General features: G+C 51.7%; 97 protein-coding genes and 11 pseudogenes (1 of these 108 running past the window's edge). 91 read left to right on the plus strand and 17 right to left on the minus strand.

Translation table 11 applies throughout. The annotated features are described in order from the left end of the window. Positions 1–491 precede the first annotated feature (491 nt). From G614_RS0102110 to G614_RS26610, 6 genes and pseudogenes are all read left to right on the plus strand, one after another. The gene (locus tag G614_RS0102110; protein ID WP_027640594.1) at positions 492–1,727 is read left to right on the plus strand and encodes a site-specific integrase; all 1,236 of its coding nucleotides are present in this window, start codon (positions 492–494) and stop codon (positions 1,725–1,727) included. Then, positions 1,720–2,700 (plus strand): tyrosine-type recombinase/integrase, encoded by a 981-nt coding sequence (locus G614_RS0102115; protein ID WP_027640595.1) that lies wholly within the window; start codon positions 1,720–1,722, stop codon positions 2,698–2,700. Before G614_RS0102110 ends, G614_RS0102115 begins: the two co-directional genes overlap by 8 nt. Then, entirely contained in the window at positions 2,687–3,697 is a 1,011-nt protein-coding gene (locus G614_RS0102120) for a site-specific integrase (RefSeq protein WP_027640596.1), read from the plus strand. Before G614_RS0102115 ends, G614_RS0102120 begins: the two co-directional genes overlap by 14 nt. Before the next feature lie 105 nt (positions 3,698–3,802). Beyond that, entirely contained in the window at positions 3,803–4,972 is a 1,170-nt protein-coding gene (locus G614_RS26600; protein WP_080664460.1) for a reverse transcriptase domain-containing protein, read from the plus strand. 152 nt (positions 4,973–5,124) lie between these two features. After that, positions 5,125–5,363, plus strand: a pseudogene (locus tag G614_RS26605) (type IV secretory system conjugative DNA transfer family protein); the annotation flags it as partial. Between the two features lie 544 nt (positions 5,364–5,907). Then, positions 5,908–6,645, plus strand: a pseudogene (locus tag G614_RS26610) (hypothetical protein); the annotation flags it as partial. A gap of 205 nt (positions 6,646–6,850) precedes the next feature. Here G614_RS26610 and G614_RS26615 read toward each other — a convergent pair. Further along, positions 6,851–7,213 (minus strand): annotated as a pseudogene (locus tag G614_RS26615) (helix-turn-helix domain-containing protein). Between the two features lie 262 nt (positions 7,214–7,475). Between G614_RS26615 and G614_RS0102145 the strand changes: the two are divergent. The 8 genes and pseudogenes from G614_RS0102145 to G614_RS26620 all read left to right on the plus strand — a co-directional run. Continuing rightward, positions 7,476–8,057: a TetR/AcrR family transcriptional regulator gene (locus G614_RS0102145; RefSeq protein ID WP_027640597.1), complete on the plus strand. Its 582-nt coding sequence runs from the start codon at positions 7,476–7,478 to the stop codon at positions 8,055–8,057. A gap of 103 nt (positions 8,058–8,160) precedes the next feature. Then, a complete protein-coding gene (locus tag G614_RS0102150) occupies positions 8,161–9,006 on the plus strand; it encodes an ABC transporter ATP-binding protein (RefSeq protein WP_027640598.1) in 846 nt (281 codons plus the stop codon). After that, positions 9,003–9,686, plus strand: coding sequence for an ABC transporter permease (locus G614_RS0102155; protein ID WP_027640599.1), 684 nt, complete (start codon positions 9,003–9,005; stop codon positions 9,684–9,686). The genes G614_RS0102150 and G614_RS0102155 overlap by 4 nt, the downstream gene beginning before the upstream one ends. Next, positions 9,683–10,381 carry a hypothetical protein gene (locus G614_RS0102160; protein ID WP_027640600.1) on the plus strand — a complete coding sequence of 233 codons (699 nt, stop codon included), beginning with the start codon at positions 9,683–9,685 and terminating at the stop codon, positions 10,379–10,381. The genes G614_RS0102155 and G614_RS0102160 overlap by 4 nt, the downstream gene beginning before the upstream one ends. A 10-nt stretch (positions 10,382–10,391) precedes the next feature. Next, positions 10,392–11,105 carry a cation diffusion facilitator family transporter gene (locus G614_RS0102165; RefSeq protein ID WP_027640601.1) on the plus strand — a complete coding sequence of 238 codons (714 nt, stop codon included), beginning with the start codon at positions 10,392–10,394 and terminating at the stop codon, positions 11,103–11,105. 46 nt (positions 11,106–11,151) lie between these two features. Next, complete coding sequence (locus G614_RS33315; RefSeq protein WP_002591420.1) at positions 11,152–11,280, plus strand: hypothetical protein; 129 nt, start codon at positions 11,152–11,154, stop codon at positions 11,278–11,280. Positions 11,281–11,458: 178 nt separating this feature from the next. Continuing rightward, a pseudogene (locus G614_RS34180) lies at positions 11,459–11,740 on the plus strand (DUF4368 domain-containing protein); the annotation flags it as partial. Between the two features lie 70 nt (positions 11,741–11,810). Further along, positions 11,811–12,128 (plus strand): annotated as a pseudogene (locus G614_RS26620) (transaldolase family protein); the annotation flags it as partial. A gap of 101 nt (positions 12,129–12,229) precedes the next feature. Here the strand turns inward: G614_RS26620 and ychF are convergent. Next, on the minus strand, positions 12,230–13,327 hold the full coding sequence (gene ychF / locus G614_RS0102185) for a redox-regulated ATPase YchF (protein ID WP_027640603.1): 1,098 nt from the start codon (positions 13,325–13,327) through the stop codon (positions 12,230–12,232). A gap of 1,194 nt (positions 13,328–14,521) precedes the next feature. Between ychF and nox the strand changes: the two genes are divergently transcribed. From nox to ftsZ, 14 genes are all read left to right on the plus strand, one after another. After that, on the plus strand, positions 14,522–15,859 hold the full coding sequence (gene nox, locus G614_RS0102195) for a H2O-forming NADH oxidase (RefSeq protein ID WP_027640605.1): 1,338 nt from the start codon (positions 14,522–14,524) through the stop codon (positions 15,857–15,859). A gap of 90 nt (positions 15,860–15,949) precedes the next feature. Then, complete coding sequence (gene lgt, locus G614_RS0102200; protein WP_027640606.1) at positions 15,950–16,840, plus strand: prolipoprotein diacylglyceryl transferase; 891 nt, start codon at positions 15,950–15,952, stop codon at positions 16,838–16,840. A 47-nt stretch (positions 16,841–16,887) separates the two neighbouring features. After that, positions 16,888–17,115, plus strand: a complete 228-nt coding sequence (locus G614_RS0102205; protein ID WP_027640607.1) for a hypothetical protein — start codon at positions 16,888–16,890, stop codon at positions 17,113–17,115. Positions 17,116–17,204: 89 nt separating this feature from the next. Then, positions 17,205–17,630 carry a division/cell wall cluster transcriptional repressor MraZ gene (gene mraZ / locus G614_RS0102210; RefSeq protein WP_002567056.1) on the plus strand — a complete coding sequence of 142 codons (426 nt, stop codon included), beginning with the start codon at positions 17,205–17,207 and terminating at the stop codon, positions 17,628–17,630. Beyond that, on the plus strand, positions 17,630–18,577 hold the full coding sequence (gene rsmH, locus G614_RS0102215) for a 16S rRNA (cytosine(1402)-N(4))-methyltransferase RsmH (RefSeq protein WP_027640608.1): 948 nt from the start codon (positions 17,630–17,632) through the stop codon (positions 18,575–18,577). Before mraZ ends, rsmH begins: the two co-directional genes overlap by 1 nt. 138 nt (positions 18,578–18,715) lie before the next feature. Continuing rightward, positions 18,716–19,246 (plus strand): septum formation initiator family protein, encoded by a 531-nt coding sequence (locus tag G614_RS0102225; protein ID WP_027640609.1) that lies wholly within the window; start codon positions 18,716–18,718, stop codon positions 19,244–19,246. A 13-nt stretch (positions 19,247–19,259) separates the two neighbouring features. Next, on the plus strand, positions 19,260–21,659 hold the full coding sequence (locus G614_RS0102230) for a penicillin-binding transpeptidase domain-containing protein (RefSeq protein WP_027640610.1): 2,400 nt from the start codon (positions 19,260–19,262) through the stop codon (positions 21,657–21,659). A 71-nt stretch (positions 21,660–21,730) separates the two neighbouring features. Continuing rightward, positions 21,731–23,521 (plus strand): peptidoglycan D,D-transpeptidase FtsI family protein, encoded by a 1,791-nt coding sequence (locus G614_RS0102235; RefSeq protein WP_027640611.1) that lies wholly within the window; start codon positions 21,731–21,733, stop codon positions 23,519–23,521. A gap of 70 nt (positions 23,522–23,591) precedes the next feature. Continuing rightward, the gene (gene mraY, locus G614_RS0102240; protein WP_027640612.1) at positions 23,592–24,560 is read left to right on the plus strand and encodes a phospho-N-acetylmuramoyl-pentapeptide-transferase; all 969 of its coding nucleotides are present in this window, start codon (positions 23,592–23,594) and stop codon (positions 24,558–24,560) included. 57 nt (positions 24,561–24,617) lie between these two features. Continuing rightward, on the plus strand, positions 24,618–25,976 hold the full coding sequence (murD, locus tag G614_RS0102245) for a UDP-N-acetylmuramoyl-L-alanine--D-glutamate ligase (RefSeq protein WP_027640613.1): 1,359 nt from the start codon (positions 24,618–24,620) through the stop codon (positions 25,974–25,976). 13 nt (positions 25,977–25,989) lie between these two features. Beyond that, positions 25,990–27,219, plus strand: coding sequence for an FtsW/RodA/SpoVE family cell cycle protein (locus G614_RS0102250; protein WP_027640614.1), 1,230 nt, complete (start codon positions 25,990–25,992; stop codon positions 27,217–27,219). Between the two features lie 93 nt (positions 27,220–27,312). Then, positions 27,313–28,593, plus strand: a complete 1,281-nt coding sequence (gene murA / locus G614_RS0102255; RefSeq protein ID WP_027640615.1) for a UDP-N-acetylglucosamine 1-carboxyvinyltransferase — start codon at positions 27,313–27,315, stop codon at positions 28,591–28,593. A gap of 9 nt (positions 28,594–28,602) precedes the next feature. After that, on the plus strand, positions 28,603–29,334 hold the full coding sequence (locus tag G614_RS0102260; protein ID WP_027640616.1) for a cell division protein FtsQ/DivIB: 732 nt from the start codon (positions 28,603–28,605) through the stop codon (positions 29,332–29,334). A 357-nt stretch (positions 29,335–29,691) separates the two neighbouring features. Continuing rightward, the gene (ftsZ, locus tag G614_RS0102265; protein ID WP_027640617.1) at positions 29,692–31,005 is read left to right on the plus strand and encodes a cell division protein FtsZ; all 1,314 of its coding nucleotides are present in this window, start codon (positions 29,692–29,694) and stop codon (positions 31,003–31,005) included. A 143-nt stretch (positions 31,006–31,148) separates the two neighbouring features. On the opposite strand, the gene G614_RS0102270 is transcribed toward ftsZ, so the two are convergent. Together G614_RS0102270 and G614_RS0102275 are read right to left on the minus strand one after the other, a co-directional pair. Then, positions 31,149–31,487, minus strand: a complete 339-nt coding sequence (locus tag G614_RS0102270; RefSeq protein ID WP_027640618.1) for a helix-turn-helix domain-containing protein — start codon at positions 31,485–31,487, stop codon at positions 31,149–31,151. Between the two features lie 147 nt (positions 31,488–31,634). Next, positions 31,635–31,982, minus strand: a complete 348-nt coding sequence (locus G614_RS0102275; RefSeq protein ID WP_027640619.1) for a helix-turn-helix domain-containing protein — start codon at positions 31,980–31,982, stop codon at positions 31,635–31,637. Positions 31,983–32,138: 156 nt separating this feature from the next. Here G614_RS0102275 and G614_RS0102280 point away from each other — a divergent pair, with 156 nt between their 5' ends. The 9 genes and pseudogenes from G614_RS0102280 (at position 32,139) to sigE (ending at position 39,865) form a co-directional block, all read left to right on the plus strand. Next, the gene (locus tag G614_RS0102280; protein ID WP_027640620.1) at positions 32,139–32,333 is read left to right on the plus strand and encodes a hypothetical protein; all 195 of its coding nucleotides are present in this window, start codon (positions 32,139–32,141) and stop codon (positions 32,331–32,333) included. 38 nt (positions 32,334–32,371) lie between these two features. Beyond that, complete coding sequence (locus G614_RS0102285) at positions 32,372–33,535, plus strand: DctP family TRAP transporter solute-binding subunit (protein WP_027640621.1); 1,164 nt, start codon at positions 32,372–32,374, stop codon at positions 33,533–33,535. 79 nt (positions 33,536–33,614) lie between these two features. Further along, entirely contained in the window at positions 33,615–34,124 is a 510-nt protein-coding gene (locus tag G614_RS0102290) for a TRAP transporter small permease (RefSeq protein WP_027640622.1), read from the plus strand. Beyond that, the gene (locus G614_RS0102295; protein WP_027640623.1) at positions 34,124–35,413 is read left to right on the plus strand and encodes a TRAP transporter large permease; all 1,290 of its coding nucleotides are present in this window, start codon (positions 34,124–34,126) and stop codon (positions 35,411–35,413) included. The genes G614_RS0102290 and G614_RS0102295 overlap by 1 nt, the downstream gene beginning before the upstream one ends. Before the next feature lie 10 nt (positions 35,414–35,423). Continuing rightward, complete coding sequence (locus G614_RS0102300; RefSeq protein ID WP_027640624.1) at positions 35,424–36,089, plus strand: class II aldolase/adducin family protein; 666 nt, start codon at positions 35,424–35,426, stop codon at positions 36,087–36,089. Further along, positions 36,086–37,651: a xylulokinase gene (locus G614_RS26625; protein WP_044917351.1), complete on the plus strand. Its 1,566-nt coding sequence runs from the start codon at positions 36,086–36,088 to the stop codon at positions 37,649–37,651. The genes G614_RS0102300 and G614_RS26625 overlap by 4 nt, the downstream gene beginning before the upstream one ends. Positions 37,652–37,709: 58 nt before the next feature. Beyond that, positions 37,710–38,018, plus strand: a pseudogene (locus G614_RS0102310) (transketolase C-terminal domain-containing protein); the annotation flags it as partial. Between the two features lie 230 nt (positions 38,019–38,248). Further along, positions 38,249–39,085 carry a sigma-E processing peptidase SpoIIGA gene (locus G614_RS0102315; RefSeq protein WP_027640626.1) on the plus strand — a complete coding sequence of 279 codons (837 nt, stop codon included), beginning with the start codon at positions 38,249–38,251 and terminating at the stop codon, positions 39,083–39,085. A 39-nt stretch (positions 39,086–39,124) separates the two neighbouring features. Continuing rightward, positions 39,125–39,865, plus strand: a complete 741-nt coding sequence (gene sigE, locus G614_RS0102320) for an RNA polymerase sporulation sigma factor SigE (RefSeq protein WP_027640627.1) — start codon at positions 39,125–39,127, stop codon at positions 39,863–39,865. A gap of 168 nt (positions 39,866–40,033) precedes the next feature. Here the strand turns inward: sigE and G614_RS0102325 are convergent, their stop codons facing one another. The 4 genes and pseudogenes from G614_RS0102325 to G614_RS26630 all read right to left on the minus strand — a co-directional run. Then, positions 40,034–40,960, minus strand: coding sequence for an NYN domain-containing protein (locus tag G614_RS0102325; RefSeq protein WP_027640628.1), 927 nt, complete (start codon positions 40,958–40,960; stop codon positions 40,034–40,036). An 84-nt stretch (positions 40,961–41,044) separates the two neighbouring features. After that, positions 41,045–41,821, minus strand: coding sequence for an RNA polymerase sporulation sigma factor SigG (sigG, locus tag G614_RS0102330; RefSeq protein WP_027640629.1), 777 nt, complete (start codon positions 41,819–41,821; stop codon positions 41,045–41,047). A gap of 330 nt (positions 41,822–42,151) precedes the next feature. Next, positions 42,152–42,298 (minus strand): hypothetical protein, encoded by a 147-nt coding sequence (locus G614_RS31875; RefSeq protein ID WP_166430213.1) that lies wholly within the window; start codon positions 42,296–42,298, stop codon positions 42,152–42,154. A gap of 29 nt (positions 42,299–42,327) precedes the next feature. After that, positions 42,328–43,473 (minus strand): annotated as a pseudogene (locus G614_RS26630) (sensor histidine kinase); the annotation flags it as partial. On the opposite strand from G614_RS26630, the pseudogene G614_RS26635 reads away from it, so the two are divergent. Then, positions 43,462–44,301 (plus strand): annotated as a pseudogene (locus G614_RS26635) (xylosidase); the annotation flags it as partial. The pseudogenes G614_RS26630 and G614_RS26635 sit on opposite strands and share 12 nt — an antisense overlap. 60 nt (positions 44,302–44,361) lie before the next feature. On the opposite strand, the gene G614_RS0102355 reads toward G614_RS26635, so the two are convergent. Further along, entirely contained in the window at positions 44,362–45,135 is a 774-nt protein-coding gene (locus tag G614_RS0102355; RefSeq protein ID WP_027640631.1) for a type III pantothenate kinase, read from the minus strand. Positions 45,136–45,227: 92 nt separating this feature from the next. Here G614_RS0102355 and coaBC point away from each other — a divergent pair, with 92 nt between their 5' ends. The 15 genes from coaBC to G614_RS0102440 all read left to right on the plus strand — a co-directional run bounded on the left by coaBC (position 45,228) and on the right by G614_RS0102440 (position 61,067). Next, complete coding sequence (gene coaBC / locus G614_RS26640) at positions 45,228–46,487, plus strand: bifunctional phosphopantothenoylcysteine decarboxylase/phosphopantothenate--cysteine ligase CoaBC (RefSeq protein WP_044917353.1); 1,260 nt, start codon at positions 45,228–45,230, stop codon at positions 46,485–46,487. 310 nt (positions 46,488–46,797) lie between these two features. Beyond that, positions 46,798–47,775 carry a LacI family DNA-binding transcriptional regulator gene (locus tag G614_RS0102365; RefSeq protein WP_027640632.1) on the plus strand — a complete coding sequence of 326 codons (978 nt, stop codon included), beginning with the start codon at positions 46,798–46,800 and terminating at the stop codon, positions 47,773–47,775. An 80-nt stretch (positions 47,776–47,855) separates the two neighbouring features. Further along, a complete protein-coding gene (gene rbsK, locus G614_RS0102370; RefSeq protein ID WP_027640633.1) occupies positions 47,856–48,749 on the plus strand; it encodes a ribokinase in 894 nt (297 codons plus the stop codon). A 48-nt stretch (positions 48,750–48,797) separates the two neighbouring features. After that, positions 48,798–49,214 (plus strand): D-ribose pyranase, encoded by a 417-nt coding sequence (rbsD, locus tag G614_RS0102375; protein WP_027640634.1) that lies wholly within the window; start codon positions 48,798–48,800, stop codon positions 49,212–49,214. A 27-nt stretch (positions 49,215–49,241) separates the two neighbouring features. Further along, complete coding sequence (locus G614_RS0102380; protein WP_027640635.1) at positions 49,242–50,732, plus strand: sugar ABC transporter ATP-binding protein; 1,491 nt, start codon at positions 49,242–49,244, stop codon at positions 50,730–50,732. Beyond that, positions 50,732–51,673, plus strand: a complete 942-nt coding sequence (locus tag G614_RS0102385; RefSeq protein WP_027640636.1) for an ABC transporter permease — start codon at positions 50,732–50,734, stop codon at positions 51,671–51,673. The genes G614_RS0102380 and G614_RS0102385 overlap by 1 nt, the downstream gene beginning before the upstream one ends. A gap of 68 nt (positions 51,674–51,741) precedes the next feature. Beyond that, the gene (locus G614_RS0102390) at positions 51,742–52,659 is read left to right on the plus strand and encodes a D-ribose ABC transporter substrate-binding protein (RefSeq protein ID WP_027640637.1); all 918 of its coding nucleotides are present in this window, start codon (positions 51,742–51,744) and stop codon (positions 52,657–52,659) included. A 192-nt stretch (positions 52,660–52,851) separates the two neighbouring features. Next, complete coding sequence (locus G614_RS0102395; RefSeq protein WP_027640638.1) at positions 52,852–54,456, plus strand: peptide chain release factor 3; 1,605 nt, start codon at positions 52,852–52,854, stop codon at positions 54,454–54,456. Between the two features lie 71 nt (positions 54,457–54,527). Then, on the plus strand, positions 54,528–54,974 hold the full coding sequence (locus G614_RS0102400; RefSeq protein ID WP_027640639.1) for a GatB/YqeY domain-containing protein: 447 nt from the start codon (positions 54,528–54,530) through the stop codon (positions 54,972–54,974). Between the two features lie 125 nt (positions 54,975–55,099). Then, positions 55,100–56,503, plus strand: coding sequence for a Sapep family Mn(2+)-dependent dipeptidase (locus G614_RS0102405; protein ID WP_027640640.1), 1,404 nt, complete (start codon positions 55,100–55,102; stop codon positions 56,501–56,503). 514 nt (positions 56,504–57,017) lie between these two features. Then, complete coding sequence (locus G614_RS0102420; RefSeq protein ID WP_027640641.1) at positions 57,018–58,034, plus strand: methionine ABC transporter ATP-binding protein; 1,017 nt, start codon at positions 57,018–57,020, stop codon at positions 58,032–58,034. Between the two features lies 1 nt (position 58,035). Continuing rightward, a complete protein-coding gene (locus G614_RS0102425; RefSeq protein WP_027640642.1) occupies positions 58,036–58,701 on the plus strand; it encodes a methionine ABC transporter permease in 666 nt (221 codons plus the stop codon). A gap of 179 nt (positions 58,702–58,880) precedes the next feature. Beyond that, positions 58,881–59,804 carry a MetQ/NlpA family ABC transporter substrate-binding protein gene (locus G614_RS0102430; RefSeq protein ID WP_027640643.1) on the plus strand — a complete coding sequence of 308 codons (924 nt, stop codon included), beginning with the start codon at positions 58,881–58,883 and terminating at the stop codon, positions 59,802–59,804. Between the two features lie 74 nt (positions 59,805–59,878). Next, a complete protein-coding gene (locus G614_RS0102435) occupies positions 59,879–60,730 on the plus strand; it encodes a DUF4190 domain-containing protein (protein ID WP_027640644.1) in 852 nt (283 codons plus the stop codon). Between the two features lie 76 nt (positions 60,731–60,806). Next, positions 60,807–61,067 (plus strand): YlmC/YmxH family sporulation protein, encoded by a 261-nt coding sequence (locus G614_RS0102440; protein ID WP_002567117.1) that lies wholly within the window; start codon positions 60,807–60,809, stop codon positions 61,065–61,067. A 209-nt stretch (positions 61,068–61,276) separates the two neighbouring features. Here the strand turns inward: G614_RS0102440 and aroD are convergent, their stop codons facing one another. Then, the gene (aroD, locus tag G614_RS0102445; RefSeq protein ID WP_027640645.1) at positions 61,277–62,035 is read right to left on the minus strand and encodes a type I 3-dehydroquinate dehydratase; all 759 of its coding nucleotides are present in this window, start codon (positions 62,033–62,035) and stop codon (positions 61,277–61,279) included. A gap of 182 nt (positions 62,036–62,217) precedes the next feature. On the opposite strand from aroD, the gene nrdR reads away from it, so the two are divergent. The 18 genes from nrdR to G614_RS0102535 all read left to right on the plus strand — a co-directional run bounded on the left by nrdR (position 62,218) and on the right by G614_RS0102535 (position 83,601). After that, positions 62,218–62,670, plus strand: coding sequence for a transcriptional regulator NrdR (nrdR, locus tag G614_RS0102450; RefSeq protein ID WP_027640646.1), 453 nt, complete (start codon positions 62,218–62,220; stop codon positions 62,668–62,670). A 23-nt stretch (positions 62,671–62,693) separates the two neighbouring features. Next, positions 62,694–63,212, plus strand: a complete 519-nt coding sequence (locus G614_RS0102455) for a YqeG family HAD IIIA-type phosphatase (protein WP_027640647.1) — start codon at positions 62,694–62,696, stop codon at positions 63,210–63,212. Positions 63,213–63,221: 9 nt separating this feature from the next. Next, complete coding sequence (gene aroE, locus G614_RS0102460) at positions 63,222–64,631, plus strand: shikimate dehydrogenase (RefSeq protein WP_027640648.1); 1,410 nt, start codon at positions 63,222–63,224, stop codon at positions 64,629–64,631. Between the two features lie 132 nt (positions 64,632–64,763). Further along, positions 64,764–65,321 (plus strand): elongation factor P, encoded by a 558-nt coding sequence (efp, locus tag G614_RS0102465; RefSeq protein WP_002583865.1) that lies wholly within the window; start codon positions 64,764–64,766, stop codon positions 65,319–65,321. Between the two features lie 123 nt (positions 65,322–65,444). Continuing rightward, positions 65,445–67,232 (plus strand): arginine--tRNA ligase, encoded by a 1,788-nt coding sequence (argS, locus tag G614_RS0102470; RefSeq protein ID WP_027640649.1) that lies wholly within the window; start codon positions 65,445–65,447, stop codon positions 67,230–67,232. Positions 67,233–67,317: 85 nt separating this feature from the next. Then, positions 67,318–70,470 (plus strand): DEAD/DEAH box helicase, encoded by a 3,153-nt coding sequence (locus G614_RS0102475; protein WP_027640650.1) that lies wholly within the window; start codon positions 67,318–67,320, stop codon positions 70,468–70,470. 3 nt (positions 70,471–70,473) lie between these two features. Then, positions 70,474–71,097: a flavodoxin family protein gene (locus tag G614_RS0102480; protein ID WP_027640651.1), complete on the plus strand. Its 624-nt coding sequence runs from the start codon at positions 70,474–70,476 to the stop codon at positions 71,095–71,097. Positions 71,098–71,359: 262 nt separating this feature from the next. Continuing rightward, entirely contained in the window at positions 71,360–71,845 is a 486-nt protein-coding gene (locus G614_RS0102485; RefSeq protein WP_027640652.1) for a MarR family winged helix-turn-helix transcriptional regulator, read from the plus strand. Next, the gene (locus G614_RS0102490; RefSeq protein ID WP_027640653.1) at positions 71,846–73,585 is read left to right on the plus strand and encodes an ABC transporter ATP-binding protein; all 1,740 of its coding nucleotides are present in this window, start codon (positions 71,846–71,848) and stop codon (positions 73,583–73,585) included. Further along, positions 73,582–75,465, plus strand: coding sequence for an ABC transporter ATP-binding protein (locus tag G614_RS0102495; protein WP_027640654.1), 1,884 nt, complete (start codon positions 73,582–73,584; stop codon positions 75,463–75,465). Before G614_RS0102490 ends, G614_RS0102495 begins: the two co-directional genes overlap by 4 nt. A 186-nt stretch (positions 75,466–75,651) precedes the next feature. Continuing rightward, complete coding sequence (rsxC, locus tag G614_RS0102500) at positions 75,652–76,977, plus strand: electron transport complex subunit RsxC (RefSeq protein WP_027640655.1); 1,326 nt, start codon at positions 75,652–75,654, stop codon at positions 76,975–76,977. A gap of 15 nt (positions 76,978–76,992) precedes the next feature. Next, a complete protein-coding gene (locus G614_RS0102505) occupies positions 76,993–77,928 on the plus strand; it encodes an RnfABCDGE type electron transport complex subunit D (protein WP_027640656.1) in 936 nt (311 codons plus the stop codon). Between the two features lie 2 nt (positions 77,929–77,930). After that, on the plus strand, positions 77,931–78,542 hold the full coding sequence (locus tag G614_RS0102510; protein ID WP_027640657.1) for an RnfABCDGE type electron transport complex subunit G: 612 nt from the start codon (positions 77,931–77,933) through the stop codon (positions 78,540–78,542). Between the two features lie 15 nt (positions 78,543–78,557). Next, the gene (rsxE, locus tag G614_RS0102515) at positions 78,558–79,349 is read left to right on the plus strand and encodes an electron transport complex subunit RsxE (RefSeq protein ID WP_022203268.1); all 792 of its coding nucleotides are present in this window, start codon (positions 78,558–78,560) and stop codon (positions 79,347–79,349) included. Between the two features lie 12 nt (positions 79,350–79,361). Beyond that, positions 79,362–79,937, plus strand: coding sequence for an electron transport complex subunit RsxA (gene rsxA, locus G614_RS0102520; protein WP_002583853.1), 576 nt, complete (start codon positions 79,362–79,364; stop codon positions 79,935–79,937). A gap of 16 nt (positions 79,938–79,953) precedes the next feature. Further along, entirely contained in the window at positions 79,954–80,742 is a 789-nt protein-coding gene (locus G614_RS0102525) for an RnfABCDGE type electron transport complex subunit B (protein WP_027640658.1), read from the plus strand. Positions 80,743–80,903: 161 nt separating this feature from the next. Then, positions 80,904–81,890 (plus strand): alpha/beta hydrolase, encoded by a 987-nt coding sequence (locus G614_RS0102530; RefSeq protein WP_027640659.1) that lies wholly within the window; start codon positions 80,904–80,906, stop codon positions 81,888–81,890. A 16-nt stretch (positions 81,891–81,906) separates the two neighbouring features. Then, complete coding sequence (locus tag G614_RS0102535) at positions 81,907–83,601, plus strand: alpha/beta hydrolase family esterase (protein ID WP_027640660.1); 1,695 nt, start codon at positions 81,907–81,909, stop codon at positions 83,599–83,601. Positions 83,602–83,643: 42 nt separating this feature from the next. Here G614_RS0102535 and G614_RS0102540 read toward each other — a convergent pair whose 3' ends face one another. Continuing rightward, positions 83,644–85,419: a sigma-54-dependent transcriptional regulator gene (locus tag G614_RS0102540; protein ID WP_027640661.1), complete on the minus strand. Its 1,776-nt coding sequence runs from the start codon at positions 85,417–85,419 to the stop codon at positions 83,644–83,646. A gap of 230 nt (positions 85,420–85,649) precedes the next feature. Between G614_RS0102540 and G614_RS0102545 the strand changes: the two genes are divergently transcribed. The 8 genes from G614_RS0102545 (at position 85,650) to G614_RS33530 (ending at position 93,608) form a co-directional block, all read left to right on the plus strand. Further along, positions 85,650–86,942, plus strand: coding sequence for a four-carbon acid sugar kinase family protein (locus tag G614_RS0102545; protein ID WP_027640662.1), 1,293 nt, complete (start codon positions 85,650–85,652; stop codon positions 86,940–86,942). Next, the gene (locus G614_RS0102550) at positions 86,926–88,086 is read left to right on the plus strand and encodes an iron-containing alcohol dehydrogenase (protein WP_027640663.1); all 1,161 of its coding nucleotides are present in this window, start codon (positions 86,926–86,928) and stop codon (positions 88,084–88,086) included. Before G614_RS0102545 ends, G614_RS0102550 begins: the two co-directional genes overlap by 17 nt. 3 nt (positions 88,087–88,089) lie before the next feature. Next, positions 88,090–88,989 carry a 4-hydroxy-tetrahydrodipicolinate synthase gene (dapA, locus tag G614_RS0102555; protein WP_027640664.1) on the plus strand — a complete coding sequence of 300 codons (900 nt, stop codon included), beginning with the start codon at positions 88,090–88,092 and terminating at the stop codon, positions 88,987–88,989. A gap of 47 nt (positions 88,990–89,036) precedes the next feature. Then, complete coding sequence (gene pdxA / locus G614_RS0102560) at positions 89,037–90,044, plus strand: 4-hydroxythreonine-4-phosphate dehydrogenase PdxA (protein ID WP_027640665.1); 1,008 nt, start codon at positions 89,037–89,039, stop codon at positions 90,042–90,044. Positions 90,045–90,071: 27 nt separating this feature from the next. Then, complete coding sequence (locus tag G614_RS0102565) at positions 90,072–91,232, plus strand: sialidase family protein (RefSeq protein WP_027640666.1); 1,161 nt, start codon at positions 90,072–90,074, stop codon at positions 91,230–91,232. 16 nt (positions 91,233–91,248) lie between these two features. Further along, positions 91,249–92,532, plus strand: a complete 1,284-nt coding sequence (locus G614_RS0102570) for an SLC13 family permease (protein ID WP_027640667.1) — start codon at positions 91,249–91,251, stop codon at positions 92,530–92,532. Between the two features lie 118 nt (positions 92,533–92,650). Continuing rightward, entirely contained in the window at positions 92,651–93,127 is a 477-nt protein-coding gene (locus G614_RS33525) for a hypothetical protein (protein WP_330366708.1), read from the plus strand. Continuing rightward, entirely contained in the window at positions 93,042–93,608 is a 567-nt protein-coding gene (locus G614_RS33530) for a hypothetical protein (RefSeq protein WP_330366709.1), read from the plus strand. Before G614_RS33525 ends, G614_RS33530 begins: the two co-directional genes overlap by 86 nt. Before the next feature lie 30 nt (positions 93,609–93,638). Here G614_RS33530 and G614_RS34910 read toward each other — a convergent pair. After that, a pseudogene (locus G614_RS34910) lies at positions 93,639–93,910 on the minus strand (sodium:solute symporter); the annotation flags it as partial. Positions 93,911–94,458: 548 nt separating this feature from the next. On the opposite strand from G614_RS34910, the gene G614_RS0102585 reads away from it, so the two are divergent. From G614_RS0102585 to G614_RS34185, 5 genes and pseudogenes are all read left to right on the plus strand, one after another. Further along, a complete protein-coding gene (locus G614_RS0102585; protein ID WP_027640669.1) occupies positions 94,459–95,292 on the plus strand; it encodes a cell wall hydrolase in 834 nt (277 codons plus the stop codon). 143 nt (positions 95,293–95,435) lie between these two features. Next, positions 95,436–95,900 carry a YhcH/YjgK/YiaL family protein gene (locus tag G614_RS0102595; RefSeq protein WP_027640670.1) on the plus strand — a complete coding sequence of 155 codons (465 nt, stop codon included), beginning with the start codon at positions 95,436–95,438 and terminating at the stop codon, positions 95,898–95,900. 213 nt (positions 95,901–96,113) lie between these two features. Then, positions 96,114–97,718 (plus strand): phosphoenolpyruvate carboxykinase (ATP), encoded by a 1,605-nt coding sequence (gene pckA, locus G614_RS0102600; RefSeq protein ID WP_044917363.1) that lies wholly within the window; start codon positions 96,114–96,116, stop codon positions 97,716–97,718. 256 nt (positions 97,719–97,974) lie between these two features. Beyond that, positions 97,975–99,009, plus strand: a complete 1,035-nt coding sequence (locus tag G614_RS26650) for a DUF4349 domain-containing protein (protein ID WP_044917354.1) — start codon at positions 97,975–97,977, stop codon at positions 99,007–99,009. Next, a pseudogene (locus G614_RS34185) lies at positions 99,006–100,162 on the plus strand (ATP-dependent nuclease); the annotation flags it as partial. The gene G614_RS26650 and the pseudogene G614_RS34185, both read left to right, overlap by 4 nt. A gap of 170 nt (positions 100,163–100,332) precedes the next feature. Here the strand turns inward: G614_RS34185 and G614_RS0102615 are convergent. The 3 genes and pseudogenes from G614_RS0102615 to G614_RS26660 form a co-directional block, all read right to left on the minus strand. Next, positions 100,333–101,772, minus strand: a complete 1,440-nt coding sequence (locus G614_RS0102615; protein ID WP_027640672.1) for a carbon starvation protein A — start codon at positions 101,770–101,772, stop codon at positions 100,333–100,335. 158 nt (positions 101,773–101,930) lie between these two features. Further along, a complete protein-coding gene (locus tag G614_RS0102620) occupies positions 101,931–102,752 on the minus strand; it encodes a LytR/AlgR family response regulator transcription factor (RefSeq protein WP_027640673.1) in 822 nt (273 codons plus the stop codon). Further along, positions 102,733–104,471: pseudogene (locus G614_RS26660) on the minus strand (LytS/YhcK type 5TM receptor domain-containing protein). The gene G614_RS0102620 and the pseudogene G614_RS26660 overlap by 20 nt, the downstream one beginning before the upstream one ends. 236 nt (positions 104,472–104,707) lie before the next feature. Here G614_RS26660 and G614_RS0102630 point away from each other — a divergent pair. The 3 genes from G614_RS0102630 to G614_RS0102640 are packed head-to-tail and all read left to right on the plus strand — an operon-like array spanning position 104,708 to position 108,378. Next, positions 104,708–105,100 (plus strand): GntR family transcriptional regulator, encoded by a 393-nt coding sequence (locus G614_RS0102630; RefSeq protein WP_027640674.1) that lies wholly within the window; start codon positions 104,708–104,710, stop codon positions 105,098–105,100. Then, positions 105,093–105,992: an ABC transporter ATP-binding protein gene (locus tag G614_RS0102635; RefSeq protein ID WP_027640675.1), complete on the plus strand. Its 900-nt coding sequence runs from the start codon at positions 105,093–105,095 to the stop codon at positions 105,990–105,992. Before G614_RS0102630 ends, G614_RS0102635 begins: the two co-directional genes overlap by 8 nt. Next, positions 105,967–108,378 (plus strand): DUF6449 domain-containing protein, encoded by a 2,412-nt coding sequence (locus G614_RS0102640; RefSeq protein WP_027640676.1) that lies wholly within the window; start codon positions 105,967–105,969, stop codon positions 108,376–108,378. Before G614_RS0102635 ends, G614_RS0102640 begins: the two co-directional genes overlap by 26 nt. A 107-nt stretch (positions 108,379–108,485) precedes the next feature. On the opposite strand, the gene sdaAA is transcribed toward G614_RS0102640, so the two are convergent. Both sdaAA and sdaAB read right to left on the minus strand, forming a co-directional pair. After that, positions 108,486–109,421, minus strand: coding sequence for an L-serine ammonia-lyase, iron-sulfur-dependent, subunit alpha (gene sdaAA / locus G614_RS0102645; protein ID WP_027640677.1), 936 nt, complete (start codon positions 109,419–109,421; stop codon positions 108,486–108,488). A 36-nt stretch (positions 109,422–109,457) separates the two neighbouring features. Further along, entirely contained in the window at positions 109,458–110,117 is a 660-nt protein-coding gene (gene sdaAB, locus G614_RS0102650; RefSeq protein WP_027640678.1) for an L-serine ammonia-lyase, iron-sulfur-dependent subunit beta, read from the minus strand. 365 nt (positions 110,118–110,482) lie between these two features. Between sdaAB and G614_RS0102655 the strand changes: the two genes are divergently transcribed. The 4 genes in view from G614_RS0102655 to G614_RS0102670 are tightly spaced (at most 54 nt apart) and all read left to right on the plus strand, a layout consistent with a single transcriptional unit that may run on beyond the window. Then, complete coding sequence (locus G614_RS0102655; RefSeq protein WP_027640679.1) at positions 110,483–111,676, plus strand: pyridoxal phosphate-dependent aminotransferase; 1,194 nt, start codon at positions 110,483–110,485, stop codon at positions 111,674–111,676. Positions 111,677–111,715: 39 nt separating this feature from the next. After that, positions 111,716–112,789, plus strand: a complete 1,074-nt coding sequence (gene hisC, locus G614_RS0102660; protein WP_027640680.1) for a histidinol-phosphate transaminase — start codon at positions 111,716–111,718, stop codon at positions 112,787–112,789. A 54-nt stretch (positions 112,790–112,843) separates the two neighbouring features. Further along, positions 112,844–113,971, plus strand: coding sequence for a sporulation integral membrane protein YtvI (ytvI, locus tag G614_RS0102665; RefSeq protein WP_027640681.1), 1,128 nt, complete (start codon positions 112,844–112,846; stop codon positions 113,969–113,971). Between the two features lie 53 nt (positions 113,972–114,024). Then, positions 114,025–115,343, plus strand: partial view of an MATE family efflux transporter gene (locus tag G614_RS0102670; protein ID WP_027640682.1) — the 5' portion only. It continues 43 nt past the right edge of the window; only the first 1,319 of its 1,362 coding nucleotides appear in the window; it begins with the start codon at positions 114,025–114,027; its stop codon lies off the right edge, out of view.

Here is a 115,343-nt window from a genome sequence, read left to right on the forward strand (position 1 = left end):
ATCAGAATACTTTACAAGAAGGATGTCACTGTATGTCCATGCTGCGGCGGGGCCATGTCCTATGAAGTATGTACTGAATGGACCCCAAAAAGAAGCAGCGCCTGATCCCAAAGCAACCGGATATGGGACATAAGATTTGGGGGTAAGGGGGAAGTATGCCTTAAACCAGTGATATCCTCTTGAGTTCCTGTCGAAAAGCATCCAGCAGAGCTGTCAGACAGGTGAAAGCCGGAGCATTGAATCCCCATACCGGACGCGACTTTGTTCAATTCGGAAAAACCGAAAGTGTGCTGAATAAGGGGGCAGAAAAGATTGCCCTCTTATTCAACCCACCTCCGGTTCTTTCCTTAGAAACTATGCAAAGCAAGTAACTATGCAAAGTAAATCCATGGAATCCCTGTTTCAAGCCATTTTTTCTTGCGCTGCTTTGCATAGTCTCCGAAGATATTTATGAGAGCTATTCTCGAAAATATCATATCGGAGGTGCCTTTATGGACAAAACATACTTACCAGACCTAATCTCAGGACTGGAACAAGAACTGCTCCGGCTTGGTTATACCAAAGGGAGCATGACATTTTACCGCCGGCGTTGGAACCAGCTGATGGCCTATGCGGAAGACAGGGGTGAATGCTATTACACGGAACAGCTTGGCATGGATTTCCTGAAAGAGTTCTTCGGGATCACACAGGAGGATTTTTCAAGGACCCTGCCACAGGCAGAAACACAGGAGATCCGTGTGATCCGTATGGTTGGGGATTTCCAGCTCCACCATGCGGTGCTGCGGCGTTATCTCAAGCATAAGGAAATACTGACAACCCCGTTTTTTGTGGATATCCGAAGCCGGTTCCGGAGTTCCTGTGAGAAAAAAGGCTATTCCCAGGTGACTACGGAGCATTATGTGAAGCAGTCCTCTTATCTGATGGATTATCTGGCCGCACAGGGGATGGATGATTTCACAGAAGTCACTCTGGATACGGTTAATGCGTATATCCGGACACTGGCAGGTTTTTCCTACAAAACGGTGGAGCAGCATATCTGTTCCCTGCGTGCCTTTTTCCGTTTCCTGTACCAGGAAGGCACCGTGCCGGATGATCTTACGGCAAAGATGCCCATGGTAAAAGCCAGGAAGCAGACTGCCATCCCCTCGGTCTGGACCCATGAAGAACTGAAACAGCTAATCGGGGCCATCGACCGGGGAAGCCCGAAAGGCAGACGTGACTATGCCATCATTCTGATTGCGTGCCGTCTGGGGCTGCGCTGCACAGACATCAAAAACCTGTGCTTTGAAAACTTCAACTGGACGGAGAAAAAACTCTGCTTTACCCAGTCGAAGACAGGACAGCCCATAGAACTGCCGCTTGTCCCGGATGTGGGCTGGGCAGTAATCGATTACCTGAAATACGGGAGGCCGAAGGTTGACAGCAGCCGTATCTTTGTCCGCCATATGGCCCCATTCCTTCCCTTTGCGGAAGGGGACCATCTGGACCAGCTGATAAGGGCATATATGGTAAAAGCCCATATCCCAATGCGCGGCAAGCACCGGGGGATGCACAGCCTCCGCCATACCATGGCAAGCGTCCTTTTGGAGAAGGACACCCCTCTCCCGGTCATCTCCGATATCATCGGACACCTGGACACGAATTCCACCGCCGTGTATCTCAAGGTGGATATGGAACGGCTGGCGGAATGCCCCCTGGACTTTGAGGAGGTGATCCGTCTTGGCTGAACCCACTTTTACAGGCCCTTTCCGGAAAGAAATGGAAGACTTCATCTCCCTCAAACGGTCTGTCGGATACAAATACAACACAGAGCCTGGCATACTAAAGCGTTTTGACAGCTACCTTGCGGCAAAATATCCGGATGCGGCTACCCTTTCCAGGGAGGCTGTGACCGGCTGGTGCTCCAGAACAATGCACGAATCGACCGCAAACCATTGTTCACGGGCCTCGGTGGTACGCCAGTTTTCAAAGTACCTGGACAGCATTGGGACCAGCGCATGGATACTTCCAAGGAATTATTATCCTGCCGGCCAGCAGTATGTGCCGCATATTTATACCCCGGATGAACTCAGGCGTTTCTTTGCAGAAACAGATAAGTGCCGCCTGTGCCCGGAAGTCCCTTACAGGCATCTGGTGATGCCGGAGTTCTTCAGGTTGCTCCTTTCCTGCGGGCTACGATGTTCGGAAGCCCGGCTGCTCACGGTACGGGACGTTGACCTGCATCAGGGGATACTGACGGTCCGTGATTCAAAGAACCATAACAGCCGCCTGGTCCCGATGCCGGAATCCATGACCTTGAGACTACGCAGGTATGCCGGACAGGTCCATCCTTTTCCAGAGCCTTCAGGATATTTTTTCCCAGGTTACGGCGGAAAGCCGATGACACTGGGGAATATCTATAAAAACTTCAGGCGCTTTCTCTGGAAGGCCGGCATCTCCCATACCGGGGACGGCCCCAGAGTCCACGATTTCCGGCACGCCTACTGCATTTACCGTCTGAAACAGTGGGCACAGCAGGACCGGGACCTCATGGTATTGATCCCTATGATGCGCACTTACCTAGGACACCAGACCTTTCATGAAACAGCGTATTACCTCAGATGGACGGCAGACGTTTTTCCTGATATCCGGGTGAAGCTGGAAAAGTGCTATAAGGACATCATCCCGGAAATGGAGGGAACCGCCTGTGAAGCCGACTGATTTCTCCATGCACCTTACAGCTTTCCTGTCTGACTATCTCCCTGTCCAGAAGAATGTCAGCAGGAACACGATAAAATCCTACAGGGATACCTTTAAGCTCCTCCTTCTTTTCTGCGAAAAAGAGGAATCACTCCCGGTGGAAAAGATCACCATGAAGAGGCTTTCTTCCGATCTGGTCGAGCGGTTCTTAAACTGGCTGGAAACAGAACGGAAAAGTTCAGTCTCTACAAGGAACCTGCGGCTGACAGCGATCCATTCTTTTTTTCGGTATGCCCAGTCCGAATCACCGGAATCCCTGTACCACTACCAGAAAGTGCTGGCCATCCCAGTAAAGAAGAAACGGCAGGCAGTAGTGGAGCACCTGTCCCCGGAAGGGATCAGGCTTCTGCTGGAGCAGCCGGATAAATATACAGCTCATGGACGGCGGGACCTTGCTCTGATGAGCCTGATGTATGACAGCGGCGCTAGGGTCCAGGAGCTCATCGACCTTTCTGTCAGGGATTTCATTCCAGGAAACAGCCCTGTGCTGATCCTTACCGGAAAGGGCAACAAAACACGGCGGGTCCCCATCATGAAGAATACGGCTGCGCTCGTGGAAACATATATCTCCGAAAACAGGCTGGATCTGGCACATAAGGCCAGTTACCCGCTTTTTACGAATAAACAGCACAACAGGCTGACGAAGGAAGGGGTTGCCTATGTCATCAACAAATACGCCGTCATGGCACACGAAATATCTGACAAAGTACCGGAAAAGGTAAAGTGCCATATGCTGCGCCATTCCAAGGCGGTCCATCTGCTGCAGGCAGGTGTAAACCTGATCTATATCCGTGACTTTCTGGGCCACAGCGATATCAAGACCACAGAAATCTACGCAAGGGCCGATACGGAACTAAAGCGAAAAGCCCTGGAGAACGCTTATCCGGAACTGGTAGATTCCAATCTGCCGGACTGGAGCGAAAACAGTGACCTGATGGCGTGGCTGTCCGAGTTGTAATTGCTATAAGTAGAATACTATGCAAAGTAAAATCTGAGAGAATCTTTTATTTATAAGGAAAAACAGTACATTCTTTGCATAGTCTTCTGCTTTGCATAGGGCGGCATACTTTCCCCGCTGTTAGCCAACATTGTCCTGAATGAACTGGACTGGTGGGTAGCGTCACAGTGGGAAGGCATGGCAGACCATATGAGAACTCCTTGTAAGGTCACATATTATCCGAACGGGGCAGAGAAAAAGTGCAACAGCTACACGGCGCTCAAAAAGAGCAACCTTAAAGAAATGCGTATAGTCCGGTATGCAGATGATTTTAAAATCTTTTGCAGGAACCGTAAGGACGCTGACAGAGCATACCATGCGGTTAAGGACTGGCTGCTAAAGCGGCTCAAATTGGAAATTTCAGATGAAAAATCAAAGGTCACAAATCTTCGGAAAAGAGATAGTGAATTTTTGGGGTTCCGTATGAAGTTGATAAAGAAACGCAGGACATGGGCAATCAGTTCAAATGTCTGTGACAAGGCAATGTCGCATATGCAAAATGAACTCTCAAAAGCAATAACAGAGATTCAAAACAGCAAGACAGCAAAAGACATAAAGTGCAACGTTCACGAATACAACGCCAAAGTCATAGGTATGCAGAACTATTATTGCATTGCTACGAGGATAAATCTGAATTTTAGCCGAATGGCTCACATGAATAACGGCCGCTTTCTTCATCGGATAGATGGATATAAAAAGCAGGGCGAACTAAACAACAAATATTTAAAAAACCGGTATGGAAAATCGAAACAAATGCGCTGGATTGGAGATACACCAGTAGTGCCTCTGGCATATGTGCAGTTTAAAATACCAATGCGTAAGAGCAGGAAAATCAACCCATATACTCCAGACGGAAGAATGGAAATCCACAGAAATCTGAAACTGAATGTTGAAGATATGCTCTGGCTCATGCGCCACCCGGTAGCAGGAGAAACAGTACAGTTCAATGATAACCGAATCTCTCTCTATGCCGGACAGGAAGGTAAATGTGCAATCACCGGGGAACATCTGGAAGTGATTCACTGTATTTGTTACAGAAAATCGAATGAGTGTAAAAGTGGCAGAGACAGTTACCGTAATCTGTTGCTTTTATCGCCTGCCGGATATGAACTTATCTCTACAACAAATAGTACCAAGTTCGCCACACTGACAAAAAAGTATGAATTGAATAAGGCACAAATTACTAAAGTAAACAAACTGCGTGTTACCGCAGGGTTGGCAGAAATGTCAATGTAAGCCGTAACAAACTGATTTAGCTGATGTGAAAGAGTGGGTGTGTATCACTGCTGAAACTATGCTTGATGGGGCGCCGGATGCGGTGAAAGTCGCATGTCCGGTGCTAACCGGGGGAAAAGCCGGAGATAACATCAAAGGCTTACCTATCGGAACCGATGGCCTACATCAAGACAGAGAGCGACGTTCTGAAATTTGTCAACGCCCTGATAATCAACACGAAGGGACAAGGGAAAGAGGGGACGAGTTTTGGACGAAGGCCGAGACACTTTTGTACTGCGCCCTTGTGGCCTATATCGTCTTTGAAGGGCCGGAGGAAGAACGGAACATGAACACGTTAGTCGAAATGATTAACAGCATGGAAGTAAGGGAGGATGATGAGAGTTTCAAAAACGGTGCGACCCTAATTGCAGTGTAAAACTCCCGTAGTAGGGTGACACCACTGCAAACCTGATAAGAGGTGCTAAGGAGGTGAAAAGCGGCACACTCTTGTAGGTAATTGATATGACTGGAGGCGGCATGGAAGCCAAATATTCCATGTATCCGACCTCGACTAATACTCCTGCCGGCTGTCTGGTAACAGGCAGTCGCGAAGCATAGGTGAAGGCGGGGACACTGCTGGTGACAGCACACCCCGGGTTCCACTGCATATGGATTCAACATTCCGCATTTGCTAAAGCTTCGTTATGAACCCTATCCTGCTCTGCTGTGCAGAGAGGACGGAATAATAAATCTACCTCACGTGATTTCGTTTTGTCACTATGGGGGATGGCGTTATGGCCGCCATAGAATACGTGTAAAACGTATCGGGGAGACCCAGGTTTACGGAGCAGAGGAAGTCCTAAGTGCAGTATTAAGGCAGTCATATTGATAAGGGCGAACTGCCCGACGTTTAGGAATAACCGGGGACGGCCCGCACTGAAAGGGTAAGGCCAGACGGCGGCTCCCTCTCGTTCCGCTGTCCCGGGTAGGAACGGTTTACCCGTTGCAGGGCCTCCACACTCGGGGAAGGCTACGGGCCAGAGGACATACGGGCTGTTATCGAAGGCCGCGCCCCCTTGCCCTCCAGCCGGGCGGCGGAGCCTATGAAACCGGGCCGCAGGCTCAACCTGATTATCGACATTCAGAACCGGCTTCAAGGGAAAGGCCTGGCCTATGAGCGGTGGGCGAAAGTATTCAACCTAAAGCAGATGGCGGCGGCTCTGGCTTACTTGCAGGACAACGGCCTGACGGAGTATGAGCAGTTGGAGAAAAAGGCCGTGGAGGCCACGGAGCGGTTTCACGTTCTGGCCGGAAAAATCAAGACGGTGGAGGCCGCGCTTGCCGCCAATGCAGAGCTCAATGGGGCCACGGTAAACTATGCAAAGACCCGCCCCGTGTTTGAGGCGTACAAGGCTTCACGGTACAGTAAAAAATTTCTTGCGGAGCATGAGGCGGATATTGAGATTTACCGGGCGGCTCGGGCCAAAATGAGTGCCATTTTAGACGGGGCGAAGCTCCCAAAGATAGAGAAGCAAAAGGAGGAAGGCCGCAGACTGGCGGCGGAAAAAAAGGAGTTCTATGCAGAGTACCGGGAGGCCCGGCGGGATATGCGGGAGGTCACGACGGCAAAGGCTAATATTGATTATCTGCTCGGCTTGACCGGGCAGGAGAAAAACAAGGAACAGGAGCGATAGCGAATGAGACGCAACCAATCAAGCGGAGCGCCGGAGCTTCGGGCCAAGTTGGCCCGAGGTTCCGCAGGGTTTGGGGCCTGCCCCAACAAGCGGGATTTTTCAGGTTTCGGCGGGAGCCGGAACGTGGAAAATTCGCAAGTGTATAGACACTTGCATCGCTTGCCGTTTAGCGCAAACCCGTTAATCGCATGAAAAAACGGGGGTTTTATTCCCCCGCTTCTCTGGCTTCTTTGGCTTTCTGTATTCCTTTTTTCGTATCAGTTACTATGACTAAATCAGTTTCATCAATGCCGTTGAGGAGCTCGTCGAGCTGGCGGCGCTGTGTGGTCTTATCCGGCGCTTTTGCTGGAAAGAAGATTTGGTCTACCGATATATCAAAAAAGTTACAAGCTCATAAAAATATTTGTAGGCTTGGGTGCTGTCCGCTGTTCTCAATGGATGCAATATAGCGCGGCGCAATGTTCAGCCTGTCCGCTAACTGGTTGCGCGATATACCCTTTGCCTTTCTTGCTTCTTTTATGGCTTGACCGAAGGCCTTAAAATCATACTTCGCTTTGACTTGCTTCATATTTTTCACCCTACTACATTTTACCGTTCACCTTTTCATTTTGGATATGATTACACATAGCATAGTATTAATGGTAATATAGCATATTATTTGTGAGGTAAAATTTTGAATAAAGATAAAGCTCCCCCAACTGATATACAATAATTTTAGATAAGGGGAAATCTAATAAAATAATTTTAGACTATCTCTTGACAACAAAGAAAGCAAGTGATATATTCTATATGACGATATAAAGCATTTAGTCATAAGGAGGTGAGAAAAATTGCCGCGCTTTACAGAACAAGAAAAAGAAATCATAAACAGGAAACTTTTGATAGAGGGGGAAAAGCTGTTTGCAGCACACGGCTTGAAAAAAGTAACGGTTGATGATTTAGTAGCTGCTGTAAATATATCGAAAGGTTCATTCTACGCTTTTTATCCGAGTAAAGAACACTTATATGTAGAAATCAATTTTCGCTTACAGAAAGAGCTATTTACTAATATTGAAACAACAATTAAAGGAAGAAAGTATGAAAATCATAGGGACTTAACAAAAGATGTTATCACTTTGGGGGTAACTGGGTTGATCAATTCTCCTATTCTTTCGCAGATTGATTTGTCTTTAATGGACTATCTGCAAAGGAAACTTTCGCCAGATATATTTGACAGTCATATGCACAATGATATACGTATACTAGAAATGCTTGAAGATTTAGGGGTTATTTTTACGATTCCGCATACGGTTATCATAAAATCCCTGTATTCTGTTTTATCCTGTTTGGAACAGTTCAAGGAGGATAAAGAACTGAATATGATAAAAAATCTTTTAGTGAATGGCATTGTTCAACAAGTAGTAGCAGAGTAACAATTTTGTTTGGTTATTTGACAGGCAGATAGCCAAACATATTTTTTACAATTTATATGACTATATATTTGTATGAGTCATAAAGTCTAAGGAGGACAAAATAATGATTGATGTAAAAAAACTGTATTTTAGCTATACTGACAAACCGTTTGTCGAGAATGTAAGTTTCCATGTTGGGAAAGGAGAAATTTTTGGATTTTTGGGCCCTTCTGGTGCCGGAAAATCAACCATTCAAAAAGTTTTGACCGGACTTAATACAAAATATAAAGGCAGCGTAAAAGTTGCAGGTACAGAAATACGGGAGCGTACAAATCAGTTTTATGAAAATATCGGTGTTGATTTTGAATTTTCAACCTGTTATGAGAAATTCACTGCACGACAAAATCTCGCCTATTTTGCTTCTCTGTATGAAAAGCAGCCCCGGTCTATTGACGAACTATTGCATATGGTTGGATTGGAAAATGACGGAGATAAAAAGGTTGGCGATTTTTCCAAAGGTATGCGTTCCCGCTTGAATTTTATCAAAGCGTTGATACATGACCCAGACATATTATTCCTTGATGAACCGACAAGCGGTCTTGACCCTACGAATAATCGTTTGATGAAAGATATTATCCTTGCAGAAAAGAAACGTGGAAAAACGGTTATCATCACTACTCACAATATGTTTGACGCAACAGAGCTATGTGATCAGGTAGCCTTTATCGTTGCCGGAAAAGTAAGCGCATTGGATAGTCCGCATAATTTGATTATGTCAAGGGGAGCTGCAAAAATACAATATACCTACTATGACAAAGGTGAGAAAACGGGAGAATGTCTGCTTGATAGAACCACAGAAGATAAGTTATTGAAAAACTTAATTTCCGAAAACCGCCTGCTTTCCATTCATAGTAGTGAGCCTACATTAAATGATATTTTTGTAGATATTACAGGGAGGACACTTCAATGAGATTGGGACGTTTAATTTGTGGTGATATACATTTCCAATGGAAATATGGTTTCTATTTTATCTACTTTATTTTAACAGTTTTATATGTGTGTGGGATTGCCGCTTTGCCGGAACATTGGAAAACGGATATTGCTTCTATTATGATATACTCTGACCCGGCAGCAATGGGATTGTTTTTCATGGGAGCGATTGTTCTTTTGGAAAAAAGTCAAAAGGTATTAAATGCTATGGTGGTATCTCCTGTAAAAATATCTGAATATATACTTTCAAAAACAGTTGCGTTGATTGCTATTTCTACGGTAATTGCATTGATATTAGGGTTAGTTTCCGGCAGCAATCATTTGCTTGGTATCGCAGTTGGTACTGCTTTAACATCAGCAATCTTTACTATGCTTGGAATTATTGCAGCTACAAAGATTTTAAACTTGAACCAGTTTCTTATTGTAATTATGCCGATAGAAATTGTTTGCTTTGTTCCACCTATTGTTGGTCTGTTTGTGACTTTACCAAATGTGTTTCGCTTTTTTCCGTTCATAGCTTGCATGAACCTTATAACTGGAAAAAGTATGTTACTATCGTTCGATATGGTACTTGTAATTGCTACGTTGATTATCCTCTACATAATTGCAAGGCATACAGTTGAGCATATGTGGAAAAGTTTGGGAGGTGTAAAGCTATGAAAAGGATACTATCCAGTACCATACAAGTATTTAAGCAAATCAAAAGCGACCCTATGATGTTTGCGGCTTGCTTCACCCCTTTTATTATGGGAGCTTTAATCAAATTTGGTATTCCATTTTTTGAAAGAATAACAAAGTTTTCTTTACAAGGGTACTATCCGATTTTTGATTTATTGCTTTCTATCATGGCTCCTGTACTGCTTTGTTTTGCATTTGCCATGATTACGTTAGAGGAAATTGATGATAAAGTATCGCGGTACTTTTCAATTACCCCTCTTGGTAAGGCGGGGTATCTCTTTACAAGGTTGGTAGTACCCGCAATTATTTCAGCGGTCATTGCTTTTATCGTACTTTTGCTTTTCTCATTAGAAAAGCTACCCATTGGAATGATGATTGGTTTAGCACTTCTCGGCTCGGTACAGGCAATCATTGTTTCACTTATGATTATTACCTTATCCGGTAATAAATTAGAGGGTATGGCTGTAACAAAACTTTCTGCACTTACACTGTTAGGCATTCCAGTTCCTTTCTTTATAGATAGTTACTACCAGTTCGCGGTTGGCTTCCTCCCATCATTTTGGGTAGCAAAAGCCGTACAGAATAAAGCTGTTCTTTATTTTCCCATAGCATTGGTAGTAGCTTTGATCTGGTGCTACTTTCTTATAAAACGTCTGTTTCGGAAGCTGGCAGGATAAGGGGGCATATATGAAAAAAAATAAAATCCTGCCAAACGAAAATGTAAATAAGGCAATCCGGGTTTCCACAATTACACTAATCATCAACCTGATTTTATCGCTACTTAAATTTGCCGCCGGATATATAGGAAAGTCAAGTGCCATGCTGTCAGACGCTGTTCACTCAGCCTCTGATGTATTAAGCACAATCATTGTGATGGTTGGAATTAAAATATCAGAAAAACGACCTGATAGAGAACACCCCTATGGTGCTGCAAAGCATACAAATTCTGACGCACTTATGGCTGACGCATGGCACCACCGCTCTGACGCACTCTCGTCAGTTGGTTCTTTAATGGGCATTTTAGGAGCGCGTTTGGGCTTTGCCATTCTTGACCCTATTGCAAGCGTTGTAATTTGCAGTTGTATCTTAAAAGCCGCTTTGGACATTTTCAGAGAAAGCATTAACAAAATGGTGGATCATAGCTGTGACAACACTACAGAAACAAGAATTAGGGAACTTGTACTTCAACAGCAAGGGGTTGAAGGTATTGATGATTTAAAAACCCGCATGTTTGGAGCGAAAATGTATGTAGATATTGAAATATTAGCCGATGGCAGCTTAGTTCTTTATGACGCTCACCGAATAGCCGAGGAAGTCCATCAGGCGATTGAACACAGCTTTCCACAATGTAAACATTGTATGGTACATGTTAATACTAATGAACTTTCCCATTCTGCATAGGACGGGGAAGATGATTTAAGGTCACTGAAAGGAGGTGAAGTAGGTTATGGAACAATACTGGTGGATTATCATGATTGCGGTTTTGATTGTCGTTGGCTTACTTAAAATGGTTATTATGAAAAAATACAACGATAAAAAGAATCCCAAAAAGCGTCCGCATAATGATGAAGATTAGTAAAGAGCAACTAAAAAGGAAAACTGCTATCTGTGTAGCAGCACAAAACGGCAGTTTGAAATGAAACCGCCGTTTTCCTTTTTCAAAAATTAAAATTCACCCTTTTTAAGGACACGGCGGTATCAAGGAGGTATCGCTGTGTCTTTATTTTATCAACATAATTTAACAATCTTTTCATGAAGATTATGAGGAACAGGCCGAGGCACTAAACGAAGTCATTGAAAAACTTCGGGCCGAACAGGCAGAGCTTGAAAATGGCATTGACACCGAAAATCCGTTTTTGAAGGCGTTCAGGCAATACGGCAACATTGAGAAGCTGACAAGAGATGTTCTGATTGAATTGGTTGACCATATCAAGGTATACGAGGGCGGGAACATCAGCATAGTATTTCGGTTCGCTGACGAGCTCCGCAGAATACAAGAATTTATCGAGGTCAACAATCCGAGTGAAGCGGTTTAGAAAAACCGCATTTTAATAGGTGGTACACTTTCCTAATAAAAGTGCCCCGGTTGGTGGTAACGCCCCCGCCCAGGCCCTGCTTGCCGCCCGCGCGGGAGCCACCTATGTTTCCCCGTTCCCAGGCCGTCTGGACGACATCTCCATGCCCGGTATCGACCTGATCTGCGAGCTCACTGAGATTTTCCAGATGCATGATATCGACACCCGGATCATCGCCGCCAGCATCCGCAACCCGATCCACGTGATCGACTGTGCAAAGGCGGGTGCGGATATCGCCACAGTAACTTACAAGGTGTTGGAGCAGATGACAAAGCATCCGCTGACCGACCAGGGAATCGCTAAGTTTCAGGCGGATTACAAGGCTGTAATCGATGAATATAGCGATTGAAAAAACTCAAACGGACCATGCATGTCTATCCCTTTGTCCGCATTGTCTATAGCAGCCATAGTTCTTGCGTTCGGTTCCTGGCGCAGGGTTACATTACAATATTACACATTAAACCGGAACAGAACAACATCCCCGTCCCTCATGACATATTCCTTGCCCTCGGAACGTACCAGGCCCTTTTCCTTGGCCGCGTTCATGCTGCCGCAGGCCATCAGGTCATCGTAGTTGACTACTTCGGCGCGGATGAATCCGCGCTCAAAATCACTGTGAATCTTACCTGCTGCCTGAGGCGCCTTGGTGCCTACTTTGATGGTCCATGCACGGCTCTCCTGGGGACCTGCTGTCAGGTAGCTCATAAGGCCCAGAATGCGGTAGCTGGCCGCAATCAGCTTCTCCAGGCCGGACTCTGTAAGACCCAGGTCATCTAAAAACATTTTCTTTTCATCGTCGTCCAGCTCGGCTATTTCCTGCTCAATCTCAGCGCAGATAACGAATACTTCACAGTTGTTCTCATCGGCAAACCCGCGGACAGCCTGAACATACTGGTTGTCGGCTCCGTCGTTTGCAAGGTCATCCTCTGCCACATTGGCGGCAAAGATGACAGGTTTCCATGTAAGAAGGTTCAGGGTATTGATGAACTCCCTGGTATCATCGTCATCCGGCTCAAAGCTGCGGGCCAGCTTTCCATCTTCCAGGTGGGCCTTGATGGCCTTTAACAGCTCTACTTCCTTTGCCAGTTCCTTGTTGTTGAATGCGCCCTTGGACTGCTTGGCAATGCGGCGCTCCAGAATCTCAATGTCGGAGAAAATCAGCTCCAGATTAATGGTTTCAATGTCCCGGAGAGGGTCAATGCTGCCGTCCACGTGAATGACATTGGGGTCGTCAAAACAGCGCACTACATGTACAATGGCGTCCACCTCACGGATGTTGGAAAGGAACTGGTTGCCCAGACCCTCGCCTTTGGAAGCGCCCTTTACCAGACCGGCAATGTCCACGAACTCGATGACAGCAGGGGTTGTCTTTTCTGAGTTGTACATGGCGGTTAGCTTGTCCAGACGCGCGTCGGGAACCGGAACAACGCCTACATTGGGGTCAATGGTACAGAACGGATAGTTGGCTGATTCCGCACCTGCCTTTGTCAGAGAATTGAAGAGGGTACTCTTGCCGACGTTGGGGAGTCCTACAATACCTAATTTCATATGATTACCTTCCTATCTGTATGTGATATATGATGGTTCAAATACGCCCGGGCTCCTGGCGGGGGCGTTCTGATTCTATTACAGCTTTATTATCATATCATAAATGGTGGGTAAATTAAAGGGGAAAATGTGCGGGAGGAGGGAATGGGAGGAGGGGGTACGCGGACGGGGAAGGGGGGCGGGAAAATGAACGGGCGGGGCGGGGAGTTTTGGCTCATGGTTCCCTCGGGGGCTGTCTCTAAGCCTGAACCCGGGACGAAGCAGGGGTACAGCGGCAAATTACGGAGAAATCTTGATGATTTCTCCTCCATGTGCCGCCGTCTTCGGGCCGTGAAGGCCCTCAGCCGCCCCCTGCTTCGCCCCCGGTTCAGACTAAGAGACAGCGGCCCTCGGTAAAAATCGCCAAATCTCCCCGCCCCGCCCGCCCATTTTCCGGCTGGTCAGCCGCACGTCCGCTGACTCATCCTCCCATAAGGAGAGAAGTCGTGTACGTTGAAAGAGAAGAAATAAGAAGGAACTCTGTATAATGATATGCATGAGATTTTTTCTCTTATATATTGGGGCAATGAGTTAAATGTTATGGGAGAGTGTTATGGGGGAGGGCGCGTGTTTGAAAAAGCGCGATAGTTTTTCTCGCAAAGAATCATGTCCATGTTTAATGAAAAAGAGGCCAATGTTAACGGAGAGAAGTATTCTCATATAAAAAGAGGAGAGAGCTTAAGGTAATGCGGAAGAATGTAATTTTAAAATATGAGAGTTTTTCTCGTACAATAAGGAAAATACCGGAATGTTAGCTGCAGTCAGCTCATCTTTATATAGGATTCCTTCTTATTATATAATGCTTTCTATATGATACATTCTATATACTACATGTTATATAACACATTTTATATAATACATTTTATATATTACATTTTATATATTACATTTTATATATTACATTTTATATAATACATGAATACGCGAAGTATCATGGGAAAGAAAGCATTAACAGGTTGCCGGAACCCGCTAAATATTTATCCACAAAAAACAGCTCGCTGAATAGATTGTTTATGACAGGTGATGCGGGGGATTTATAATATAGACGCTTTATGGCAACAATAGTTATGGTTGGATTTTAGTGATGAGTTTTATCATGTTTTTGGGGTAATTAAGCAGGATTGTAAAATATAAGATAGCAGGAGGTTATTATCTATGGAAGAAACAATTGTCGTCGTTGGGGCGAATCATGGGGGGACGGCGGTTTTGAATACGATATTGGACCAGTTTCCGGGAAAAAGGGTGGTGGCGTTTGACAGAAACTCTAATATCAGTTTTCTGGGGTGCGGCATGGCCCTTTGGATCGGTGGGCAGATTTCAGGGCCTGAGGGGTTGTTCTATTCCAGTAAGGAGGCTTTTGAGGAAAAGGGCGCTGTCATTCATATGGAAACAGAGGTTACCAGAATTGACTTTGACGGGAAGGCTGTGTATGCCAGGGGAAAGGATGGGGAGGACTATGTGCAGGCGTATGATAAGCTGATTCTGGCTACGGGGTCTGTTCCTCTGCGTCCTGAGATTGAGGGGATGGAGCTGGATAATGTGCAGTTTGTGAAGCTGTATCAGAATGCCAGGGATGTGATTGAGAAGCTTAAGGATTCTTCCATTAAGAAAGTGGCTGTGGTGGGCGCCGGATATATTGGGGTGGAACTGGCTGAGGCGTTTAAGAGGAATGGCCGGGAGGTGGTTTTGATTGACCTGGCGGATACATGCCTGTCGGGATATTATGACAGGGAGTTTTCTGACAGGATGGCGCACAATCTGCAGGAGCACGGTGTGAAGCTGGCTTTTGGGGAGAAGGTGGTGAGACTGGAAGGCGGCAGACGGGTGGAACGGGTGGTGACGTACCAGGGATGTTATGAGGCGGATATGGCGGTGTTCGGCATTGGGTTTAAGCCTAACACGGCCCTTGGACAGGGGAGGCTCAGGACCTTTGGAAATGGGGCCTACCTGGTGGACCGCAGGCAGGAGACCAGCGTACCGGGGGTGTATGCGGTGGGGGACTGCGCCACGGTTTATAATAATGCCATACAGGCCGCGGATTATATTGCCCTGGCTACCAACGCGGTGCGCTCCGGAATCATCGCGGCCCATAACGCGTGCGGTAAGGTTCTGGAATCCGTGGGGGTGCAGGGGTCCAATGGAATCAGTATATGGGGACTTCATATGTTCAGCACGGGAATCAGCCTGGCCAGGGCAGAGCGGATGGGATACGATGCGGTGGCAGCGGATTATGAGGACTGGCAGAAGGCGGAGTTCATGGAGAACGGGAATCATAAGGTAAAGATACGCATTGTATATGACAGGAAATCCAGAATCATCCTGGGAGCCCAGATGTGCTCGGATTATGATGTTTCCATGGGCATTCATATGTTTTCCATGGCAGTGGAGGAACAGGTGACGATTGATAAGCTGAAGCTGTTTGATTTATTCTTCCTTCCCCATTTTAATAAGCCGTATAATTATGTGACCATGGCCGCCCTGGGGGCTCAGTAGGATTCCGGCTGGTAAATACCTTCTTGCTTTTTATACTGCTTCGGGGTAAAATGTGAAAGTATATCACTTAGCAGGAAGGAGATTTTCTTTATGGAAGCAGTTACGGGAGCGGATTTGAGTTTTGTGAATCTGGGCATTACCATAGAGCATCTGCCTAACAGCATCACTGTGTTTGGGTTCAGGATTGCATTTTACGGTATCATTATAGGGCTTGGGATGCTGGCTGGCATGGCCATTGCGTGTTCAGACGCTAAGAGAAGAGGGCAGGACCCGGATATTTATCTGGATTTTGCGCTTTACGCCATTATATTTTCAATCATGGGGGCCAGGGCCTACTATGTTATTTTTGACTGGGCTAATTATAAGGATGATTTGCTGCAGATATTTAACATCAGGGCCGGAGGACTGGCTATTTACGGAGGTGTCATTGCGGCGGCCCTGACTCTTATCGTATTTACAAAGAAAAGGAAGCTGTCCTTTTTCTCTATGGCTGACAGCGGCGTCCTGGGCCTGATTACGGGACAGATAATCGGCAGGTGGGGGAATTTCTTCAACTGTGAAGCCTTTGGCGGGTATACGGACAACCTGTTTGCCATGCGTATACGGAAAAGCCTGGTGAATCCCGCCATGATATCCCGGCAGCTTGTGGACAATGAGCTTGTGGAAAATGGGATTGCCTATATTCAGGTGCATCCCACCTTCCTGTATGAATCACTTTGGAACCTGGGCGTGCTGATGTTCATGCTGTGGTACAGGAAGCGCAAGAAGTTTGAAGGGGAGATGCTGTGGGTATATTTCCTTGGATACGGACTGGGAAGGGTTTGGATTGAAGGACTGAGAACGGACCAGTTAAAGATTCCGGGAACGGGACTTGCCGTGTCGCAGCTTTTATCGGCAGTGTTGGTGGGGGTGTCGGCGGCAGTGATTATTTACCGCCATCGTCACTCGAAAAAGGGGGACAAAGTGGAGGAAGCTGCCTAAGATATGCGCTCATCCCCCACTTTTGGGAAAGCGGCAGGAAAGTGGTGGTGAAAATTATGGGATTGTCCCCCACCAGGGGCATCACAGGCTGGAAAAATCAATATTTTGTGTCTGTTGCGGGACTCGTTCCACATATAGAGGCAGTTGCGGTAAAGCCCGCAGCTGCCTTATTTTTTCGCAATTTTTTAAAAGATTTCCATAAAAACTTCTTGCCATTTCCCAAAATCTGTACTATGATGGACATACAAGTGGTAGAAAGTGGTGTAAAGTGGTAGAAGATGGTTGTTAAGTGGATGAAGTGGGGGATTTAGGATGTCTCCCACAATAGTCCACTACCGCTCCGGTGTACGGCAGGTGATAAGTTATGTTCATGGGTGAGTACAATCATACAGTCGATGCGAAGGGACGGCTTATCGTACCTTCCAAATTCAGAGAGCAGTTAGGCGATGAATTCGTTGTTACGAAGGGCCTTGATAACTGCCTTTTTGTGTATGAGAATTCAGAATGGGCCGCCCTGGAAGAAAAGCTGCGCACACTGCCTCTGACTAATGCGGCCGGACGTAAGTTTTCACGTTTCCTCTTAGCAGGAGCTACCACCTGTGAAGTAGACAAGCAGGGAAGGATTCTCCTTCCGGCCGTGCTTCGGGAGTTTGCCGGAATCGAGAAGGATGCGGTACTGGTAGGTGTGGGCAGCCGCATTGAAATATGGAGTAAGGATAAGTGGCTGGATGCAAACACCTTTGATGATATGGAAGAGATTGCAGAACATATGGAAGGTTTGGGAATTTAATGGAGGAATCAACATTTGTACATAAGTCCGTACTTTTATATGAGACAGTGGGAAGTCTGAATATCAAGCCGGGAGGTTTGTATGTGGACGGCACCTTGGGCGGCGGCGGACATGCCTATGAGGTGTGCAAGCGTTTGGGCAGCGGAAGGCTGATTGGCATAGACCAGGATGCGGACGCCATAGAGGCGGCCGGGAAAAGGCTTATGCCATTTCAGGACAAGGTGACCATTGTCAGAAGCAATTACGCCAATATTAAGGAAGTACTGAAGGATTTGGATATTGAGGGAGTGGACGGAATTTATTTGGACCTGGGAGTATCCTCCTATCAGCTGGATACGGCTTCCAGGGGATTTACCTACCGCGAGGACGCACCTCTCGACATGAGAATGGACCAGAGGAACGATGTCACGGCCGCCCATATCATTAATACCTACAGCGAGATGGAGCTGTACAGGATTATCCGGGATTACGGAGAGGATAATTTTGCAAAGAACATAGCAAAGCACATTGTAAGGGCAAGAGGGGAACACCCCATAGAGACTACCGGGGAGCTGGCGGAGATCATAAAGGGAGCCATTCCGGCCAGGGTAAGGGCAACGGGAGGCCATCCGGCCAAACGGACCTTTCAGGCCATCCGGATTGAGTGTAACCATGAACTGGAGGTTTTAGAGCAGTCCATTGATACCATGATAGACCTTCTGAATCCGGGAGGCCGCCTCAGTATCATTACCTTCCATTCCCTGGAAGACAGGATTGTGAAGAGCCGGTTCCGGTTAAATGAGAATCCCTGTATCTGTCCTCCTGATTTTCCTGTCTGCGTGTGCGGGAGGAAGAGCAAGGGGAAAGTGGTGTCCAGAAAACCCATATTGCCGTCAGATGAAGAACTGGAGGAAAACAGCCGTTCTAAAAGCGCAAAGCTGCGCGTCTTTGAGCGGGGAGAGTATTAGTCAGAAAATAAGACCTTTTTCCGGTCATGATTCCGGTCATGATTCCGGTCATGAAGATACGAAAGACAGCAGGCAGCGAGAAAGACCGGCCCGTGCCGGTGTCAGCTGCCGGATTCAGATAGAAGGGAGGATAAGGTTATGGCTGCAAGGGCGCAGGCGTCGTCAGGACGCAGGAATACACGTAGAAATACCAGACCCATGTACGGCAATGATTATGTACAGGGTTCTGCCGCACCAAAGCTAAGGTCCCAGACTGCCCCAAAGCAGGAGACAAGGCCGGGGAAACCATCAGGCAGCCAGTCGGTCCGGAGTAATCACCGGATTCGCCGCAATCAGGAGCGTGCCATGTATATGGACCTTCCATATGTCATCATGCTTACCATTGCGTCTGTATTTACCTTATACCTCTGTATCAACTACCTCCATGTGCAGTCCTCCATCACGGCCAGGATGCACCATATTGAGCAGATGGAGGCAGAGCTGGAACAGCTTAAGGCGGAGAACGACGCCCTGGAGACCAGCATCAATACCAGCATCGACCTCAACAAGATATATGAGATTGCCACCAAGGAGCTGGGAATGGTGTATGCCAAGAAGGACCAGGTGCTGTTATATGACAAGACAGAAAGCGAGTATGTAAGACAGTATGAAGACATCCCGGAACACTAAATCCGGGGGCCGTATGGGGAAAGGCAGCAGCGGCAGCAGGAAGGACAGCCCAAACGGCCCCAGGGCTCAGGAACAATACAGAAATGAACAACGGAACAATCAAAGGGGGAAGTATTATTATCCCAAGTATATACAAGAGAAGCTGGCAATCACCGTCCTGGTGATTACGCTGGCTTTATTTGCATTAGTCATGATTTTGTACCGGATCATAAAGGACAACAATGAGCAGTACAATAAAATCGTGCTCTCCCAGCGCCAGCAGGAGTATGACAGCCGTATCATCCCATACCGGCGGGGAGATATTGTGGACAGGAACGGCACCTATCTGGCTACCAGCGAGAAGGTGTATAACCTGATCATTGATCCGGGCCAGATTATGTCGGACCCGGAAAACTATCTGGAACCCACCATCCAGGCCCTGGTCACCAACTTTGGTTTTGATGCGGAGGAGCTGCGGACCCTGATTGAGGAGCGGAGGGAGTCAGCCTATCTCAGATACAATAAGGGACGCCAGCTCACCTATGACCAGAGGGTGGCCTTTGAACAGATGGCCAAAGAGACAAATGAAGCCTACCGCAAGAGTGATAACGACGCGGAGGCCAGGAAGCGGATTAAGGGTATCTGGTTTGAGGATGAATATAAGCGCATTTATCCCTATAATTCCCTGGCCTGCAATGTCATAGGCTTTACCAGCAGTGACGGAAGCGTGGGCACCGGCGGCATTGAGCAGTATTACAACAGCAGCCTGATCGGGGTCAACGGACGTGAATACGGATACCTGGACCAGGATTCTAATTTGGAGGGCGTGGTGAAGCCGGCCGTGGGCGGCAATACGGTGGTATCTACCATTGATGTAAACATCCAGAACATTGTCCAGAAATATATTGACGAGTGGCAGACCAATGTGGGCAGCAAGGTGACGGCTGCCATTGTCATGAATCCCAACAACGGGGAGATCCTGGCTATGGGAACCAGCAATAAATTCGACCTGAATAATCCCAGGGACGTATCCGGCTATACGGAGCAGGAGTTGTTTGACCTGGGGAAAAAGGAAGCAGTGGCTGTGTACCGGCGGGAAAATGACGGTGCAGTCATTACCGAGGACCAGGTGCTGGAGCATTTTTCCAGGGAAGATGTGATTTCCTACGGACAGCAGGTGGCGTGGAATCAGATATGGAGGAATTTCTGCGTCAGCGATACCTATGAACCGGGTTCGCCATCCAAGATATTTACCGTGGCAGCCGGCCTGGAGGAAGGGGTGCTTAAAGGAAATGAAAACTTTGAGTGTACCGGTTACCTCCACGTGGGAGACTATGACATCAAGTGTACGGCCTGGCGCAGGGGCGGCCATGGGTGGCTGAGCCTCCAGGAATCCCTGATGCAGTCCTGCAATGTGGCCATGATGCGCATTGGAGCCATGATAGGAAGAGAGCGCTTTACCAAATATCAGGGCATCTTTGGATTTGGCGACAAGACGGGCATTGACCTGCCCGGAGAGGCAGATACCAGCGGACTGGTTTACAGCGCGGACACCATCGGGCCTACGGATCTGGCCACCAATGCCTTTGGACAGAACTACAACTGTACCATGGTGCAGCTGTCTGCGGCGTTCTGCTCTGTCTTAAACGGCGGTTCCTACTATGAACCCCATGTGGTGAAGCAGATTCTCAATGAGCAGGGGTCTGTGGTGGAGAAAAAAGAGCCTGTGCTGGTGCGTGAGACCGTATCCCAGTCCACCTCTGATTTCCTGAAGGAGGCCATGTTCCAGACCGTTGAGGCAGGTACGGGAAAGGCGGCCCAGGTCATTGGCTACGATGTGGGCGGCAAGACGGGTACTGCTGAGAAGCAGCCCCGAAGCGCCAAGAATTATCTGGTATCCTTTGCCGGGTTTGCGCCCATTGAGGATCCCCAGGTGTTCGTGTATGTGGTCATTGACACGCCCAATTATCCGCCGGGAGAGCAGCAGGCCCACAGTTCCTATGCAAGCGCTGTTTTCTCCAAGATCATGACAGAAATACTTCCTTATTTAAATATATTCCCCACCAAGGACCTTCCTGAAAATGAGGCAGTCCAGGAGAGCCTGCCATCCTCAGAGGGCATTAACGAGCCGGTTACAGAGGCGGAAGGCGCAGAGGGAACAGAGGGGACTCCGGCTGAGACAGAGAAGCAGTATGAGACTGATGAATACATGCCGGGCGGGGATGAAGGAGAGGGTGCCGGCAGCGGCGTGCCGGATGCAGTCCCCACCGTGGCTGAGGACGGAAATGGAGAAGGAACAGGTCCGGCGTCCCTTCCTGTGCAGGCCCCGCCCCGTAAACCCAATGAAGGAAACGCCCAGGCAGGTCCTGACCGGGAAAGCAGCCAGGGAACAGAACCGTCCTCAGCGGAGGAAACCGCCAGGCCGTCTGAGTAATCAGGAGAAAGATTCATAAAATGTGACGGGCTCCAATATATTATTAACAATGATGGACACCGGAGCTGCTCATGTATTCTAATTTAACGAAACACAGAAAGAATATAGCCGTCCTGGCACTGCTCATAGCCATCGTCATGGTGAGCCTGTCAGGACGGCTTGGCTTTCTTATGCTGTTCTGCTCCGAGCACTACAGCGCCATGGCGGAGGACCTTCACCAGAGGGAGCGTACCATTAAGGCGGCCAGGGGACGTATCATTGACGCCAATGGGGTGGTCATTGCGGATAACAGGACGGTGTGTACCATTTCCGTCATATACAATCAGGTAAAAGACCGGGAACAGGTCATACGGGTACTGTGTGATGAACTGGACCTGGATGAGGAACTGGTGAGGAAACGGGTGGAGAAGCGCAGTTCCAGGGAAATCATCAAGACCAATGTGGACAAAGAGCTGGGGGACCAGATACGTTCCTACCGGCTGGCAGGCGTCAAGGTGGATGAGGACTATAAACGGTATTATCCCTACGACAGCCTGGCTTCCAAGGTCCTGGGGTTTACCGGGGGAGACAACCAGGGCATTATCGGCCTGGAAGTAAAGTACGAGAAATATCTGAAAGGAATGAACGGCAAGATACTCACCATGTCCGACGCAAAGGGCGTGGAGATAGAGAATGCCGCAGAGGACAGGATTGAACCCATACCGGGCAATGACCTTCACATCAGCCTGGATGTGAATATACAGAAATATGCGGAGCAGCTGGCCTACCAGGTGCTGGAAAAGAAAAATGCCAAGAAGGTATCCATCATCGTCATGAATCCGCAGAACGGAGAGCTGATGGCTATGGTCAATGTGCCGGAGTTTAATCTGAACGACCCCTTCACACTGAACCAGAACCTGCGAAGCCAGAGCCTCCAGGAGATGGCTGCCAGGAACCAGGGGGCCACAGGGGCCGGCAAACAGGAGCTGTTAAACCAGATGTGGAGGAATACCTGCATCAATGATACCTATGAGCCTGGTTCCACCTTCAAAATCATTACAGCGGCAGCCGGTCTGGAATCCGGTGTGGTGAAGCTGACAGACCAGTTCTCCTGTCCCGGATTCAGGGTGGTGGAGGACCGGAAGATAAGGTGTCATAAAGTGGGGGGACACGGGGCCGAAACCTTTCTGCAGGGTGCCATGAACTCCTGCAACCCGGTGTTCATCGATGTGGGGCAGCGCCTGGGCGTGGATGGCTATTACAAGTATTTTACCCAGTTCGGACTGAAGGGAAAGACGGGAATCGACCTGCCCGGCGAGGCAGCCACCATCATGCACAAAAAAGAGAACATGGGACTGGTGGAGCTGGCCACGGTTTCCTTTGGGCAGTCCTTCCAGATTACACCCGTTCAGCTTATCACCACGGCTGCTTCCATTGTCAACGGAGGAAACCGGGTGACCCCTCATTTTGGCGTGGAGACCGTGAGCGCCGACGGTACGTCGGTCCATAAGCTGGATTATCCTTCCGGGGGAAGAATCCTGTCAGAGGAGACCAGCGCCACCATGCGGTATGTGCTGGAGCAGGTGGTATCGGAGGGAAGCGGCAAGAAGGCAAAGTTAGAGGGATACCGCATCGGAGGCAAGACAGCCACGTCGGAGAAGCTTCCGCGAAGCCTTAAAAAATATATTTCGTCTTTTATCGGATTTGCTCCGGCTGACAATCCACAGGTCATGGCGCTCATTACCATTGATGAGCCGGAGGGGATTTATTACGGCGGAACCATAGCTGCCCCGGTGGTCGGAGATTTATTTAAGAATATACTTCCTTATCTGGGAATTGAGGCAGTGCAGGAAGAAACTGCTGTGCACCTTTCCAATCCATAGTTGATTATTCCCGGAAAAAGACGTATACTAATTACCAAATAAGACATACATATGAGATTGAGGTGCCTTTATGATTCATGAAACCATACTAGCTATTATCATTGCATTTGCCATCAGCGCATTGCTTTGCCCCATTATCATCCCCTTCCTGCACAAGCTTAAATTCGGGCAACCGGTCAGGGACGACGGACCACAGAGCCATCTGAAAAAGCAGGGAACGCCTACCATGGGCGGCCTGATTATACTCAGCAGCATCATCATTACATCTGTCTTTTATATTCCCAGCTATCCTAAAATCATTCCCGTGTTGTTTGTCACGGTAGGATTTGGCATTATCGGTTTTCTGGATGATTATATCAAGATTGTGATGAAGCGCTCCGAGGGGCTGAAGCCCATGCAGAAGTTAGTCGGCCAGTTCATCATCACAGGCATCTTCGCCTGGTACCTGATTAACAGCGGGGAAGTGGGGACGGATATGCTGATTCCTTTTACGGGAGGTTTTGACGGGGGCAGCTTCCTGTCCCTGGGAATCTTCTTTGTACCCGCACTGTTCTTCATCATGCTGGGTACGGATAACGGAGTGAATTTTACAGACGGTTTAGACGGTCTCTGTACAAGCGTTACCATACTGGTTGCCACCTTTCTTACCATTGTGGCTATCGGTGAGGACATGGGCATCAGCCCCATAACGGGAGCAGTGGTGGGAAGCCTGCTGGGATTTTTGCTGTTCAATGTATATCCGGCCAAGGTGTTCATGGGCGATACAGGTTCCCTGGCTCTGGGCGGCTTTGTGGCTGCTTCCTGTTACATGATGCGCATGCCTTTGTTTATTCCCATCATAGGACTCATCTATTTAGTTGAGGTGCTGTCCGTCATTATCCAGGTGACCTATTTTAAGCGCACCGGCGGCAAGCGTATTTTTAAAATGGCGCCCATCCACCACCATTTTGAGCTGTGCGGATGGTCGGAGACAAGGGTGGTGGCTGTATTCGCCATCGTGACTGCCATCCTCTGCATGGTGGCTTATCTGGGGCTGTAGGTATTAGATTGATGTACATGTATTGTGAGTGCTCATAACGAGGAGGTTAGTTGACAAATGAACCAAAGTCAGAGAGTTTTAGTGGCTGGAACGGGAATCAGCGGTATTGCTGCTGCGAAGCTGGTTCTTGAACGGGGCGGCGATGTGGTGCTTTATGACGGCAATGCCGCCTTAAAGGAAGAAGATATCAAAGAGAAATTTGACAGGGATGCAAAGGTGACCGTGGTTCTGGGGGAAATCAAGCGTTCCGACCTGCTGGGCGTGGAGCTGTGCATTATCAGCCCCGGCATACCGCTTGACAGTCCTTTTGTGGCCGTGGTGGACGATGCCAAGATTCCCATTCTGGGAGAGATTGAGCTGGCCTACCAGTGCGGCCTGGGGAAGCTGGCCGCCATTACGGGAACCAATGGAAAGACCACTACCACAGCCCTCACGGGGGAGATATTAAAGGCCCGCTATGAGGAGACATTTGTGGTGGGAAATATTGGTGACCCCTACACCTCCAAGGTTCTGGAGATGACCGAGGATTCCGTGACCGTGGCAGAGGTGTCCAGCTTCCAGCTGGAGACCATCATGGATTTCAGGCCCAATGTCAGCGCAATTTTAAACATAACGCCGGACCATCTGAACCGCCATGGCACCATGGAAAACTATATCCGCATCAAGGAGTGCATTACCCTGAACCAGACAAAGGAGGATGCGGTGGTGCTCAACTACGACGACTCTGTCCTCAGGGAGTTTGGCCAGAATCCGGAGCTTAAGCCCAGGGTCATCTGGTTCTCCGGCAGGGAAACGTTAAAGGACGGTTTCTGCATGGACGGGGAAAACATCGTGTACTGCCGGAACGGCCGTCAGACCGTTGTGGTCAATGTTCATGACATGCAGCTTCTGGGACGCCATAATTATGAGAATGCCATGGCAGCGGCAGCCATTGCCCTGGAGATGGGGGTTCCCATGTCTGATATCACAAGGATCATTGAGGGCTTCCATCCGGTGGAGCACAGAATCGAGTTCGTAAGGGAGCGCACCGGGGTCAGGTATTATAACGATTCCAAGGGAACCAACCCGGATGCTGCCATCCAGGCCCTCCGGGCCATGCCGGGCCCCACCCTTCTCATTGCGGGAGGCTATGATAAAAACAGCGAGTACGATGAGTGGGTGTCCGAGTTTGAGGGCAAGGTGAGATACCTGGTGCTCATAGGACAGACCAGGGATAAGATTGCGGAGTGTGCAAAGAAGCATGGTTTCACGGAAATCATGTATGCAGAAGATATGCAGGAGGCAGTGCAGGTATGCGCCGTGTATGCGGACATCGGAGATTATGTACTGTTAAGCCCCGCCTGCGCCAGCTGGGGTATGTTTAAAAATTATGAAGAGCGGGGACGCGTCTTTAAGGAGTGCGTCATGGCTTTGTAGGAGGTAAATGCGTATGGCGGGAAAGGTGCAGACGGCAGCCGGACCCTCTGGCCAGATGAGACGGCCGGCCGGGAACGGGGACCGGATGGAGCATCAGATGCCAAAGAAAAAGAAGAAGGCAAAGCGTTTTTATGATTACAGCCTTTTGTTCTGCATCATTTTCCTGACAGCCTTCGGGCTGGTAATGATTTACAGTGCCAGTTCCTACTCAGCGCAGCTGAGTAAGGCATATAACGGAAACGGTGCATATTTCATGCAGAGGCAGGCGGGAATCGCGGCGGTGGGACTGGTGGCCATGCTCATCATTTCCAAGATAGATTATCACATATTCGCCCGTTTCTCCGTGTTTGCCTATCTCATGTCATACATACTTATGATTGCGGTGAGCCTGGTCGGCCGTGAGGTCAACGGCAAGAAGCGCTGGCTGGGAGTGGGGCCTTTAAGCTTCCAGCCCACGGAGTTCGTCAAGATAGCCCTGATCGTGCTTCTGGCTGCGGTGATCACCACCATGGGCATGAAGATTAACAAATGGAGAAATATGGGGTATGTAGTGGCCCTGACCATGCCCATAGCAGGCCTGGTGGCCATGAACAACCTGAGCTCCGGCATCATTGTCTGCGGAATTGCGTTCGTTATGCTGTTCGTGTCCTGTAAGGTGAAATGGCCCTTTTTCTCCATCGGGGCCCTGGGACTCACCACCCTGGCCTTTGCCGGGCCTATCGGCAAGTTCCTGACCACAGTGGGACTTCTGCAGCCTTATCAGTACCGGAGGATTGAGGCATGGCTGAACCCGGAGTCCGACCCTACGGACAAGGGATTCCAGGTCCTTCAGGGACTCTACGCCATTGGATCCGGCGGACTGGTGGGCCAGGGGCTGGGGGAGAGCATACAGAAGCTGGGCTTTTTGCCGGAGTCCCAGAACGATATGATATTTGCCATTATATGTGAGGAGCTGGGGCTGTTTGGGGCTGTGTCCATCATCCTCATATTCCTGTTCATGATTTACAGGTTCATGATTATAGCCAATAATGCCCCTGATTTGTTCGGGGCCCTTCTGGTGGTGGGCGTCATGGGACACATTGCCATCCAGGTTATCCTGAACATCGCGGTTGTGACCAACACCATTCCCAACACGGGAATCACCCTTCCCTTCATCAGTTACGGGGGAACATCGGTGCTGTTCCTTTTGATGGAAATGGGAATCGTCCTAAGCGTGTCCAACCAGATAAAACTTGAAAAGTAACAGCAAGAATACCGCACAAGCGGGCGCGTCCCGGCATATGCTTTAAGTAGAAGGTGTTTTCTACGGAAGGCATAGATACCAGGAGGTGCCCCATTGTCTGTCATTCAGGTTTGTGGTCTTACTCCCTTAAAGGGAGAGATATCCATACAAGGTTCTAAAAATGCCGTACTGCCCATGATGGCTGCGGCTTTACTTCACAGAGGGGTTACGGTGCTGACCAATGTCCCGGTCATACGGGATGTGGCCTGTATGCTGGACATACTGGAAAGCCTGGGCTGCCGGTGCTGCCACAAGGGGGACTGCCTTGTGATGGATGCCCGCAGAGTCACGGGGACATCCATCCCCGAAGAGTATGTCACTGCCATGCGTTCCTCCATCGTGGTGTTAAGCGCCCTGTTAGGACGTATGGGAGAGGGCAGCAGCTGTTATCCGGGCGGATGTCTGATAGGGGCCAGGCCCATTGACCTGCATCTGATGGCGCTGAGGGCTCTGGGAGCCGATATCAGGGAACGGGACGGGACCATAGAGGCCAGCTGCAGGAAGAACGGCGGACTTAAGGGGACAGAAATCCATCTGTCCTATCCAAGCGTGGGGGCCACGGAACAGGCCATACTGGCTTCGGTCCTGGCAGATGGGGTGACCATCATCCACCAGGCTGCCAGGGAACCGGAAATCAGCCAGCTGTGCCGCTTCCTTAATAATATGGGGGCTGTTATCTGCGGCATGGGAACAGACCATCTGATGGTACAGGGAGTGGCCGGGCTTCATGACAGCAGCTTCAGGGTGGAGGGAGACCGGATTGTGGCCGGCACCTATGGAGCTGCCGCTGTGGCGGCTGGAGGAGAGGTCCTTTTACGGGGCATTTGCCCGTCTGAGCTTAAGGTACCTTTGGAGGAATTTCAAAAGGCTGGCGCAGCAGTGGACGCCGACGAAGAAAACTGCCAGATTCGGATATGTATGAGGAAACGTCCCCTTCCCCTTCTTATTAAAACAGAGCCATATCCCGGATTTCCCACGGATTTGCAGTCGCCCTTTATGGCATTTCTGGCCACTGCCCAGGGAACCAGTTATATAGAGGAGCAGGTCTTTGAGGGAAGATTTGCAACGGCAAAAATCCTGAAGCAGATGGGTGCCGTCATACGCACAGAGGACCAAAGAGCCGTGATTGAGGGGCATTATCCCCTGAAGGGCGCTGCCGTCAATGCCTGTGACTTAAGAGGCGGGGCAGCCCTGATGGTGGCGGCCCTGGCTGCGGAGGGGGACACATTCATCGGGGAATGCCATCACATTGAGCGGGGGTACGAGGACATATGCAGGGATATGGCAGCTTTGGGCGCCCATATCCGCTGGGTGGAGAATGATTTTACCAGGTGAGGTACTGTAATGAGAAATTATGGTAGTAAACATCATATAGGGGCAGGTATTGCCGTGGCAGTGGTGCTGCTTCTGGCAATCCTGCTTTTGTCTGTGCAGATTCAGCATGTGACGGTGACTGGAAGCGACAGGTATTCTGCCAAACAGGTGGAAAACCTTCTGTTCACCGGCAGGTGGGGGAAGAATTCAGCCCACGCTTATTTTTCGGACAGGTTCCGTCCCCACATCCAGATTCCCTTTGTGGAGGATTATAAAATCGTGTTCCACAATCCGTTTAACGTGGAGGTGATCATATATGAGAAGAGCATCGTGGGATATGTGTCCTACATGAGCAGCTTCATGTATTTTGACAAGGACGGCATTGTGGTGGAAAGTTCGGGAAGCCGGCTGCCCGGCGTCCCGTGGATTACAGGCATGGAATTCGGCAGAATTGTACTGCACCGTCCCCTTCCGGTGGATGATAAGAACATTTTTGAGGAGATACTGAACCTGACACAGCAGCTGTCAGTCTATGATATTGCCGTGGACCGCATACAGTATGATTCCCATGGGCAGGCCACCCTGTTCATCGGAAAGATGGAGGTTACCATGGGAGATCACACGGATATTGACGGAAAGATATCCACGCTCAACGATATCCTTAAGGCCCAGCCTCAGCTTACGGAAATCAGCGGGACTATGAAACTGGACAACTATTCGGAATCCAACAGCGGGGCGGGGATTACATTTAAAAAGAATTGATTTGCTTCTTCCGGCATTAAACATATACTGGAAGACAGACAGCCGCTGTTAGGCTGCTATTAATTAAGGAAGAAAGTCAAAAAATAAACTCCCGGTTAACGGTTTCCTTTTTAAGGCAGTTATTTACGTCTTAGAAAATAGTGGTATGAATCAGGTGTTGTAAAGTAAGCTGGAATTTGGTACAATGTCAATGAGTGTTTTTAAAAATATTAGGAAATGTAAAAAAAGGTGTTGATATTTTTTGTGAAATCAAATATAGTATTAGTTAGACCAGAAATCGATGAGAAATTGATATTGATGATAGAATGAAAGCATGGCTTGAAATGGTAGTAAGGGAATAAAAGGAGGATATGGATCTTGTTAGAGATTAAGATAAATGAGTCAGAGAATGCCGCCAGGATTATAGTAGTAGGTGTGGGCGGCGCAGGAAACAATGCAGTTAACCGCATGATTGACGAAAACATTGCAGGGGTGGAGTTTATTGGCATTAACACTGATAAACAGGCCCTTCAGTTTTGTAAAGCCCCCACTGCCATGCAGATTGGAGAGAAGCTGACCAAGGGACTGGGAGCAGGCGCCAGGCCTGAGGTGGGAGAGAAGGCTGCTGAGGAGAGTTCAGAAGAGATTTCACAGGCATTAAAGGGCGCTGATATGGTGTTCGTTACCTGCGGTATGGGCGGCGGAACCGGAACCGGAGCAGCTCCTGTGGTAGCTAAGATCGCAAAGGATATGGGGATTCTTACCGTAGGCGTGGTGACAAAGCCCTTCCGTTTCGAGGCCAAGACACGTATGAGCAATGCCCTGTCCGGTATCGAGCAGCTGAAGAACAGTGTCGATACCCTGATTGTGATTCCCAATGACAGGCTTCTTGAAATTGTGGACAGGCGTACCACCATGCCGGATGCCCTTAAGAAAGCGGATGAGGTGCTTCAGCAGGCTGTTCAGGGTATTACGGATTTGATTAATGTTCCAGGTCTGATTAACCTGGATTTTGCTGATGTCCAGACTGTCATGATTGACAAGGGCATCGCACATATCGGTATCGGCAAGGCCAAGGGCGACGATAAGGCCATTGAGGCGGTTAAGCAGGCAGTATCCAGTCCTCTGTTAGAAACTACCATTGAAGGCGCAAGCCATGTCATCATCAATATTTCCGGTGATATCAGCCTGATCGAGGCCAATGAGGCTGCCAGCTACGTTCAGGAACTGGCCGGCGATGAAGCAAACATCATCTTTGGCGCCATGTTTGATGAGAACGCTCAGGATGAGGCTACCATCACTGTCATTGCCACTGGTTTGGACGAGCATGGAGCCAATGCTTCCGTGGCAAAGGCCATGACCGGTTTTACCAGTTTTAAGACAAAGATACCGGCATCAGGAGCGCCGGCCGGACAGCAGGCACATGCGGCAGCGCCTGAGGCAGCGGCAACCGCGTCTGCACCTTACACCAGCAGACCGGCATCCCAGGGATATACAACCCACGGCTATAATCCGGCCGGAGGCGGCCAGGGATACACAGCGCCTAAGTATAACCCCAACCAGGGATATTCCGCAGGCAGCAGCCAGAATTCCAACCAGAATCCCGCACCTGCGTCAAGCCAGCCTTTCAGACCGGCTACCAATAAGGAGATGCAGATTAATATTCCGGATTTCCTGAAGAATAAGAGATAAGCTCTAACCATATTCGATTATCCGTTCCGGCTGTCATGAGACAGCCGGTTTTTTTGCGGTTATGGGTTTGCCCCAATAAAAAAGAATGCCGGGACGGTATCTGTTAAAGTACGTTCCAACATTCATCATAGATTCATTTTTTTTTATTCTCCGCTCTTTTCCTGCAAATCCAGCAGCAGGGCCACCAAATCATCCACTGTCTTTTTTGACCGCTCGCTGAGCTTACCATAGGAGGCCATGAGTTCATGACCAGCCTTCTGGTCTGCCAAGCATGTGTCATGGACGGGCTCTGTCTCCAGAAGGAAGCTGCCGGTGGTGTTCAGAATCCGGGCCAGCTGCTTCAGTTTAGCCACATCCGGCTGGCGTTTGCCTGTTTCGTATCCGCAGTAGGTACTGGCTGTCAGGCCTAAGGCGTCCGCTACCTGCTGCTGCGTGTAACCCATTGCAATTCTGGCTATTTTCAGTTGTTCGGAAAATCCCATTATCACACCTCATTTCCGGGCCGCCTTCCGATTGGCGTATCGTCAATTTATTGAGAAAATACATTGACATAGTGGCAATTCGCTGATATTATAAATATATATTGGCGATATGCCAATATAAATAACAATACGCCAAAGGATGGCAGCCTACTGCCGCTTGCCCAGACGCAGTTTCAGCGCTTTGACTGTGTCCAAAAGGAATAGCTGCTCATCCTCCGACAGTTCCTTGGCAATGTCATAGAGCTCTTCCAGCAGCTTTGCGCTTTGAAAGGCCTGGTTTCCGGATTCCATGTCTCCTGTGCCGTCGGTGAGCCATTCTTTATTAATTTTCAGTACCTTGCAGACTGCATTAATGACAATGGCCTGCGGTTCTGTCTTGTTCTTTTCCAGGTTGAAGATGACACCTCTGGATACGCCGATGGTCCGGGCAAGGGAATCCTGGGTATATCCCTTTTGTTTCCGCGCATAGTTGAGTCGTTCTCCCAATGTATTCATTTTTATCACCCCCGCAATCAGTATACAATGAGCAAAATTCATTGTCAATGATTTTTTGGCGGAGCAGGTACAGGAAAAATATAGTACGTTTCATTGACAGTGAATTCTTTATCTGCTATAATTCATTAATAGAGCAAAAAGAAAGGAGGGATAACATTGACAATGCAAAAGGAAGAAAAACTGCAGAATAGGGTATTAAAGGAAATCATTGACAACGCAAAGGAGCTTCCGGTGGAAAGCCAGAACCTGCTGCTTATACTTGCCAGGGGAATGGTGCTTACGCGAAACTGTATGATGCGGCACAATGCTGCGGACCAGCCGCGCATGCCGCCGGACAAGCATTCTGCATGAATCATAAAACTATGTAATGAAAAAGGAGAGATAAACGTATGAAAAAAAGACTTGTATCACTGTTTCTGGCGCTGACCATGACATGGGGGCTTACGGCCTGCTCAGGCGGTTCTTCTGCCCCGGCTTCATCAGCTGCCGTGGCTTCGGCCCAGGGGGAGGCAGCAGCGGATTCCAAGACGGAAAACACAGGCACTGATGCCGGGGCCAAGGGCGCACAAGAGCAGGGCGCACAGGGCCAGGGCGCACAGGGCCGGGGAACAAAGGACCAGGGCACACAGGGAGGCAAGGCCGGCTATACGCTGAATATCGGCTCTGCCATGAGCTCCACCAACCCATCCAGCGTTGCCCTGCGGAGCTTTAAGAAGGCAGTGGAGGAGAGGACCGGAGGCAGCCTGGCTGTAAACATATACACGGATTCAGCCCTGGGTGGTGAGGCCGACCTTTTGGAACAGGTCACATCCGGTACGGTAGAGGGGATGATGCAGATGGGCGCAGCCAACTGGGAGCCCTATAATTCGGAAGTGAACGTGGCCCTTCTGCCGTTCCTGTTCACATCCCTGGACAATGCCAGGGATGCCTGGGCCGGTGAGTTCGGCCAGGAGTTCTGCGAAAAGCTTCTGGAGCCAACAGGCGTGACCATCCTGTCTGTGTGGGAATCCGGCTACCGCCACATGACCAACAACACCAGGCCTATCCTGGCCCCTGGCGATATTGCGGGCATCAAGTTCCGCACCAATGAAAACAGCATGAAGGTCAAGATGTATGAGGCGGTTGGAGGCTCGGCTGTCATCATGGCGTTTTCCGATGTGTATACAGGCCTTCAGAACAAGACCATTGACGGCCAGGAAAATCCTCTGGCAAACATCTACACCTCATCCCTCCAGGATGTACAGACCTATTTGTCCCTGACCGGCCATATGTATGATGCTGCCCCTCTGGCAGTCAATACAGCATGGTTTGAAACCCTTCCGGAAGAATACCAGGCCATACTGTTTGAGGAAGCTGACAATGCAAGGAAAGTGGACCTGCAGGAAAATGATGAGTCAAAATACCTGGAATTACTAAAAGAGGCAGGTATGGAAATCAATGAGGTGGATAAGGAAACGTTCCAGGAGGCCATGTCAGGCATCTGGGAGGAGTTTGCTTCCCAGTACGAGGACGGACAGTATTGGATAGACCTTGCTACTTCCTTTAATAAGTAGGTATCCGCAGTACCGGGGTATGGCTCCGGCCATGCCCTGGTCTTGCCACAGAATGGTATGAAAAAGAGGAGGGTAAGAAATGGTCCTGAAACTAATTGACAAGGTAAAATTCCTTCTGCGTATCCTGGGCTGCATCACGGTATGTACCCTGACCATCATCATAGGAATACAGGTGGTGAACCGGTATGTGTTTGGAACTTCGTTTACATGGGTGGAGGAGCTGGCTGGTATGGCCATGGTCTACATTACATATTTCGGCGCAGCCATGGCCACTATCAATAACAGCAACACGCGGATTGACTTTTTTATCCGCAAGCTTCCCGGACCAGTGTACCGCGGTTTTGAGATTCTGGATGACTGTATCTGCATTGCATTTCTTCTGGTAATCTGCCGCTATGCAGCCAAGCTGGTGGGCACCAATCTCCATGCCCTTTCCGCGGCCATGAAGATACCCCTTGCCGTCAACTATGTGGGCGTGCTGAGCGGCTGTGTGCTGATGATTGTTTTTTATATGCTGCGTCTCTGGATTGATGTGGAGAAGTTCAGGGGAAGAAACATGGATTATGTGGAGGAGGAGCTGAGTCGATAATGAATACTGGATTGATTGTTTTGTTTGTTGTGTTGGGAATCTGTCTGCTGATTGGATTGCCTGTGGCTTTTTCCATCGGAATCAGCTGTATGGCACTGCTGACAGTCAATGGCTACCCGCCTCTGGACATCGTTGTCCAGCGCATGGCCAGCGGCGCCAAATCATTTAATATGATGGCAATGCCTATGTTTATCTTTGCCGGTTCCCTGATGGTATACGGCAGTACGCCCCGCCTCATGAGGTTTGCCAATATGATGCTGCGGAAAATGCCGGGCGGGCTGGGGGCCACGGCACTTGCGGCCTGCGGATTCTTCGGCGCTGTCTCAGGGTCCGGCGTGGCAAGCGCTGCGGCCATCGGCAAAATCATAGGTCCTGAAATGCTGGAGCAGAAATATCCAAGGGGGCTGACCGTGGGACTGATTGCGGCCGGAGGAACCATGGCCTGCATCATTCCGCCAAGCATCGTAATGGTGGTCTATGCGTCCTCCTCCGGGGCATCGGTGGGAGATATGTTCCTGGCCGGTTTTGTACCGGGATTTATCTGTATCATTGCCCTTATCGGACTCAATACATTTTTCGCCGTTAAAAGGGGAAACAAGGAGAGCGTTGAGAAAACGGATTATACGGCAAAGGAGAGGCTCAAGATTACAGGTGATGCCCTGCTTCCGCTTTTAATGCCTATTTTCGTGCTGGGAGGTGTGTTTTCAGGTATCTGCACCGCGACAGAGGCATCGGTGGTGGCTGCAATCTATTCCTTCATTCTGGCAGTGTTCGTGTACCGTGAGCTGACTTTGCGGGAGTTCTATAAGGTGGCGGCGGAAAGTGTTGTCACCACAGGCGTCATCATGCTGATTATCTCGGCTGCCACGCCTTTTGGGTGGATTATGTCCATACAGAATGTGCCCACCCTGTTTGCCGGCTGGCTGCTGTCCATCACATCCAGTAAGTTTTTTATCATGGCATTCATATTCCTGCTTCTTTTGCTGCTGGGAACCTTCATGGAGACCATGTGCATCATTATTCTGGTGACGCCCATTCTTCTGCCCATTGCCCAGACCCTTGGAATGGGAGTGATCCACTATGGGGTTTCCATGCTGATGGCGCTGATGGTAGGCTCCCTGACCCCGCCCCTTTCTGTTAACCTGTTTACGTCGTGCAGGGTGTTGAATGTAAAGTATGACGAGGCATTTCCGGATACCCTGTGGGTCATTCTGACAGTGACGGCCTGCGCCCTTCTCACCTTTGCGGTGCCGGGAATCACGGAGCTTCTGCCGGCCATCTTAAAGTAAGGAGAACCATATGGACATGGATAAAAAGGATATGCTGGAACGTGTGGTAAAGGCAGCCCGCAGGGCGTACATGAAAGGATTTGCCGCAGGCAGCGGCGGCAATGTGAGCATACGGATTCAGAGACAGGTGTACATATCTCCAAGCGGAATCTGCCTGGGGGACTTGACGGCGGAGGATATGATTATGCTGGAGGCGGATGGTTTTCCGCCGTCCATAGGTGAACCGGATGCCGGCAGCCGGCGGCCGTCCAAGGAAGCCGGGATGCATCTGGCATGCTACAGGAGCCGTCCGGACATCCTGTGCCTGTTTCATCTGCATTCCCCCTATTCCATTGCAGCTGCCTGCCGCAGACAGGGAGACAGAGGTCCGGCCATGGGGATGCCTGCCTACACTCCGGGATACGCCATGCGCGTGGGAAGGATACCCGTGGTTCCCTATTACCGTCCGGGAAGCAGGGAACTGGCTGAGGCTGTCTCCAGGGTGATTTGCAGCCGGGACAGCCTTCTGCTGGCAAATCACGGCATGGTGGCTGCGGGCAAAAGCCCGGAGGCAGCGCTGGCTCTCGCGGAGGAGATTGAGGAGAATGCCCATCTTGCCATACTTGTGGGGGACCAGGGGATTCCGCTTGACGCAGAACAGACAGAGACGCTATTTCAGACCGGAGGAAAGGTATGAGGGATAAGGACCTGTTATTGGGAATAGACATAGGCACCACCGGAACAAAATGCTCGGTATATGATTTTCGCGGGAAACGGGCGGCTTCTGCCTACCGGGAATATCCCATGATCCATCCGCGGCCCGGATGGACCGAACAGGACCCTTCCCGGTGGTGGGATGCGGTGTGCCGCAACCTGCAGACCATATTTCAAAGCCAGAACATAGATAAAAACAGGATTGCAGCGGTGGGGACCAGCAGCACCAACGCAGTGGTCCTGGTGGACCGGCAGGGGCAGCCTGTGTGCAATGCCATCAGCCTCCACGACCAGAGAAGCGGTCCCCAGGCGGAATGGCTGAAGGAAAATATCGGGGAGGAGCGGATTCGCGCTCTGGCCGCAAACCGCATTGCCAACGGCTCCTTCTGCCTACCGGCCCTGCGGTGGCTGGTTGAGAACCGGCCGGATTTGATAAAGGGTGCGTATAAGCTGATGGTACCCTGCGGCTATGTGATTCAAACGCTCACAGGAGAGTTTACCATGAACCGGCCGCGCATGAGCCTGACCCTTATGGCGGATATCCGCACGGGCCAATGGGATACAGAGATTGCAGAACAGACAGGCCTGCCGGCCCGGCTGCTGCCAAGTCCCTGCGGTTCCGCTGAAATCGTGGGCACTGTGACGGAATGGGCGGCCTCCATGACAGGACTGGCGGCAGGAACGCCGGTTACAGGCGGCACCATTGACACGGTAGCGGCCACCATAGGGGCAGGCGCCGTGGCGGAGGGGGATTTCGCCCTGACCATAGGAAGCAGCGGAAGGCTGTGCAGCATTGCGGGACAGCCTATGGAGGACCCAAGGCTGCTGAACATATGCGGGGCTTATGACGGACAGTATATCATTGTCCAGTCCACCAACAATGCCTGCGTGTCTCTGCGCTGGTTCAGGGACACATTCGGAGGGGAGGCTGCAAGGGAAGCCCAGGCAGCCGGGTGCGGTATATACCCATATCTGGACCGCCTGGCGGCCGCTGCCCCGGCAGGGGCGGGAGGCCTTATATGGCTTCCCTATCTGGCCGGGGAGCAGAGCCCTGTCTGGGATACACAGGCCAGGGGCGTGTTCTATGGGGCAGGGCTGGAGACGGATTACCCATCATTCATAAGGGCTGTCCTGGAGGGCGTGGCATTTTCACAGCGCCACTGTCTGGAGGTGGTCCTGGACCAGGCTGCCAGGCCGGATATCATACCCCTTGGAGGCGGCGCGGCCAACAGCCCTCTGTGGTGCCGGATATTTGCCGATGTGCTGGGGCTGCCTGTGGCCCGGCTCCGGTCTAATGAGACAGAGACCCTGGGCGATATCATCATCGCTGCCCAGGCAATGGGAATCCATGAGATTGCGCCGGACTTTGGAAAGGTGCTGGCAGCGGACGGTGAGGTGTTTTGGCCCGATGATGTCCGGGCTTCTGTATATGACAGACAGTACCGGGTTTACCGGGAACTGTACCAGGCTTTAAAGCCTGTATTTGCGGGAGGGGGAGAGCAATTAAATTATGTTATCAGGCAGCCACGCCCGACGTGGCCATAGCGGATTCAGTGGGGCCTGGGATTATCCGCAAGGCTGGGAATGGCGCTGGGAGCCAGGCTTAAGGGTGGAATGCGCGGAACAGACAGGAGCCATCGTGACGGTGGAGGAACACAGCATATACGGCGGCCTGGGCAGCGCGGTGGCGGAGGTGCTGGCAGAGCACTGTCCGGTTCTCATGGAACGGATGGGCGCAGTGGATTTTGCGGAGTCCGGAGATTACGGACAGCTGATGGAAAAGTACGGATATGGACCGGAATCCATTGCGCGAAGATGTAGGGCCGTGATGAGGCGTAAGCAGGACAATGAGACGCGCAGACTGCTTAAAAGTATGGCAGGTACGCCTCAGAACGTGGTAAATAAACCATGAAAAAGGACATGTAAATAGAGACGCAGGCAGCCGGAAAGCTGCCGTCATACCGGATATGGGTGTGGCGGCGGCTTTCCGGCTTTTTGCGGACAAAAACACCATATTTAGTATGGGACTCGAATTCTGTCGATAAATATTGTACTTGTAATCGGTTATTTCGACAACATCCGCGCTTTGAAACCGCTATAATGGCTTTCAGAAAGTTTGCCAGGGAGGTGAGGCCGGACTGAGTGGTTTATACAGTATACATAGATGTGGTATTCGCGGTCAATACCATTATGGACATGATGGTTCTGACCATCTTAAACAGGGTTTTATCATACAGGACCACAAAGCGGCGTATTCTGGCCGGAGCTGTCATCGGCGGTATATGGTCCTGTGTGGTGAGCCTGGTCCCCGGTCTTCCGGCCGCAGTGGAGATATTGGGAACGTATGTGGCGGTGAGCAGCCTGATGGCTGTAGCCGCTTATCATCTGAAGAGCCCTAAAGAGGTAATTAAATCCGTGGCAGGTATTTACCTTGTATCCGTGGTTCTGGGAGGTGTGATGCTGGTGCTCTATGAGCACACCAGGGCAGGGTATTACGCATGGCTTTTGGCGGAGTCAGGACATGGAAGAGGGATTCCTGTCATGGTCTGGATTTTAATGATTGCAGGGGCAGCCGCAGCCTGCTATGGATTTTCAGGGGGAATAAAGGAATTAATCCGTACCATGGCCCACAGGAAGGATTTATGCAGGGTTACCATGATTTACGGCGAAAAGAAGGAGACAGTCACAGGGCTTATTGACACGGGCAACCGGCTGAGGGAGCCTGTGAGCAGCCAGCCGGTCCATGTGGCGGCAGCCGGTCTCATGAAGCAGCTGTGTCCGTCGGTAAAGGGTGTGGTCTATGTGCCGTACCAGTCCGTGGGAACCAGCCGCGGAATTCTGCCGGCCGTGTTCATTGACCGGATGGAGATAGAGCAGGAGGGCGGCAGGTACAGCCTTGAGAAGCCACTCATTGCCATTACGAAGCAGGAGCTTTCTCCCTCAGGGGAGTATCAAATCCTGATACAGAAAAGCGACTAAGGAACTTGAATAACACACAACGTACAGGAGGACATTTCCATGATTATAAAAGTATCCATACCAAACCGTTTCCAGTTAAAGACCATCCCCAGCTTCAGGACCGTACTGATGCCTAAGCAGGGGGAGGTACATTATATAGGAGGCGCTGATATACTGCCTGCCCCTCTGGAAGCGGAGGAGGAGAGCCGGATGATTAGTCTTTTGGGAGGCGAGGACGACAAGGAGGCCAGGGCTGCCCTGATTGAGCACAACCTGAGACTGGTAGTCTACATAGCGAAGAAATTCGACAACACCAGCGTGGGGGTGGAGGATTTAATTTCCATCGGCACCATCGGTCTCATCAAAGCCATCAATACCTTTAAGCCGGATAAGAACATCAAGCTGGCAACCTATGCTTCCAGATGCATTGAGAATGAGATTCTCATGTATCTCAGGCGGAATAATAAGACACGTCTGGAAGTGTCCATAGATGAGCCTCTGAATGTGGATTGGGATGGAAATGAACTCCTGCTGTCGGATATTCTTGGAACGGATGAGGATGTGATTTACCACGATATCGAGGATGAGATAGAAAAAAGCCTGCTCAACAACGCCATCAGCCGCCTAAATCCCAGGGAACGCAAAATCGTGGAGCTGCGGTACGGCCTTACAAACGAGGACGGGGAGGAAATGACCCAGAAGGAAGTGGCCGACCTGCTGGGAATCTCCCAGTCCTATATATCCAGACTGGAGAAGAAAATCATGAAACGGCTTAAAAAAGAAATCGTCAGATTTGAATAAGCATGGAAAGTCAGCGCAAAGAGCTGGCTTTTTTGCTGTCGGAAGGCTTGCCTAACCGGAGGTACTGGGTCAATGACCAGGGAGTGTGGGAGCCGTATCACAGGTAAAGAAACGCCCGAAAAAGGCCGCATCCACAGGCTGGATGTCCCTTTCCGGGCGTTGTTTGTGTTATTTGAGCTGAACCATGTTATCCTTGATGCGGAATGTACCGAAGCTGCGGATAAAGCTGGAGATGCGGCTGAAACCATACTGCTTCACATCAAAGGAAGGGTATGTCTTTTTCAGCTCATCGTGTATGATGCTCAGATTATCCACATGACCGTTATATCCCTTGATGATGCGGATGATTTCCTTTTCAATCTCAGTCTTGGAGATGCTGGCGCTCTTTTCCTGGACAAAATAACCGCCGTGGAGCTTGACCACCTGGAAGTCGTTGTTGTTCAGGCTCTCCAAAAAGGTGGAGAGTTTGGAGTAGCCGTAGTTCCTGACATCAAAGTCTGAAAAGCGCTTCGTAAGGAAGTTTCCCACCTTTGCAAGGATGATGGGCTGGTTCTGGCTGTTATTTTCAATGAGGAGCTTAGTGATGGCTTTCTGGATTTCATCGATGTTGGTAATGGTCTTCTGATTCTCGATGACCGATGTCTCCGGCGTATCGTCAGAGGATATGATTTCCAGCAATTTAAACGTATCGCAGGCTGCGCGGAAGGGTTTTGGGGTCTTCTGCTCCCCGATTCCCATGACAAACATCCCCGCCTCCCTCAGGCGCTGGGCCAGCTTGGTAAAGTCCGAATCGCTGGATACCAGGCAGAACCCATCTACATTACCGGAGTAGAGGATGTCCATTGCATCGATAATCATGGCCGAATCGGTGGCGTTCTTTCCTGTGGTGTAGCTGTACTGCTGGATGGGATTTACGGACCAGTCCAGAAGCACATTTTTCCAGCTGCGCTTTTCGTTATCTGTCCAGTCGCCGTAAATACGTTTGTAGGTGGCGATTCCCACATCCGACACTTCGTCCAAAATGTACTTGATATACTTGGGGGAGACATTGTCTGCATCAATCAATACTGCAAATCTGCGTTCATTTTGTTCCATAGATATGTTCACTTTCTGTTGGCATATGTTTCAAACAAGCACTAACATGAATAGTTTAACACATCTGCTGAAAGGCTTCAAGAGTCAGCTTAAATAGGACTTCATACTTTTCAGCGCATTTTTTTCAAGGCGGCTTACCTGGGCTTGACTGATATGGATTTCCTGGGCAACCTCGGTCTGGGTTTTTCCCTCAAAGAAACGCATGTCGATGATATGGCGCTCCCGCTCCGGCAGCCGTTTCATGGCCTCCACCAGAGATAAATCCTCCACCCAGTTTTCCTCCAGATTCTTTTTGTCACTGATTTGGTCCATCACAAAAAGAGGGTCACCGCCGTCCGTATAAACCGGCTCATACAGGCTGACAGGGGTCTGTATGGCGTCCAGCGCATAGGTGATGTCTTCCTTTGAAACACCTATTTCCTGTGCGATTTCCATGAGGGTGGGTTCCTTGGAATTGGTTTTGGTAAGCTGCTCCCTGGCATAGAGGGCCTTATAGGCAGTATCCCTCAGGGAACGGCTGACCCGGATGGAATTATTGTCCCTCAGATATCTGCGCACTTCTCCCAGTATCATAGGCACTGCATAAGTGGAAAATTTGACATTCTGCGTGATGTCAAAATTGTCGATGGCCTTGATTAGGCCGATGCATCCAATCTGGAACAGGTCGTCGATGTTTTCCTGGCTGTTTGAAAAGCGCTGGATTACGCTGAGTACCAGGCGCAGGTTCCCTTTGATGTACTGCTCCCTGGCCTCCATGTCCCCGTCCAGTATTCTTTGAAACAGTTCCTCCTTCTCTTCATTGCTCAGTAAAGGCAGTTTGGCGGTATTGACTCCGCATATCTCAACTTTGTAGCCCGACATAATCCTTACCTCCGTTATAATGCCATACGCCCTGAAATGAAAAATACAGGGCTGTACTGGATGAATCTGCTATAACGAAATGATGTACGGATTCCAGATGTTTTATACGGTCTGTGGGGATAAAAAGATTTCCATTTTTTTCTGGTTTGTGTGGAACGGCCAAAGAATTTATACCTGCATATATACTTCAGAACAATAGATAGTAGATAAAATATGTTAATGGAAGAAGACAGCAGAATTCTAACAATTGTAACAGAATTGCGTAAGGACGCTATAGGACAGCGTCCTTTTCTGTTTATGGTCATAATTTCCCATGCGGGCCATATGAAGTCATCTATCCACGGTCACAAGGGTCCACCGGTCATTCTGCTGCATGATGAAACATGGTTTTTTCACTCGGTATCTGTAATAGGCTTCCGCCAGGGTCTGGAATAGCCTGTATTTCATCATGGTGGTACAGATTGGATAGATCGTCATATATGTAAATGCTCCTTTCAGGGGTGATATTATATTTTATTCGGCATGTCCTGAAATATGACTGGTGATTTGGGGGTATGGTGCGTATCCTCGTATTTACGCCGGACGGAACACTACCTGCCTTCTCCAGGTATGCGAAATGAGATGCAGGTGCCCATTCCCTTCTTGCTGAGTATCTTAAGTCCGGCTCCTTCCCCGCAGCGCATGATTAGGCGGCTGTTTACATTGGTAAGCCCGATATTCTCGCTGCCCGGATTGGCTATCTTTTCATACAATTTTTTTATATCTGTTTTTTCCATTCCCACTCCCGAGTCAATGACGGAAAAAATCAGCTGTCCGCTCCTTCTCACAATGCGCAGCTTGATGAAGCCTGATCCGTCCAGGGGCTTAATGCCGTGGTACAGGCTGTTTTCAATCAGGGGCTGGAGAATCAGGCGCATGATGGGGACGCTCTCCAGCTCCTTTTCGTATTCATAGTAGAGGATATACTTATCCTCATAGCGGTACCGCTGAATGCTGTCATATTTTTTCAGATAATCGATTTCATCCTTTAAGGTCACCATGGAGTTGGGATTCTGGAGGGAATATTTAAGGATATCGGACAGTGCCTCAATCATCTGGTTTACCGCAGTGGGCTTATGGGTATATTCCATGGCTTTGAAATCCAGGGTCTGCAGGGTATTGAACAGAAAATGGGGATTAATCTGCAGCTGCAGGGCCGTCATCTCAGCCAGCTTCTGTTCCTGCTCCTTCAGGGCGAGCTGGCTGCGCAGGAAGGTCTGGTTCAGAAAGAGCTGGACGATGTTATTGAGGATTATATCGTATTCATCCTTGATGAACGCGGGCTTTTCCGGGTTAAATACGCCCCGCTCCGCATCCGAGAACACCTCCACAAAATAATCAATCTGCTGAAAATTCTTTTTGGTGATGTTATAGGCAATCCACAGGGAGGTGGAAATCACTGCGGCCAGGACCATTAGAAACTGCAGGAGCAGGGTGTAAAGGGCCTGATAGTAGTTGGAGTGGCTGATGCAGGCTGCGATATAAGTCCCGCAGTCAGCCGGGATGATTCTCACATAGTATTTTCCGCGGCTTAAGTCCACCCACCCGCGGCAGGCGTCGTCCGGCGACTGCTCCAGACGGCTGACCAGCAGATCCTTGTCGGCCCGCACCAGGGGGGCTGGGTAACATCGCCCGATGGGAGGCACTGGTTCGTCCATTTCCAGGATGTGGTGGAGCTGGGAAGAATCATCCACCTCCAGCCCATGTGTTTTCTGGATAACTGGCCGTTCATTGGACAGGACCAGAATGGGGACGGCATTGGAGAGCCGGTGGAGGAGTGGTCCATGCCGGCAGGAGGAAGCCCGGCAGGAGAAATGCCGGAATACACCATCCGTCAGTCCGATGATTTTGCGGAGAAGACACTGGGGCTCCAGTGGCAGTGGCAGGCTAATCCAAATGCAGGATTTTATTCCCTGGAGAAAAATCCGGGATACCTGCGGCTGTATTGTTACCGGAATCCGGGCAGGGAAAATCTGCTCTGGTATGCGCCAAATGTGCTGACCCAGATTCCGCAGAAACTAAAGCTGGCTATGACCGTGAAGCTGTCTCTTTCAGGCAGGGAGGACGGTGATTTTGGCGGAATCGGCATGGTGGGCCATGATTACGGATACGCAGGTTTGTACCAAACGGGAAAGGGAATCCAGGTAAGATGTTACAGGGGAACGGTCACGGAACCCATGTTTGAGGGGGAGGCAAGTGAGAAACTGGTCTTTTCACAGGAAGCAGAGGGGGAACAGGCCTGGTTCAGGCTGACGCTGGAGGAAGATAAGACGTACGGTTTTTCGTATTCTCCTGACGGCAGGAACTTTACCCGGATAGAATATTCATTTCCCCTGAAACGTGCCACATGGACCGGTGCAAAACTCTGCCTGTGGTCCTGCTCACGGGAAAACCGGGAGTCTGAGGGGTATTGTGATTATGAGTATGTGGAAATAAATTAAAAAAACGAGGCTGTCTGCGTAAGACAGCCTTTGTTTATGATGAGGATGCCGGAACATGTTCTAATGAACTTCCGTATTCTTCCGATATAAAATCAACAGTCCTTTAAGGAGCAGCGCATCGTCCACCAGTATCTTATGGCGGCACAGGGGCGTGATGAACTTAGCCAGTCCGCCTGTGGCGATGATGGTGGGAGGCTCTCCCAGCTCCTTTTCCATGCGGTCCAGAATCCCGTCTATCATGTCCGCGTTGCCGTAAATGATGCCGGAGCGCATACAGTCAATGGTATTCTTCCCAATGACATGGCTGGGAACCTCCAGGCTGATGTAGGGCAGCTGGGCCGTCTTGCTGCTTAGTGAGTTAAGGGAGACCTTGAGGCCGGGAAGGATGACACCGCCGATATAATTTCCTTTTTTATCCACGGTACACAGAGTGGTGGCCGTACCCATATCTATGACCACCAGGGGAAGGGGATGTTCGTGGCTGGCTGCCACCGCGTCCACAATCTGGTCGCTTCCAACGGTCTTGGGGTTGTCCATGATGATATTCATGCCGGTTTTCATGCCGGAGCCCACCAGCAGAGGACGGATTCCCGTCACCTTTTCCACGGCGTTCAGGATGGTGGAATTAACAGGGGGAACCACGGAAGAGAGAATGGCTCCTTCTATGCTTGCAATATCAATCTGATGCATCTCCAGGATATTCTTAAAGCTCACCGCGTACTCTGTATCCGTGCGTCCCTGGTCCGTGGTGACCCGCTCTATGAAATATGTTTTTGTCTCGTCTATGCCGCCGATGACAGTATTGGTATTGCCCATGTCGATTGCTAAAATCATTGGGGGAACTCCTTTCAATCATATAGGATGTATGTTATACTTTAACATGGATTGTAACATAGAAAAAGAGGAAAGACAACCGGAGGAATCATATGTTAAAAGGAAAGACAGTCCTTCTTGGAGTAACAGGAAGCATTGCAGCTTATAAGACAGCCAGCCTGGCCAGCATGCTGGTTAAAAAGGGCGTGAAGGTCCATGTCCTGATGACGGAGAACGCCACTCACTTCATTAATCCCATAACCTTTGAGAGCCTGACAGGCAACAAATGCCTGGTGGATACATTTGACAGAAATTTTGAATTCAGCGTGGAGCATGTGGCCCTGGCAAAACAGGCGGACGTGGTCATGATTGCTCCTGCATCGGCAAATGTCATCGGTAAGATTGCCCACGGCATTGCAGATGATATGCTGACCACCACGGTCATGGCGTGCAGGTGCAAAAAAATACTGGCGCCGGCCATGAACACCAATATGTACGAGAATCCAATTTTACAGGACAACCTTGATATTTGCAGGCGCTATGGCATGGAAGTCATAACTCCGGCCTGGGGCTACCTGGCCTGCGGGGACACCGGGGCCGGAAAGATGCCGGAGCCGGAGGTATTGTACGAATATATACTGCGGGAGGCCGGCTATCCTGGGGACCTGGCAGGCAGACGGATTCTTGTGACAGCCGGGCCCACCAGGGAGCCCATTGACCCGGTGCGCTACATCACAAACCATTCCACGGGCAAGATGGGGTACGCCATTGCCAGGGTGGCGGCCTGCAGGGGTGCTGATGTTACCCTGGTAAGCGGCCCGGTGGACCTGGCCCGCCCCCTGTTTGTGGAGACGGTTCCGGTGGAGAGCGCCAGGGAAATGTTTGAGGCGGTTACCGCAAGGAGCGGGGAGCAGGACATCATTGTCAAGGCAGCAGCGGTGGCGGATTACCGGCCTGCCACGGTGGGAACAGAAAAAATCAAGAAATCGGACGGTGATTTATCCATTGCCCTGGAGCGGACCGACGACATCCTGGGGTGGCTGGGGCAGAACCGGAGGGACGGACAGTTCCTCTGCGGTTTTTCCATGGAGACCCGGAATATGCTGGAGAATTCCAGGGCCAAGCTGGAAAGAAAGCATATTGACATGATTGTAGCCAACAACCTGAAAGTGGAAGGCGCGGGATTCGGTACGGATACCAATGTGGTGACGCTCATCACCAGGGAAAGCGAGACAGAACTTCCCATCATGTCCAAGGAAGAGGTGGCCGACCGCCTGCTGACTGAGATTCTGAAACGGACAAAGGGACAGGATTGTGGGATAAATCCACGGGATGGGGCGACAGAGACCCATGGGACCCAAATAACAGAATAAGCGGTACAGACAGATGATGAGGATTGAATCCTGTATGAAACGGGGTTCGGTCCTTTTCTGTTCCATGGACTGATAATGTCTTAACAAAGTTGTTGTGAAATGTATCTAAAAAAACGTGGAATTCACGGTAAATACCCTGCTTATATTGTGAGTATAGACTAAAATGGCGAAATAAAAATCTGAATATTGACTTTGAAACTGTCAGAATGTATAATTAATACATGATTGAAACGGGTTTCAAGAATAAATCGCACAAAGAGCGGAAGAGTCGGAAGGAATATAATCCGCAGACAGGCAGGATGGTGGGCTTATGACGAGCATACGTGATGTGGCAAAACTGGCAGGCGTATCCCCCTCAACCGTATCCAGGGTAATGAACGGTACGGCCAGGGTGGATGATGAGAAGAGACAGAAGGTGGAACGGGCCATATCAGAAACCGGTTTCAAACCGAATGAGGTGGCCAGGTCCCTTTACAAGCGTTCATCCAAAATCATAGGCATACTGGTGCCAAACATCATCAATCCGTTTTTTAATGAGCTGGCTGGGGCTGTGGAAGAAGAATGTGACCGCAGAGGATACCGCCTGACGCTCTGCAACTCCAACGATGATTTGGAAAAGGAGAAGCGGAACTTAAGCCTGCTGGAGCGGATGAATGCAGACGGAGTCATCCTGATGACTAACATGGATGAGATACATAAGGAAGTCGGAAACTGCCGGATTCCGGTAGTGATGATTGACCGGCAGATTGAGGGGGGCAAGGAAATTGCCTGTATACAGTCCAACCATTACCAGGGCGGGCGGATGTCCATGGAGCATCTTTTGGAATGCGGCTGCAGGCATATCGTTCAGATGAGCGGTCCCCTTCATCTGTCCAGTGCCAGAAAGCGCCACCAGGGATATCTGGATGTGTGCAGGGAGCGGGGAATCGAGCCTGCCTGCATAGAGGGAAATTACAGTTTTGAATCGGGAACCGAGATGGCAGCGCGGCTGCTGGAGAAGTATCCGGATACGGATGGAATCATAGCGGCTAACGACATGGTGGCCATATCGGTTTATAAGGAGCTTCACAGGAAAGGCATAAGGGTGCCGGAGGATATACAGTTAATCGGGTTTGACAACATATCCCTAAGCAGCCTGTTCACGCCGGAGATTACCACCATTGCCCAGCCCATAAAAAAGATGGGGCAGGATGCGGTTCGGATGCTGACAGAATACGTTGCCGGAGCTCAGATTAACAGGAATAAGGTATTCGATGTCAAGCTGATTAAAAGGGACACAACTCTTTAGGGAATGTCCGCAGCGCAGTACCAGGACATTCCCAGGCATCAAAGGGATAAAATAAAATGTAAAGTAGAAAAGGAGGAACTATGAAGACAGCAGTGGTAGGCAGCATCAACATGGACATGACAGTGACAGCCGAGAGGATTCCCTTAAAGGGGGAAACGCTGAAAGGAGAGGACATCCGCTACATACCCGGAGGAAAGGGTGCCAATCAGGCCGTAGCCATGGCAAAGCTGGGGGCGGATGTGGAGATGTTCGGCTGTGTGGGCGACGATGAGGCCGGAAGAAGCCTCATAAGGAACATGGAGGACATGGGAGTGGGAACCACCCACATTAAAGTGGCTCCAGGAGTGAACACAGGCCTGGCAGTCATCACCGTAGGGGACCACGACAACACTATCGTGGTGGTGGCAGGAGCCAACGACAGGGTGGACCGGGAATATGTGGACAGCATAAAGGATGTACTGCTGGCATGTGACATCGTATTGCTGCAGCATGAGATTCCCCAGGATACCATCGAGTATGTAATTGATATCTGCCACGATAATGGGGTGAAGGTAGTACTGAATCCCGGACCGGCCAGACCGGTGAAGCCGGAGGTACTGGCAAAGGTGGATTATCTTACGCCAAATGAACACGAGGCAGCCATCCTGTTCGGGGATATGCCCGTGGAGGAGATGCTTAAGGCACATCCCGGCAAGCTGGTGATTACCCAGGGGTCCAGAGGCGTATCCACATGCCTTCCAACAGGAGAAATTCTTACCGTACCTGCCAGGAAAGCCAATGTGGTGGATACCACAGGAGCAGGAGACACATTAAACGGGGCATTTACCGTACAGATTGCAGGGGGCAGCACCATGGAGGAAGCGCTCCGGTTTGCCAACACGGCAGCCAGCCTGTCCACTGAGCGCTTCGGAGCCCAGGGCGGAATGCCTGACTATAGCCAGGTATTGGAAGCCATGAATCAGGAGAAAATGTAAGGCATTGACAAACGCGCTTTCGGCGTAGAGAAGACGGAGGAACAAAACATGAAGAGACACGGCATACTCAACAGCAATATTTCCAGGGTACTGTCATCCATGGGGCATACGGACAGAATTGCAATCGCTGACTGCGGACTGCCCGTACCGGAGGGAACAGAGCGAATTGATTTGGCTGTGACATTTGGAAATCCCCGGTTTATGGACGTCTTGAAAGCGGTTTCAAACGATATGAAAATAGAAGCAGTGGTTCTGGCAGAGGAAATCAAAGAACAGAATCCACAAATCCTGGAGGAAATCCAGGAGCTTTTTACCAGCTTTGAAACCGGTTTCAAACCAGGAAAATTGGAATTTGTCCCGCATACCCGCTTTAAGGAGATGACAAAGGAATGCAGGGCCGTTATCCGGACCGGAGAGACAACGCCCTATGCCAACATCATCCTGCAGTCCGGCTGTATCTTTTAAAGCAGAATCTATCTGGAGGGAAACAACATGAAAATTGAAATGAAAGGAATCAACAAATCCTTTGGGCAGAACCAGGTCCTAAGGGATGCGGGCTTTGTGCTGGACGACGGAGAAGTACACGCCCTGATGGGAGAAAACGGCGCAGGTAAGTCCACGCTGATGAAAATTCTGACCGGCGTCTACACCCGCGACGGGGGCACCGTCAATGTGGACGGAAAAGAAGTGACCTACAAAAGTCCCCAGGAAGCGGAAAGGGCAGGCATTGTCTTTATCCAGCAGGAGCTGAACGTACTGTTCGACCTGACGGTGGAGGAAAACCTTTTCCTGGGCAAGGAAATCAAAAAGGGATTTGGAATATGTGACCGGAAGGCCATGAGGGCAAAGGCAGAGGAAACCCTAAAACGTCTGGGAGTCAGCATCCCCACGGACAGGGTGATGTCTGAGCTCTCCGTGGGACAGCAGCAGATGATAGAAATCTGCAAGGCATTGATGGCGGACGCAAAGGTCATCATCATGGATGAGCCCACGGCAGCCCTTACCCAGAGTGAGACAGAGGTGCTCTTCGAGGTGATGCAGTCCCTGAGGAAAAAGGGAGTGTCCATCGTCTATATATCCCACCGCATGGAGGAAATCTTTGAGCTTTGCGACCGCATTTCCGTTCTCAGGGACGGCACCTACATAGGGACAAAAAAGATACCGGAAACCAATATGAATGAAATCGTCAAAATGATGATTGGCCGTGAAATCGGCGAGCGGTATCCAAAACGTGACTGCGCCATCGGCAGCGAGGTATTCCGGGTGGAGGGCCTGACAAAGGAGGGGATGTTCCGCGATGTGAATTTCTCCGTAAAGGCCGGCGAGGTCCTGGGAGTATCCGGGCTGATGGGAGCGGGGCGCACGGAAATCATGCAGGCTATTTTCGGAAACCTGTCCTATGACAGGGGCAGCATTTTCATCGACGGAAAACAGGCGGTGATTAAGAATCCACTGCAGGCCATTGAGCATGGAATCGGATTCATAACAGAGGACCGCAAGACAGAGGGACTTCTGCTGGAGGAGAGCATTGAGAAAAATGTGTCCCTGACCAATCTGGGGCGTATCTCAGGCAAGGGCAAGGTGGTAATCAGCAGAGAGAAGGAAAATGGGCTGGTCACAAAGGCCATAGAGGAGCTGCATATCAGATGTTTCGGGCCCGGACACGAGTGCGTGAACTTAAGCGGCGGCAACCAGCAAAAGGTGGTATTCGCAAAATGGATTTACACGGAACCCAGAATACTGATTCTGGATGAGCCTACAAGAGGCGTGGACATCGGCGCCAAGAAGGAGATATACAGCATCATAAACCAGCTGGCCGAAAAGGGGGTTGCCATCATCATGGTGTCCTCTGAGCTGCCGGAGGTATTGGGAATGAGCGACCGGATTATGGTGGTGCGCGAAGGTATGGTCAGGGGAATCATCAATCAGGGTGAGGCTGACCAGGAGAAGATAATGACATTGGCTACGGGAGGTACCTTATAATGAATGAAAATAAGAATAAAGTCATCAATTACGCCCAGGATTTCGGGGCGCTCATCGCCCTTATCCTGCTGGTGGCAGGCATCAGCATTGCCAGCCCAAGTTTCCGCACCGGGGCCAATTTCCTGTCCCTGCTGCGCCAGTCTTCCATCAACGGACTCATTGCCTTCGGCATGACCTTCGTCATCCTGACGGATGCCATTGACTTATCCGTGGGATCGGTGCTGGCCCTCAGCACGGCTCTCTGCGCCGGAATGATTACGGCCGGGGTTCCGGCTGGCCTGGCCATGACTCTGGCACTGGTCCTTGGATGCGCCATGGGCGTCATCAGCGGCGTTATGGTCACCAAGGGACGTCTACAGCCCTTTATCGCAACACTGATTACCATGACGGTATACCGCGGACTGACCATGATATACACCAACGGAAAGCCAATCTCCAACCTGGGAGACAGCTTCATCCTGAAGGTGGTTGGAAAGGGAAAGTTCTACGGCGTCCCGATTCCGGTCATCCTTTTGATACTCCTGTTCCTGCTATTTTACTTCCTGTTAAATAAGACCACCTTCGGGCGCAGGATTTACGCAACCGGAAGCAACTGGAAATCAGCCAAGCTGGCGGGTGTGAACATACACAGGACAAAAGTCATCGCCTATGCCATATCCGGCACCATGGCAGCCTTATCCGGTCTGATTCTTCTCTCCAGACTGGGCTCTGCGCAGCCTACACTGGGAAGCGGCTATGAGCTGGACGCCATCGCCGCAGTGGCCCTGGGAGGCACCAGCATGAGCGGCGGCAGGGGAAAAATCTACGGAACCCTGATTGGCGTACTGATTATCGCGGTGCTGAACAACGGCCTTAACATCCTGGGCGTATCTTCCTACTATCAGGATGTAATCAAGGGTCTGGTCATCCTGATTGCGGTACTCTCAGACCGCAAGAGATAGAAAAACGTTAAATTGAGCACATGAATCTGGTATTAATTTAAGAATATGAATTTTGGGAGGGAAAGACCGTGAAGGTTAAAAAAATACTGGCTCTTATGGTAACAGGCACAATGCTTATGACAATGGGAGGCTGCAACGCCATCACCATTGACGGGGAGGAAAACGTCAGGGAGGGAAGCAGCGGAAACGTGATTGGTTTCTCCGTATCCACCCTGAACAATCCATTTTTCGTGACCTTGACAGAAGGCGCCAAGAAAGCCGCGTCAGAAAAGAACGTGGAGCTGGTGGTCGTGGACGCGGGAGACGACGCTGCCAAGCAGACCAGCGACATTGAGGATTTGGTGTCCAGAAATGTGGGTGTGCTGATTGTAAACCCGGTGGATTCAGATGCGGTTGCTCCGGCAGTAAAGAGCGCCATGTCCAAGGGAATCAAGGTGATTGCAGTGGACCGCGGCGTCAACGGGGTGGATGTGGACTGCCAGATTGCCTCAGACAATGTGGCAGGAGCCAGGATGGCAACAGAGTATCTCATGGAGCTTGTGGGCGAGGGAGCCAAGGTGGCTGAGTTACAGGGCGTGCCAGGGGCCTCGGCCGCCATTGACAGAGGCGAGGGCTTCCACCAGGTGGCAGACAAATCCCTTCAGGTGGCTGCCAGCCAGACCGCTAATTTCAACCGTGCAGAGGGCATGACGGTCATGGAGAACATACTTCAGTCCGACGGCACCATCAAAGGTGTGTTTGCCCACAATGACGAGATGGCCCTTGGGGCAGTGGAGGCAGTTGCCGCTTCCGGAAAGGACATAAAGATTGTTGGATTTGACGCCACGGACGATGCCCAGAAGGCGGTGAAGGACGGTAAAATGGCGGCCACGGTTGCCCAGAAGCCGGATAAGATGGGTGAGACAGCCATCGAGACCGCTGTCAAAATCATGGCAGGGGAGACTGTTGAGAAATCCATACCCGTGGAAGTGGAGCTGATTAAATAGTTTAAACGGATTGACAGATGAAAAAATGGACCCGCCAGAACCGGAGTTTCCGGGCTGGCGGGTCCATAGCTGTTTTAAGCCAAAGGCCTTGACTAATGATTCCAATCATAATAGAATAAAAATTGGATGATTTTGGGCGTACTTCCAAAGTACGTCCATCTTTTACTCAATGGAAAACGGAGGACGAATAACTTGTCACAGACAGACAACCAGATGACAGAAGAGATAAAAAAGCGGAGGACATTTGCAATCATATCCCACCCCGATGCCGGAAAGACCACGCTGACAGAGAAATTCCTGCTGTACGGCGGCGCCATCAACCTGGCCGGAACCGTCAAGGGGCGCAAGGCTGCCAAGCATGCTGTGTCCGACTGGATGGAGATTGAGAAGGAGAGAGGCATCTCGGTGACCTCATCTGCCATGCAGTTTAATTACGGCGGATTCTGCATCAATATCCTGGACACACCGGGACACCAGGATTTCTCAGAAGATACTTACCGTACCCTGATGGCGGCAGACTCCGCGGTCATGGTCATCGACGGTTCAAAGGGAGTGGAGGCGCAGACCATCAAGCTGTTTAAGGTATGCGTCATGCGTCATATCCCCATCTTTACCTTTATCAATAAGTTTGACCGTGAGGCCAGGGATCCTTACGAGCTTTTGGACGAGATTGAAGAAGTGCTGGGAATCCGCACATGCCCTGTGAACTGGCCCATTGGATGCGGCAAGAGCTTTAAGGGCGTATATGACCGGTTCTCAAAGAAGATAACCACCTTCACGGCTGCCATGGGCGGCGCCAAGGAGGTGGACAGCCAGGAGTTTGCCGTGGACTGTGCGGAGGTGGATTCCATAATCGGACAGGACTATCACCAGCAGCTGAGGGATGATATCGAGCTCCTTGACGGGGCCAGCGATGAGCTGGATATGGAGCGTGTCAGGATAGGGGATTTATCCCCGGTGTTCTTTGGATCGGCCCTGACCAATTTTGGCGTGGAAACCTTTCTGGAGCATTTCCTTAAAATGACCACGCCGCCTCTTTCCAGGAAGACCCTGGACGGGGAGATAGACCCGCTCCGCCCTGACTTCTCTGCCTTTGTGTTTAAAATCCAGGCCAACATGAATAAGGCCCACAGGGACAGAATTGCTTTCATGCGCATCTGCTCCGGCAAGTTCGAGGCAGGCATGGAGGTAAACCATGTGCAGGGAGGAAAGAAGATCCGCCTGACCCAGCCCCAGCAGCTCATGGCTCAGGACCGGAAAATTGTGGATGAGGCATATGCCGGCGATATCATCGGCGTATTCGACCCGGGGATTTTCGCCATCGGCGATACCCTGTGCGCTTCCAATGAGAAGTTTCAGTTTGAGGGCATACCTACCTTTGCGCCGGAGCATTTTGCCAGAGTGCGCCAGGTGGATACCATGAAGCGCAAACAGTTCATAAAGGGCGTGAACCAGATTGCTCAGGAGGGTGCAATCCAGATATTCCAGGAGTTTAATTCCGGTATGGAGGAAATCATAGTGGGCGTGGTGGGCGTACTGCAGTTTGAAGTGCTGATCTACCGTCTGCGGAACGAATATAATGTAGAGGTCACCCTGGAGAAGCTGCCCTTTGAGCACATACGCTGGGTGGAGAATCCGGGCGAGGTGGATGTGGCCAGGATTCAGGGTACATCTGATATGAAACGAATTAAGGACTTAAAGGACAATCCGCTGCTGCTGTTTATCAACAGCTGGAGCGTGGGTATGGTATTGGAACGCAATCCGGCACTGAAGCTTTCAGAATTCGGAAGAGCCTAATACCATGTAAGAAACAGGACCACGGGACCAGACTACGGTCCCTAAGTGCTCATAACGAGGAGGTAAAAATCATGAGTAAGATTGATGCTGTACGGGCTGCCATGGTGGAGGCCATGAAGGCTAAGGACAAGGCCAGGAAGGATTCACTTTCCATGCTGCTGTCCGCCCTCAAGAATGCGGAAATCAACAAGAGGGAGCCTTTGACGGAAGAAGAGGAGAACGCGGTCGTCAAGAAAGAAATCAAGCAGACCCAGGAGACATACGAGATGGCGCCGGCGGACCGTGAGGACATCCGGTCAGAGGCAGCCGCCAGGATGGCTGTATATAAGGAGTTCGCGCCCGAAGACATGAGTGTGGATCAGATTCGGGAAGTCATAGCCTCTGTCCTGTCTGAACTGGGAATCGAGAACCCCACGGCCAGGGATAAGGGAGCCATTATGAAGGTCCTGATGCCCAGGGTTAAGGGAAAGGCAGACGGTAAGATGGTCAATGAGACGCTGGCTTCCATGTTCCGGTAAGGACGGCCCCAGGGCTTTTACAGGCCGCAAACCTTCCGGTTTGGCGTGCTGAGCGGCAGGCCGGATGGAGCAGGACAATAAAAGGAAGCGGGGCTTAAGCTTCGCAGGAAAAGGAGACGGTTACGATGTATAGGAAAGAGATTGAAGGTTTTATTGATTCCCACAGGGAAGAAATGATAGAGGATATCTGCACTCTGTGCAGGATTAACAGTGAGAAGATGCCTTATGTGGAGGGCAAGCCTTACGGGGAAGGTCCGTTCCAGGCCCTTCAGGCAGCTCTTGGCATTGCAGAGGGATATGGCTTTTCCATCCGCAACTACGACAACTATGTGGGGACAGCCGACCTCAATGACAAGGAGAGACAGCTGGACATTCTGGCCCACCTGGACGTGGTTCCTGCTGGCGAGGGATGGACCGAGACAAAGCCCTTTGAGCCGGTGGTAAAGGACGGAAAGCTCTTTGGCCGCGGTACTGCTGATGACAAGGGCCCGGCCGTGGCTGCGCTCTATGCAATGAGGGCAGTGAAGGAGCTGGGTATCCCGTTAAATAAGAACGTCAGGCTGATTCTTGGTACGGACGAAGAGTGCGGAAGCTCTGATATCGTAAATTATTACGGCATGGAGGATGAGGCGCCCATGACCTTTTCTCCGGATGCGGAATTCCCGGTCATCAACATTGAAAAGGGACGTCTGGAAGGTCATTTCCACGCATCCTTTCAGGCTTCTGAGGCAATGCCCAGACTGGTGAAGGTGGAAGCCGGAATAAAGGCCAATGTGGTTCCGGGCAAGGCCAGGGCCGTCGTGGAGGGCGTTGACCTTAAGACATTGGAGGCAGCGGCAGAGGCTGTGGAGAAAGAGACAGGGATCTCCTTTGTACTGGAGGGTGATTTGCCGGTTATAACAGTCACTGCACAGGGAGAAGGCGCCCATGCATCCACGCCCCAGGAGGGGAAGAATGCCCTTACAGGCCTGCTGGTATACCTGACACGCCTGCCTCTGGCAGAGTGCCCTCAGATGGATATGGTGAAGAACCTGCTAAAGCTTTTCCCTCACGGCGATACCTGCGGAAAGGCAGCAGGAATCAGCATGGAAGACGAGCTGTCCGGTACTCTGACTCTTGCCTTCAGTATGCTGACTGTTGGTGCCGATGGCCTGGAAGGCGTATTTGACAGCCGATGCCCAATCTGCGCCACGGAAGAAACTGTGCTGGGAGTGGTAAAGCAGGCCATGGCGGACCAGGGGCTTACACTGGAAAATGATTCCATGATACCGCCTCACCATGTGGACGGAAATTCTCATTTTGTAAAGACACTGCTGTCCGTATACAAGGACTACACAGGCCTTGAGGGCAGCTGCCAGGCTACAGGCGGCGGCACCTATGTCCACACTCTTAAGAACGGCGTTGCTTATGGCGCGGCCCTGCCGGGAACAGACAACCGCATGCATGGAGCCGATGAGTTCGCGGTGGTGGATGAGCTTGTCTTAAGCGCCAAGATATTTGCACAGGTCATTGTGGAGCTGTGCAGCTGATATAGGAAATATATGACAGTGTCTGCCGGGGGCAAAGCGGGGGCAGACCAGGGCCTTGGGATGCGCAGGCTGGAGCGGGAGCTGCTTAAGTCGCGTACTTTGGTGTTTCCGGAAAAAGTGCTTGACAAATAGGTTCATGTGATGTATTTTCTTAACTAAGATAAATCCCAGCGATTTGATAGGAATCAATATAGGAGGAACTTATGAATCAGTTAAGAGCCATGCAGATGAATATGGATATGATGAACAGCATGTACATGATGATGTGCTGTGTATCCGCATGGGCAAAAAACTGAATGTAAGTTTTATCTGTATGGATTGTGATTAATCAGGAGATATCCCGGTAGCAGGGAAAGATTCAAGGCCGCAAGTCCGTGCAGGACATGCGGCCTTTTTGCTGTGATTTTGCCATGGACGCTGCGGCCCGGCGTGATGTGGCTGAGTATGGCTGAGGCGTGAGCATGTGCGGGACTGCGGATATGAGCAGCGGGAACAAAAGAAAGGAATTAAACCTATGGAAGCAAATAATGAAAATCCCATCATCCAGCTGGTGGGGCTGGGGAAACAGTTTCAGACCATGAATGGTCCGGTTACTGCCCTGGAAGATATCAATTTGGAAATCCGGTATGGAGAGGTGTTCGGTATCATCGGCCTGTCCGGTGCGGGCAAGAGTACCCTGGTGCGGTGTATCAATTACCTGGAAGTGCCCACCTCAGGAAAGGTCATATTTGAGGGAAAGAACCTGTCTGTGATGAAGGACAGGGAGAAGCGTCTGTCCAGGCAGTCCATGGGCATGATTTTCCAGCAGTTTAACCTGCTGTCCCAGAGAAACGTGCTTCAGAATGTATGCTTCCCGCTGGAGATTGCGGGGGTATCCAAGGCCGAAGCCAAAAAGCGGGCAGAGGAGCTTTTGACACTGGTGGGTCTGGAGGACCGGATGAAGGCATATCCGGCGCAGCTCTCCGGCGGACAGAAGCAGAGGGTTGCCATTGCCAGGGCCATGGCAACCAATCCGAAGGTCCTTCTGTGTGACGAGGCCACCAGCGCCCTGGACCCCAATACAACCAAGTCCATTTTGGAACTGCTCAAGAAGATAAACCGGGAGATGGGAATTACCGTCATTGTCATTACCCATGAGATGGCGGTCATTGAGGCCATATGCGACAGAGTGGCTATCATAGACCACAGCCACATCGCGGAGGTGGGGAATGTGTCCGATATCTTCTCCGGTCCCAAATCCGATATCGGCCGCCAGCTGATTCTGGGGGATGTGGCTGAGCAGAACCTGAGTTTTGGCAATTCCCGCCAGATTCGCATTATCTTTGACGGAAGGGAGTCTTCAGAGCCTGTGATTGCCAATATGGTGCTGGCCTGCAAGGTTCCGGTGAATATCATGCATGCGGATACCAGGGATATTGAAGGCAAGGCCATGGGGCAGATGATCATACAGCTTCCGGAGGATGATACGGATGCCGGCAGGATTTGTAACTATCTGAAGACAGCCAATGTAAAGTTCGAGGAGGTGCGGTAAGATGCAATTTGATTCTACGACCATAAATATGCTTGTAAAAGGAATATGGGAGACCATCTACATGGTGTTCCTGTCCTCTGCCTTATCCTATGTAATCGGCATTCCTCTGGGAATCGCCCTGGTGGTTACGGACAAGGAGGGCATCAGTCCGGTGCCTCTGTTTAACAGGGCCCTGGGGCTCATCATCAATCTGCTGCGTTCCGTGCCGTTTATTATCCTCTTAATCATGGTACTGCCCATTACCAAGTTCATTGTGGGAAAGACCATTGGCTCCAATGCCACGGTGGTGCCTCTGATTATTGCCGCGGCCCCCTACATAGGGCGTATGGTGGAGTCTTCCCTGAAGGAAGTGGACGCGGGCGTCATCGAAGCAGCCAAGTCCATGGGCGCATCCACCTGGCAGATTATCGTTAAGGTGCTGCTGCCGGAGGCTAAGCCGTCCCTGCTGGTGGGTGCGGCCATATCCGTGACCACGATTCTCGGATACTCTGCCATGGCAGGATTTACCGGAGGAGGCGGACTGGGCGATATCGCCATCCGTTACGGATACCACCGTTACCAGACCGATATGATGATGGTGACCGTAGTGCTTCTGGTCATTATTGTGCAGCTGATCCAGGAGGTCGCCATGCGCATGTCCAGGAAGAGCGATAAGAGAATCAGGTAGGAAGATCCGGGAATTGAAGCCGGGAAGAGAATCTGCTGAGGCTGTCCGGTTTCCTGACAATGACGGTAAAACGTATATGACCGTCATGTGAGGAAGGACGTGCAGCCTGAGCTGATGATAAATGCCTTAATATGGCGAAAATAACAGGGGCAGAGCCCCAAAGCGAGGAGGACACAATTATGAAGAAAAACATCTTAGGCGCAGCCGTGCTGGCTGCAGTACTGGCATCGGGAGCGCTTAGCGCATGCTCCGCCAGCCCAAAGGAGACCACGGCAGCAGAGACCACGGCAGCAGCTACCGGGGCGCAGGCTGCTGATTCCAAGGCAGAGGATACCGCAGCGGCAGAGGAGGAGACCACGCAGGCCAGTGCAGAACTGAAGGAAATCGTGGTAGGAGCAAGCCCTGCGCCACATGCGGAAATCCTCAATGCGGCTAAGGAAGTTCTGGCATCAAAGGGCTACGAGCTGAAGATTGTGGAATATACGGATTACGTGCAGCCCAACAATGCACTGGATTCCGGCGACCTGGATGCGAACTATTTCCAGCACAAGCCATATCTGGATTCCTTTAATGCGCAGAACGGAACAAAGCTGGTCAGCGCAGGCGCCATCCACTATGAGCCCTTCGGTATTTATGCAGGCAAGACAGCATCCCTGGAAGAACTTCCGGACAAGGCGACCGTACTGGTGCCAAACGATGTGAGCAATGAGGCAAGAGCCCTTCTTCTGCTGGAGGCACAGGGTCTGATTAAACTGAAAGACGGTGTTGGCCTGGAGGCTACTAAGAATGACATCGTGGAGAACACTAAGAACCTGGATATCGTAGAGTTGGAGGCAGCACAGCTTCCACGTTCCATTTCTGACGGCGATATCGCGGTTATCAACGGCAACTATGCAATTGAAGCAGGTCTTAAAGTCAGCGATGCCCTGGCTACTGAGGATTCCCAGTCCCTGGCAGCTACCACCTACGGCAATGTAGTGGCAGTGAGAGAGGGAGAAGAATCCAGCGATGCCACCAAGGCCCTGGTGGAAGCATTGACCAGCCCTGAGGTAAAGCAGTTTATGGAAGAGACATATGAAGGCGCTGTAGTGCCGCTGTTCTAAAGCGTGTTTTAAGGGTGTGCCCTGTATTCGGATACATTGACGCAGCCGCAGGGGCTTGAGAGAGGAGATAATCCATGGAAAACGAAAAAGGAAACGGATATGGAGCCGGAGAAGGCCAGGGACCGGATTATCATACAGATAACAGGGAACCTGTGATTGTGGCGGAACAGCCGGCCCAGGAGGTGACTGGGGATTTTGAACAGGCGTCTGGCGGTCAGGATGCAGCGGACCGGGGAATGCCGGGGCAAAGCGGGCCAGAGCGGGGAACTGCGGGCTGGGGGACCGCGGGCCAGAATTGCGCCATCCAGGATGGCTCCGATGGATGGCGCAGCCCCATGGATGCACCCTCACGGGAGGACAGATGGAGCGATACAGGGGATAAACCTTATCTGGGAAGTCCCTGGGAACCAACCCAATCCGGAACAGCATATGATGCAGGAAAGAATAATGGCGCCAGCGGAAATGACAGCCAGCCGGTATATAAGCCAGCCCCGGCTTCTTATGGTCAGGGTCAGCCGGGGGCAGGCCAAAGCGGCAGTGGCGGCCGGGACAGTGGTTTCAGCCAAAATGACAGCCGCCAGGAAAGAGGCAGCGGCCAGCCAGGCGGGAGCAGTCAATACCAGACCCAATACCAGACCCAATACCAGTCTTACCCGCCTGTGTACCAGGAAAAGAACAATATGGCAACGGCATCTCTGGTCATGGGGATTCTTTCTCTGTGCAGTATCTGTTGCTGTATGCTGTTCGGCATTGTGTTCGGAGTACTCGGCATCATATTTGCCATTATGTCAAAAAAAGGAGACAGAATGGACGGTCAGGCAAAGGCCGGACTTATACTCTCCATTATCGGTATTGCTGTCACCGTGCTTGTCATCATCTTCTTTGTTGCGATTGAGGTGTTCACTGTCATACCGGAACTGAATTAATTGGCTAAAATAAGGTTTTAATGGGACGGTACCTGGCATATAGTAGGTAGCAAGAGAGGCCGGGAGGCTGTGGACCGTGAGGATTTACGACCTTAAACAAAAAGAAGTGATTAATGTAAAGACCTGCAAGCGCCTTGGATTTGTGGGAGATGTGGATTTCGACATGGAAACGGGCTGTCTGCTGGCCCTGATTGTGCCTGGTCCGGGCTGCATATGCGGTTTTTTGGGACGGGAGAAGGAATATGTAATTCCATTCTGTGACATCTGCCAGGTGGGAAACGATATCATATTGGTGGACATTAAAGAAAAAGATGTAACGGAAAGCATTAAATGCTGAAAGGAAACATACAGCGCGGATTCCAGCCGGATTCGCGCTTTTTCCGCGCCATGGGACAGAGGAGTGGCCGCCAGGGTCTCCCCTGCCGGCCGGTTTGTGAGAAAAGTTGTATGAAAAGCATTTGCTTTATACAATTCTAACTATACAAATGAATTGTGAAGGTTTTATGATGGAAATGTGAAAAAACTGTGAACGATACCATAAAATGGTCACAGGTTCTCGTGAATGGCTGTCAGGATGTCCTTAAGCTTTCCCACTTCGATCTGGCCCGGTGCAGAGGCTTCTTTTACAGAGCCAAAGGTCAGGCAGGAGCCGAATACTTCCCCTGACAGACGGCTTATGAGCCCGGTGCCTTTCATGGACATAGTGATAACTGGGCAGGATAGGGACTGGCTGGCCTTATTGGTGGCTGAAAGAAGGGTCAGCACATCACCGGCTGACTGGGGCATGACCGCAATTTTGGCTATGTCTGCGCCCAGTTCCTCCATGTGATGCAGGCGGCGCAGAATATCATCCTCTTCGGGAGTGGCCGCAAAATCATGATTGGACAGGATGACGCGTACCTGGTGCCTGTGGGCCAGGTCCACCGTCTCACGTACCATATCGTCACCCGAAAAAAGCTCCAAATCCACCAGCTGGATATGACCGGAGCAGATGGCGTGTTCCAACAGGGAGCGGTACGCCGGGTGCGGAGCGGACAGACGGCCGCCCTCCTTTTGGGTACGGAAGGTAAAGAGCAGGGGAATGTCTTTCAGGGCAGCCTCCAGACCGGGAAGGACCTGGTCCAGGATATCCGGCTCCAGTATGGAATCAAACCAGTCCGCTCTCCACTCAGCCACATCCACAGGCTGTTCAGTGAAGGATTCTGCCTGGTGAATCAGGGATTCGTAATCCTTTTCCACCAGCGGGGCGCATATTTTCGGCATTCCCTGTCCAAGTACAGTTTGTTTTATAATGACATTTTTCATGATAAAGAGCACCTTTCCTGTAATCTTTTTGGATTTGTCTGGATTCATTATAAAGCGGGGAGGGGATTTCGTCCATACCGTAATGAAAAAAGAACAAAGTCCTTGCGATTCATACTTTCTTCGGTTAAAATATATGAAGCGTTTAAGACGATACGTGAAAAAAGAAAGGAAGAGTAACCCAGATGAAATGCCCCTATTGTAATGAAGCAGACACCAAGGTCATAGATTCCCGCCCGGCAGATGACAACAGCTCCATACGCAGGCGCCGCCAGTGTGAGCGCTGCGGTAAGCGCTTTACCACCTACGAGAAGCTGGAGACCATGCCGTTAATGGTAATAAAGAAGGATAATTCCAGGGAGACTTATGACCGCTCCAAAATTGAAGCGGGAATCATTCACTCCTGCCACAAACGGCCGGTATCCCCCCAGCAGATTAATTCCATGATTGATGAGATTGAGAACCAGATTTTCAACATGGAGGAAAAGGAAGTGCCCACCTCCGCCATCGGAGAGCTGGTGATGGGAAAGCTTAAGAACCTGGACGAGGTGGCGTATGTGCGTTTTGCCTCAGTCTACCGGGAATTTAAGGATGTGAATACGTTCATAGAAGAGATTGGAAAATTGCTGAAAAAATAGATTTGGAAGGAATACTTATAAGTATGCTGGAAATGTTTTATCCCCGCCGTTACGAGGTATCCACCTATGTGATACCTTTTGACTATTATCATGCACAGGGAATGCAGGGCGTGATTTTTGACATTGATAATACCCTGGTGCCCCATGACGCGCCGGCAGACGGACAGGCAGTGGAACTCTTCGAGCGGCTTCGCGCCATGGGAATGAAGACATGTCTTCTATCCAACAATAAGGAACCCAGGGTAAAGCCCTTTGCAGATTTGGTGGGTTCCTGCTATATCCATAAGGCAGGCAAGCCGGGAGTCAGGGGATATGAGAAGGCCATGGAGCTTATGGGGACTGACAGGGAACATACCCTCTTTGTGGGGGACCAGCTGTTTACGGATGTGTACGGTGCCAACAGGGCCGGCATCTACAGTATCCTGGTAGGGCCCATGACCCCCAGGGAAGAGATACAGATTGTGCTGAAGCGTTACCTGGAAAAGCCGGTGCTGTATTTTTATAAAAAACATGCCGGAAACATAAACCAAGACAGGGAGTAAAGTGAGACAATGGACGGAAAGACAAGAGTATGCGGGCTGATTGCAAATCCGGTGGAACATTCCATGTCACCCATGATGCATAATTTTTTTGCGCAGAGAACAGGGGTGAACTTAGCCTACGTTCCTTTTAAAGTGGAGGAAGACAGGGTTGGGGACGCGGTAAAAGGGGCCTATGCCCTGAATATACTGGGGATGAATGTGACGGTTCCATATAAACAGCGGGTTATGGAATTTTTGTCTGAACTGGATGAGGATGCCAGGGCCATCGGGGCAGTCAATACACTGGTCAGGACAGATGCGGGGTATAAGGGCTATAATACGGATGGCGCGGGCCTTAAACGGGCCCTTGCGCAAGCCGGTATTCCCACAGAAGGAGAACACTGTTTACTCATTGGGGCCGGAGGTGCGGCCAAGGCAGCAGCCTATGTGCTGGCAAAGGGCGGGGCTGCAAAAATCCACATCCTCAACCGGAATGAAACCAGGGCCAGGGAGCTGGCCGACTGTATCAACTCACTGACAGGCAGCGGTCTGGCGGAGGCCCTGTCTCTGGAGGGATACAGGAAGCTTCCTGCCAGAAAAGGCGGATATCTGGCCGTACAGTCCACCAGCGTTGGCATGCATCCCCATGTGGAGGATGTCGTTATTGATGATCCCCGGTTTTATGAGATGATTCATACCGGTGTGGACATTGTCTATACTCCCGCCAGGACCAGGTTCATGAAAATGGTACAGGAAGCAGGAGGAAGGGCAGTGAACGGTCTGGACATGCTTTTATATCAGGGCGTGATTGCCTATGAACTGTGGAATCCCCAGGTGAGGGTGGACAGCGGGACCATAAAGGCGGCAAAGCAGATGATAGAAGATTACCTGATAAAAAAACAGGCCGGGGAGGGCCGGGGAGAGAACCTGATACTCATTGGCTTCATGGGAGCGGGAAAGACCAGTGTGGGAGAACATTTCGCAGCACGCTACCGGATGCCCATGATTGACACGGACAGGGAGATTGAGGCGGCAGCAGGTATGTCCATATCCGACATATTTGCCACCCAGGGAGAGGAAGCCTTCCGGCGCCTGGAGACAGGCGTACTGGAGAAGCTGCTGAAGCAGGGAGGCAGGTCTGTGATTTCCGTGGGCGGCGGACTGCCTCTCAGGGCGGAAAACAGGGCGCTTCTGAAACATCTGGGAACCGTGGTATATCTGGATGTCCTGCCTGAGACTGTCATGGAACGAATCGGAGCCGATGTGTCGGACCGTCCCATGCTTCACGGCAGCGATGTGATGGGCCGTATTATAAGCCTTCTGGAGTCGAGAAAACCCCATTACCTGGAAGCTTCTCATATAATTGTGGATGTGAACGGACGGGACGTGGATGATATCGTGGAAGAGATTCACCGCAGGGCAGTGGATAAAACATGCTAAAAAGGGAGAAATTTATACTGCCGTTAAAAAAGAACTTGAAAATGCTCCCTACATAGTATAGAATATAAAAGATTAAAGACTTATGGGGCGCTTAGGCAAGCGTCATGAACGAACTCAAGGAGGAATATCTTTATGATATCAGCAGGTGATTTTAGAAATGGCATTACTCTGGAGATTGACGGACAGGTTGTCCAGATTATGGAATTCCAGCATGTTAAGCCAGGCAAGGGCGCAGCTTTCGTGCGTACAAAATTAAAAAATGTAATCAACGGCGGCGTGGTAGAGCGCACCTTCCGTCCTACAGAGAAGTTCCCTCAGGCCAGAATTGACAGAGTGGACATGCAGTATCTGTATGCCGACGGAGAATTATATAACTTTATGAACCAGGAGACCTATGACCAGGTTGCCCTGAATCAGGATATTATCGGCGATGCCCTGAAGTTTGTGAAAGAGAACGAGGTATGTAAGGTCTGCTCTTACAATGGCAGCGTATTCTCCGTAGAGCCTCCGCTGTTTGTTGAGCTGGAGATTACAGAGACAGAGCCAGGTTTCAAGGGCGATACCGCAACCGGTGCCAACAAGCCGGCAACTGTGGAGACCGGTGCAACCGTATACGTACCGTTATTCGTAGAAATCGGCGATAAGATTAAGATTGACACCAGAACCGGCGAATATCTGTCACGTGTATAATACAACTTGTCAGATACGCTCTGGGAGGCGGTTTGTAAGAATTGCTCCGGTATATGCCGGGGCAGTTTTTAACTTTCCGGGAAAAGGAAAGACCTATTGTCACAGTAAAGGAGAGTATACATTGTGAATAAGATTCTGGATATGATGGAGCGGGAATTAAAGCAGGCATTTACAGCCAGCGGATATGAGGATTCATTCGCAAAGGTGGTTTTATCCAACCGTCCCGACCTGTGTGAGTACCAGTGCAACGGTGCCATGGCAGCGGCTAAGGCATATAAGAAGAAGCCAATCGATATAGCGAACCAGGTGGTGGAACATCTGGTTTCAGGCGGATCCCACCCTGTTTTTTCTGAGGCAGAGGCTGTGATGCCGGGATTCATCAACCTGAAGCTGTCAGAGGCGTTTCTGGCAGAGTATGCGGGTGCCATGGCTTCGGCAGATAAGCTGGGACTGGAAGCGCCTGAGAAGCCGGAGACAGTTATCGTGGATTACGGCGGGGCCAATGTGGCAAAGCCTCTCCATGTGGGCCATCTGCGGGCGGCCATTATCGGGGAGAGCATAAAGCGCATGGGCCGTTTCCTGGGCCACCATATGATTGGTGATGTGCACCTGGGGGACTGGGGACTGCAGATGGGCCTTATCATTGAGGAACTAAAGGACAGGAAGCCGGAGCTGGTGTATTTTGACGAATCCTTTGAGGGACCATTTCCCCAGGAGGCCCCGTTTACAATCAGTGAGCTGGAGGAGATATATCCTGCGGCCAGCGCCAGGTCCAAGGTGGACGAGGTGTTTAAGGAGAGGGCCCACCAGGCGACCCTGAAGCTCCAGAGAGGATATGCCCCATTCCGGGCAATCTGGCAGCATATCATGGCAGTCTCTGTGGCTGACCTTAAGAAGAATTACGCAAACCTGAACGTGGAATTCGATTTGTGGAAGGGTGAAAGCGACGCAGAGCCATATATCGGGGACATGATTCAGATGCTGGTGGATAAGGGGCTGGCCCATGAGAGCCAGGGCGCTCTGGTGGTGGATGTGGCTCAGGATACGGACACCAAGGAGATTCCGCCCTGCCTGATCCGTAAGTCCGACGGGGCTTCTCTTTATGCCACATCCGATTTGGCAACCATTGTGGAACGGGAACAGGATTTTAAGCCGGACCGCTATATTTATGTGGTGGACAAACGCCAGGGAATGCACTTTGAGCAGGTGTTCAGGGTGGCTAAGAAGGCAGGTATTGTGAAGGAAGGTACCCCCATGATTTTCCTGGGCTTCGGCACCATGAACGGGAAGGACGGAAAGCCCTTTAAGACACGTGAGGGCGGAGTCATGCGTCTGGAAAAGCTCATTGAGGAAATCAATGAAGCCGTATACCATAGAATCATGGAGAACAGGACCGTATCAGAGGACGAGGCCAGGAGTACGGCGGCTGTGGTAGGGCTGGCTGCCCTCAAGTACGGCGATCTGTCCAACCAGGCTGCCAAGGATTATGTATTTGATATTGAGCGCTTTACCTCATTTGAGGGTAATACAGGTCCGTACATCCTCTATACCATTGTCAGAATCAAGTCCATTATCGCCAAGTACAGGGAGAACGGAGGCCAGGTAAGCCAGGATGCTGTTGAAAAGAAGATTCTTGCCTGCACCGGAAGTTCGGAGAAGGCCCTGATGCTTATGCTGGCCAGATATAATGAGGTTCTGGAAAACAGCTTTGCGGAGACAGCGCCTCATAAGATATGCCTGTACATTTACGAGCTGTCCAATGCCTTTAACAGCTTTTATCACGATACCAAGATTCTGGCAGAGGAGGATGAAGCCAGGAAGGAGAGCTATATCGGCCTTATTTCCCTTACCAGACGGGTGTTAGAAGCCTGCATCGGACTGTTGGGTATCGAGGCTCCGGAGCGCATGTAACCGCGGGGATGTCCTGGGATGACCTGATACGTCCTGCTCTGGGGCAGGGGTATCAGGAATCCCGCTGAAAGGATGCATGAAGCAGATGAATATTGTCAGGATGAACACCAGCAGCTTCTGGAAGGGGGAGATTGGTGTGAAGGGCCTGGTTGAAGACCAGGGGGAAACATTTGAGGTAAATTTATATCTGGGAAGCGGAAGAGTAAGGGATTACTCCTGTTCCTGCAGCAAAGGGAATTCTTACAGGGGAATGTGCGCCCATGGGGAGGCCCTTTTTGCGTATTATAATCAGCAGAGGGAGGAGGCGTCCAAACCAACGGTTCATACATCCTCCCAGGTTCACACCATGATTCGGGAATACACCAACCGGGAGGTGGCCCTGATTCTGGCAGAGGAGGTGGACGCCCAGGTAAGGCTGGTGCCGGTGCTGATTCTGGACGGAAAGGACACGCGTCTGGAGTTCAAGGTGGGAATCACCCGTTTTTATGCTGTGCGGGATTTGAGGGCCTTTAAGGAGGCCGTTGAAAATGGCGCCCATGTGGCCTATGGAAAGGACCTGTCCTTTCATCACCACAAATCGGCTTTTACAGACAGCAGCAGGGAGCTTCTGGCCCTGCTTATGGGAGGAGTAGAAAACCAGAAAGCGGTCCGCAGCCTGACGCTAAACCGTATGAACCGTGACCGCTTTTTTGAAATAATGGCCGGCCGGACCGTGGAGGTCCAGCTTCCCGGCGGGAACCGGGTCATGATGGACATGGAGGATTCTGATCCGGTGGCATCACTTAAGGTGGAGAAGACGGGAAGGGACGGACTGAAAGCCAGCCTTATGGGGGTGGCTCCAATGAAAGGAGGCGAAGCCCCAAGGCCGGTAGCCGGCTGCTTCCGCGGGGAGCGGTTCCTGTATGTGGTGTCCGGCCAGAGGCTCTACCGGTGCAGCGAGTCATGTACCCAGGTCATGGGGCTGTTCATGGAGCAGATGTGCATGGAGCGGGATGAAAGCGTGATGGTGGGACAGAGGGATATTCCGCTCTTCTATGAGCGCGTTATCAAGCATATTCTTCCCTATTGCCGCCTGATGCTGGAGGACGTGGATTTTAAGGATTATGAGCCGGAGCCGTTAAAGGCGTCCTTCCGGTTCGACACAGGGGAGGATGGAGCTCTGGTGATGGAACCATCCCTTGCTTACGGCAGTTATGAATTCCATCCCCTGGAGGACGAGAACCTTCCCAGGACTATATGCCGTGATGTGCCGGGGGAGTTCAGGGTTAGCCAGCTGATTCATAAATATTTCAGGTACAAGGACCCGGAGGGAAGACGGCTGGTCATAAGGAATGACGAGGATGAGATTTACCGTCTTATGACAGAGGGGATGGACGAATTCCGCTCTATGGGAGATGTATATGTGTCTGAGAGCCTGCGTCAGTGGAAGGTTCTGGCGCCGCCCAGGGTTACTGTGGGTGTTTCTGCTGTCAGCGGCTGGCTGGAACTGGACGTGGACATGGGCGGTATGAACAGCCAGGAACTGAACCGGATACTGGCAGCCTACAGCCGGAAAAAGAAGTACTACAGGCTGAAAAGCGGACAGTTTCTGGGACTGAATGAAGGCGGTCTCACGGTCATCAGCCGCATGGCGTCGGAAATGGGAGTGACCAGGAAGGAGCTTCAGAGCGGCAGGGTCCGTCTGCCGGCTTACCGCGCCTTTTATCTGGATTATCTGCTTAAGGAGAGTACCGGAGTAACATATTACAGGGACCAGATGCTAAAGGCCATGGTAAGGTCGGTCAAGTCTGTGGAGGACAGTGATTTTACTGCGCCGGAGAAACTGAGGGGCGTGCTGAGGGAGTATCAGAGAATCGGGTATGTCTGGCTGAGGACCATGGACAGTTACGGATTCGGGGGAATCCTGGCCGATGACATGGGACTCGGAAAAACCATACAGATTATTGCCCTTTTGGAGGACGCCTATGGCTCAGGCGAACAGTCCCCGTCCCTGATTATATGCCCGGCTTCCCTGGTGTACAACTGGGAGCATGAGATCCGGCGTTTTGCGCCGGACCTTAAGGTGCTGTCGGTGGTGGGCAGCAGTTCGGAGCGGGAGGCCCTTTTAAAAGAGGTTGGCAAAAATCCGCAGGACTATCAGGCCATTGTGACGTCCTACGATTTGCTGAGAAGGGACATAGGATTATATGAAGCCGTCCATTTCCGGTATCAGGTCATAGACGAGGCTCAGTATATCAAAAACGCGTCCACACAGAGCGCCAGGGCAGTGAAGTCCCTGGATGTGCAGACCAGGTTTGCCCTGACAGGAACGCCTGTTGAAAACCGTTTGGGGGAGCTGTGGAGCATTTTTGATTATCTCATGCCGGGCTTTCTCTTTGGAAGCCAGTTTTTCAAGAAGGAATATGAAATCCCCATCGTAAGAGACGGCGATTCGGCAGCCCTGGAACGGCTGAAGCGGATGATAGGCCCATTTGTGCTGAGGCGGGTAAAGAAGGATGTATTAAAGGACCTTCCTGATAAGATGGAGGAGGTTGTATATTCCAACTTTGAACCGGAGCAGAAAAAATTATATGCAGCCAATGCAGCCAAGTTTAAGGAGAAGCTCAGCACGGGCGGCTTTGGCCGGGCAGGGGAAGGGAAGCTCCAGATTTTGGCGGAGCTCATGCGCCTGAGACAGATTTGCTGCGACCCGCGGTTGTGTTACGATAATTACAGGGGCAGTTCCGCCAAGCTGGAGACCTGCATGGACCTGGTGAGAAGAGGTGTGGCGGGAGGACATAAGATATTGTTGTTTTCCCAGTTTACCTCCATGCTGGATATCATTCATACAAGGTTAGAGAAGGAGGGAATCAAGAGCCACGTACTGACAGGAGCCACCTCCAAGGAAGAACGAATCCGTCTGGTGGGGGATTTTGGGAAGGATGAGGTGCCTGTATTCCTGATTAGCCTGAAAGCAGGGGGAACCGGCCTCAACCTGACCGCGGCGGATATCGTCATTCATTATGACCCGTGGTGGAACGTGGCTGCCCAGAACCAGGCCACGGACAGAACCCACCGGATTGGCCAGGATAAGCAGGTAACGGTCTATAAACTGATTACCAGAAATACCATAGAAGAGAACATCTTAAAGCTTCAGGAAGCCAAGAGCCATCTGGCGGATGCAGTGGTGCCTGAGGGCACGGTATCCTTTGGAAGCCTGACAAGAGATGATATACTGAATATCATAAAGGAGGAATAGGAAATGAAAGTATTAATGTTAAACGGGAGTCCCCATGAGAAGGGATGTACCTACACCGCCCTTGCAGAGGTGGCAGGAGAGCTCAATCAGGCTGGCATTGAAACAGAGATTATGCATGTGGGCGGCGGGACTGTCCGTGGATGCATGGGCTGCGGCGCTTGCGGTAAGCTTGGAAAATGCATTTACGGTGACGATAAGGTCAATGAAGCAGTGGAAAAAATGAGGCAGAGCGATGGACTGATTATCGGTTCACCGGTGCACTATGCTTCGGCCGGCGGGGCCATCACCTCCTTCCTGGACCGTTTCTTCTATTCCGGAAGCAGTGCTGCTGCCCATAAGCCGGGAGCTGCCATTGCCTCTGCCAGAAGGGCCGGAACAACTGCCACCCTGGACCAGCTGAACAAATATTTTATGATTACGCAGATGCCGGTAGTGTCCTCCCAGTACTGGAACATGGTGCACGGGCAATGTCCTGAGGATGTGAAAAAGGATGAGGAAGGCATGCAGATCATGCGCGTTTTGGGCAGGAACATGGCCTGGATGCTCAAATCCATTGAGGCTGGAAAAGCTGCCGGAGTTACGCTTCCTGAGACAGAGGAGAAGAAGAGAACGAATTTTATACGGTAGGAACATGGCGGATACATGAATAAGGTTAGTGCATGAAATCAATGCATGGAATCAATACATGGAATCAGGATGACCTGACTTAAGATATGGGGCCCGGCACAGTGGTGTGCCGGGCTTTTAATATGGCTGTATGTACGTCTATACCAAAAAAAATAATGCTTGTCACAAATCCCCCATTCTGTTATACTTTGATATAGTTAACTAGCTAATTATAAGCAGACTAATGGTTAATCAGTTAATATACAGGAAGGAGGCAATCTACTTGGACAATGCACCATGCTGCTGTTTTGTTCAATCCCCGGAGCACTGTCTCATAGAGAAGTACATCCGGGTGGCCAGGCTGCACCGGAGTATGATGGAGCACCGTCTGAACGGAACAGGGGTGTACCGCAGCCAGCATCAGATTCTGATGTTTGTGTCGGATAATCCCAACGTATCCCAGAAAGAGCTGGCAAGGATGTATGGCGTGTCCGGGGCCACCATGGCTGTTTCCCTTAAGAAACTGGAAAAGAGGGGCTATATAAGGCGCCTGGTAGACCAGGAGGACAACCGGTGCAACCAGATTTGCATAACGGATAAGGGCAGGAAAGTGGTGGTGGACAGCGTTAAGATTTTCAGGCACATTGAGAGCCGTATGTTTGAAGGATTTTCTGAGAATGATATGAAGGTGCTGGGAGAACTGCTGGACCGGATTTATGGGAATCTGAACCAGGAGTTTACGGACAGGGCGGAAAGAGAGGAATCTTAAGTGAAACGATACGGAAAATATATAAAACCATATCTTGGAGCCTTTATCCTGGGCCCTCTTCTGATGCTGACCGAGGTGGCGGGGGAAATCATGCTGCCCAAGCTGATGTCCATGATTATCAACAACGGGGTGGCGCAGAGAAATGTGCAGTATATCCTGTCTGTGGGAGGGCTGATGATACTGGCCACCCTGGTTATGGCCATAGGAGGAATCGGAGGAGCCTATTTTTCGGTGAAAGCGGCAATCAGCTTTACCAGCGATTTGAGGGACGATCTTTTTTCCAAGGTGCAGGAATTTTCCTTTAAGAACATAGACGCCTACAGCACAGGCTCACTGGTCACCCGTCTGACCAATGATATTCAGCAGGTCCAGAACGTGCTTATGATGGGACTGCGGATGGCCATGCGCGCTCCGGGCATGTTCATAGGAGCCCTGATCATGGCTTTCATGATGAATGCCAGGCTGGCAGTGGTCATACTGGTGGTCATCCCCCTGCTGACAGCAGCCATAGCCGTCATACTAAAGACAGCATTCCCCAGGTTTACCGCCATGCAGAAAAAGCTGGACCAGCTAAACTCCGGCATCCAGGAGGCGCTGACCAATGTGCGGGTTATCAAGTCCTTTGTGCGGGAAGAATTTGAGGAGGATAAATTCAGGGACATGAACCAGGATTTAAAGAACAGCAGCCTGGATGCCATGAAAATCGTCATTGTCACCATGCCTGTGATGACCTTTGCCATGAACATAACCACACTGGCTGTTGTGTGGTACGGGGGTAATATCATTATTGCAGGGGATATGCCGGTAGGGGATTTGACTGCATTTACCACCTATATCGTACAGATACTCATGTCACTTATGATGCTTTCCATGGTATTCCTGCAGCTTTCCAGGGCAGTGGCATCCATCCGCAGGGTGGGTGAGGTCATGGACACGGAGATCGACCTGACAGACGAGGGGGCCTCCAGGAAGGACCTGGCTGTATTGAAGGGAAAGGTGGAGTTTAAGCATGTGAGCTTCAGCTATACGGACAACCAGGATGAGATGGTGCTGGAGGATATAAGCTTTACGGCAGAGCCGGGGCAGATGATAGGAATTATCGGATCCACAGGCAGCGGCAAGACCACCCTGGTGCAGTTGATACCGCGGCTTTACGATGCCACAAAGGGCCAGGTGCTTGTGGACGGGGTGGATGTCAGGGATTATTCCCTGAAAAACCTGCGGGAAGGCGTGGGTATGGTGCTCCAGAAAAATGTGCTCTTCTCAGGCACCATAGAGGAGAACCTGCGCTGGGGCAGGGAGGACGCCTCCATGGATGAAATCAGGGAAATGGCACAGAGCGCCCAGGCAGACAGCTTTGTCACCTCCTTTACCAATGGCTATGATACGGACATGGGACAGGGCGGGGTCAACGTATCGGGGGGCCAGAAGCAGAGACTCTGTATTGCCAGGGCTCTGCTTAAGAGGCCAAAAATCCTGATACTGGATGACAGCACCAGCGCCGTGGATACTGCCACTGAGGCCAGGATACGGCAGTGTTTCAACACCAGCCTTAAGGATACCACCAAAATCATCATAGCACAGCGCATTGGATCCGTGGAAGAGGCTGACCGGATCTTGGTGCTGGATGAAGGCAGGCTCATCGGACAGGGGACCCATGAACAGCTTATGGAGGAATGCCAGGCATACCAGGAGATTTATTATTCCCAGAGGGACCGAAAGGAGACGGCTGCATCATGACGAGACAACAGAAAGCGGAGAGCCTGAAACGGCGCTATGGAAGACATGGGGCTCCTGAGTCCATAGGTCCCATGGGAGGGAGAAGGCATGGACCGGGACGGAATATGGGCATGGGCCCGAAACGGCTGCCCAGGAACGCAGGCACCACCATCAGACGTCTTCTGCATTATTTAAATGAGGATAAACCCAAGATGATGCTGGCATTTTTCTGCGTCATCCTCAACACCGCCGCAACGCTGGCAGGCTCCTACATGCTGCGGCCTATCATCAATACATTTATTGCCCCTCTGACGGGAGGTCCCGGGGATCCGGAAGGACTTGCTAGGGCCCTGGCTGTGCTGGCGGCTGTGTTCGCGGTGGGGGTGTTTGCCAATTATGCCCAGGCAAAGGTCATGCTGACCGTGGCCCAGAATACCCTGCAGAAAATCCGCAATGACCTGTTTGGCAGAATGCAGAAGCTGCCGGTGCGGTTTTATGATACCAACTCCAACGGTGATTTGATGAGCCGTTTTACAAATGATGTGGATACCATCGGACAGATGCTCAGCTCCACGCTGGTACAGCTGTTTTCCGGTGCATTAAGCATCATAGGCACCCTGTTCCTCATGCTGTACACCAACCTGATTCTGACTCTTGTCACCCTGGTGATGATTCCTGCTATGATGAAGGCGGGAGGGGCTGTGGCCGGGTGGAGCCAGAAATACTTCACTGCCCAGCAGACATCCCTGGGAGCCGTGAACGGTTATATAGAGGAGACCATCACCGGACAGAAGGTGGTTAAGGTATTCTGCCACGAGGACACGGCCAGGGAGGAATTCGGCATACTGAACCATGACCTGAGGTACAACCAGATTCGGGCCCAGTTTTTCGGCGGTATCATGGGGCCTGTGATGAACAGCCTGAGCCAGATCAACTATTCCCTTACCGCCTGTGTGGGCGGCCTGCTCTGTGTGCTCAGGGGCTTTGACGTGGGAGGGCTGACCGTGTTCTTAAACTTTTCCAGGCAGTTTAGCCGTCCCATCAATGAGATATCCATGCAGGTCAGCAATGTATTCTCAGCTCTGGCCGGAGCAGAGCGTGTATTCGCGGTGATGGATGAGGAGCCGGAGCCGGCGGACACCATGGACTGCGCGGTGCTAAGTCCCATGATTGGCCATGTGGTGTTCAATCATGTTACTTTTGGCTACGCCCCGGATAAAACCATTCTTAAGGACATAAACCTCTATGCCAAACCTGGACAGAAGATTGCCTTTGTAGGCTCTACCGGAGCGGGAAAGACCACCATAACAAACCTGCTGAACCGGTTCTATGACATCCAGTCAGGTTCCATCACCATTGACGGGGTGGATATACGCCGCATTTCAAGGGACGCCCTGCGAAACAACATTGCCATGGTTCTCCAGGACACCCACCTGTTTACAGGCACGGTGCGGGAGAACATCCGCTACGGCAGGCTGGATGCCACGGACGACGAGGTCATCCAGGCGGCCAAAACAGCCTCCGCCCACTCCTTCATCATGCGTCTTCCTCACGGATATGATACCATGCTGGAGGGAGACGGGGCCAATTTAAGCCAGGGGCAGAGACAGCTTCTCAATATTGCCAGGGCAGCCATATCCAAGGCCCCTGTGCTGATTCTGGACGAGGCCACCAGCTCTGTGGATACCAGGACGGAAAAACACATTGAGCACGGCATGGACCGGCTGATGGCAGACCGCACCACCTTCATCATTGCCCACAGGCTGTCCACAGTGCGAAGCGCCAACGCCATCATGGTTCTGGAGCACGGGGAAATCATAGAGAGGGGTACCCACGAGGAGCTTTTAGAGATGAGAGGACGATACTATGAATTGTATACAGGCATGAAAGAACTGGATTGATTGCCATGAAATTAACATATAAATTAAATTAATAACGAATAAAATCTGTATTGTATACAATCTTTATTTATGCTATACTAAGTTGGTGTATTCCGGAGGGGCAGGCAGCCCCGCCGGTTATACCGGACGCTGGTACTTGTCCGGCCGCACAAAGGAATAAAAAGAAAGAAAAGAGGGAGAGAATCCATGGGTTTGGCGACTTTTAAAGGCGGCATCCATCCATATGAGGGGAAGGAGCTGTCAGAGAACAAACCGGTACAGGTCCTGATGCCAAAGGGCGACCTGGTGTACCCGATGTCACAGCACATTGGTGCACCCGCGAAGCCTCTGGTAGCAAAGGGCGATCATGTACTGGCAGGCCAGAAGATTGGAGAAGCAGGCGGTTTCATCTCTGCCAATGTAATTGCTTCTGTTTCAGGAACGGTGAAGGGCATTGAACCAAGGCGTATGGCTAACGGAACAATGGTGCCCTCCATTGTCGTTGAAAATGATGGAGAATATAAGACAGTTGAAGGCGTGGGAGAGGACAGGGACCCATCAGGCCTGTCAAAAGAGGAAATCCGTAACATTGTGAAGGAAGCCGGTATCGTGGGCCTCGGCGGGGCGGGATTCCCCACTCATGTAAAGCTGACTCCGAAGGATGAGAACGCCATCGAGTACATACTGGTCAACGGCGCGGAGTGTGAGCCGTACCTTACCAGCGACTACCGAATGATGTTGGAGGAGCCGGAGAAAATCGTAGGCGGCTTAAAGGTCATCCTTCAGCTTTTTGACAATGCAAAGGGCGTTATCGGCATCGAGAACAATAAGCCGGAGGCCATCAAGAAGCTTACCGAGATGGTGAAGGACGAGCCGCGCATCACGGTTTGTCCGCTTATGACAAAGTATCCTCAGGGAGGAGAGCGTTCCCTGATTTATGCCGTTACAGGCAGGAAGGTCAACTCATCCATGCTTCCCGCGGACGCAGGATGCATCGTGGACAATGTTGACACTGTGATTTCCATCTACATGGCAGTGTGCAAGAGCACGCCCCTGATGAGGAAAATCATTACGGTCACCGGAGACGCGGTGGCGGACCCCAGGAATTTCAGCGTAAAGCTTGGAACCAATTACCAGGAGCTGCTGGACGCAGCAGGCGGTTTTAAGACAGAGCCGGAGAAAATCCTCTCAGGCGGCCCCATGATGGGCCAGGCCATATTTGACCTGAATATCCCGGTAAGCAAGACTTCATCCGCCCTGACCTGTTTCACAAAGGACCAGGTGGCGGAGATGGAGCCTTCCGCGTGCATACGGTGCGGAAAGTGCGTCAGCGTATGTCCAAGCCACATCATCCCTGTGATGATGATGCAGGCCGCCCTCAGGGACGACTGCGAGACATTTGAGAAGCTGAACGGTATGGAATGCATGGAGTGCGGAAGCTGTACCTATGTATGTCCGGCCAAGAGGCCTCTGACTCAGGCATTTAAGGAAATGCGCAAGACAGTTGCGGCTAACCGCAGGAAGAAAGGGTAGGAGGGGACATAAGTCATGAGTAAATTATTAAACGTATCATCATCCCCGCATGTGAGAAGCCATGAGACCACCCACAGCATCATGCTGGATGTGGCCATTGCCATGTTGCCTGCAACCGCTTTCGGTGTGTATCATTTCGGCATGCATGCGCTGCTGGTGCTTATAGTTACGGTTGCAGCCTGTGTTTTAAGTGAGTATGTATATGAGAAGCTGATGAAGAAGCCAAGTACCATCAGCGACTGCAGTGCCCTGGTCACAGGCATGATTCTGGCACTGAACATGCCTCCGGAGATTCCGGTGTGGATTCCGGCCCTGGGCGGAATCTTTGCCATCATCGTGGTGAAGCAGCTCTACGGCGGCCTGGGACAGAACTTTATGAACCCGGCTCTGGCAGCCAGGTGTTTCCTGCTGATTTCCTTTGCGGGAAAGATGACCAATTTCAGCTACAGCGGATTTGACGGCGTGTCCGGCGCAACACCCCTGGCAGTGCTTAAGAGCGGCGGGGCAGTGGATGTTCCGGCCATGTTTGTGGGAAACATCCCAGGTACCATCGGAGAGGTTTCCGTGATTGCCCTTTTAATCGGCGCTGCTTATCTTCTGGCAAAGAAGGTAATATCCATCCGGATTCCGGGTACCTACATACTGACGGTTGTTGTATTTGCCATCCTGTTTGGAGGCCATGGATTTGATTTGAACTACATTGCAGCCCACCTGTGCGGCGGCGGCCTGATTTTCGGTGCCTTCTTCATGGCAACCGACTATGTGACCAGCCCCATTACTCCAAAGGGCCAGATTGTGTTCGGCATCCTGCTGGGCGTGCTCACAGGACTGTTCAGGATTTTCGGCGGATCCGCAGAGGGCGTGTCCTACGCAATCATCATCAGCAACATCCTTGTTCCGCTGATTGAGAAAGTAACCCTTCCCAAAGCATTTGGAAAGGAGGGCAAGTAAACATGAGCAAATCAGGATTTATGAAAGACGCGGTGATTCTCTTTGTAATCACCCTGGTGTCAGGATGCCTTTTAGGCGGTGTATACCAGCTGACCAAGAAGCCCATTGAGCTGGCTACCATAGCGGCCAACAACAAGGCATACAAGGCAGTGTTCCCAGAAGCCGAGACCTTTGATTTGGACGAAGCCCTGACAGCTGCCATCCCGGCCTGCAACGAAGCCCTGGCCGGCATGAATTTTGGCGGTGTGGAAGTGGAGAATGTGTTAAAGGCAGTGGACGCAGGCGGCAGCCAGTTAGGCTATGTCATCACCTCCCTGTCCAATGACAGCTACGGCGGCGTGGTGAAGCTGTCGGTGGGACTGAAGGACGACGGAACCATCACAGGCATCGAGTTCCTGGAAATCAGCGATACTCCCGGTCTGGGATTAAAGGCAAAGGAACCAGCGTTCAAGGACCAGTATGTGGGAAAGAATGCACCTGAGCTTTCCGTCACCAAGTCAGGCAGCGCGGATGATACCCAGATTAATGCCATCAGCGGCGCTACCATTACTTCAAGTGCAACAACCAATGCAGTCAATGCAGCTTTATATTACCTGCATAACTGCATCCAATAAATAGGAGGTGGGAACATGAATAAATGTACAGAACGTTTATATAACGGTATTGTGAAAGAAAACCCTACCTTCGTCCTGATGCTTGGTATGTGTCCGACACTGGCTGTCACCACATCCGCCATCAACGGTCTGGGTATGGGACTTTCCACAACCGTAGTTTTACTGTTTTCCAATATGATTATCTCTGCCCTGCGTAAGATCATACCTGACAGGGTACGTATTCCGGCGTATATCGTCATCGTCGCATCCCTGGTTACCATGGTACAGCTGCTGCTCCAGGCTTATGTGCCAAGCCTGTACTCTGCGCTTGGCATCTATATCCCGCTGATTGTGGTTAACTGTATCATCCTTGGCCGTGCAGAATCCTACGCATCCAAGAACGGTCCGGTGGTATCCACCTTTGACGGCCTTGGCATGGGCCTTGGATTCACCCTGGCTTTGACCTGCATCGGTCTGGTCCGTGAGATTCTCGGTTCCGGAGCCATATTCGGGAACGTGGTGGTCCCGGAAGATTACCATATTGCTATCTTTGTGCTGGCTCCCGGCGCGTTCTTCGTGCTGGCGCTCCTGACCGCGCTTCAGAACAAGTTCAAAGCGCCGTCCGCAACCAACGGTTCCGTGCCTCAGTCCAAGCTGGCCTGCGGCGGAAACTGTATGTCATGTACCGGCTCTGCCTGCATGGCTAACCATGAGGCGCTGGAGACGAGGATGCGTCAGGCCGAGGAAAAGGCTCTGGCGGCAAAGAAGGCAGCTGTAGCAAAGAAGGAAGCAGAGCTTAAATCAGCTGCTTCCAAAAAAGAAAATTAGGAGGGTGGACAGATGAAAGAGTTATTATTAATTGCCATTGGTTCCGCTCTGGTTAATAACGTTGTTTTGAGCCAGTTCTTAGGACTCTGTCCATTCCTCGGTGTTTCAAAGAAGGTTGAGACCTCAGCCGGCATGGGTGCGGCCGTTATCTTCGTTATAACCATAGCATCGGCAGTGACAAGCCTGGTTTATACCGGAATCCTTGTGAACCTGCACCTGGAATACCTGCAGACCATCGTGTTCATCCTGGTCATTGCAGCCCTGGTTCAGTTCGTGGAGATGTTCCTCAAGAAATCCATGCCGTCACTTTATGAGGCCCTGGGCGTGTACCTGCCTCTGATTACGACCAACTGTGCGGTGCTGGGTGTCGCCCTTACCAATGTACAGAAGTCATACAGCTTTATTCAGAGCGTTGTGAACGGCATCGGAATTTCCGTTGGTTTTACCATCGCTATCATCATGCTGGCCGGTATCCGTGAGAAGATTGAGCACAATGATGTACCGTATTCATTCCAGGGCTCACCCATTGTTTTAATTACCTCAGGTCTCATGGCAATCGCATTTTTCGGATTTTCCGGATTAATTTAGAAGGAGGAGAAGGAAAATGGTTACAGGAATCATATTAGCGGCAGCGGTTGTAGGTATCCTTGGTATTCTTATAGGAATCTTCCTTGGCGTTGCCAGCGAGAAGTTTAAAGTACAGGTAGATGAAAAAGAGATTCTGGTCCGCAACGAGCTGCCGGGAAACAACTGCGGCGGCTGCGGTTACGCGGGCTGTGACGCCCTGGCAAAGGCCATTGCGGCCGGTCAGGCGGATGTAGGGGCCTGCCCTGTGGGCGGTGCTCCCGTAGCTGAAAAAATCGGCGGGATCATGGGAGTGGCCGGCGGAGCTGCTGAAAAGAAAGTGGCTTTCGTCAAGTGCGCGGGAACATGCGACAAGACCAAGGTGCAGTACAACTACTACGGCGTGGACGACTGTCAGAAGGTTTCCGTGGTACCCGGAGCCGGAGAGAAGGCATGCGCTTACGGATGTATGGGCTACGGATCCTGCGTGAAGGCCTGCGCCTTTGACGCCATCCACGTGGTGGACGGCGTGGCCGTGGTGGATAAGGAGAAATGCGTTGCCTGCGGCAAGTGCGTGGCTTCCTGCCCCAACCACCTGATCGAGCTGGTGCCCTACAAGGCCGAGCACCTGGTGCGCTGCAACTCACACGACAAGGGCAAGGATGTGAAGGCCGCCTGCGCGGCCGGCTGTATCGGCTGCACCCTCTGTACCAAGCAGTGCGAGTACGGCGCCATTCATATGGAGAACAACCTGGCTGTGATTGACTATGAGAAGTGCACCAACTGCGGGAAGTGCGCGGAGAAGTGTCCGGTGAAGGTGATTCAGTAGGGGTGAAAGTTTATATCTCTGTTATAAGGTAACAAGAAGCGAGAGCCGGAACGGAAGTTCCGGCTTGTTTCTTTTAGGAACAAAACAAAGATATCATACGATTGTTTTTCCCCAAAAATCTCTATAAAATAGTAGATATTTCAGATGGGAGGTATTTGATTATGTATGTTCCACCAACCGTAAAACCTTTGTGTCCGCCGGAGGAAAAGCCGCGGTTTGAAGATGTGCCTTATGCAACAGTCAAACTGGACAATGGGCAGGATTACACCTTGAAACTGGATATCTATCAGTCTGCCGGGCAGAGTAAGCCCGGCCCCTGCATCATCTATATTTTCGGCGGCGGTTTTATGTGGGGAGAGTACAAGCAGGTCACCCAGAAGGCGGTTTACTGCCGGGACCTGGTCCGTTTGACCAAGGAGGGCTACACCGTGGTCTGCCCCGACTACCGGCTGGTGAGCCAGTCCATTTTTCCCGCGTGTATCAACGACGTCAAGGGAGTGGTGCGCTTCCTGAAGGCCAACGGGGAGAAATATAACATTGACCCTGAACGCATCGGCGCTCTGGGCAACTCGGCCGGGGGCTGCCTGGCGGCCATGCTGGCGCTCAGCTCGAAATGCGGGGAGCTGGAAGGAGATGTGGGCGGCAACCTGGAGTATGACAGCTCCATCAAGGCTGCGGCGATTTTTTACGCTCCCGCCGACCTTTGCCAGAGCATCCGCACCTGCGCCATGGCCCTGTCCGGCCCGCCCAAGGATCTGACCGGGACGGAGATTGAAAATGTGGGCAATGACAAGGCGAATATCATCCCGGCCCTGATTGTGGGATACACCGGCCCAGGGCGGAGCCTGCACACTCTGAACCAGGTGCTGGAGAGCAACGATCCCAATCACCCGGACTGGCATTTCATCGAGCTGACAAAGCTGTGCAGCCCCATCTCCCACGTAAGCGCGGACTGTCCGCCGGTAGTCATCTTCCAGGGAGCACGGGATCCAATCGTGGACCCGGAACAGAGCGAGCTTTTATACCACGCTCTGGCGAAAGCGGGGGCCGACGCCACCTTTGTGGCCTATTCCGGCGGAGGACACGGCCCTTCCCTGGGGGAGGAGATCGACCGGTTCGCCTACAGTTTCCTGAAAAACAGGCTGTGATCGGAGGGCTGCGGACGTGAGCGATGGGAACGGATTTTACATGTATGTCTCTACAAGAGCATGTTATGACCCGGCCAAGACCATTTTTGTCATTGCGCCCGGGGAGGAGGCGGGGAATCTGGCTTCGGCGGAGCGGTTTGCCGTCCGGTCGGGATGGCAGGCGTTGGCCGAGTACGACGGAGCGGTGCTGATTCTTCCGCTGGCCCAGGCGGGATGGAACGCAGAGCCGGCCTCCCTCCCGGGACTTATTTACAACCGGATCCGGGGCGGGGTAGAGAGTCGCAACGGAAAGAGCCTGTTCGGGCGGGGCGGGAAGATTTGGTGCTGGGAGACTATGATTTATCTGGTTGGGTACGGAGACGGGGCGGTATTTGCCGGAAACTGCGTGGTGGCGGAACCAGGGCGTTTTGCGGCCGCGGCCCTGATCGGGGGAGCGCCGGAGGACTATACGGCCGGGGCGAACCTGTCCGGTCACTGGATGGTGCCGGATGTGAGCGGCGATTACACGGTGCGAAACGACCAGATCCCCAGCAGTCTTTGGTTGATCGGGGCGCAGGAAGAGGAGATTCGGCGGGCTTTGGAATACTTCGGGGCGGCGGGCGGTCTCGGGAGGGAGCCGAAGCGGATTTCCATTGGGCCTTTGAGGGCGGTTTGCTATGAAAATGAGGCCAATCCGGCCCAGCGGCTGATGGTTTCGGAGGAGACGGAGGTTTCCGGCTTGCCCCTGGCCCAGACCATTCTGGACGCGTATTTTGATCGCATCGTCCGCTGGAAAACCGGGCCGGACGGGACTCTGGCCCTTCACCTGGGGCGGGCCGGATTTTACCAATCTCCCCGGTTTATCCACCGCTCTGTGACAGTGGGGTGCCTGGAGTATGCCTACTCGGTACATTTGCCTGAGGGCTGTTCTGCGGAGGAAGTAAGGGGATTGCCGCTGCTGTTCAGCGTTCACGGCAGGGGAGAGCCTGCCTGGCTCTTTGCCGAAAAAAACGGATGGGATGGCCTGGCGGACGAGACCAGGGCGTTTGTCCTGGTCTGCCCGGATTCACCGGGGAACATCTGGCAGCTGGAGCGGGACGGATTGGCCTTTGAAGCCATGATCCGGCAGATCTGCGGGGATTACGGGCTGGACCGCACCAGGGTTTATCTGACCGGGTTTTCCAACGGCGGCGCAATCACCCGGGAGGTGGGGACCGCGCGGCCGGAGCTGTTCGCCGCCATCGCCCCGTTTAATGCCCCTGTGAATGCGCCCGGGCTGGTGGCGGCGGAGGCCGTCAGCTCCGGACTGGTGGCTTCCGGGTACGAAATGCCCTACTGGGTATGTGTGGGGGACAGGGACCCCGCCGCTGGGACGGATGTGGACGGGCAGTTGGAGGTGATGTTGGCGGCTAATCGCTGTGAGAGGCGCTTCGGAGACGGTTTCGCTACCCACCGCAATCTCAGTCCCATCCCCAGTCTTCCCACCCGCTTCCCCCCAGACGAAATCCGCACCGGCAAAAATTACTACACCGCCTCGCAGGGCTACGCCCAGGGGGACCGGTTCAGAACCATGGTCTACCACGGGCCGGACGGGATGCCGCGGGTGGCGTACACCGTGATGAAGAATATGCCCCACGGGGCAATCCGCGAGCAGAGCCGGGCCGCCTGGGAATTTCTGCGACATTTCCGCCGTCCCGAGGGGAGCGGGCGGGTGGAATACCTGCCGGACTAAACCACTTGTTCCCGCCGTTCTCACGTTTCGTGGAGACCGCGCCTATTTCTCCTCGTTCAGATACCGCCACAAGGTTGTCCGTCCGATGCCGAGCCGTTTCGCAGCCAGAGTCTGGTTGCCGCCGCATTGGGAGAGGACGACCTTCACAATTTCCCGGGTCATCTCGTTTAAAGGCCGGTTGTAGTCGAAGAAGTCGGCGGTGGTGGGGACGTACTGGCGTTTTTCCTTCTCAATGGCCTCGTACACCGTGTCCCGCTGGATATATGCGGTGGAGGTGAGCATTACCAGCTCCGCCAATACCCGCTTTAACTGCATGAAATTGTCCGGCCACTGGTAGCTCATCAACAGTGACAGGGCCTCCGGCGTGAACCCCACGATCTGTTTGGACATCTCCACGTTCATGGCGTTGAGATACAGGTTGCTTGAGCCCTGGATATCGTCGGTCAGCTCCCTGAGAGGCGGCATGTAGATGGTGGTGCAGGGCAGATAGTCGATAAAGCTTCTGGAGGGGTCCGGGGAATCACGCTCCAGGGTCTGGGAACAGGAGAGGATGATCCGGTTGCGCTTATGGGTCCCCGTGTCCACCAAAAAGGACAGAAGCCGCTCCTGCTGGTTCTTGGACAGGGCCTGGATGTTGCTGATGAAAATGGTGTTGTTTTTGTCGTTCAAAGGCGAATTGTAGTTGCTGATCACATAGTTCCAGGTCCGTTCGTTGAGGATCTGGCAGTCGATGGTGATATAGGGGTACTTCTGCATGGAGCTTTCCAGATAGAGCTTGGCGGCCAGCTGGTTTTTCCCTGAACCCCGCTCCCCCAAAATCATCACCGGAAGGGTATTCTGGTTGATCAGACGGATTTTTTCCTCCATCAGCCTCGCGCTGGAGGTCAGGGAGTAGAAGCTGCTGGAATACATGACCGAGACCTGGGAATAGTTGGAAAAGCGGATGCCGTGCTTGCTCCCGCCCACCGGGAAGGGGTTCTGTTCCAGGCAGAAAATGCAGCAGGGTTCTTCCTGGAAATCCGCCTCCTCCGCCGTGATGGAGTACAGGTCGTTTTCAATCATGTGAAAGGCTTTTGCGGACATGGAGTGGGGGGATTCCATCAGCTTTTTCAAATACCCGGTGACGGACGTGATATTCTTCTCATTGTAGGTTGAGAACAGGATAGTTCCGTCCTTTTTCATAATGACGGTTTTCATGCCCTGCATGTCCAGGGCCTTTGTGAACAGCCTGCTGCGGGCCTTGGTCTCCGCCACAACCCGGCACATGTTGACGGAATACTCGATGGCGATGTCGATGCTCTCCGGCCCGGACAGGATCAGGATTGGCTCCATGCCCGCCTCCCGGGCCATCATCTCGGTGATTACGTCGCAGAGGATAAAATTGCAGCCCCCGGCTTTTAATTCTTTCAGCACAGGGCCCAGTTCCTCCGGGCTGTGGACGGTGACGATGTTCATGCGGTAATTCATCATCTCGCACAGGGCGCGGGCCGGCTGGGTGACGGTGGGGTAGCCCACCACGGCGTACGCCTCGGTGAGATTTTCAACCAACAGGATCGCACGCAGGATATCGTTGATATTCAATGTGATTTCGATGACGGGAATGGCGGCCACCCGCCGGATCAGCTCCGCGGTTCCGCCCCGGGAGATCAGGATATCAAAGCCCTCGTTCATGTGCTGCAGAGCCAGCTGAACCCCGTCCTCCAGGTTTCCCGTGTAGACCACCATCTCGATTTCTTCATATTTTGCCGCCTCCGTGACCATGGCGTTTCTCAAATTTTCATAAGGCGCAATTCCCAGTATACGATATTTCTTTCCCATATGACTTGATTCCCCTTTTCTGTGTGCATTCTGAATCTCTTCAAACTGTTTCATTGTGAAAATATAATACCATAAAACGAAAGTAAAAACAATAATGTTTCAAAAAAGAACAAAAAACCACTTGTTTTTATTTGAAACTTACAGTGAAAAGCGCTATTCTATAACAACAGAAAGGAACCAAAACATTTGTTTCAAATTAAAACATATCGCAGAATGGAGGAGGTGAGACATTGGTTGAATTGATGATCATTGCGGACGATTTCACAGGCGCCCTGGATTCAGGGGTGCATTTCGCGGAGAGAGGAATCCGCACAAGGGTGATTGTCAGCATGGAGGACGACAGGAGCTGGGAGGAAGGGCTTCGGTCCGGGGAGACCACGGTGCTGGTGGTGGACGCGGAGACCAGGCACGCCACGCCGGAGCAGGCAGGACGCAAGGTACACGCCATTGTGTCGGACTGCAAAAAAGCGGGGATCCCTTATATCTATAAGAAAACAGATTCAGCTCTCCGGGGAAACATCGGGAGCGAGCTGGAAGCGGCCTTGAAGGCGTCGGGGGAATCGGTTTTGAGCTTTGTGCCCGCCCTGCCCCAGATGAACCGGATCACCAAAGGCGGGAAGCACTATATTGACGGCGTTCCGGTCAGCCGGAGCGTGTTCGGGGCCGATCCCTTCGAGCCGGTCACGCGGGATTCCGTAAAGGAAATCATCGGTTTACAGAGCGGGATTTCCGTGGCAAGTGCAGAGGATCCGGAACAACTGAGCGGCAGAGAATCAGGCATTGTGGTTTACGACGCCCAGACCGGAGCGGACATTGAGCGAATCGGCACCAAGCTGGCCGCGTCGGGCCAGAGCCGCCTGCTGGCGGGATGCGCGGGGTTCGCGGCCATTCTGCCGGAACTCCTGGGCCTGGAGCGCCGGGAGCCGGAGGAGGCCGTGCTGGAGAAACGGCTGTTCGTGATCTGCGGCAGTGTGAACCCCATCACGAAAAAGCAGCTGGTCCGGGGCGTGCAGGCGGGATTTCCCAGATTCTACATGACGCCGGAGGAAAAGCTGGACCCGGAATTCTGGAGATTGGGAGCCGGAAACCAGCGGATCCGGCAGCTGACGGAGACCGGAGGCGAGAAGGACTGCGTCATTCTGGACACCAACGACCGGGAAGGAACGCCGGGCACCCTGGAGTACGCCAGGGGACTTGGCATGGACACCGAACAGGTGCGCCGGAGAATCCCGGAAACCCTGGGAATCATTTTAAAACAAATGCTGGAAAACGGGCTTGACGCCGTCTGGCTGGTGACCGGCGGGGACGCGCTGCTGGGATTTATGAAGGAGATCGGGCAGTGGGAGCTTAAGCCCATCCGGCAGATACGGCCGGGCTGCGTGCTGACAAAGCTGGATTACAACGGCCGGGAATATCATATGATCACGAAGTCAGGCGGCTTCGGGGAAGAAAACCTGCTGCCGGAGCTGACGGAAGAATTGAAAGGAAAACAGAAAGGCGAGAAAAATGGGATATCAGATTAAAATTCCCTCCTGCGTATATTCGGGAGTGGGAAGCGTTGAGGATGTTCAGACAATTTTAAAACAGGAGTCCGCGAAAAAGGCCCTGGTGTTCACCGACAAGAAAGTGGCCGGAGCGGGGCTTTTAGACAAGCTGCTGGCCGTGCTGGAGCGCTGCAGCGTGGACTACAGGGTGTTCGACGAGCTGAAGCCGGAACCCGCCTACGGCGATGTGGAGGCGGTGGTGGAGCAGATGAACCGGGAAAAGGGCGACATTATCATTGCCATCGGCGGCGGCAGCGTCATGGACGCGGCAAAGCTCTGCTCACTGTTAAAGAGTTCCGACTACACGGTAAAGGATCTGCTGGGCGATCCTCTTCTGGCGTCAAAGCAGTTAAAAACCGTCATGATCCCCACCACCTGCGGAACCGGCTCAGAGGCCACCTGCAACGCCATCGTGGCCATCCCGGAGGAGCAGTCCAAAAAGGGCATTGTGAACGCGGAAATGATACCGGATTACGTGATATTGGACGCGCAGATGATCGCGGGACTTCCCGCCTCCATCGTGGCCGCTACCGGCGTGGACGCCCTGGCCCATGTGGTGGAGTGCTATACCTCCAGGAAAGCGACCCCCTTAAGCGACACCTACGCCGCGGCGGGCGCAAAGCTGATTTTCCGGAATATTGAGGAGGCTTACAAAAATCCCTCCGACATGGAGGCGAAGAACAACATGCTGCTGGGCGCATTTTACGGCGGCGTGGCCATCACCGGAAGCGGCACCACCGCGGTTCACGCCCTGAGCTATCCCCTGGGCGGCAAGTACCACATCCCCCACGGCGTGTCCAACGCCATACTGTTCGCCCACGTGATGGCGTTCAACAAGGACGCCTGCGCAGAACGGCTGGCGCAGCTCTGCGACGAGGTGTACCCGGAACAGTCGGCCAAAAGCGGGGAGGAAAAGGCGGATTACATGATTGAGCGGATCGCGGCCATTGTGAAGAATACCGATATCCCCGTGAATCTGGGAGCCTTCGGCGTCAAAATGGAAGATCTGGACTTCCTGTTGGACGCGGGGAGCAGACAGCAGAGGCTTCTGGTCAACAATATGAAGGAATTGAGCCTTGAAGACATTCGTTCCATCTATTTGAACGTGCTGAAGGAGGATTAAAACGTGACAGAGATCAAAGGAATTATCGCTGCAATGCAGACTGCCATGCATGAGGACGGCAGCATCAACGAGGCGGAGCTTCGCAGACAGATCAACCGGCAGATCGACGCGGGAGTGGACGCGGTGTTCTGCCTGGGCACCAACGGCGAGTTTTACATCCTGTCCGCTGAGGAAAAAATCCGGGTGATGGAGATTTTCGTGGACGAGGTAAAAGGCCGGGTTCCGGTGTACGCGGGCACCGGGTGCATCAGCACCGAAGAGACCGTGGCGCTGTCCAGAAAGGCCCAGGAGATCGGCGTGGACGTGCTCTCCGTTATCACCCCCTATTTCGCGGCCATCAGCCAGGAGGAGCTGTACCAGCACTACGCCCAGGTGACGCAGGCGGTGGACCTTCCGGTGGTGATGTACAACATCCCCGCCAGAACCGGGGCTTCCCTGGCACCGTCCACCGTGAAGCGCCTGGCGGGCGAGTTTCAAAATATTGCCGGTGTGAAGGATTCCAGCGGCAACTTCAATACCATTCTCCAATACATCCAGGAGACGGAGGGCATGGATTTCGCGGTTCTCTCCGGCAACGACGCCCTGATCCTCTGGACTCTTTTGGCGGGCGGAAAGGGCGGTATCACCGCAATCGCCAACATCCTTCCCACCGTCATGGTGGATATTTACCAGAGCTATCTGCGGGGGGACATGGTGGGCGCGAAAAAGGCCCAGAATGCTATTTCCAAAATACGGGAATGCTTCAAGTACGGAAACCCCAACTCCGTTGTCAAGTGCGCCACCAACCTGATCGGACAGCCGGTGGGGCCCTGCAGAAAGCCCTTCGGCATTTTACCCCGGGAGGCGGTGGAAGCAATCCAAAAGACCATCGACACCTACTACGGGGAGTATAAAAATAAGTGACAATCCAGGAAAGGAGAACGGCAGTTATGAAAATAATCGGTATTACCATGGGAGATCCGGCCAGCATCGGACCGGAGATCACCGCGAAGGCATTGTCGGACCCGGCGGTTTATGAGCGCTGCAGGCCGCTGGTGGTGGGAGACGCCGCGGTGATGGAGGAGGCGTTAAAGCTTACCGGCCTCTCCCATAAGCTGAAAATCCATAAGATCGGGGACGTAAGCGAAGCGCAGTACGAATACGGCGTCATCGACGTCTACGACATGGGTATGGTGGACATGAAGGAGCTGAAGCGGGGAGAGGTCTCCGCCATGGCCGGAAATGCGGCCTTCCGGTATGTGAAGAAGGTCATTGAACTGGCTATGGACAAACAGGTGGACGCCACGGTGACCAACGCGCTGAACAAGGAGGCCATGAACCTGGCGGGACACCATTACTCCGGCCACACCGAGATCTATGCGGATTACACCGGCACCAAGAAATACACCATGATGCTGGCCCACGAGAACCTGAGAGTGGTCCATGTGTCCACCCACGTTTCCCTCAGGGAAGCCTGCGACCGGGTGAAAAAGGACCGCATTCTGGAAGTGATCCGAATCGCCCACCAGGCATGCCGCCAGTTGGGAATCCCGGAGCCGAAAATCGGCGTGGCGGGCCTCAATCCCCACAGCGGCGAGAACGGCATGTTCGGAAGGGAGGAGATCGAGGAGATCACCCCGGCGATCCAGGCGGCCAGAGCCGAGGGCATCCTGGCGGACGGACCGGTTCCGCCGGACACCATTTTCTCCAAGGCCAGGGGCGGCTGGTACGACATTGTGGTGGCCATGTACCACGACCAGGGACACATTCCCTTAAAGGTGGTGGGCTTTGTGTACAACCAGAAAGAACAGAAATGGGACGCGGTGGCGGGAGTTAATATCACCCTGGGTCTGCCCATTATCCGGGCCTCCGTGGACCACGGAACCGCATTTGACCAGGCGGGCAAGGGCCTTGCCAGCGAGCTGAGTTTGATCAACGCGATGGATTACGCCATCCGCATGGCTGAAACAAAAGAATAAATACCGTAAAAAGGAAGGGGAATGATTATGGAATACGCAAAATTGCCAGGGTTGACACCGGACGGAACAATGTATTGGAACGAGGAAATGGGGACTGTGGAGGCGGTTCTCCCGCCGGGGGGCTATCAGACCGCCCACGGGCCGGGACTTTTAGAGCTGGAAAACGGGGATATGCTGTGCGTTTGGTTCGCAGGCTCCTTTGAGGGGAACGCGGATGTGAACGTGATCTGCGCCCGCCTGAAAAAGGGAGCAAACCGCTGGGAGGAGCCGGTTCTGGTATCCCATGATCCCGAGCGGAGCGAGCAGAACCCTTCGCTGTTCGCAGGGCCGGACGGAAAGGTGTGGGCCATGTACACCTCCCAGCTTTCCAGAGTTGAGGGCAAGGACAACATGCAGTTCACCTCCGTAATCCGCTGCCAGAAGAGTGCAGACGGCGGCGAGACCTGGAGCGATTACGAGACCGTATTCCCGGAGGAGGGAAGCTTCTGCCGTCAGCCCATCCAGGTACTCTCAAACGGGCGCTGGATCTTCGGAAACTGGATCTGCACGGACTCCGAGCTGGGGCTCACCGGCGATCCCACCGCCTTCCGCATTTCCGACGACCAGGGAAAAATCTGGAAAATGGTGGATATGCCCGAGAGCAACGGCGCGGTTCACGCCAACGTGGTGGAGCTGGAGCCGGGACATCTGGCGGCCTTCATGAGAAGCCGCGCGGCGGATAATATCTACCGCAGCGAGTCAAAGGACAACGGGGACACCTGGACCAAGCCGGTTCCCACGGTTCTGCCCAACAATAATTCCAGCATTAGCGCGGTAAAGCTGAAGAGCGGAAGAATCGCCATCGCCTACAACCCTACCTGCACGCCCTGTCCCACACCTGGGATCGCTTCCTGGCCGGGCCTGCGCTGCCCCGTGGCTGTGGCGCTGTCCGAGGACGGCGGCCTCACATTCCCCATGATCCGCTATATGGAGCGGGGCGAGGGCTACATGGGAGACGAGAACAAGACCAACAACCGGCAGTATGAGTATCCCTATATCATGCAGGGCAGGGACGGCAGGCTCCACCTGGCGTTTGCGTACAAGGACCGCCTCAGCGTGAAATACATGAGCTTTACGGAAGAGGACGTCATGGGCAAAAAGCGCGAGACAGTAGGACTCTACAATCCGACCTCAGCCAAGGTCCAGTGAGAAGGAGGAAGATGAAATGACAATCCAAATGATTTTAGCCCTTGCAATACTGGTGATCATGATCGGGCTGATCATGTTCGACGTACTCCCCTTCGGCGCGCCGCCCCTTCTGGCCTGTATGCTGTTGGTGGTCACGGGACTGTCCGCCGTGCCCGAGGCATTTGCCGGATTCACAAATTCCAGCATGATCATGGTCGCCAGCTTCATGGTGGTGCTGGCGGGCGTGCAGAAGACCAGGGCCATGGATAAGGTAAAGGAAGCCCTGATCGCCCTGGTAAACAGAGGAGGCTACAGGAGCTATGCGCTTCTGGTGATCGTGGTTATGGTCGGCTCCAGCCTGGTGGGCGGCGGAAATACCGGCTACTATGTGCTGATTCTGTCCCTGATTTCCACCATCCCCTACACCAAGAAAATGCCTACCTCCAAGCTGATGATGCCTCTGGGCTTCGCCACCAACCACCCGCTGATCCCCATCAACGTGGCCCTCTATTACGGCGTGGTGAGCTCTGTTCTGGAGCCGGCGGGCTATATGGAGCCGGTGTCCATGATCAAATTCTCCATGGTCAACTTCGTCATGGCAATCGCTTTCCTGGCCTGGTGTCTGGCTGCCTACCGGCTGCTTCCCGACCACCCCATCGCGGCGGCCGAGGAGGATGCCCATGCGAAGATTGAAAAGACAAAAGCGGTTCCCATGGAGCCGTGGAAGGAAAAAGTGACGGTCGTGGCCTTTGTGGTCAGCGTGGTGGGAATGATGATGATCAACACCCTTGGAAGCGTAGCCAACGTGATTCCCGGCCTGGCTGCCATGGCGCTGCTCTTTATGAAGGTGATTGATTTCAAGGAGTTCCGTGAGAATATGTTCGCTCCGGTAATCCTGATGACGGCGGGCGTCATCGGCGTGGCCGACGCCCTGGCCAATTCCGGCTTCACGGCCATGATCGGCGAGGTCATTGCAACCGCCCTGGGCACCAACGTGGCGCCGCTCCTGGTCATCATCCTGTTCGCACTGCTGACCAGTACCTGCGCGACCTTCACCGGTTCCAACATGGGTTCGGTCTACATATTCGCACCCATCGCCATCGCAGCCTGCATGAGCCTGGGCTTAAATCCCACCGCAGCCGCGGCCGCAGTGGTGGTATCGGGATGGCAGGGCGGCTATATGCCCATCGACGGCATGCCCGCCATGATCATGGGCATGGGCAAATACAAGCTGCCGGAATTCTGGAAATTCACAGTGCCCATGTATCTGATCCGCATTATCGCGCTGAGCGTGGCGGCGGCTGTTATTTTCCCGATGTAGCGAGTTTTCTGATGTAGTAAGGTATCCCGATGTAGCGAGGTATCGCGTTGTAACAATACAGGCGGCTGGCCGGAAGCAATTTCCGGCCAGCAGTCCCTAAGTCAAAGGAGAATGAAACATGTTTATTTGTGTATCGCTGTTCATCGTCGGCCTGGTCTGCCTGATCAAGGGCGGAGATTGGTTTGTGGACGGTGCCACCGGGATTGCCCGTAAATTTCATCTGCCGGAGCTGCTGATCGGAGCCACCGTGGTCTCTATCGGAACAACGCTGCCGGAGGTTATGGTTTCCACCACCTCCGCGCTGACGGGCCACAGCGAGATGGCTTACGGAAACGCCATCGGTTCCGTGATCTGCAATACCGCGCTGATCGCGGCGATCACCGTGGCCATCAAGCCGGGGAAGATCAACCGCGAGACCCTGCGCACGCCGGTGCTGTTTTTCTTCATCGGCCGTCATTTACACCGGTGTGGCCTATTTCCTGGGCTATTTCAGCCGGACCATCGGATTTGTGCTGCTGGGGATCTTCGTGGTCTATATGGCCACCACGGTGTCCCAGATGAAAAACAGCCCCCAGGCCCCGGAAGGCGGGGATAAAAATGAAAGGTCACTGGGGGTTAATCTGGTGCTGCTGGTAATGGGCGCCATACTCATCGCAGTGGGCGCTAAGCTGCTGGTGGAGAACGGAACCCTGATCGCCCAGGCCCTTGGCGTGCCGGAATCTGTGATCGCGCTGACCTTCGTGGCCCTTGGAACCTCCCTGCCGGAGCTGGTGACGGCCATCACCTCCCTGGTGAAGGGACACGGCGCTCTTTCCCTGGGAAATGTGATCGGCGCCAATCTGTTCAACCTGGTGCTGGTCAGCGGCGTTTCCGTATCCCTGGCCCCCTTCAGCGTCCCCCAGAGCGCGGTGCTCTTAGGACAGAACGCCTCCCTGGTGTTAGACATTCCGGTCATGCTGGCGGCCATGCTGCTGCTGACGGTTCCGGCCCTGATCCGGGGCAGGCTCTCCCGGGTACAGGGGGTGCTGCTACCGGTGCTGTATTTCGCCTTCTGCGGAATCCAGTTTTCGCTGTGAGAAGGGAGGCGGTTGTGAAATGAGACAGTTTTACTTTTTCTTCCTCCGAAACGCCGGCGAGTCGAAATCCTTGTCCTCTGGCAGCACCTTCCTCGTGGTAGCCTCCACCAGATCGTTGTAGCAGGAGAATACCCCTTCCGTCAGTCCCTGGGGAAGCTGGGGGTGATCAGGGATACCGGGGGGACGGCGATCAGTCCGGCCACCATGGCGATTGCGCCCGCGTTGATGGGCGAGGCTATATAATGAAGGAACAGGTTCGACACCGTGATTCCCACGCCGATGAGGAAGCTGACCCAGACTGCAAAAAAGACGACCAGCATCAGCAGTTTAACAGTCATTTGAATATCCTCCGCATACATTGGCTATTTTGACGGAAACCCATGGAAGAGATTGGGATGCTGAATGCCATTTTTTTGGTAAAGTGGGGGTTGAATGCCAAATTTCGACAAAAAATGTAAAATCCAGAGATGGATATAAAATGTAAAAAATGAATAATTTAGGTAGAAAAAGATTGACATAATATAAATTACAAAAATAGGAAATCAGATAACATGTTTAAAAATTAATAATAATGTAATACAAATGTAAAAATATGGCTGGCAAAATGCACAATATATAGGCAGAATAATTTGGAAAACCATAGCAAATATATAAAAAATATTACAAATGTTTCAAAAGTAAGAAAAAATGTAACAAAATTATTAAATCTCCATTGACGTGAAAAGTCAAATCCCATATAATTAGCCATACATCCCGGAAAAACATGCACAAAGTGGGAGGTACCCACTGCATAAAATTTTGAGAATGGTACCCATACAGAGTTGTGCGGGACCAGGAAAGAGGAGTATGTATGCTTACATTACATTCATTCCTTCGTTCGGTGGTTCTCTTTGTTAAGTCACTGACTGTGAAAGTGACAAAGCAGATGTACCGTTCCTCATCTGTGGTAATGGCAGGTGTGATGGTAGTGGCCATCATAGCATTTTCAGCCAATGGGTTTGGCGGAGGGGGAAGAAACGCCCTTGCAGCGCCCATGACGGAGGAAAGTGATGCCATTGACAAGCAGGAAGAGGAAAACGAAGGAAGCGGTCTGGTTACTGAAGCAAAAATACAATTCGGACTTTTAAATACAGACAGTGAAGGCCAGCATCTGGCCGGTGCGCTGCTGGAAGCGGATGTCCGAGAGAAACAGAGAAAGCAGGCAGCGGCACAGACCCAGATTGAGACACTTCAGAAACAGATATTAAAGGAGAAACAGGAAGAGGAAGCCAGGAAAAGGGCGGAGGAAGAGCGCCGGGCAGCCAGAAGGATTAAATATACGGATGAAGATTACCAGGTGCTCCTGCGCATTGTCCAGGCGGAAGCAGGCATCTGCGACCCCAAGGGAAAAATTCTGGTTGCGGATGTAATCATTAACCGTGTCCTGTCGGGAAAATTCCCGGACAGCGTAAAGGCGGTTGTATACCAGCCATCCCAGTTTCAGCCGGTATCCAACGGTACCATCAACACGGTAAAGGTCACAGCGGAAACCATTGAATGCGTGGACCGCGCTCTGGCCGGTGAGGATTATTCCAATGGAGCCCTGTATTTCATGAACAGAAGGGCATCCGGCAGTGCTGCTTCCTGGTTTGACAGGCGGCTGACCTACCTTTTTGCCCATGACGGCCATGAGTTCTTCAGATAATCACCCAGAACTAATCTGCAGGACACAAAGAGACGTGTAAATGCATCAAAGGCGGCTGTAATGAAAAAAGGGATTGAGTTTCCTGTGGCTTTAGGTGTATACTGGGAATTGGAAAATCGAAACGCCACAAAGGAGAATGGAATATGATTTTTGATGAGAAGAAGAACTTGGATTTTTACAGGAATTTAGGGATTGAAGGCAGATATGCCAAGGCCGTGGATTTCCTTAAGAATACGGACCTTGAGGCATTGGAGCCGGGAAAGTATGAGATTGACGGCAAGAACGTGTATGCCAATGTGACAGCCTATACCACCATCCCGTGGGAGGAGGCTAAATATGAGGCGCATGAGCATTATACCGATATCCAGTATGTGATTGAGGGAAGCGAAATTATGAGCTATGCGCCGGTACATGAGATGACTGTAAAGGTTCCATATAATCCGGATAAGGATGTGGTATTCTTTGAGAACACAACCCCCGGACTTCAGGCTGTGACCGGAGCCGGACAATATCTGATTTTCAACCCATGGGATGCCCATAAGCCAAAGGCTGCCAATGGAGAGCCTGCACCTATTAAAAAGGTGATTGTAAAAATCAAAGAGGACTAAACCGTATTATAAGACGTATCATAAAAATATAATTAAATAGGTTAATCACAAGGGCCGGCCTGCTGTATCCGGAATCAGCAGACCGGCCCTTTTATGCCTGCATAGGCCCCTTTCATGTTTGCTAATATTTTGTTAATTGAAATATTGACTTTTAATTCACAAAATGAGATAATGAAAAAGATTTCGATAAAATGAAAGAGAGGTAAATGAATGATGGCAAATTTAGATTTGAGTCAGTATGGTATTACCGGAACTACGGAAATTGTTTATAATCCTTCCTATGAGATGTTATTCGAAGAAGAGACAAAGCCAACTCTGGAGGGTTATGAAAAAGGCCAGGTCAGCGAACTTGGCGCAGTGAACGTCATGACTGGTATTTACACAGGTCGTTCCCCTAAGGACAAGTTCATTGTTATGGATGAGAACTCAAAGGACACTGTATGGTGGACAACAGATGAGTACAAGAATGATAACCATCCGGCCAGCCAGGAAGCATGGGATGCGGTAAAGAAGATTGCCCTGGAAGAACTTTCTAACAAGAGACTGTTTGTCGTGGACGCATTCTGCGGAGCAAACAAGGATACCCGCATGGCAATCCGCTTCATTGTTGAGGTTGCATGGCAGGCTCATTTCGTAAAAAACATGTTTATCCAGCCAAGCGCAGAGGAACTGGAGAACTTCAAGCCGGATTTCGTTGTATATAATGCTTCCAAAGCAAAGGTAGAGAATTACAAGGAGTTAGGTCTGAATTCCGAGACAGCTGCAATGTTCAACATCACCAGCCGCGAGCAGGTTATTGTGAACACATGGTACGGCGGAGAGATGAAGAAGGGTATGTTCTCAATGATGAACTACTATCTGCCTCTGAAGGGCATTGCTTCCATGCATTGTTCTGCAAACACAGATATGAACGGTGAGAATACCGCAATCTTCTTCGGACTTTCCGGAACAGGCAAGACTACTCTTTCAACAGACCCCAAGCGTCTTCTTATCGGTGATGACGAGCATGGCTGGGATGACAACGGCGTATTTAACTTCGAGGGCGGATGCTATGCAAAGGTAATCAACCTGGATAAGGATTCTGAGCCTGATATCTATAATGCAATAAAGCGAGATGCTCTTTTAGAGAATGTTACACTTGACGCTGACGGCAAGATTGATTTTGATGACAAGAGCGTAACTGAGAATACGCGTGTATCTTATCCAATTGACCATATTGAGAAGATTGTTCGTCCGGTATCAGCTGCTCCTGCTGCAAAGGATGTTATCTTCCTGTCAGCAGATGCGTTCGGCGTACTGCCTCCGGTATCCATCCTGACTCCTGAGCAGACACAGTATTATTTCCTGTCTGGATTTACAGCAAAGCTTGCCGGTACAGAGCGTGGAATCACGGAGCCCACACCTACATTCTCAGCTTGCTTTGGACAGGCTTTCCTGGAACTGCATCCAACCAAGTATGCAGAGGAGCTTGTTAAGAGAATGGAGAAGAGCGGTGCAAAGGCATACCTTGTTAACACAGGCTGGAATGGAACAGGCAAGCGTATCTCGATTCGCGACACCCGCGGCATCATTGATGCGATTCTTGACGGCTCCATTGCAAAGGCTCCAACCAAGCAGCTTCCATTCTTCAACTTTGAGATTCCTACCGAGCTTCCAGGCGTAGATCCTAAGATTCTTGATCCCCGCGATACATACGCGGAAGTATCCCAGTGGGAGGAAAAGGCAAAAGATCTGGCACAGCGTTTTGTCAAGAACTTTGCAAAATATGAGGGCAACGAGGCTGGAAAGGCACTGGTTTCCGCTGGTCCTCAGTTATAATATAAAAGAACCGTCTTTCTGCCCACGCGTCAGGAGGACAGCATCATAGAGGGAGAACAGCATCATAGAGGGAGAACAGGATATCGGACCGCAACGTCCGGTTGTCCGGTTCTCCTTTTTATATGGGCCAGGTGTCGCGTGATTCCCATGGGGATGACATTTCTTAATATTTTAAACTGTTTCTTAAGTCTCATTTACGCCCATTGAAAGGCTGTTCATTTCATGGTACCATGAAGCTATAAAGGGGGATGGGAGTATGAAAAAATGGAAAACGAGGCGTACATGGACGCTGGCAATGACTATGGTTCTTCTGGCAGTGCTCTCTCTGTCTGCCTGCGGCAGCAAGCCGGCCAATACGGCAGCCACGTCAGAGACCACGGCGGCTTCTGCCGGATATGTTATGGATGCGGAGGAAGGACAGATAGTCGTGGCCCCGTTGGGAGAAAACGTTGATACATTAAAGGCTGAGAGCGGAAGCGGTCTGTCTCCCTCGTCAGACATTGGCAGTCTGGCGGATACCGGCAGGAAGCTGATACGGGATGTGAGGATGAACGTGGAGGCCAGGGACTTTGACGGCGTCCTCTTGCAGATTACAGGCAAGGTAAGCGAGCTGGGCGGTTATGTGGAATCCTCTGATATATCGGGAGTCAGCGTCAATTCCTATGGAGGCAGCCAGCAGCGCTATGCGGACATCAGGGCCAGAATTCCGGCTGACCGGCTGGATCGCTTTGTGGAGACTGTGGAGAGCGCGGGAAATGTGACCAGCAAGCAGGAGCAGGTGACGGATGTGACCCTGCAGTATTCGGATGTGCAGAGCCGCAAGAAGTCGCTGGAGATTGAGCAGGAGCGGCTTTGGGCCCTGTTGGAGAAAGCGGAGTCCCTGGACGCGGTGGTGGCGCTGGAAGCCCGTCTCTCAGAGATCCGCTATGAGCTGGAGTCCTACACGTCCCAGCTGCGTCTCTATGACAATCAGGTGGATTACAGCACAGTGTCCATCTATATGAGGGAGGTAAAGGACCTTACCCCTACTGCGCCGGACGGCATTGGAACCAGGATTCAGAAGGGCTTTAACCGGAGCCTGAACAACCTGGGGGAGACGGGAACTGACCTGATTGTATGGTTTGCCGCCAACAGTCCCATCCTGCTGGTGCTGGCTGTCATAATCGCGGCGGTTTTCCTTATTGTCAGAAGGGTAAGCCGGAGGGTGCTGGGCAGGAACCGCTCCCTAAGCCGTTTCTTCAATTCACACGGTAAGCATATGGGTGAGAAGAAAGACGGAGTCGGGCGCTGATTTTCGTGGGGAAAAATAGTACAGGGAAAACCTCGGTGCTGGATGCAGTCTGCGCGGTGTGCGGCTGTTATGAGATTCAGGCCAGGGATTTCAATGAGAACCGTCAGGCCATACAGATTGACGTCTCCTTTTCCATAGAGGAGGAGGACCTGCACCTGTTTCATCATATGGGCATTGTCAGCCAGTACAGGCGTTACGATGTGTGGCGCAGGGTATTTTCTGAGCGGCTGCCGTCCTTTAAAAACGGGGAGATGTCCTTTACCCTTCATGTGAACCAGGACGGCAGGGTGCGGTACGAGGATTTGAAACGGCCCGTCTGCTGGAGTTTAAGATATACCAGCTGAATCTGAGCGGATTTTCCAGGAAGGTCAATGATAATTTCTTTAAAAATGGCGGATATGAGGAGATACAGTACACGCTGAACTGCGATGCGGACCAGCTTTTCACAGTGGAGGTAACGGCCCACAACCGCCAGAGAGGCAGCGTGAAGCCGGTGGAGCTGATGGGAAAGGGAATGCGCAGTATTTATATGCTGTCCTTGCTAGAGACCTATATCAGTGAACAGGGCAGGATCCCCAGCATTATCGTGGTGGAGGACCCGGAGATATTCCTCCATCCCCAGCTTCAGAAAACCTGGGCAGGTGGTGTTTGATGATGAGCGGTATTCGGTTATACGCCCCGGGACCAACATGAGCGAGATACTGGACGACCTGGGATATGGGGCCAATGATCTGCTGAATGTGAGTTTCGTGTTTATTGTGGAGGGGAAACAGGACAAAAGCCGCCTGCCCCTGCTTCTGGAAAAGTATTATTCCGAGATTTACGATGAGAGGGGAATCTGTACCGCATCTCCATCATCACCACCAACAGCTGTACCAACATCAAGACATATGCCAACTTAAAGTACATGAACCAGGTCTACCTGCGGGACCAGTTCCTGATGATACGCGATGGGGACGGCAAGGATCCGGAGGAACTGGCGTCACAGCTGTGCAGGTATTACGATGAGCGGAATCAGGAGGATGTGGACCGCCTGCCTAAGGTGACAAGGCGGAATGTGCTGATTTTAAAGTATTATTCCTTTGAGAACTATTTTTTTAACCCGGCAGTTATGGCCCGCCTGGGAATCGTGGAAAGCGAGGATGCCTTCTACTTCGTGTATTTTGACAGCAGGAAAAGACCTGGGGATTAAAGGCAGGCAGAGAAGGGGATGACGGAAAAGGTTGCAGAAAAGGATATGACACAAAAGGGGCGCTGCCCATGGCCGGATAGGACCGGCTGTGGACAGCGCCTTCTTATATGAAGCATGATTTGACGGTTCGGTTAAACCGCGTAAGGTTCTTCAACTGCAGGACTGTCTGCATTCTTTCCCTTGCCCATCACACAGGTGAATACAAAGGTTCCCAGGCATACTGCGGCAAATATGATGCCGATTGGATAGGCGATGGCGGTGGAGAGCTGGAAGCCTTCCTTTGCCATGAGAATATAAGTGCAGGATACAGCCGACATAAAGGTGGCCGGAAGGGCGGTGAGCCAGTAGATGCGTTTCCTGCGGAACAGATATACGCTTGCGGCCCACAAGGCAATCATAGCCAGTGTCTGGTTGCTCCAGGAGAAATATCTCCATACCACCTGTACATCCACCTGGGTCAGGACAGCGCCCGCGGCCAGCAGCGGAATGGTCAAGAAAAGACGGTTCTTGATGGGTTTCTGGTCAATCTTGAACCAATCTGCCAGGGTCAGCCTTGCACTGCGGTAAGCAGTATCTGCTGAGGAAATAGGGCAGGCAATAACACCAATCATGGCGATGACAGCACCTACCGGTCCCAGAAGCTTGAAGCAGATTTCATACACAACGCTGGACTGTCCATTGCCAAGAGCCTCTAACAGACCGCCTGTGCCGTTGTAGAACGCTACGCCTGCGGCAGCCCAGATAAGGGCGATGACGCCTTCTGCCACCATGGCTCCGTAGAATACCTTGCGTCCGTCCTTTTCATTGGTAAGACACCGTGCCATCAGAGGAGACTGGGTCGCATGGAAGCCGGAGATGGCGCCGCAGGCAACGGAGATGAACATGGTGGGCCATATGGGGGTGCCTGAAGGGTGCAGGTTGGACAGGGTGATTTCAGGAATGTGATAACCGCCCAGGATGATGGCTCCTCCCACTCCCAGGGCCATGACGATGAGGCAGATACCGAATATCGGATAAATCTTGCCGATGACCTTGTCGATGGGAACAAAGGTTGCGATGAAATAATAAATTAATACCACTGCCAGCCAGAATTTGGCATCCAATACATTAGGGGTCAGCATGGCAAGCAGGTTGGCCGGTCCTGTGGAGAAGCTTACGCCTACCAGTACCAGAAGGACCACGGAGAATACGCGCATGACCTGTTTCATGGCATTGCCCAGATATGTACCTGTGAGCTCGGACACGCTGGCACCCTTGTGGCGCATGGACATCATGCCCACCATGTAGTCATGGACGCCTCCGCCTAATAAGGTACCGAAGGTAATCCACAGGAATACGCTGGGTCCCCAGCAGGCACCGGCCAATGCTCCGAAGATGGGGCCCAGACCGGCAATGTTTAACAGCTGAATCAGGAATATACGGGGAGTGCCCATTGGCACATAGTCACTTCCGTCTGTCATGGACAGTGCCGGCGGTTTTCTGTCATCAGGGCCAAATACTTTCTCGGCAACCTTACTGTAGAGCATGAATCCGATAATCAAAATTGCCAGACATACAAAAAAGCTAATCATATACCTACCTCCTATGTATTACTTGTATTTGTGATAATTATACAATAATGTGGGGATAAAGTGAATATTTTTTGTATCAACTGTATGGATCGGTGAACAAACAGTAAAAAAACGTTCATAAACGGAAGGCAGTATGACCAGGCAGTTATGAAATGGGACTAAACACCGATGATCTGGCGCAGCATTTTTGATTTTTCCCTGCTCACAGGAAGGATGTTTTTCTCAAACCCCTGCATTTTTACAGCTAAACTGTTGTTGGCCCAGGGGAACAGTTCGGTGATGAAGTTGAGATTCACCAGGTAGCTTTTATGAATGCGGCAGAACCCATGGGAGGCCAGGCGTTTTTCATACTCTCCCAAAAGGAGGTTTTCTGTGTAGTCACGCGTGGTCGTATGGACGATGCAGCTCCTTCCCGAAGTTTCTATGTATACAATCTGCTGTATATCCACCAATATAATGGTCCGGTTCATATTGATGGCCATACGGCTGGATGGAAAGGCGGCTGTCACGGATTCTCCCGCCTCCTGTGGTGAGGCGTATGAAGACTGTCTGTACGGCTCGCCGCAGAGCTGGTGATCGTCACAGGACCGGACTGCAAAAGCGGTAAGGGCAAGGTTTTTTTGCAGGTCCTTTTGGCATTTTTCCAGGACGCGGCGCACGCGGTCCGGGTCAAAGGGTTTCAGTATGTAGTTGTTCACCCCCAGCTCAAAAGCCTTGACCCCATACTGGGAGTAGGCGGTGGCAAACACAATCTGGGCATCGGGGAGGATGTGTCTGGCGGCAGCTGCCAGGGTGGTGCCTTCCATATCCCCCAGGCTGATATCCACGAACAGCAGGTCAAAGGTCTGGCGGCTGATGAGTTCAATGGCAGAGGCGCCGCTGTCAGCCTCCTCAATCTGGCTGTCCGGCATGACGTCCATAATCTGATGGACCAGTTCCTTTCTGGCGGGTCGTTCGTCGTCAATCACAGCTATCTTCATTGTTTATTCCTCCTGTTTGGTTTCATGGGATGGTACAGGAATTTCTTCCGGTTCCAGTGGAATTCTGAACCAGACCCTGGAACCGGTTTCTGAAGTCTCGATTTTCAGACCGTTATCTTCTCCATATATGCTTTTCAGGCGTTTGTGTACATTGGACAGGCCCACACCCTTTCCCTGGCCTGTGTAAAGACCCAGGACCACTTCCCTGGGGATACCCTGTCCGCGGTCAGCCACTGCGATTTCTGCCATACCTTCCACGCTGTGGGCGCTGATGGAGATATGGCGGGCGCCGGTCCTGTCCCCGCCGTGGCGGACTGAATTTTCCACCAGGGGCTGGAGGATGAAGGAAGGAACTTTGCAGTTGAGGTCGTCCTCCACATCCAGCTCCACAACCAGCTTTTCCTCAAAACGCGCCTGCTCCAGTTCCAGGTAACTGGCCACATGGTACAGCTCTGTGTGGAGGCTCAGCATGTACTGGTCATTTTCCAGGGCCTGGCGGTAGTAGAAGGAGAGGGTTAGAATCAGTTCCCTGGCCCGGTCCGGATTCTCCCGGCACACGCATGAAATGGTGTTCAGCGCATTGTAAAGGAAGTGGGGATTCACCTGGGACTGAAGGGCCTTGAACTCCGCTTTGCGGCGAAGCTTTTTCTGATAATCCAGGTCAGACAGCTCAAGCTGGGTGGAGAAAAGGCGGGCCAGCTCTGAGGCAAAGTCCAGGTTGGACTGGGAGGTGTGCCAGTGTTTCTTTACCATCATGGTCAGACTCCCCACTGGTTTGTCCATCTCGATGAGCGGGGCGGCAACAATGATGTGGTTCTTCAGGATATGGTACAGGGGGTCTGTCTTTTCCGCGTAGGAAAAGGTGGTGGGCTTCCTGTCGTGGATGGAGCTTAGAATGGGTGTCAATACGGCTTTATCCCGAAGTACATCGTACCAGTTTTCACCCTTCATGGTCAGGATTTTCTGGGCATCCGTGATCATCACGGCTGCACAGGAGGTGGACTGGTAGATGATGTCTGCGGTGGCCTCCATGTCCGCAGCGCTGTACAGCCCCTTTCTCAGGTGGGGCAGGCTTTGGTCCACAATGCCCATGGCCAGACGCATCTTCTCCGCAAACTGGCTGTCCTCCTCCATGAATACCATGTTAAAGGTGCCGAGAAATACAACCATGCCCAGGGCATTCATGATAATCATGGGAAAGGCAATAAGACGCACCAGGTCCAGGGCAGCCGGGAAGGGGCGGGAGATGAGAAGGATAATAGCCATCTGTCCAATCTCAGCCAGAGCCGTGATGAGGAATACCCCGGCACCGTCAATCTTGCCGGCCTTAAACCGTTTGGAAAAGGCGGAGCCGATAAGGCCCTCCACAAAGGTGGAGACAGCGCAGCTCACTGCAGTAAAGCCTCCGATATCAAAGAGATACCGGTGAAGCCCTCCTATGACGGCGGCTCCGATTCCCACATAGGGACCGCCTAAAAGACCTGCTGCCAGCACGCCGATAACCCTGGTGTTCACAATGGCGCCCTGGGCACGAACCCCGGTGTAGGTGGAGAAAATGCTGACCAGTCCGAAGATGACTGCCAGGGCCGCCCTGCTTCCCATGGCATGGCTGTCCTCCAGCAGCATGGAGCGCACCATGGGGAGCTTGGTGAGCATGGTGGCTATGAGTACCAGAAGACCAATATTTAAAAGCAGGTTAAAAAACATTGTATTGGACATGATGACCTCCCTTAATCGTTCTCACACCAGTATACCAAAAAATTAATCTTAAGAAAATCTTTAATTGTAAATCATGGAAGACTATGGTAATCTAATGGGGAATATAACTGTATTAATATACTTAATACAGATAGAACGCCAGGAGGAACAGGATATACCTGGTCCATGATATGACAAGGGCTTGTTAAGGCCGCTGTCATATCATGGCAGCGAAAACAGAGAGGGGGAAGGACGGGATGATTGTACTGGATTACAGGGACAGCAGGCCGCTGTATGAGCAGGTGGCGGAGCGGCTTAGAGAGCTGATGTTTAAGGGCGCTCTGCCGCAGGACGCGCAGCTTCCATCTGTGCGCAGCCTTGCCACGGATCTGTCCATCAATCCCAATACCATCCAGAGGGCGTATACGGAGCTGGAACGCCAGGGATATATTTATTCCATCAAAGGCAAGGGCAGCTTCGTTGCGGATAACAGCCGGATGAAGGCGGGAATTCTGCAGGAATGGAAGGGACTTTTTAAATCCGCTGTGGAGGAAGGCATAAAGGTAGGCGTCACAGCAGGAGAGATGAAGGAAATGATTGATACGGCCTGCCGGTATCATTCCATGGAAAGGGGAGAGAGTAATGATTGAAGCAGTGAACCTGACAAAGCGGTTTGACGATATCGTGGCAGTGGACCACATAAGTGCCACCATACGGGATGGCAGCGTGTTCGGGCTCATCGGTACCAACGGAGCCGGAAAGTCCACTTTTTTAAGGCTGGCCAGCGGCGTGCTGAAGCCTGACGAGGGATGCATAACCATTGACGGGCATGAGGTATTTGAGAATATCCCGGCAAAGAAGCGCTTTTTCTATATATCGGATGAACAGTACTTCTTTAATAATACCACTCCCGAGGAGATGATGCATTATTACAGGAAGGTGTACCAGGGATTTGACGAGGCGCGTTTCCACAAACTGATGGAAAATTTCGGCCTTGACGAGAAGCGGAAGATACACACATTTTCCAAGGGCATGAAGAAACAGGTCTCCGTTATCTGCGGCGTGTGCGCAGGCACGGACTACCTGTTCTGCGACGAGACCTTTGACGGGCTGGACCCGGTAATGCGCCAGGCAGTAAAGAGCATATTTGCGGCGGATATGGAGGACAGGAACCTGACTCCAATCATTGCTTCCCATAACCTGAGGGAGCTGGAGGACATATGCGACCATGTGGGACTGCTTCACAAGGGCGGTATCCTCCTGTCAAAGGATTTGGATGACATGAAGCTTAACATCCACAAAATACAGTGTGTCCTTAAACCGGATATGAAGCCGGAGGACCTGACGTCCCTTGATAAGGTAATTGTGGAACAGAGGGGAAGTCTCTGCACCATTACGGTGCGGGGAAGCAGGGGTGAGGTAGAGGCTGTCATGGCTTCCTATGAGCCGATATTCTTTGAGTGCATCCCCCTGTCCCTGGAGGAAATATTTATCAGTGAAACGGAGGTAGCTGGTTATGACATCAGGAAGCTTATACTTTAAGCTGCTAAAGGAGGATTTCAGGAGAAGGCTGTGGGCCATTGCCCTGGTTTTTCTGGCATTTTTCTTCACCCTTCCCATTGGGCTGGCCCTGAACATGGAGAACGCAGCCAACTCCAATTACTACAGGTACAATGATTATGAGCCCTTCATCCAGGACGGTACCATGACCGACCTTCAGTACAAGGCAAGGCTTCTGGAACTGAAGACAGAGGTTGTGTTAAACGGTGTGGAATACGGGAACGGCATGATTGCCTTTTTGATGATTACCGCAGCAGTGGTCATCGGCGTATCCAGCTTTGCCTATCTGCATAATAAGAAAAAGGTGGATTTTTACCACAGCATCCCGGTGAGGCGGGAAGCCCTGTTTGGGGCTCAGTTCTCCGGAGGCATATTTATCGTTGGCGCTGCCTATGGGTTTAATCTGCTGCTTCTAACAGGGGTGGCCCTGTCCTACGGCGTGCCTGTGGGCAGGATACTGGGAGCCATGGCCGGGGGATGGGCCCTTAACATGCTGTATTACGCACTCATGTATACAACGGCTGTGGCAGCCATGATGATGACGGGTAATATCGTGGTAGGCGTTTTGGGAACAGGTGTGTTCTTTTTCTTCCTGCCCGGAATCATGATGCTCCTGGGGTGGTACTGTGAAACATTTTTCGTCACCACGGCCAGATATATGTGGAGCTCAGTCCAGTCGCCCTTTACATGGGGCGTCAGGTACCTGTCCCCATTCAGCGTATATATCAATTCCTTTGGATGGAAGATGAACGAGCTGGCAAAACATGTTCCGGAGCTCATCTGCACGGTCCTGGCATTTCTTGCCGTCACCACACTGGATCTGGAGCTGTACCGCAAACGTCCTTCGGAGGCAGCAGGCAAGGCCATGGCATTTAAGAAATCCATGCCGCCTATCCGGATATTGCTGGTGCTGGGAATCGGTTTGGCCGGAGGCATGTTCTTCTGGTCGCTGCAGAGCAGGCTGCGCTGGGGACTGTTCGGAACCATGGTATCGGTGGTGCTGACCCATTGTATCGTGGAAATTATTTATCATTTTGATTTTAAGAAGATGTTCTGCCACAGACTGCAGCTGGGACTGTGCCTTGCAGCCGGGATCCTGGTATTCTTAAGCTTCCGGTATGACTGGTACGGTTACGATTCCTATATTCCGTCCAAAGAAAAAATCGTGTCCGCCAGCCTGGATATTGGCGTGGACAGCAGCTGGCTCTCGGATAAGACCTTTGAGACAGGCAGTGACGGAAAGCTGCAGATAAGATATGAAGACCCCTATGAATATATAGAAGAAAACATGGTGCTAACCGATAAAGAGGCTGTCATGTCCATGGTGGAAGAGGGAAGGAAACGCGCCCTTGAGGGCAGGGATGAGCGGCTGGGCATACGCAAGGCAGTGGCCCGTATTGACGGCTGCTATTCCGATGCAGCCGGCTCCATCAGCTATATCGGCGGGGCGGACGGTCCCACCTCCATCTTTCTGGCCATGAAGACAGGCAGCAAAGAGGATTCGGATCAGGAAAAATTTGAGACCAATATGACAGTATGTTACCGCCTGGCAAACGGCCGTGAGGTGAGGCGTTCCTATTCCCTGCCTCTGTCTGCCGTGATGGATTCCTATGAGGCCCTGTACAGACAGGATGCTTACAAGGAAGGCATGTACAGGATTTTAAGCCAGGAACCAGGACAGGTAAAACAGGTTATGTACAGGGAGGCGGACCAGGTCATGGAGGTGAGCCGGGACAGCCGTGTCCAGGAGGCCGTGCTTAAGGCGTATCAGCAGGATATGAGAGAGCTGACTGTGGAGGAGCGGCTGGCGGAGATGCCTGTGGGCAGCCTTGTATTTATGACTGACCAGGAGAATACCTATCTCCAGCAGCAGCGCCAGACAACCAGATCCGCGTTTGGCGGCATGGCGCGGTATCAGGTGGAGGATGTGAGCCAGTACTGGCCGGTGTATCCATCCTTTGAGCGTACCATTGAGCTTCTGAAGGAGCAGGGAATGGAACCCGGCACCTGCCTGGCGCCTGAGAAGGTGGAGCGGATTACATTTGACGTGCAGAATTATTTTTATGAACAGCAGGGAGAACTGCCGGAGGGAGAGGCGCTGGCAGAGCTTCAGAAAATCAATCCCAGCTACCGGGAGGACGGTTCCCTGGCATTTGAGGATTCCGGTACCATCCGCTTGCTGCTGGAAGCCATTGCGGAGGATGACAGCTGCCGTATGAATAATCTTTGCGAGACAGTGGAGGGAGGCCCCTATTGTACCATAAGGACAGAGAATGAAGCGGGAGTGGGAGGAATGCTCATAAAGAACAGAATCACTCCTGAGATAGCGGAACTCTTTACCGGCATTCCTTTAAATAACGGAAAGTAGACGGATAGGAGAGGACTGAACATAAAAGCAGGGAATCAATCACGTTTCAGTGATTTGCTCCCTGCTTTTGTTGTTATATCTATTAATATCGTTGAAACACATCAGCTTCAGGAGGAACATGCCCCGCATCCGCTGCATCCGCTTTTGGCTTCCCGGGCAGTGCCGAAAACCTGTTCATGAAGACGCCTTCCCGTGGGGGTGGCGGCCAGGCCGCCCTCGGCCGTCTCCTTTAAGGTAGAAGACATGGCATCGCCTACCTTCTTCATGGTCCAGATGACTTCATCGGCAGGGATGGCGCTTTCAATGCCGGCCAGGGCCAGTTCCGCCGCTACAAAGGCACCGGCCACGCCGGAAGCATTGCGCTTGATACAGGGAATCTCAACCAGTCCGGCTACCGGGTCGCATACAAGCCCCAGTATGTTCTTGATGGCAATGGCGATGGCATGTTCCGCCATTTTCGGGGTACCGCCTGCCAGCTCCACGATGGCAGCGGCAGCCATGGCGGCGGCAGAGCCGCACTCAGCCTGACATCCGCCCTGGGCTCCTGCCAGGGAGGCGTTGTTGGCAATGACCATGCCTACGGCGGATGCGGTGAACAGGGACATAACACAGTCCCTTTCCGGAATCTGCTTTTCTGCCTGCATGGTCAGAAGGGCGGCGGGAAGGATGCCGCAGCTTCCTGCTGTGGGGGCTGCCACAATCCGTCCCATGGCAGCATTGAGCTCCGAAACGGCCAGGGCGCGGTACAGGGCGCCGGAGAGAAAGGAACCGGTCAGGCTTTTTCCGCTTTCAGATATTTGGCGCATCTTATAGGCGCTGCCGCCGGTCAGTCCGCTGGTGCTTTTGAGGTCTTTATTACAGCCGGGCTCGATGCACTCTGCCATGACCTGGTAATTTTTCCGCATTTGTTCATATATAGATTCCTCAGTCTGCTCCGTCTGTTCCGCCTGCTGTCTTAATACGATGGCAGAGATGGGAAGGCCGCTTTCTTCGGCGGCAGCTACGATGGATGCCACTGAGGAGTAATTGAATTCAGGTTCCATAAATATAAATCCTCCTGTGATTGTAGGTTTCATCAGCTATATGGGCTGAAGCATGGTGCTGGAGAAAATGTTGGGAAGCACTTTGATTTTCTCGTTCAGTTCCGGTCCGAAGCTGCCGTCAATCTCAATGGTCATCACGGCCTCGCCGCCCCGGCTCTGCCTGGACAGGCGGAAGTTGCAGATGTTCACCCCTGCGTCGGCCATGACTTCCGTGACAGCCGCAATGGTGCCGGGCGCGTCGCGGTGGAGCACAATCAGGGTGGTGTGTTGTCCGGTGATGGATACCTCCATGCCGTTGACTTCCTTTACAAGTATATTGCCGCCGCCGATGCTGCTTCCCAAAAGGGAGACCGTGTTGCCCGCGGCGTCGGTCAGGGTGACCCTGGCCGTATTGGGATGGGCCCCGTCGATGTCGCCTGTGGCAATGTTTACTTCCAGCCCCTGTTCCCTTGCAAGCTCCGGCGCCCTGCGTATACGGCTGTCGTCCGTGGCCATTCCCATGATACCGGCAATCAGGGCCTTGTCCGTGCCGTGGCCCTTATAGGTCTTTGCAAAAGAGCCGTGGAGGAAAATGTCCGCCTTTACGGCTGGCGCGCCCAGCAGAGCCAGGGTTATCCTGCCGATTCTGGCAGCCCCTGCCGTGTGGGAACTGGAAGGGCCAATCATCACCGGCCCCAGGATATCAAATACATTCATGATGTTCCGCCTTTCTGTTATTCTTTTGTCTGTATTATGCATCTGTACTTATAACCATATTATTTGTCAGGCAATGATAAGCTTTGCCCCGGCTTTAGCCCTCCCTTTTGATGCTTTTCTTACATTAGTCATTCACAGCTTATTATATCCCAAAATCCTAAAATGGAAAAGTAGAAAATGCAATAATTCCCAAGTTAATCCCAATAACGCCACAAACGTCTGCAACCTTTACAACCAAATCACACACTTCCTTTTTTTATTGACAATCCTTCCCCATAAAGCTACAATCATATCAGCAGATGGACCATACAGTATATGTAAAACAATGTAAGGTCCGCCATCAGGGAGAAAGAGAGGACATAAGTATGATATCAGAGAAAATGAAACCATTGGTCGATAACAATTCCGCCATCCGCGCCATGTTTGAGGAGGGTAAGCGTCTGGCCGCCATCCACGGTGCGGAGAATGTGTATGATTTCAGTCTGGGCAACCCCAATGTGCCGGCTCCGGCGGAGGTGAACCAGGCAATCTGTGATATCCTGAAGGAAGAAGAGTCCACCTTTGTCCATGGTTATATGAGCAACGCAGGCTATGAGGATGTAAGACAGGCCGTGGCTGAATCGTTAAATAAGCGCTTCGGCACGCAGTTTCGCCAGAACAATATCCTGATGACCGTGGGAGCTGCCAGCGGCCTGAATGTGATTTTAAAGACACTGCTGAATCCGGGAGATGAGGTCATTGCATTTGCTCCCTTTTTTGTGGAGTACGGCAACTATGTCAGTAATTACGACGGAAACCTGGTGGTCATTTCACCGGATACAACGGATTTTGAGCCTAATCTGGCAGAGTTTGAGCAGAAGATTAATGCAAGGACCAGGGCGGTCATCATCAATACCCCCAACAACCCCACCGGCGTGGTGTACTCCCTGGAGACCCTTACAAAGATGGCTGACATCATGCGGGCCAAGGAAAAGGAACTGGGGACAACCATCGTGCTGCTGTCCGACGAGCCTTACAGGGAACTTGCTTACGACGGCGTGGAAGTGCCCTATGTGACGAATGTTTATGAAAACACTGTTATCTGCTACTCCTACAGCAAGTCTCTGTCCCTGCCGGGAGAGCGGATTGGCTATCTTGTGATTCCCGATGCCTTAAAGGACAGCGGTGAAGTGTTTAATGCAGCCACCATTGCAAACCGGGTTCTGGGCTGTGTCAATGCCCCGTCCCTGATGCAGAGGGTCATCATGCGCTGCCTGGATGCCAAGGTGAATCTGGAGGCATATGACAGGAACAGGAACCTTCTCTACAACGGGCTTAAGGAGCTGGGATTTGAGTGCATCAAGCCCCAGGGAGCATTTTATCTTTTCGTTAAATCTCCGGAGGCCGATGAAAAGAAATTCTGTAAGAACTGTAAGAAATACAATATCCTGGTGGTTCCCGGAACCTCCTTCGCATGTCCCGGCTATGTGCGGGTATCCTACTGCGTGTCCTATGAGCAGATTGAACGCTCCCTTCCTGCCTTCGCAAAGGTGGCTGCGGACTACGGCCTCACAAAATAAGCAGCAGGAGAGCAGGAAAAATTCTGGAGGAGAGCAGACATGAGACCATGGGAAATGAATATACGCCGGGTAGTTCCCTATGTTCCGGGGGACCAGCCGGCAGGCGATAAACTGATTAAACTGAATACCAACGAAAACCCGTATCCGCCTGCGCCGGGCGTGGAAAAGGCTCTGAAGGAAATGGATGTGGACCGGCTGCGCAAGTATCCTGACCCGTCTTCCGCAGAGCTTGTAAAGACCCTGGCAGAATACTACGGGGTGGGGGAGGACCAGGTGTTTGTGGGCGTTGGCTCTGACGATGTCATAGCCATGTCCTTCCTGACCTTTTTTAACTCCCAAAAGCCGGTGCTGTTTCCGGACATCACTTACTCCTTTTACAAGGTTTGGGCAGACCTGTACCGGGTCCCCTATGAGACGCCGGCGCTGGACAAAAGTCTGGCTATCCGGCCCCTGGATTATAAAGGGGAAAATGGGGGAATCATATTCCCAAACCCCAATGCGCCCACAGGCATCTATATGCCCCTGGACCAGGTAGAGGAAATTGTAAAAGCCAACCAGGATGTTATTGTAATTGTGGATGAGGCATACATCGACTTTGCAGGCCCATCTGCCAGGGAGCTGCTGCCCGGGTATGATAACCTGCTGGTAGTCCAGACCTTCAGTAAGTCACGTTCCATGGCAGGGGTGCGTATTGGCTTTGCACTGGGAAGTCCTGTATTAATTAAAGCGCTGAATGATGTTAAATATTCCTATAACTCCTATACCATGAACCTGCCGTCCCAGATCGCGGGTACCCAGGCTGTGAAGGACAGGGCATATTTTGAGGAGACCAGGGCGAAAATCACGGACACCAGGGAGCGCGCCAAGAAACGGTTTGCAGAACTTGGATTTACATTCCCGGATTCCATGACGAATTTCATTCTGGTCACCCACGAACGCGTTCCGGCCAGGGCCATATTCGACGCGCTGAAGAAGGAGCAGATTTATGTGCGCTATTTCAATGCGCCCAGACTGGACAACAGTCTTCGGGTCAGCATTGGCACAGATGAGGAGATGGATGTCTTGTTCCGGTTCCTGGAGCAGTATCTGAAGGAGTGGAAGCCGGCCCGGTAATATGTTTGGGGAAACGATCCGGAGAACGGAAAAAAGCAGTCAGGAGAGATGGATGTGATGGAAGAAACAGGCTGGAAGCATTATCTTCGTCTTATACTTAATATTGTAATCCCGTTGACGGGCTGGCTGTTAATCTGCCTGCTGGGACCTAAGATTTTCAAGTTTTTCATGCCCTTTGTCATAGGCTGGATTATCGCCATGATAGCCAATCCCCTGGTGCGTTTTCTGGAGCGCCGGGTGAAGCTGGTGCGCAGGCACAGCTCCATTGTCATTGTGGCGGCGGCCCTGGCCCTTGTCATCGGACTCTTATATCTGCTGGTGTCAAGGATCTTAGTCCAGCTGCGCCAGTTTATCATGGACCTTCCCGGACTCTATGCCGGTATTGAGGGGGATGTGGCCCGCAGCATGGAGCAGCTGTTTGATTTTATGCCCGACAGCATACAGCAGAGCTGGGCCCAGTTTGGAAACAATCTGGGAAGCTATATGGGGACTGTAGTGGAGAAGATTGCGTCCCCTACCGTGGAGGCGGCGGGAACCGTGGCAAAAAGCCTTCCGGCCATGCTGGTCTACATCGTGGTCACCATCCTGTCTGCCTATTTCTTTATCGTGGACAGGGACCGCATCCTGGCAGCCATAAAAGCCCATATGCCCCAATGGGCAGGCCATTACGGACTGTACCTGAAGGGGGAGGTGCGCCATCTCATAGGCGGTTATTTCATGGCCCAGTTTAAAATTATGGCAGTGGTGTGGCTGATACTTACGGTGGGATTTATAGTGCTGGGCGTGGGTTACGGCCCGCTGTGGGCGTTTCTCATCGCTTTCCTGGATTTTCTGCCGGTGTTTGGAACAGGTACAGCCCTTCTTCCATGGGGGCTTATTAAGCTCCTGGGAGGCGACTACGCCTTCGCCGCAGGCCTGCTGCTGATTTATGTATTGACCCAGGTGACAAGGCAGATTGTGCAGCCAAAGCTGGTGGGAGACAGTATGGGTCTGCCGCCTCTTCTCACGCTGTTTTTGCTGTATCTGGGATTTAAGGCGGACGGAATCGCGGGAATGATTCTGGCCGTACCCATCGGCCTGCTGTTTGTGAATCTGTATCACTACGGAGCGTTTAAAGGCATTACGGACAGTTTGGCCGTACTTGTGAGGGACATAGAGCGGTTCCGCCATAAAGAGGTATAACGGTCCGGTCATATAGGTAATAAGGAATAAAATCTAATCAGGAGAAGACGGAGTTGAAAGTGGAGAATAATCTGGATACAGATAAAGTCAGAGGGCTGGTATGGAGGCTGGCATTTCCTTCCATGCTGGCTCAATTTGTGAATGTAATGTACAGCATTGTGGACCGTATGTACATTGGAAATATTCCGCAGACCGGCGCCCTGGCCCTGGCCGGTGTGGGAATATGCGGTCCCGTGGTCACACTTATATCATCTTTTGCCAGCTGGATTGGAGTGGGAGGAGCGCCTCTTATGAGTATCCGTCTGGGACAGAAAAACGAGAGGGCTGCCGCCCTGATGGTGGCCAACTGCTTTGCACTTCTGACAGGAATGGCCCTTATTATCATGACGGTGTCCTATCTGTTTAAGGATCAGCTTCTGGTATTCTTCGGTGCGGGCCCGGCTATATTTCCCTATGCCAACCAGTACATGAGCTGGTATCTGACAGGCACTGCATTTGCTTTGCTCTCAGCGGGCATGAACCAGTTTATCATATGCCAGGGATTTGCCACTGTGGGCATGAAATCAGTGGTGCTGGGTGCTGTCAGCAACATCGTGCTGGACCCTGTGTTCATCTTTGTTATGAACATGGGAGTCAGGGGAGCTGCCATTGCAACCGTGCTGTCACAGATGGCCTCCTGTATCTATGTGCTGCTGTTCCTGTTCGGGAAGCGTCCCCTGGTACGGATTACCTTTGGCGGGTACAGGTGGAAAACCATGAAGAAGGTGCTCTTAGTGGGCTTGTCCCCGTTTCTAATCATTGCCTCGGACAGCCTTCTCATCATTATCATGAACATGGTTATAAGCAGCTATGGGGGACCTGAGAGAAGCGGCATGCTACTTACCTGCAACACCATTGTACAGAGCTTCATGCTCATTATTACCATGCCGCTGGGAGGAATTACCGGTGGAACACAGACCGTCATGGGGTATAATTATGGTGCGGGCCGTCCTGACAGGATACGGAAGGCGGAAAAGCATGTACTGCTTTTATCGGTTGCCTTTACAGCTGTCATGTTCATTATTGCCCAGGCAGGACCGGGATATTTTGTCAGGATATTTACAAGGGAAATGTCCTATGTCCAGGTTACGGTGTGGGCAATCCGGATATTTACCCTGTGTATCATCCCGCTGGCTGTGGAATATACGGTGGTGGACGGATTTACAGGTATGGGAATCGCAAAGGTGGCCATCAGCCTGTCCATGTTCAGAAAGTCGGTCTATTTCCTTGGGATGATTTTGCTGCCCCGTTATTTTGGGGTAGAGGCCGTGTTTTATGCTGAGCCCATATCGGATATCATGGCCTGTTTAGCTGCGTCCACAACGTTTATCAT

It is taken from the genome of [Clostridium] clostridioforme AGR2157 (assembly GCF_000424325.1).
Taxonomy (GTDB): domain Bacteria; phylum Bacillota; class Clostridia; order Lachnospirales; family Lachnospiraceae; genus Enterocloster; species Enterocloster clostridioformis_A.

Bases quoted from the DNA above. Each gene is read 5' to 3' on its own strand.
- G614_RS0102540 (WP_027640661.1), bottom strand. From the start codon at position 85,419: ATGGGAAAGAAATATCGTATACTGGGAATTGCGCCTTATGAAAATTTG.
- G614_RS0102290 (WP_027640622.1), top strand. From the start codon at position 33,615: ATGGTCCTGAAACTAATTGACAAGGTAAAATTCCTTCTGCGTATCCTG.
- G614_RS0102230 (WP_027640610.1), top strand. From the start codon at position 19,260: ATGGGGAAAGGCAGCAGCGGCAGCAGGAAGGACAGCCCAAACGGCCCC.
- sdaAA (WP_027640677.1), bottom strand. From the start codon at position 109,421: ATGGAACCTGAATTCAATTACTCCTCAGTGGCATCCATCGTAGCTGCC.
- aroD (WP_027640645.1), bottom strand. From the start codon at position 62,035: ATGAAAAATGTCATTATAAAACAAACTGTACTTGGACAGGGAATGCCG.
- G614_RS0102260 (WP_027640616.1), top strand. From the start codon at position 28,603: ATGAGAAATTATGGTAGTAAACATCATATAGGGGCAGGTATTGCCGTG.
- G614_RS0102495 (WP_027640654.1), top strand. From the start codon at position 73,582: ATGACGAGACAACAGAAAGCGGAGAGCCTGAAACGGCGCTATGGAAGA.
- G614_RS0102430 (WP_027640643.1), top strand. From the start codon at position 58,881: ATGAAGAAAAACATCTTAGGCGCAGCCGTGCTGGCTGCAGTACTGGCA.
- sigG (WP_027640629.1), bottom strand. From the start codon at position 41,821: ATGTCGGGCTACAAAGTTGAGATATGCGGAGTCAATACCGCCAAACTG.
- G614_RS0102595 (WP_027640670.1), top strand. From the start codon at position 95,436: ATGATTTTTGATGAGAAGAAGAACTTGGATTTTTACAGGAATTTAGGG.
- G614_RS0102160 (WP_027640600.1), top strand. From the start codon at position 9,683: ATGAAAAGGATACTATCCAGTACCATACAAGTATTTAAGCAAATCAAA.
- rsxE (WP_022203268.1), top strand. From the start codon at position 78,558: ATGAATAAATGTACAGAACGTTTATATAACGGTATTGTGAAAGAAAAC.
- G614_RS0102550 (WP_027640663.1), top strand. From the start codon at position 86,926: ATGGGATATCAGATTAAAATTCCCTCCTGCGTATATTCGGGAGTGGGA.
- G614_RS0102355 (WP_027640631.1), bottom strand. From the start codon at position 45,135: ATGATTTTAGCAATCGACATGGGCAATACCAATACTGTCATCGGCGGC.
- G614_RS26650 (WP_044917354.1), top strand. From the start codon at position 97,975: ATGAAAAAATGGAAAACGAGGCGTACATGGACGCTGGCAATGACTATG.
- mraY (WP_027640612.1), top strand. From the start codon at position 23,592: ATGATTCATGAAACCATACTAGCTATTATCATTGCATTTGCCATCAGC.
- G614_RS0102640 (WP_027640676.1), top strand. From the start codon at position 105,967: ATGACATCAGGAAGCTTATACTTTAAGCTGCTAAAGGAGGATTTCAGG.
- G614_RS33525 (WP_330366708.1), top strand. From the start codon at position 92,651: ATGTTTATTTGTGTATCGCTGTTCATCGTCGGCCTGGTCTGCCTGATC.
- murD (WP_027640613.1), top strand. From the start codon at position 24,618: ATGAACCAAAGTCAGAGAGTTTTAGTGGCTGGAACGGGAATCAGCGGT.
- G614_RS0102480 (WP_027640651.1), top strand. From the start codon at position 70,474: ATGAAAGTATTAATGTTAAACGGGAGTCCCCATGAGAAGGGATGTACC.
- G614_RS31875 (WP_166430213.1), bottom strand. From the start codon at position 42,298: ATGACGATCTATCCAATCTGTACCACCATGATGAAATACAGGCTATTC.
- G614_RS0102225 (WP_027640609.1), top strand. From the start codon at position 18,716: ATGGCTGCAAGGGCGCAGGCGTCGTCAGGACGCAGGAATACACGTAGA.
- ychF (WP_027640603.1), bottom strand. From the start codon at position 13,327: ATGAAATTAGGTATTGTAGGACTCCCCAACGTCGGCAAGAGTACCCTC.
- nox (WP_027640605.1), top strand. From the start codon at position 14,522: ATGGAAGAAACAATTGTCGTCGTTGGGGCGAATCATGGGGGGACGGCG.
- aroE (WP_027640648.1), top strand. From the start codon at position 63,222: ATGGACGGAAAGACAAGAGTATGCGGGCTGATTGCAAATCCGGTGGAA.
- efp (WP_002583865.1), top strand. From the start codon at position 64,764: ATGATATCAGCAGGTGATTTTAGAAATGGCATTACTCTGGAGATTGAC.
- coaBC (WP_044917353.1), top strand. From the start codon at position 45,228: ATGTTAAAAGGAAAGACAGTCCTTCTTGGAGTAACAGGAAGCATTGCA.
- G614_RS0102655 (WP_027640679.1), top strand. From the start codon at position 110,483: ATGATATCAGAGAAAATGAAACCATTGGTCGATAACAATTCCGCCATC.
- G614_RS0102295 (WP_027640623.1), top strand. From the start codon at position 34,124: ATGAATACTGGATTGATTGTTTTGTTTGTTGTGTTGGGAATCTGTCTG.
- G614_RS0102275 (WP_027640619.1), bottom strand. From the start codon at position 31,982: ATGAATACATTGGGAGAACGACTCAACTATGCGCGGAAACAAAAGGGA.
- G614_RS0102455 (WP_027640647.1), top strand. From the start codon at position 62,694: ATGCTGGAAATGTTTTATCCCCGCCGTTACGAGGTATCCACCTATGTG.
- sdaAB (WP_027640678.1), bottom strand. From the start codon at position 110,117: ATGAATGTATTTGATATCCTGGGGCCGGTGATGATTGGCCCTTCCAGT.
- lgt (WP_027640606.1), top strand. From the start codon at position 15,950: ATGGAAGCAGTTACGGGAGCGGATTTGAGTTTTGTGAATCTGGGCATT.
- pdxA (WP_027640665.1), top strand. From the start codon at position 89,037: ATGGGAGATCCGGCCAGCATCGGACCGGAGATCACCGCGAAGGCATTG.
- G614_RS0102165 (WP_027640601.1), top strand. From the start codon at position 10,392: ATGAAAAAAAATAAAATCCTGCCAAACGAAAATGTAAATAAGGCAATC.
- G614_RS0102285 (WP_027640621.1), top strand. From the start codon at position 32,372: ATGAAAAAAAGACTTGTATCACTGTTTCTGGCGCTGACCATGACATGG.
- G614_RS0102510 (WP_027640657.1), top strand. From the start codon at position 77,931: ATGAGCAAATCAGGATTTATGAAAGACGCGGTGATTCTCTTTGTAATC.
- G614_RS0102585 (WP_027640669.1), top strand. From the start codon at position 94,459: ATGCTTACATTACATTCATTCCTTCGTTCGGTGGTTCTCTTTGTTAAG.
- G614_RS0102155 (WP_027640599.1), top strand. From the start codon at position 9,003: ATGAGATTGGGACGTTTAATTTGTGGTGATATACATTTCCAATGGAAA.
- G614_RS0102635 (WP_027640675.1), top strand. From the start codon at position 105,093: ATGATTGAAGCAGTGAACCTGACAAAGCGGTTTGACGATATCGTGGCA.
- G614_RS0102235 (WP_027640611.1), top strand. From the start codon at position 21,731: ATGTATTCTAATTTAACGAAACACAGAAAGAATATAGCCGTCCTGGCA.
- G614_RS0102270 (WP_027640618.1), bottom strand. From the start codon at position 31,487: ATGGGATTTTCCGAACAACTGAAAATAGCCAGAATTGCAATGGGTTAC.
- hisC (WP_027640680.1), top strand. From the start codon at position 111,716: ATGAGACCATGGGAAATGAATATACGCCGGGTAGTTCCCTATGTTCCG.
- pckA (WP_044917363.1), top strand. From the start codon at position 96,114: ATGGCAAATTTAGATTTGAGTCAGTATGGTATTACCGGAACTACGGAA.
- G614_RS0102365 (WP_027640632.1), top strand. From the start codon at position 46,798: ATGACGAGCATACGTGATGTGGCAAAACTGGCAGGCGTATCCCCCTCA.
- G614_RS0102420 (WP_027640641.1), top strand. From the start codon at position 57,018: ATGGAAGCAAATAATGAAAATCCCATCATCCAGCTGGTGGGGCTGGGG.
- G614_RS0102630 (WP_027640674.1), top strand. From the start codon at position 104,708: ATGATTGTACTGGATTACAGGGACAGCAGGCCGCTGTATGAGCAGGTG.
- G614_RS0102620 (WP_027640673.1), bottom strand. From the start codon at position 102,752: ATGAAGATAGCTGTGATTGACGACGAACGACCCGCCAGAAAGGAACTG.
- G614_RS0102300 (WP_027640624.1), top strand. From the start codon at position 35,424: ATGGACATGGATAAAAAGGATATGCTGGAACGTGTGGTAAAGGCAGCC.
- G614_RS33315 (WP_002591420.1), top strand. From the start codon at position 11,152: ATGGAACAATACTGGTGGATTATCATGATTGCGGTTTTGATTGTCGTT.
- G614_RS0102505 (WP_027640656.1), top strand. From the start codon at position 76,993: ATGAGTAAATTATTAAACGTATCATCATCCCCGCATGTGAGAAGCCAT.
- G614_RS0102110 (WP_027640594.1), top strand. From the start codon at position 492: ATGGACAAAACATACTTACCAGACCTAATCTCAGGACTGGAACAAGAA.
- sigE (WP_027640627.1), top strand. From the start codon at position 39,125: ATGATTATAAAAGTATCCATACCAAACCGTTTCCAGTTAAAGACCATC.
- rsxA (WP_002583853.1), top strand. From the start codon at position 79,362: ATGAAAGAGTTATTATTAATTGCCATTGGTTCCGCTCTGGTTAATAAC.
- G614_RS0102425 (WP_027640642.1), top strand. From the start codon at position 58,036: ATGCAATTTGATTCTACGACCATAAATATGCTTGTAAAAGGAATATGG.
- nrdR (WP_027640646.1), top strand. From the start codon at position 62,218: ATGAAATGCCCCTATTGTAATGAAGCAGACACCAAGGTCATAGATTCC.
- G614_RS0102405 (WP_027640640.1), top strand. From the start codon at position 55,100: ATGTATAGGAAAGAGATTGAAGGTTTTATTGATTCCCACAGGGAAGAA.
- rsmH (WP_027640608.1), top strand. From the start codon at position 17,630: ATGGAGGAATCAACATTTGTACATAAGTCCGTACTTTTATATGAGACA.
- G614_RS0102525 (WP_027640658.1), top strand. From the start codon at position 79,954: ATGGTTACAGGAATCATATTAGCGGCAGCGGTTGTAGGTATCCTTGGT.
- G614_RS26625 (WP_044917351.1), top strand. From the start codon at position 36,086: ATGAGGGATAAGGACCTGTTATTGGGAATAGACATAGGCACCACCGGA.
- G614_RS0102475 (WP_027640650.1), top strand. From the start codon at position 67,318: ATGAATATTGTCAGGATGAACACCAGCAGCTTCTGGAAGGGGGAGATT.
- rbsK (WP_027640633.1), top strand. From the start codon at position 47,856: ATGAAGACAGCAGTGGTAGGCAGCATCAACATGGACATGACAGTGACA.
- G614_RS0102385 (WP_027640636.1), top strand. From the start codon at position 50,732: ATGAATGAAAATAAGAATAAAGTCATCAATTACGCCCAGGATTTCGGG.
- mraZ (WP_002567056.1), top strand. From the start codon at position 17,205: ATGTTCATGGGTGAGTACAATCATACAGTCGATGCGAAGGGACGGCTT.
- rsxC (WP_027640655.1), top strand. From the start codon at position 75,652: ATGGGTTTGGCGACTTTTAAAGGCGGCATCCATCCATATGAGGGGAAG.
- G614_RS0102400 (WP_027640639.1), top strand. From the start codon at position 54,528: ATGAGTAAGATTGATGCTGTACGGGCTGCCATGGTGGAGGCCATGAAG.
- G614_RS0102250 (WP_027640614.1), top strand. From the start codon at position 25,990: ATGGCGGGAAAGGTGCAGACGGCAGCCGGACCCTCTGGCCAGATGAGA.
- rbsD (WP_027640634.1), top strand. From the start codon at position 48,798: ATGAAGAGACACGGCATACTCAACAGCAATATTTCCAGGGTACTGTCA.
- G614_RS0102570 (WP_027640667.1), top strand. From the start codon at position 91,249: ATGACAATCCAAATGATTTTAGCCCTTGCAATACTGGTGATCATGATC.
- G614_RS0102325 (WP_027640628.1), bottom strand. From the start codon at position 40,960: ATGGAACAAAATGAACGCAGATTTGCAGTATTGATTGATGCAGACAAT.
- G614_RS0102530 (WP_027640659.1), top strand. From the start codon at position 80,904: ATGTATGTTCCACCAACCGTAAAACCTTTGTGTCCGCCGGAGGAAAAG.
- G614_RS0102565 (WP_027640666.1), top strand. From the start codon at position 90,072: ATGGAATACGCAAAATTGCCAGGGTTGACACCGGACGGAACAATGTAT.
- G614_RS0102615 (WP_027640672.1), bottom strand. From the start codon at position 101,772: ATGATTAGCTTTTTTGTATGTCTGGCAATTTTGATTATCGGATTCATG.
- G614_RS0102150 (WP_027640598.1), top strand. From the start codon at position 8,161: ATGATTGATGTAAAAAAACTGTATTTTAGCTATACTGACAAACCGTTT.
- G614_RS0102435 (WP_027640644.1), top strand. From the start codon at position 59,879: ATGGAAAACGAAAAAGGAAACGGATATGGAGCCGGAGAAGGCCAGGGA.
- G614_RS0102380 (WP_027640635.1), top strand. From the start codon at position 49,242: ATGAAAATTGAAATGAAAGGAATCAACAAATCCTTTGGGCAGAACCAG.